Source organism: Mesorhizobium sp. BAC0120 (assembly GCF_033542235.1).
In the GTDB taxonomy this organism is placed as follows: domain Bacteria; phylum Pseudomonadota; class Alphaproteobacteria; order Rhizobiales; family Rhizobiaceae; genus JAWRCU01.
The window spans coordinates 563,719-675,964 of record NZ_JAWRCU010000003.1 but is presented as its reverse complement, the minus strand read 5'-3'; the positions used below and the strand labels follow the sequence as shown (position 1 = coordinate 675,964).

Annotated in this window: 109 protein-coding genes and 1 tRNA gene (2 of these 110 running past the window's edge); 58 read left to right on the top strand and 52 right to left on the bottom strand. The window is 63.7% G+C overall.

The genetic code is table 11. From position 1 onward, the window contains the following. Nucleotides 1-106: the beginning of a tRNA (adenosine(37)-N6)-threonylcarbamoyltransferase complex transferase subunit TsaD gene (gene tsaD / locus SAZ10_RS10135; RefSeq protein WP_318609140.1), read on the bottom strand. The gene continues 977 nt to the left of window position 1, outside the view; the window shows 106 of its 1,083 coding nt (coding positions 1-106); the start codon lies at nucleotides 104-106; its stop codon lies off the left edge, out of view. Nucleotides 107-363: 257 nt separating this feature from the next. Between tsaD and hemC the strand changes: the two genes are divergently transcribed. The 7 genes from hemC (at nucleotide 364) to SAZ10_RS10100 (ending at nucleotide 7,643) form a co-directional block, all read left to right on the top strand. Continuing rightward, nucleotides 364-1,293: a hydroxymethylbilane synthase gene (gene hemC / locus SAZ10_RS10130; RefSeq protein ID WP_318609074.1), complete on the top strand. Its 930-nt coding sequence runs from the start codon at nucleotides 364-366 to the stop codon at nucleotides 1,291-1,293. Beyond that, complete coding sequence (locus tag SAZ10_RS10125) at nucleotides 1,290-2,036, top strand: uroporphyrinogen-III synthase (RefSeq protein WP_318609073.1); 747 nt, start codon at nucleotides 1,290-1,292, stop codon at nucleotides 2,034-2,036. The genes hemC and SAZ10_RS10125 overlap by 4 nt, the downstream gene beginning before the upstream one ends. 66 nt (nucleotides 2,037-2,102) lie before the next feature. Then, nucleotides 2,103-3,695 carry a phage tail protein gene (locus tag SAZ10_RS10120; RefSeq protein ID WP_318609072.1) on the top strand — a complete coding sequence of 531 codons (1,593 nt, stop codon included), beginning with the start codon at nucleotides 2,103-2,105 and terminating at the stop codon, nucleotides 3,693-3,695. 16 nt (nucleotides 3,696-3,711) lie between these two features. Continuing rightward, on the top strand, nucleotides 3,712-5,319 hold the full coding sequence (locus tag SAZ10_RS10115) for a heme biosynthesis protein HemY (RefSeq protein WP_318609071.1): 1,608 nt from the start codon (nucleotides 3,712-3,714) through the stop codon (nucleotides 5,317-5,319). 61 nt (nucleotides 5,320-5,380) lie between these two features. Then, nucleotides 5,381-5,869 carry a TerB family tellurite resistance protein gene (locus SAZ10_RS10110; protein WP_318609139.1) on the top strand — a complete coding sequence of 163 codons (489 nt, stop codon included), beginning with the start codon at nucleotides 5,381-5,383 and terminating at the stop codon, nucleotides 5,867-5,869. Continuing rightward, the gene (locus SAZ10_RS10105) at nucleotides 5,847-6,617 is read left to right on the top strand and encodes a glutamine amidotransferase (RefSeq protein WP_318609070.1); all 771 of its coding nucleotides are present in this window, start codon (nucleotides 5,847-5,849) and stop codon (nucleotides 6,615-6,617) included. The genes SAZ10_RS10110 and SAZ10_RS10105 overlap by 23 nt, the downstream gene beginning before the upstream one ends. Before the next feature lie 96 nt (nucleotides 6,618-6,713). Continuing rightward, nucleotides 6,714-7,643, top strand: a complete 930-nt coding sequence (locus tag SAZ10_RS10100; RefSeq protein ID WP_318609069.1) for an adenylate/guanylate cyclase domain-containing protein — start codon at nucleotides 6,714-6,716, stop codon at nucleotides 7,641-7,643. Here the strand turns inward: SAZ10_RS10100 and SAZ10_RS10095 are convergent. The 4 genes from SAZ10_RS10095 to SAZ10_RS10080 form a co-directional block, all read right to left on the bottom strand. Beyond that, nucleotides 7,640-8,608 (bottom strand): HPP family protein, encoded by a 969-nt coding sequence (locus SAZ10_RS10095; protein WP_318609068.1) that lies wholly within the window; start codon nucleotides 8,606-8,608, stop codon nucleotides 7,640-7,642. The genes SAZ10_RS10100 and SAZ10_RS10095 overlap by 4 nt on opposite strands. Nucleotides 8,609-8,973: 365 nt before the next feature. Further along, nucleotides 8,974-10,215 (bottom strand): MFS transporter, encoded by a 1,242-nt coding sequence (locus tag SAZ10_RS10090; RefSeq protein WP_318609067.1) that lies wholly within the window; start codon nucleotides 10,213-10,215, stop codon nucleotides 8,974-8,976. Between the two features lie 162 nt (nucleotides 10,216-10,377). Beyond that, nucleotides 10,378-10,794 (bottom strand): AprI/Inh family metalloprotease inhibitor, encoded by a 417-nt coding sequence (locus SAZ10_RS10085; RefSeq protein WP_318609066.1) that lies wholly within the window; start codon nucleotides 10,792-10,794, stop codon nucleotides 10,378-10,380. Nucleotides 10,795-10,917: 123 nt separating this feature from the next. Next, nucleotides 10,918-10,993 (bottom strand) — tRNA-Ala (locus SAZ10_RS10080). Nucleotides 10,994-11,151: 158 nt separating this feature from the next. Between SAZ10_RS10080 and SAZ10_RS10075 the strand changes: the two genes are divergently transcribed. The 3 genes from SAZ10_RS10075 (at nucleotide 11,152) to SAZ10_RS10065 (ending at nucleotide 12,529) form a co-directional block, all read left to right on the top strand. Then, a complete protein-coding gene (locus SAZ10_RS10075; RefSeq protein WP_318609065.1) occupies nucleotides 11,152-11,442 on the top strand; it encodes a YggT family protein in 291 nt (96 codons plus the stop codon). 6 nt (nucleotides 11,443-11,448) lie between these two features. Next, a complete protein-coding gene (locus SAZ10_RS10070) occupies nucleotides 11,449-11,763 on the top strand; it encodes a DUF167 family protein (RefSeq protein WP_318609064.1) in 315 nt (104 codons plus the stop codon). 175 nt (nucleotides 11,764-11,938) lie between these two features. Next, nucleotides 11,939-12,529: a hypothetical protein gene (locus tag SAZ10_RS10065; protein WP_318609063.1), complete on the top strand. Its 591-nt coding sequence runs from the start codon at nucleotides 11,939-11,941 to the stop codon at nucleotides 12,527-12,529. Nucleotides 12,530-12,584: 55 nt separating this feature from the next. Here SAZ10_RS10065 and ppa read toward each other — a convergent pair whose 3' ends face one another. From ppa to SAZ10_RS10040, 5 genes are all read right to left on the bottom strand, one after another. Further along, nucleotides 12,585-13,115, bottom strand: a complete 531-nt coding sequence (ppa, locus tag SAZ10_RS10060) for an inorganic diphosphatase (RefSeq protein ID WP_318609062.1) — start codon at nucleotides 13,113-13,115, stop codon at nucleotides 12,585-12,587. A gap of 175 nt (nucleotides 13,116-13,290) precedes the next feature. Then, nucleotides 13,291-13,797 (bottom strand): GNAT family N-acetyltransferase, encoded by a 507-nt coding sequence (locus SAZ10_RS10055; protein ID WP_318609061.1) that lies wholly within the window; start codon nucleotides 13,795-13,797, stop codon nucleotides 13,291-13,293. Nucleotides 13,798-13,925: 128 nt separating this feature from the next. Next, nucleotides 13,926-14,561 (bottom strand): TPM domain-containing protein, encoded by a 636-nt coding sequence (locus SAZ10_RS10050; RefSeq protein WP_318609060.1) that lies wholly within the window; start codon nucleotides 14,559-14,561, stop codon nucleotides 13,926-13,928. A gap of 2 nt (nucleotides 14,562-14,563) precedes the next feature. Then, nucleotides 14,564-15,427, bottom strand: a complete 864-nt coding sequence (locus tag SAZ10_RS10045) for a TPM domain-containing protein (RefSeq protein ID WP_412535185.1) — start codon at nucleotides 15,425-15,427, stop codon at nucleotides 14,564-14,566. A gap of 185 nt (nucleotides 15,428-15,612) precedes the next feature. After that, a complete protein-coding gene (locus SAZ10_RS10040) occupies nucleotides 15,613-16,248 on the bottom strand; it encodes a LemA family protein (protein ID WP_318609059.1) in 636 nt (211 codons plus the stop codon). Between the two features lie 184 nt (nucleotides 16,249-16,432). On the opposite strand from SAZ10_RS10040, the gene SAZ10_RS10035 reads away from it, so the two are divergent. The 4 genes from SAZ10_RS10035 (at nucleotide 16,433) to SAZ10_RS10020 (ending at nucleotide 19,152) form a co-directional block, all read left to right on the top strand. Beyond that, nucleotides 16,433-16,678, top strand: coding sequence for a hypothetical protein (locus SAZ10_RS10035; protein ID WP_318609058.1), 246 nt, complete (start codon nucleotides 16,433-16,435; stop codon nucleotides 16,676-16,678). Further along, nucleotides 16,678-17,562 (top strand): pyridoxal kinase PdxY, encoded by an 885-nt coding sequence (gene pdxY / locus SAZ10_RS10030; RefSeq protein ID WP_318609137.1) that lies wholly within the window; start codon nucleotides 16,678-16,680, stop codon nucleotides 17,560-17,562. Before SAZ10_RS10035 ends, pdxY begins: the two co-directional genes overlap by 1 nt. Before the next feature lie 5 nt (nucleotides 17,563-17,567). Then, nucleotides 17,568-18,338: a DUF429 domain-containing protein gene (locus SAZ10_RS10025; protein WP_318609136.1), complete on the top strand. Its 771-nt coding sequence runs from the start codon at nucleotides 17,568-17,570 to the stop codon at nucleotides 18,336-18,338. A 169-nt stretch (nucleotides 18,339-18,507) separates the two neighbouring features. Further along, nucleotides 18,508-19,152, top strand: a complete 645-nt coding sequence (locus SAZ10_RS10020) for a carbonic anhydrase (RefSeq protein ID WP_318609057.1) — start codon at nucleotides 18,508-18,510, stop codon at nucleotides 19,150-19,152. 170 nt (nucleotides 19,153-19,322) lie between these two features. On the opposite strand, the gene SAZ10_RS10015 is transcribed toward SAZ10_RS10020, so the two are convergent. Continuing rightward, on the bottom strand, nucleotides 19,323-19,838 hold the full coding sequence (locus SAZ10_RS10015) for a TetR/AcrR family transcriptional regulator (protein ID WP_318609056.1): 516 nt from the start codon (nucleotides 19,836-19,838) through the stop codon (nucleotides 19,323-19,325). A gap of 163 nt (nucleotides 19,839-20,001) precedes the next feature. On the opposite strand from SAZ10_RS10015, the gene SAZ10_RS10010 reads away from it, so the two are divergent. After that, the gene (locus SAZ10_RS10010; protein WP_318609055.1) at nucleotides 20,002-21,732 is read left to right on the top strand and encodes an MFS transporter; all 1,731 of its coding nucleotides are present in this window, start codon (nucleotides 20,002-20,004) and stop codon (nucleotides 21,730-21,732) included. A 118-nt stretch (nucleotides 21,733-21,850) separates the two neighbouring features. Then, complete coding sequence (locus SAZ10_RS10005) at nucleotides 21,851-23,908, top strand: M3 family metallopeptidase (RefSeq protein WP_318609054.1); 2,058 nt, start codon at nucleotides 21,851-21,853, stop codon at nucleotides 23,906-23,908. 462 nt (nucleotides 23,909-24,370) lie between these two features. On the opposite strand, the gene SAZ10_RS10000 is transcribed toward SAZ10_RS10005, so the two are convergent. Then, complete coding sequence (locus tag SAZ10_RS10000; RefSeq protein ID WP_318609135.1) at nucleotides 24,371-24,862, bottom strand: GNAT family N-acetyltransferase; 492 nt, start codon at nucleotides 24,860-24,862, stop codon at nucleotides 24,371-24,373. Between the two features lie 121 nt (nucleotides 24,863-24,983). Next, on the bottom strand, nucleotides 24,984-25,625 hold the full coding sequence (locus tag SAZ10_RS09995) for an arylesterase (protein ID WP_318609053.1): 642 nt from the start codon (nucleotides 25,623-25,625) through the stop codon (nucleotides 24,984-24,986). Nucleotides 25,626-25,687: 62 nt separating this feature from the next. Between SAZ10_RS09995 and SAZ10_RS09990 the strand changes: the two genes are divergently transcribed. The 4 genes from SAZ10_RS09990 (at nucleotide 25,688) to SAZ10_RS09975 (ending at nucleotide 30,653) form a co-directional block, all read left to right on the top strand. Beyond that, on the top strand, nucleotides 25,688-26,386 hold the full coding sequence (locus SAZ10_RS09990; protein ID WP_318609052.1) for an ABC transporter ATP-binding protein: 699 nt from the start codon (nucleotides 25,688-25,690) through the stop codon (nucleotides 26,384-26,386). Between the two features lie 54 nt (nucleotides 26,387-26,440). Continuing rightward, nucleotides 26,441-28,939 carry an ABC transporter permease gene (locus SAZ10_RS09985; RefSeq protein WP_318609134.1) on the top strand — a complete coding sequence of 833 codons (2,499 nt, stop codon included), beginning with the start codon at nucleotides 26,441-26,443 and terminating at the stop codon, nucleotides 28,937-28,939. A gap of 288 nt (nucleotides 28,940-29,227) precedes the next feature. Continuing rightward, nucleotides 29,228-29,974 (top strand): Bax inhibitor-1/YccA family protein, encoded by a 747-nt coding sequence (locus SAZ10_RS09980; RefSeq protein WP_318609051.1) that lies wholly within the window; start codon nucleotides 29,228-29,230, stop codon nucleotides 29,972-29,974. Nucleotides 29,975-30,062: 88 nt separating this feature from the next. Continuing rightward, nucleotides 30,063-30,653, top strand: a complete 591-nt coding sequence (locus SAZ10_RS09975; protein WP_318609050.1) for a GNAT family N-acetyltransferase — start codon at nucleotides 30,063-30,065, stop codon at nucleotides 30,651-30,653. Between the two features lie 15 nt (nucleotides 30,654-30,668). Here SAZ10_RS09975 and SAZ10_RS09970 read toward each other — a convergent pair whose 3' ends face one another. From SAZ10_RS09970 to rimM, 6 genes are all read right to left on the bottom strand, one after another. Then, nucleotides 30,669-31,055 carry a DUF2794 domain-containing protein gene (locus SAZ10_RS09970; RefSeq protein ID WP_318609049.1) on the bottom strand — a complete coding sequence of 129 codons (387 nt, stop codon included), beginning with the start codon at nucleotides 31,053-31,055 and terminating at the stop codon, nucleotides 30,669-30,671. Between the two features lie 712 nt (nucleotides 31,056-31,767). Continuing rightward, nucleotides 31,768-32,526, bottom strand: coding sequence for a thioredoxin family protein (locus tag SAZ10_RS09965; protein ID WP_318609048.1), 759 nt, complete (start codon nucleotides 32,524-32,526; stop codon nucleotides 31,768-31,770). 317 nt (nucleotides 32,527-32,843) lie between these two features. Further along, complete coding sequence (rplS, locus tag SAZ10_RS09960; protein WP_318609047.1) at nucleotides 32,844-33,350, bottom strand: 50S ribosomal protein L19; 507 nt, start codon at nucleotides 33,348-33,350, stop codon at nucleotides 32,844-32,846. 234 nt (nucleotides 33,351-33,584) lie between these two features. Continuing rightward, nucleotides 33,585-34,559, bottom strand: coding sequence for a bile acid:sodium symporter family protein (locus tag SAZ10_RS09955; protein WP_318609046.1), 975 nt, complete (start codon nucleotides 34,557-34,559; stop codon nucleotides 33,585-33,587). Between the two features lie 173 nt (nucleotides 34,560-34,732). Further along, nucleotides 34,733-35,422: a tRNA (guanosine(37)-N1)-methyltransferase TrmD gene (trmD, locus tag SAZ10_RS09950; RefSeq protein WP_318609133.1), complete on the bottom strand. Its 690-nt coding sequence runs from the start codon at nucleotides 35,420-35,422 to the stop codon at nucleotides 34,733-34,735. Further along, on the bottom strand, nucleotides 35,419-36,030 hold the full coding sequence (gene rimM / locus SAZ10_RS09945) for a ribosome maturation factor RimM (RefSeq protein ID WP_318609045.1): 612 nt from the start codon (nucleotides 36,028-36,030) through the stop codon (nucleotides 35,419-35,421). The genes trmD and rimM overlap by 4 nt, the downstream gene beginning before the upstream one ends. 124 nt (nucleotides 36,031-36,154) lie before the next feature. Between rimM and SAZ10_RS09940 the strand changes: the two genes are divergently transcribed. From SAZ10_RS09940 to SAZ10_RS09925, 4 genes are all read left to right on the top strand, one after another. After that, on the top strand, nucleotides 36,155-37,093 hold the full coding sequence (locus tag SAZ10_RS09940) for a tyrosine recombinase XerC (RefSeq protein ID WP_318609044.1): 939 nt from the start codon (nucleotides 36,155-36,157) through the stop codon (nucleotides 37,091-37,093). Nucleotides 37,094-37,372: 279 nt separating this feature from the next. Beyond that, nucleotides 37,373-38,437: a TraB/GumN family protein gene (locus SAZ10_RS09935; RefSeq protein ID WP_318609043.1), complete on the top strand. Its 1,065-nt coding sequence runs from the start codon at nucleotides 37,373-37,375 to the stop codon at nucleotides 38,435-38,437. Nucleotides 38,438-38,513: 76 nt separating this feature from the next. Next, nucleotides 38,514-38,732 (top strand): hypothetical protein, encoded by a 219-nt coding sequence (locus SAZ10_RS09930; RefSeq protein WP_318609042.1) that lies wholly within the window; start codon nucleotides 38,514-38,516, stop codon nucleotides 38,730-38,732. A 217-nt stretch (nucleotides 38,733-38,949) separates the two neighbouring features. Beyond that, entirely contained in the window at nucleotides 38,950-39,294 is a 345-nt protein-coding gene (locus tag SAZ10_RS09925) for a hypothetical protein (RefSeq protein WP_318609041.1), read from the top strand. A gap of 255 nt (nucleotides 39,295-39,549) precedes the next feature. Here the strand turns inward: SAZ10_RS09925 and lpdA are convergent, their stop codons facing one another. The 9 genes from lpdA to mdh form a co-directional block, all read right to left on the bottom strand. Continuing rightward, nucleotides 39,550-40,959, bottom strand: a complete 1,410-nt coding sequence (lpdA, locus tag SAZ10_RS09920; RefSeq protein WP_318609040.1) for a dihydrolipoyl dehydrogenase — start codon at nucleotides 40,957-40,959, stop codon at nucleotides 39,550-39,552. A 123-nt stretch (nucleotides 40,960-41,082) separates the two neighbouring features. Next, nucleotides 41,083-41,880: a hypothetical protein gene (locus tag SAZ10_RS09915; protein ID WP_318609039.1), complete on the bottom strand. Its 798-nt coding sequence runs from the start codon at nucleotides 41,878-41,880 to the stop codon at nucleotides 41,083-41,085. A gap of 50 nt (nucleotides 41,881-41,930) precedes the next feature. Further along, nucleotides 41,931-42,332: an MAPEG family protein gene (locus SAZ10_RS09910; RefSeq protein WP_318609038.1), complete on the bottom strand. Its 402-nt coding sequence runs from the start codon at nucleotides 42,330-42,332 to the stop codon at nucleotides 41,931-41,933. Nucleotides 42,333-42,482: 150 nt separating this feature from the next. Then, nucleotides 42,483-43,781: a 2-oxoglutarate dehydrogenase complex dihydrolipoyllysine-residue succinyltransferase gene (gene odhB, locus SAZ10_RS09905; protein WP_318609036.1), complete on the bottom strand. Its 1,299-nt coding sequence runs from the start codon at nucleotides 43,779-43,781 to the stop codon at nucleotides 42,483-42,485. Nucleotides 43,782-43,817: 36 nt separating this feature from the next. Further along, nucleotides 43,818-46,805 carry a 2-oxoglutarate dehydrogenase E1 component gene (locus SAZ10_RS09900; protein ID WP_318609035.1) on the bottom strand — a complete coding sequence of 996 codons (2,988 nt, stop codon included), beginning with the start codon at nucleotides 46,803-46,805 and terminating at the stop codon, nucleotides 43,818-43,820. A gap of 133 nt (nucleotides 46,806-46,938) precedes the next feature. Further along, on the bottom strand, nucleotides 46,939-47,844 hold the full coding sequence (gene sucD, locus SAZ10_RS09895) for a succinate--CoA ligase subunit alpha (protein WP_318609034.1): 906 nt from the start codon (nucleotides 47,842-47,844) through the stop codon (nucleotides 46,939-46,941). An 8-nt stretch (nucleotides 47,845-47,852) separates the two neighbouring features. After that, on the bottom strand, nucleotides 47,853-48,224 hold the full coding sequence (locus tag SAZ10_RS09890; protein ID WP_318609033.1) for a cupin domain-containing protein: 372 nt from the start codon (nucleotides 48,222-48,224) through the stop codon (nucleotides 47,853-47,855). A 3-nt stretch (nucleotides 48,225-48,227) separates the two neighbouring features. Next, nucleotides 48,228-49,424, bottom strand: coding sequence for an ADP-forming succinate--CoA ligase subunit beta (gene sucC, locus SAZ10_RS09885; RefSeq protein ID WP_318609032.1), 1,197 nt, complete (start codon nucleotides 49,422-49,424; stop codon nucleotides 48,228-48,230). A 57-nt stretch (nucleotides 49,425-49,481) separates the two neighbouring features. Beyond that, nucleotides 49,482-50,447, bottom strand: a complete 966-nt coding sequence (mdh, locus tag SAZ10_RS09880; protein WP_318609031.1) for a malate dehydrogenase — start codon at nucleotides 50,445-50,447, stop codon at nucleotides 49,482-49,484. A gap of 344 nt (nucleotides 50,448-50,791) precedes the next feature. On the opposite strand from mdh, the gene SAZ10_RS09875 reads away from it, so the two are divergent. After that, complete coding sequence (locus SAZ10_RS09875; protein WP_318609030.1) at nucleotides 50,792-51,226, top strand: GNAT family N-acetyltransferase; 435 nt, start codon at nucleotides 50,792-50,794, stop codon at nucleotides 51,224-51,226. Here SAZ10_RS09875 and zapE read toward each other — a convergent pair. Both zapE and SAZ10_RS09865 read right to left on the bottom strand, forming a co-directional pair. After that, the gene (zapE, locus tag SAZ10_RS09870; protein WP_318609029.1) at nucleotides 51,204-52,430 is read right to left on the bottom strand and encodes a cell division protein ZapE; all 1,227 of its coding nucleotides are present in this window, start codon (nucleotides 52,428-52,430) and stop codon (nucleotides 51,204-51,206) included. The genes SAZ10_RS09875 and zapE overlap by 23 nt on opposite strands. 38 nt (nucleotides 52,431-52,468) lie before the next feature. Continuing rightward, on the bottom strand, nucleotides 52,469-53,008 hold the full coding sequence (locus SAZ10_RS09865; RefSeq protein WP_318609028.1) for a protease inhibitor Inh/omp19 family protein: 540 nt from the start codon (nucleotides 53,006-53,008) through the stop codon (nucleotides 52,469-52,471). Nucleotides 53,009-53,275: 267 nt separating this feature from the next. On the opposite strand from SAZ10_RS09865, the gene SAZ10_RS09860 reads away from it, so the two are divergent. After that, nucleotides 53,276-53,437: a DUF1328 family protein gene (locus SAZ10_RS09860; protein WP_318609026.1), complete on the top strand. Its 162-nt coding sequence runs from the start codon at nucleotides 53,276-53,278 to the stop codon at nucleotides 53,435-53,437. Between the two features lie 60 nt (nucleotides 53,438-53,497). Here the strand turns inward: SAZ10_RS09860 and SAZ10_RS09855 are convergent, their stop codons facing one another. Further along, nucleotides 53,498-54,409 (bottom strand): LysR substrate-binding domain-containing protein, encoded by a 912-nt coding sequence (locus tag SAZ10_RS09855; RefSeq protein WP_318609025.1) that lies wholly within the window; start codon nucleotides 54,407-54,409, stop codon nucleotides 53,498-53,500. 147 nt (nucleotides 54,410-54,556) lie between these two features. Between SAZ10_RS09855 and SAZ10_RS09850 the strand changes: the two genes are divergently transcribed. The 9 genes from SAZ10_RS09850 (at nucleotide 54,557) to mtaB (ending at nucleotide 65,011) form a co-directional block, all read left to right on the top strand. After that, entirely contained in the window at nucleotides 54,557-56,101 is a 1,545-nt protein-coding gene (locus tag SAZ10_RS09850) for a leucyl aminopeptidase (RefSeq protein ID WP_318609024.1), read from the top strand. Between the two features lie 25 nt (nucleotides 56,102-56,126). Continuing rightward, the gene (locus SAZ10_RS09845; protein WP_318609023.1) at nucleotides 56,127-57,029 is read left to right on the top strand and encodes a proline iminopeptidase-family hydrolase; all 903 of its coding nucleotides are present in this window, start codon (nucleotides 56,127-56,129) and stop codon (nucleotides 57,027-57,029) included. Between the two features lie 17 nt (nucleotides 57,030-57,046). Further along, nucleotides 57,047-58,708 (top strand): ABC transporter substrate-binding protein, encoded by a 1,662-nt coding sequence (locus tag SAZ10_RS09840; protein WP_318609022.1) that lies wholly within the window; start codon nucleotides 57,047-57,049, stop codon nucleotides 58,706-58,708. 23 nt (nucleotides 58,709-58,731) lie between these two features. Further along, nucleotides 58,732-59,748, top strand: a complete 1,017-nt coding sequence (locus SAZ10_RS09835; RefSeq protein ID WP_318609020.1) for an ABC transporter permease — start codon at nucleotides 58,732-58,734, stop codon at nucleotides 59,746-59,748. Further along, entirely contained in the window at nucleotides 59,748-60,719 is a 972-nt protein-coding gene (locus tag SAZ10_RS09830; RefSeq protein ID WP_318609019.1) for an ABC transporter permease, read from the top strand. Before SAZ10_RS09835 ends, SAZ10_RS09830 begins: the two co-directional genes overlap by 1 nt. Next, the gene (locus tag SAZ10_RS09825; protein WP_318609018.1) at nucleotides 60,716-61,675 is read left to right on the top strand and encodes an ABC transporter ATP-binding protein; all 960 of its coding nucleotides are present in this window, start codon (nucleotides 60,716-60,718) and stop codon (nucleotides 61,673-61,675) included. Before SAZ10_RS09830 ends, SAZ10_RS09825 begins: the two co-directional genes overlap by 4 nt. Further along, complete coding sequence (locus SAZ10_RS09820) at nucleotides 61,672-62,700, top strand: ABC transporter ATP-binding protein (protein ID WP_412535184.1); 1,029 nt, start codon at nucleotides 61,672-61,674, stop codon at nucleotides 62,698-62,700. The genes SAZ10_RS09825 and SAZ10_RS09820 overlap by 4 nt, the downstream gene beginning before the upstream one ends. Before the next feature lie 146 nt (nucleotides 62,701-62,846). Continuing rightward, on the top strand, nucleotides 62,847-63,728 hold the full coding sequence (gene dapF, locus SAZ10_RS09815; protein ID WP_318609017.1) for a diaminopimelate epimerase: 882 nt from the start codon (nucleotides 62,847-62,849) through the stop codon (nucleotides 63,726-63,728). Next, complete coding sequence (gene mtaB, locus SAZ10_RS09810) at nucleotides 63,728-65,011, top strand: tRNA (N(6)-L-threonylcarbamoyladenosine(37)-C(2))-methylthiotransferase MtaB (protein WP_318609016.1); 1,284 nt, start codon at nucleotides 63,728-63,730, stop codon at nucleotides 65,009-65,011. The genes dapF and mtaB overlap by 1 nt, the downstream gene beginning before the upstream one ends. A gap of 134 nt (nucleotides 65,012-65,145) precedes the next feature. On the opposite strand, the gene SAZ10_RS09805 is transcribed toward mtaB, so the two are convergent. Continuing rightward, on the bottom strand, nucleotides 65,146-65,310 hold the full coding sequence (locus tag SAZ10_RS09805; protein ID WP_318609015.1) for a hypothetical protein: 165 nt from the start codon (nucleotides 65,308-65,310) through the stop codon (nucleotides 65,146-65,148). 368 nt (nucleotides 65,311-65,678) lie between these two features. On the opposite strand from SAZ10_RS09805, the gene ftsY reads away from it, so the two are divergent. The 4 genes from ftsY (at nucleotide 65,679) to SAZ10_RS09785 (ending at nucleotide 68,505) form a co-directional block, all read left to right on the top strand. After that, nucleotides 65,679-66,563, top strand: a complete 885-nt coding sequence (gene ftsY, locus SAZ10_RS09800; RefSeq protein ID WP_318609014.1) for a signal recognition particle-docking protein FtsY — start codon at nucleotides 65,679-65,681, stop codon at nucleotides 66,561-66,563. A gap of 238 nt (nucleotides 66,564-66,801) precedes the next feature. Further along, entirely contained in the window at nucleotides 66,802-67,455 is a 654-nt protein-coding gene (locus SAZ10_RS09795) for a septation protein A (RefSeq protein ID WP_318609013.1), read from the top strand. 219 nt (nucleotides 67,456-67,674) lie between these two features. Beyond that, complete coding sequence (locus tag SAZ10_RS09790) at nucleotides 67,675-67,842, top strand: DUF1127 domain-containing protein (protein WP_318609012.1); 168 nt, start codon at nucleotides 67,675-67,677, stop codon at nucleotides 67,840-67,842. A 129-nt stretch (nucleotides 67,843-67,971) separates the two neighbouring features. Then, nucleotides 67,972-68,505, top strand: coding sequence for an NADPH-dependent FMN reductase (locus SAZ10_RS09785; RefSeq protein WP_318609011.1), 534 nt, complete (start codon nucleotides 67,972-67,974; stop codon nucleotides 68,503-68,505). A gap of 105 nt (nucleotides 68,506-68,610) precedes the next feature. On the opposite strand, the gene SAZ10_RS09780 is transcribed toward SAZ10_RS09785, so the two are convergent. The 6 genes from SAZ10_RS09780 to ccmA form a co-directional block, all read right to left on the bottom strand. Continuing rightward, nucleotides 68,611-69,192 carry a DsbE family thiol:disulfide interchange protein gene (locus tag SAZ10_RS09780; protein ID WP_318609010.1) on the bottom strand — a complete coding sequence of 194 codons (582 nt, stop codon included), beginning with the start codon at nucleotides 69,190-69,192 and terminating at the stop codon, nucleotides 68,611-68,613. Further along, a complete protein-coding gene (gene ccmD / locus SAZ10_RS09775) occupies nucleotides 69,189-69,359 on the bottom strand; it encodes a heme exporter protein CcmD (RefSeq protein WP_318609009.1) in 171 nt (56 codons plus the stop codon). Before ccmD ends, SAZ10_RS09780 begins: the two co-directional genes overlap by 4 nt. Then, nucleotides 69,356-70,123: a heme ABC transporter permease gene (locus SAZ10_RS09770; protein WP_318609008.1), complete on the bottom strand. Its 768-nt coding sequence runs from the start codon at nucleotides 70,121-70,123 to the stop codon at nucleotides 69,356-69,358. The genes ccmD and SAZ10_RS09770 overlap by 4 nt, the downstream gene beginning before the upstream one ends. Nucleotides 70,124-70,203: 80 nt before the next feature. After that, complete coding sequence (locus SAZ10_RS09765; RefSeq protein WP_318609007.1) at nucleotides 70,204-70,623, bottom strand: ACT domain-containing protein; 420 nt, start codon at nucleotides 70,621-70,623, stop codon at nucleotides 70,204-70,206. A 12-nt stretch (nucleotides 70,624-70,635) separates the two neighbouring features. After that, nucleotides 70,636-71,301, bottom strand: coding sequence for a heme exporter protein CcmB (gene ccmB / locus SAZ10_RS09760; RefSeq protein WP_318609006.1), 666 nt, complete (start codon nucleotides 71,299-71,301; stop codon nucleotides 70,636-70,638). 219 nt (nucleotides 71,302-71,520) lie between these two features. After that, entirely contained in the window at nucleotides 71,521-72,147 is a 627-nt protein-coding gene (gene ccmA / locus SAZ10_RS09755) for a heme ABC exporter ATP-binding protein CcmA (RefSeq protein WP_318609005.1), read from the bottom strand. A gap of 274 nt (nucleotides 72,148-72,421) precedes the next feature. Here ccmA and acnA point away from each other — a divergent pair, with 274 nt between their 5' ends. From acnA to SAZ10_RS09730, 5 genes are all read left to right on the top strand, one after another. Further along, nucleotides 72,422-75,112, top strand: coding sequence for an aconitate hydratase AcnA (gene acnA, locus SAZ10_RS09750; RefSeq protein WP_318609004.1), 2,691 nt, complete (start codon nucleotides 72,422-72,424; stop codon nucleotides 75,110-75,112). Nucleotides 75,113-75,169: 57 nt separating this feature from the next. Further along, on the top strand, nucleotides 75,170-75,457 hold the full coding sequence (locus tag SAZ10_RS09745) for a hypothetical protein (RefSeq protein WP_318609003.1): 288 nt from the start codon (nucleotides 75,170-75,172) through the stop codon (nucleotides 75,455-75,457). 71 nt (nucleotides 75,458-75,528) lie between these two features. Next, a complete protein-coding gene (locus SAZ10_RS09740; RefSeq protein WP_318609002.1) occupies nucleotides 75,529-75,849 on the top strand; it encodes a hypothetical protein in 321 nt (106 codons plus the stop codon). Nucleotides 75,850-75,905: 56 nt separating this feature from the next. After that, nucleotides 75,906-76,163 carry a glycine zipper domain-containing protein gene (locus tag SAZ10_RS09735; RefSeq protein WP_318609001.1) on the top strand — a complete coding sequence of 86 codons (258 nt, stop codon included), beginning with the start codon at nucleotides 75,906-75,908 and terminating at the stop codon, nucleotides 76,161-76,163. Nucleotides 76,164-76,291: 128 nt separating this feature from the next. Then, nucleotides 76,292-76,546 carry a glycine zipper domain-containing protein gene (locus SAZ10_RS09730; protein ID WP_318609000.1) on the top strand — a complete coding sequence of 85 codons (255 nt, stop codon included), beginning with the start codon at nucleotides 76,292-76,294 and terminating at the stop codon, nucleotides 76,544-76,546. Nucleotides 76,547-76,712: 166 nt separating this feature from the next. On the opposite strand, the gene SAZ10_RS09725 is transcribed toward SAZ10_RS09730, so the two are convergent. The 4 genes from SAZ10_RS09725 to xylF all read right to left on the bottom strand — a co-directional run bounded on the left by SAZ10_RS09725 (nucleotide 76,713) and on the right by xylF (nucleotide 81,877). Beyond that, on the bottom strand, nucleotides 76,713-78,299 hold the full coding sequence (locus SAZ10_RS09725) for a CHASE domain-containing protein (RefSeq protein WP_318608999.1): 1,587 nt from the start codon (nucleotides 78,297-78,299) through the stop codon (nucleotides 76,713-76,715). 227 nt (nucleotides 78,300-78,526) lie between these two features. Beyond that, the gene (locus SAZ10_RS09720; RefSeq protein ID WP_318608998.1) at nucleotides 78,527-79,315 is read right to left on the bottom strand and encodes an ATP-binding cassette domain-containing protein; all 789 of its coding nucleotides are present in this window, start codon (nucleotides 79,313-79,315) and stop codon (nucleotides 78,527-78,529) included. Between the two features lie 14 nt (nucleotides 79,316-79,329). After that, nucleotides 79,330-80,682, bottom strand: coding sequence for a sugar ABC transporter permease (locus SAZ10_RS09715; protein WP_318608997.1), 1,353 nt, complete (start codon nucleotides 80,680-80,682; stop codon nucleotides 79,330-79,332). Between the two features lie 154 nt (nucleotides 80,683-80,836). After that, nucleotides 80,837-81,877 (bottom strand): D-xylose ABC transporter substrate-binding protein, encoded by a 1,041-nt coding sequence (gene xylF, locus SAZ10_RS09710; RefSeq protein ID WP_318608996.1) that lies wholly within the window; start codon nucleotides 81,875-81,877, stop codon nucleotides 80,837-80,839. A gap of 175 nt (nucleotides 81,878-82,052) precedes the next feature. Here xylF and SAZ10_RS09705 point away from each other — a divergent pair, with 175 nt between their 5' ends. From SAZ10_RS09705 to SAZ10_RS09690, 4 genes are all read left to right on the top strand, one after another. Then, complete coding sequence (locus tag SAZ10_RS09705; protein WP_318608995.1) at nucleotides 82,053-83,294, top strand: ROK family protein; 1,242 nt, start codon at nucleotides 82,053-82,055, stop codon at nucleotides 83,292-83,294. 82 nt (nucleotides 83,295-83,376) lie between these two features. Beyond that, the gene (locus SAZ10_RS09700; protein ID WP_318608994.1) at nucleotides 83,377-84,702 is read left to right on the top strand and encodes a vanadium-dependent haloperoxidase; all 1,326 of its coding nucleotides are present in this window, start codon (nucleotides 83,377-83,379) and stop codon (nucleotides 84,700-84,702) included. A 4-nt stretch (nucleotides 84,703-84,706) separates the two neighbouring features. Beyond that, nucleotides 84,707-86,329, top strand: coding sequence for a CRTAC1 family protein (locus SAZ10_RS09695; RefSeq protein WP_318608993.1), 1,623 nt, complete (start codon nucleotides 84,707-84,709; stop codon nucleotides 86,327-86,329). A 262-nt stretch (nucleotides 86,330-86,591) separates the two neighbouring features. Next, nucleotides 86,592-92,375, top strand: a complete 5,784-nt coding sequence (locus SAZ10_RS09690; RefSeq protein WP_318608992.1) for an autotransporter domain-containing protein — start codon at nucleotides 86,592-86,594, stop codon at nucleotides 92,373-92,375. Between the two features lie 155 nt (nucleotides 92,376-92,530). Here the strand turns inward: SAZ10_RS09690 and phoB are convergent, their stop codons facing one another. From phoB to SAZ10_RS09650, 8 genes are all read right to left on the bottom strand, one after another. After that, complete coding sequence (gene phoB, locus SAZ10_RS09685; RefSeq protein WP_318608991.1) at nucleotides 92,531-93,220, bottom strand: phosphate regulon transcriptional regulator PhoB; 690 nt, start codon at nucleotides 93,218-93,220, stop codon at nucleotides 92,531-92,533. 23 nt (nucleotides 93,221-93,243) lie between these two features. Beyond that, nucleotides 93,244-93,951 (bottom strand): phosphate signaling complex protein PhoU, encoded by a 708-nt coding sequence (gene phoU, locus SAZ10_RS09680; protein WP_318608990.1) that lies wholly within the window; start codon nucleotides 93,949-93,951, stop codon nucleotides 93,244-93,246. A 38-nt stretch (nucleotides 93,952-93,989) separates the two neighbouring features. Next, the gene (gene pstB, locus SAZ10_RS09675) at nucleotides 93,990-94,799 is read right to left on the bottom strand and encodes a phosphate ABC transporter ATP-binding protein PstB (protein ID WP_318608989.1); all 810 of its coding nucleotides are present in this window, start codon (nucleotides 94,797-94,799) and stop codon (nucleotides 93,990-93,992) included. Beyond that, nucleotides 94,796-95,641 (bottom strand): phosphate ABC transporter permease PstA, encoded by an 846-nt coding sequence (pstA, locus tag SAZ10_RS09670; protein ID WP_412535183.1) that lies wholly within the window; start codon nucleotides 95,639-95,641, stop codon nucleotides 94,796-94,798. The genes pstB and pstA overlap by 4 nt, the downstream gene beginning before the upstream one ends. A gap of 2 nt (nucleotides 95,642-95,643) precedes the next feature. Beyond that, nucleotides 95,644-96,636 (bottom strand): phosphate ABC transporter permease subunit PstC, encoded by a 993-nt coding sequence (gene pstC / locus SAZ10_RS09665; protein WP_318608988.1) that lies wholly within the window; start codon nucleotides 96,634-96,636, stop codon nucleotides 95,644-95,646. Between the two features lie 62 nt (nucleotides 96,637-96,698). Continuing rightward, on the bottom strand, nucleotides 96,699-97,754 hold the full coding sequence (pstS, locus tag SAZ10_RS09660; protein WP_318608987.1) for a phosphate ABC transporter substrate-binding protein PstS: 1,056 nt from the start codon (nucleotides 97,752-97,754) through the stop codon (nucleotides 96,699-96,701). A gap of 308 nt (nucleotides 97,755-98,062) precedes the next feature. Beyond that, nucleotides 98,063-98,488, bottom strand: a complete 426-nt coding sequence (locus tag SAZ10_RS09655) for an OsmC family protein (protein ID WP_318608986.1) — start codon at nucleotides 98,486-98,488, stop codon at nucleotides 98,063-98,065. 174 nt (nucleotides 98,489-98,662) lie between these two features. After that, nucleotides 98,663-99,904, bottom strand: a complete 1,242-nt coding sequence (locus tag SAZ10_RS09650; protein WP_318609130.1) for a ubiquinone biosynthesis hydroxylase — start codon at nucleotides 99,902-99,904, stop codon at nucleotides 98,663-98,665. 151 nt (nucleotides 99,905-100,055) lie between these two features. Here SAZ10_RS09650 and tesB point away from each other — a divergent pair, with 151 nt between their 5' ends. The 3 genes from tesB to SAZ10_RS09635 all read left to right on the top strand — a co-directional run bounded on the left by tesB (nucleotide 100,056) and on the right by SAZ10_RS09635 (nucleotide 102,872). Beyond that, the gene (gene tesB / locus SAZ10_RS09645; protein WP_318608985.1) at nucleotides 100,056-100,931 is read left to right on the top strand and encodes an acyl-CoA thioesterase II; all 876 of its coding nucleotides are present in this window, start codon (nucleotides 100,056-100,058) and stop codon (nucleotides 100,929-100,931) included. A 233-nt stretch (nucleotides 100,932-101,164) separates the two neighbouring features. Then, nucleotides 101,165-101,503, top strand: coding sequence for a P-II family nitrogen regulator (locus tag SAZ10_RS09640; protein ID WP_318608984.1), 339 nt, complete (start codon nucleotides 101,165-101,167; stop codon nucleotides 101,501-101,503). Nucleotides 101,504-101,564: 61 nt separating this feature from the next. Then, nucleotides 101,565-102,872: an ammonium transporter gene (locus SAZ10_RS09635; protein ID WP_412535195.1), complete on the top strand. Its 1,308-nt coding sequence runs from the start codon at nucleotides 101,565-101,567 to the stop codon at nucleotides 102,870-102,872. 117 nt (nucleotides 102,873-102,989) lie between these two features. Here the strand turns inward: SAZ10_RS09635 and SAZ10_RS09630 are convergent, their stop codons facing one another. Next, nucleotides 102,990-103,343, bottom strand: a complete 354-nt coding sequence (locus SAZ10_RS09630) for a hypothetical protein (protein WP_318608982.1) — start codon at nucleotides 103,341-103,343, stop codon at nucleotides 102,990-102,992. 303 nt (nucleotides 103,344-103,646) lie between these two features. Here SAZ10_RS09630 and SAZ10_RS09625 point away from each other — a divergent pair, with 303 nt between their 5' ends. The 7 genes from SAZ10_RS09625 to SAZ10_RS09595 all read left to right on the top strand — a co-directional run bounded on the left by SAZ10_RS09625 (nucleotide 103,647) and on the right by SAZ10_RS09595 (nucleotide 111,487). Next, a complete protein-coding gene (locus SAZ10_RS09625; RefSeq protein WP_318608981.1) occupies nucleotides 103,647-106,244 on the top strand; it encodes a DNA translocase FtsK in 2,598 nt (865 codons plus the stop codon). A gap of 111 nt (nucleotides 106,245-106,355) precedes the next feature. After that, on the top strand, nucleotides 106,356-107,054 hold the full coding sequence (locus SAZ10_RS09620) for an outer membrane lipoprotein carrier protein LolA (RefSeq protein ID WP_412535182.1): 699 nt from the start codon (nucleotides 106,356-106,358) through the stop codon (nucleotides 107,052-107,054). A gap of 126 nt (nucleotides 107,055-107,180) precedes the next feature. Further along, nucleotides 107,181-107,990, top strand: coding sequence for an exodeoxyribonuclease III (locus tag SAZ10_RS09615; protein ID WP_318608980.1), 810 nt, complete (start codon nucleotides 107,181-107,183; stop codon nucleotides 107,988-107,990). Nucleotide 107,991: 1 nt separating this feature from the next. Further along, nucleotides 107,992-108,894, top strand: a complete 903-nt coding sequence (locus tag SAZ10_RS09610; RefSeq protein ID WP_318608979.1) for a DMT family transporter — start codon at nucleotides 107,992-107,994, stop codon at nucleotides 108,892-108,894. Between the two features lie 61 nt (nucleotides 108,895-108,955). Further along, nucleotides 108,956-110,689, top strand: a complete 1,734-nt coding sequence (locus SAZ10_RS09605; protein ID WP_318608978.1) for a SulP family inorganic anion transporter — start codon at nucleotides 108,956-108,958, stop codon at nucleotides 110,687-110,689. A gap of 130 nt (nucleotides 110,690-110,819) precedes the next feature. Next, nucleotides 110,820-111,071 carry a FitA-like ribbon-helix-helix domain-containing protein gene (locus tag SAZ10_RS09600; protein ID WP_318608977.1) on the top strand — a complete coding sequence of 84 codons (252 nt, stop codon included), beginning with the start codon at nucleotides 110,820-110,822 and terminating at the stop codon, nucleotides 111,069-111,071. After that, entirely contained in the window at nucleotides 111,068-111,487 is a 420-nt protein-coding gene (locus SAZ10_RS09595) for a type II toxin-antitoxin system VapC family toxin (RefSeq protein ID WP_318608976.1), read from the top strand. Before SAZ10_RS09600 ends, SAZ10_RS09595 begins: the two co-directional genes overlap by 4 nt. Nucleotides 111,488-111,517: 30 nt before the next feature. Here SAZ10_RS09595 and serA read toward each other — a convergent pair whose 3' ends face one another. Beyond that, nucleotides 111,518-112,246: the final stretch of a phosphoglycerate dehydrogenase gene (gene serA, locus SAZ10_RS09590; protein WP_318608975.1), read on the bottom strand. 873 nt of this gene lie beyond the right edge of the window; 729 of the gene's 1,602 nt are visible here — the last part of the coding sequence; the start codon falls outside the window, past its right edge; it ends in the stop codon at nucleotides 111,518-111,520.

The window sequence follows — 112,246 nt, the reverse complement described above, 5'->3', positions numbered from 1 at the left end:
TCTGGCTCAGCACCACGTTGGAAAGGATCTGCGGACGACCGTCATCGAGCGCGACGACCGAGGCCGCCGTCTCGTCGCAACTCGTCTCGATGCCGAGCACCCTGATCATTTGCCGCGCCCGATCCATCATTGCCGGACCCGCGTTTCCCCATTAGGAGGAATCCGCTTGCCAGTGTCGCTTTAATTTCGAAGTTCGCCTGGCTTTGGTATCGGGCTCCGAGCGAACTTCGAAATCAAAACGACACCGGGACTAGAATTGGTGGCTAGTGTCCCAATTCTGAAATTCGCTCAGCGCCCTATATCCAACCCAGGCGAATTTCAGAATCGGGACACCAGCGCGCGGGTTAACACGGACAGAGCGCGATGCAAACAAGCGTCATCAGGATCGGTACCAGGGGCAGCGCGCTGGCGCTTGCCCAGGCGTCCGAGGCGCGGGCTCGCCTGATGGCTGCACACGGCCTGCCGGAGGAGGCTTTCGCGATCGAGGCCATCTCCACCAGTGGCGACCGCATCCAGGACAAGCCGTTGTCGACGGCAGGCGGCAAGGGCCTGTTCACCAAGGAACTCGAAGAGGCGCTTATCTCCGGCCGCATCGACCTTGCAGTGCATTCCTCCAAGGACATGCCGACGAAACTGCCGGACGGGCTGGAGCTATCTGCCTTCCTGCCGCGGGAGGATCCGCGCGATGCCTTCATCGGCCGTACTGCCAGGCGCATCGCCGACCTGCCGAATGGCGCCACGATCGGCTCTTCGTCGCTGCGACGTCAGGCGCTGCTCCTCTACATGCGCCCGGACCTCAAGGTCGTGCTGTTCCGCGGCAATGTGCACACTAGGCTGAGGAAGCTCGAAAGCGGCGAAGTGGACGGGACACTGCTTGCGTATGCAGGGCTGAAGCGGCTGTCGCTCGGCCACATCGTCTCCGACCTGATGTCGGTCGAGGAATTCCCGCCCGCGCCGGGCCAGGCAGCGATTTGCATCGAGACGCGCGTTGGCGACAACCGGATCGGTGAGATCGTCGCGCCGCTCAACCACGCCGACACGGCCGCGGCGCTGGCCTGCGAGCGGGCCTTCCTGGGCGCGCTGGATGGCTCATGCCGCACGCCGATCGCAGGTTATGCGCAGGTAGAGGGCGGGCGACTTTCCTTTTCCGGCACGATTCTGAGGCCGGACGGGCGCGAGGCGCATTCGGTCCGCAAGGAAGGACACGCCGCCGACGCGGCTGCAATCGGGGCAGCGGCCGGGGACGAGGCGCGCGCTAAAGCCGGGCCGGGCTTTTTCGAAGGCTGGACATGATGGGCGCTCGCGTGCTGGTGACCCGGCCGGAGCCTGGCGCCGCCCGCACGGCGGAGCGGCTCAGTGCGGCAGGCTGCGAGCCCGTCGTCCTTCCGCTCACCAAGGTCGCGCCGCTTCGCCAAAGCCGACCGACCGAGGAGTTCGATGCCGTGGCCGCATCCAGCGCCAATGCGTTGCGGCACGCCTATCCCGGGCTCATCCGGCTGCTCTTGGAAAAGCCATTCTTCGCGGTCGGCGTGGAAACTGCCGCAGCCGCGCGCGAAGCAGGTTTCGTCGACATACGCTGCGGCCAGGGCTCGGCGGAAGACATGGCTCGCGACATCATGCTCGGCGTCAGGGCGCCGGCCTCGGTCGCATATCTCTGCGGCCGCATCCGCCGTAACGTGCTCGAGGCCGAGCTGGACCGAGAAGGTGTGCGTGTCGTGCCGATCGAGACCTATCTCGCACATTCCCGCAAGCCGTCGCGACGGGAACTCGCTGCGCTCGACAGAGCTCCGATAGACGCCGCGCTGGCATATTCGTCGAATGCCGCCAAGGCGCTTGCCGGTCTTGTCGAACCCCGTCTCGGAACCGTTTTCCGAGACACGGCATTCATCGCGATTTCGGAACGCGTCGCGGAAAGGCTCAGGGCCGTCGCTCCCGGCAGGGTGAGCTCGGCCAGTTCACCTGACGAAGACGCGATGTTCACTCTTCTTTTTCGGGCAGGCCACGAGCCGGCCTCTTTTAGCGGCAATCACGCCTGACGCCGTCGCGAAGTTGCGGCAGCGCCCGGCTATCGATAGTTTCGAAAACGACCAGCGGAGCTCCTCATGGTAAAGCCGCCGAACATACGGCACTCGAAATCGCGCAAGGAGCCGATGACGATCGAGCTTGGCCCGGATGAGGTCTCGCGCATCGAAGAGCCGAAACGGACGGATTTTGCGCCAGGAACGGACGACCTTGCGGCACATACGACCTCGACCGAATCGTCCGTATACGAGGCGGAAGGAAAAGCCGAATCAGCCGTCGGTCAGTCGGCTACAAATGAAGCGCCGACGCCGGCCGAAGCTGCGGCTGGAACAGACGAGGAGGGAGGTGCGGCCGCTTCCGGCCGCACCGGTCAGCCGCCCCTTGAGGAAAACGCCAGTTTCATCGGCTCCGAATGGCCGCCCGAACCTGAAGCGGCGGATGCGCCGCCCGCGGAGGAACGTGTCAGCCATGCCTTCGGCCGCGATCCCGGCACGCCTCCGCCATCCGCTTCGACGCGCGTCGGCGGTGGAGAGGAGCCGATCAGGGCTCCGCAGCCGCCGCAGAGAAGGACCGTCCTGCCGGCCATCGCGGCAGGCGTCGTCGGCGGCGTCATAGCGCTGCTTGCTGCCGGCGGGCTGCAGCTTGCCGGCTTGCTGCCTTCGCCGGACGGCAGCGCTGCGGCACCGGCCGGGGAGAGCCAGGATGTCGCAGCGCTCAAGTCTGAGATGGCGACGCTCAGACAAGAGGTGGATGCTGTCAAAACCGGGTCCGGCGATACGGCCAATGTCGGCCGCTCGGTGACGGATCTGTCCAACGGCGTGACTGCGCTTTCTTCCTCGCTCGATCAGGTGAAGGCCGACATCACGCAGCTGAAGAGCGCTGGCGCGCAAGGTTCGGCAGGCGACGGCGCTGCGGTCGAGGCGCTGAGCCGCAAGATAGCCGAGCTGCAATCCTCCGTCGCCGCGCTCGGCGAGGCCCGGTCCGGCGTCACGCAGCAGACGATCGATGCCATCAACCAGAAGATCGCGGCAGTCGAGACGGCGCTCGCTTCGGCCACAAACACGGCCAAGGCCGGCGAAAGCCGGCTGGCGGCAATTGAGCAGAGCGTCACCAACCTATCCGGCCAGCTGACCAGCCTGTCCGATCAGGTATCCCGACAGGCGGCGCAGCCCAAGGTCGCGCTCATTATCGCCGGTGCGGCACTGAAATCGGCGATCGAGCGCGGCGGGCCGTTCACGTCTGAGGTCGAGACCTTCGCGGCCATCGCCCCCGGCTCGCCGGAGCTGCCGGCGCTGCGGGAGGCTGCAGCCAAGGGGGTTGAAAGCCGTGACGACCTCTTATCCGGCATGGACCAGGCAGGGAACGCCATGATTGTCGCGTCGGAGACGCCACCCGAAAATGCCGGCTTCTGGGACAGGCTGGTCGCGAGCGCGAAATCGCTGGTCAAAGTGCGCCCGATCGGCCCCGTGGAAGGCGACACGGTGGCGGCCAGGGTGGCGCGCATGGAAGTCGCGCTGAAGGGCGGCGACCTCGCCAAAGCGCTCTCGGAATACGACTCCCTGCCCGACGCGTCGAAGGCCGCAGGCCAGGCTTTTGCCGAACGAATCAAGGCGCGTGTCGCCGCAGAAGAACTGGTCGCCAAGGCGCTCGCCGACGCGATGAAGTCCGCGTGAGAGCGAGCCGGGCAGAATGATCCGTATTCTCCTCTTTCTAATCGTCGTCTTCGTGCTCGATCTGGGCTTCGCCTGGCTTGCCGACCGGCCCGGCGACATTGTCGTTACGTTCCAGGGTTACCAATACCAGGTCTCCCTGATGGTCGCGGCGACGATCGCCGTCGCCGCCATTGCCGCCGCAATGATTGTCTGGTGGTTGCTGAAGGCGGTGTGGACCAGCCCTTACACGATCTCGCGCTATTTCCGCGTGCGCCGCCGCGACCGCGGCTATCAGGCGCTGTCGACGGGCATGGTCGCTGCCGGAGCGGGCGATGGCGTGCTCGCTCGAAAGATGAACAAGGAAGCGGCAAAGCTTATCCGCTCCGAGACCGAGCCGCTGATCCAGCTTCTCGACGCCCAGTCTTCGCTGCTCGAAGGCGACCATGAAGCGGCGCGCAACAAGTTCGAGGCGATGCTGGACGACCCAGAGATGCGGCTGCTCGGCCTGCGTGGGCTCCATCTGGAGGCAGAGCGTCTCGGCGATCGGGCGGCGGCGCGCCACTATGCAGGACGCGCGGCCGAAATCGCGCCACATCTCGCCTGGGCGGCTAATGCGACCATCGAGGAGCGCGTCGCCGCAGGCGATTGGGATGGCGCGCTGAAGCTCGTCGACAGCCAGAAGTCGACACGGCAGATCGAGCGGGAGGCCGCAAACCGGCGCCGTGCCGTGCTGCTCACGGCCAAGGCACAGGCGCTGTTCGACACAGACGCCAACGCGGCCCGCGCAGCGGCGCTCGAAGCCGACAAGCTTTTGCCGGGCTTTGCGCCGGGGGCGATCGTCGCGGCCAAAGCGCTGCTCAAGCAGAACGACCTTCGCAAAGCCTCCAAGATCCTCGAAACGGCGTGGCGCTCCGACCCGCATCCCGATGTCGGCGCACTTTACGTGCATGCGCGCCCGGCCGATGCGCCCGGCGATCGGCTGGCGCGTGCCAAGAAGCTGCAGTCGATGCGCCAGAACAATGCCGAGTCCTCATTGCTTGTGGCGCGTGCCGCGCTCGAAGCCGGCGACACCAGGCTGGCGCGCAGCGAGGCGGAATCGGCGATCCGCATGGCGCCGCGCGAGGCGGCTTATTTGCTGCTTGCCGACATAGAGGAGGCTGAGAGCGGCGATCAGGGCCGCATCCGGCAGTACCTCTCCCGTGCCGTGCGTGCCCCGCGCGACCCGGCCTGGGTTGCAGACGGCATCGTCTCAGACAAATGGGCACCGATCTCTCCGGTCACCGGCAGGCTCGACGCATTCGAGTGGCGTGCGCCTGTGGAGCGGCTCGGTACGCTGATCGAGCAGGACGATGACCTGGCTCGGAACGCGCTGCTGCCGGTGGGTATCGCTGAGGAGAGCGACGCCGAGACTGCCGTTGTGCTGGACGCCGCGGAGCTGAAGGTCGAGCCGTCCGCTCCCGCTGAAGAGAAACCGCTCGAGCCGGGTGCAAATCCGGCACCTCAGCCCGCCCCGAATGCTGTGAAGACCAATGTGCAGCATGAGGCGGCGGACAACGAGGACAGCACGCCACACCAGCCGGACGACCCCGGCGTCGACCGCAAGGGGGCGGAAAGCCACGAAGGACGGCGTTTCCGGTTGTTCTGACAGGCGAAAAACCAATATGACACACATGAAAGCTGCAACGAGCCGATACCGGACCTGGCCGATGCTCGATCGCCTGATCTCTTTCCTGAAGAACCTTCCCGAGGCAGGGAGCAGTCGCCGCCTTCCATCGGCCGAGGATCCGCGCGTCGCAGCGGCGGCACTGATGTTCCATGTCGTCAATGCCGACGGCGTGCTGCAGGACGTCGAGAAGGCGAAGCTGCGCTCTGTCCTGTCGGAGGCCTATTCGGTCACAGGCGGGGAGCTCGATGCGCTGATCGCCGCTGGCGAGGAAGCCGACCGCGAAGCGATCGACCTCTATGCCTTCACGCGCGTCCTGAAGCGCCATCTCGATGCCGACCAGCGCCTGCAGTTCATCGGGCTGTTGTGGACCATGGCCTATGCTGACGGCCGCGCGGACGAGCTCGAGGACAACACGGTCTGGCGGATCGCCGAGCTGATCGGCGTCGACAGCCGCGACCGCATCGCGGCGCGCCAGCACATCAAGGCTAGCATCGCCGGCGCCGCCGATGGCCCCGGTGTCAACGAATGAGGAAGGCGCGGTGAAGACGCTCGCCCGACCGAAAATCCTGGTTGTCTTGCATCAGGAGCGGTCGAGCCCCGGCCGCGTCGGTCATCTCCTCATCGAGTCCGGCTTTGAACTCGACATCAGGCGGCCGCCGCTCGGCGACTTATTGCCCGAAACGCTGGCCGACCATGCCGGCGCGGTCATCTTCGGCGGACCGATGAGCGCCAATGACAAGGACGAGTTCGTCAAGCGCGAAACCGAGTGGCTCGCCGTGCCGCTCAGAGAGAATCGGCCTTTCCTCGGCATCTGCCTCGGCGCGCAGATGCTCGCCAATCACCTCGGCGGCAAGGTGGAGGGCCATGGCGACGGGCTAGTCGAGATCGGCTGGTATCCGCTCGACGCCACGGAGGAAGGCAAGGCGCTGATGCACTGGCCGGAAATGGTCTACCAATTCCATCGCGAAGGCTTCTCCCTGCCCTCCGGTGCGACGCTGCTCGCGACAGCCGAAACCTATCCCAACCAAGCCTTTCGCTATGGCGAGAACGCGTTCGGCATCCAGTTCCATGCAGAGCTGACCGCGCTGATGATGCATCGCTGGGTAGTGCACGGATCGCACCGCTTCGAGCTGCCCGGCGCACAGCCCGGCCGCGATCATCTGGGAGGCCGCCTGATCTGGGACATGCATCTCAAGCGCTGGCTGGTCGAGTTCCTCGACCTGATCTTCGGAAAGCCGGCGAAGCGTCTTTCGACCCGGCAACTCGCCGAATCATGATCTGGACGGATACCGTTGCGGCAACTCATAATGAGGGCGGCAGCAGTGGACAGGCGCGCAGCGGAGGCGTGACCTGCAACGGAGAGGTTTATCAAGGTGCCCGCGTTCCTCAGGGATCTGGCGAGTGGGGAAGTGCATACGCTCGACGATTTCACACTGATCGGGCGCGGTGAGGGCGTGACCCTTCGCCTTAGCGACGCCGGCATCTCGCGCCAGCACGCTACCATCAGACGCGAGAACCTCGACTACTGGCTGGTCGATCTCGGCAGTGTCAACGGCAGCTTCGTCAACGATATGGCGCTCACCGCGCCGCGCGTGCTGCGCCATGGCGACCGCCTGCAGCTCGGCAGCTCGGTGCTGGTCTTTCTGCAGAGCGGCAGGGTGCCGGCTTCCGAGCCTCCCGCAATCGAGCGGACCGAGATTTCCATCCCGCGGCAGGGTCCACTTGCCAGCCAGGCCGTCACCTTGCTCGTCGCCGACCTGCGCGACTTCACCCGTATCGGCAGGGAGCTGAGCCCGGAACAAGTTGCGTCTCTGCTGCGCGAATGGTACGCGGACTGCCAGTTGATCCTGAGGCGGCATGGAGCCTCGATCGACAAATTCATCGGCGACTGTGTGTTCGCCTACTGGCATGGCATCGACGTGGAAACGCGCGCGAAGGCCCTCGTCGCCGCGGAGGATATGCGCAAGGTCGAGGTCGAGCCGGGCTCGCCGACGCGCATCCTCCTCAAAGCGAGGCATGGCATCGCGCTCGATTGTCGCATCGGACTGCATGTCGGGACCGTCGCGCTCGGCCCGATGGGGAAGGGGATCAGCACGGCGCTTGGCGACGCCGTCAATTTCGTGTTCCGCGTCGAGACGTTGACGCGCACGGTCGATCAGCCGGTGCTGGTCAGCGCCGCCTTCGTCGAAGGCTGGGAGCAAGGCGGCCGCCGTTTCCAGTCATGCGGCCGTCATCCCGTGAAGGGCATCGCCGAGCCGATCGAGGTCTTCGCGCCACACATGTGGGGTGGGTCGACGGCCTAGCCATTCATTGCCATTCTCGGCGGCACGGCCCCGACGGACGCGTCTGTGATGGCGGGCATTCCTGCCACGGCCGCCAGCAAATCGGTCTGCGTGACCAGGCCCAGAACCTTCCGCCCGGCGTCAACAATAACGACGGCATGAGTGCGGCCATCGGTCAGCACCGGCAGGAGGGCAAGCGCCTCATCCTGAGGGAAGGCCTCGGCCGCCGGCGCTATCGAGCGTTCGATGCTCAAGTCAGCCAGCGCCAGGTCGCGCAACCCTACAATCCCCGCCAGCCGGCCTGCTTCATCCACCACCGGCAAGGTCCTGATATTGTGGCGAAGCAGCAGAGCTCGGGCTTCGGTGGTTTGCGCGTCCTTGCTCACCGAAACGACATCCCTCGACATGACGTCTGAACAGAGGAGTGGTCCGCGACTTCGAATCCCCGCCTGGAACGCAACCTCACGCAGCAGTCGGTCGAGATCGCCTCGATCGATATCGAAGGTTTCGCCAAGCGTCGAAAGCGCGGCGTCAACATCCGCCTCCCGAAAGCCCACCCGCAACTGCGACGGCACATCGGCGGTGAGATGCGTGTTGACCGGCGCCGGCGCGGCGAAATGCGGATATTGACGCCGGGCAAGATTGTGGAAGCCGATTCCCATTGCGACCAGGACCGCAGCGTTGAGCGCCACAGGCGCGAACGGGAACAAAAACCCAAGGCTCGCAACCGACTGGCCTCCGATCACGGCCGTCAGTGCGGCCGCGCCGCCTGGCGGATGCAGCGATCGCGTGAACGACATCGCGGCTATTGCCAGCGAAACCGCAAGCGCGGCAGCGAGCAAGGGCTCTCCGACAAGCTTGGCAACCATCACGCCAACCAGAGCGGAAATGGCGTTGCCGCCGATTACCGGCCAGGGCTGGGCAAGCGGACTTGCGGGGATCGCAAACACCAGCACCGCCGAGGCTCCCATCGGTGCAACAATCATCGGCAGATGGGAATCGTTGCCAAACAGATATCGGCAGACAAGAGCGGTGAACCCGATTCCGAGCAATGCCCCGAAGCAGGCGACAAGCCTCTCACGCAGCGTTGCTCCGGCAAGGATCGGGACGAATAACCGGTCGATCCACCGAGACGGTATCGCTCCGTGAGGTTTTGGTCGCTTGGACAAGATGGTTGCGGAGGCTCAAAGGAACAATGAAGAACGACGCTTCTGAAATGAAACAACCGGCGAAGAAAGGCTCGCTCGGTTCTTTTTCCGCGACCCTATTGGAAAGTTTTTCCCGCCAAGCATGGCTGCGCCGGGCCAGCCGGCGCCTCCCCTTACCGTCGTGATCGACCGCTGGAAATCGGTCACGCCCTGCTGTTCAGGTGACGGACCTTGCGGAGCTCAGGGAAAAGCCAAGCCCAGAGCCCCGCGACAGCCACCGCGCCGACGCCGCCGAACACGACGGCCGGCATCGTGCCGATCCCGGCAGCCATCATGCCGGCGCGGAATTCGCCGACCTCGTTGGAGGCGCCCACGAAAACCTGGTTCACGGCATTGACCCGCCCGCGCAGCTCATCCGGCGTCCACAGCTGGATCAGAGTCTCGCGGACATAGACGCTCACCATGTCGGCCGCACCCATCAAGGCTAGCATCGCAATCGACAGCCACGGGAATGTCGAGACCCCGAAGACGGTGGTGAGCGAGCCCCACACGACGACGGCGATGAGCATCATCAGCCCGGCATGGTCGCGGATCGGGCGTCGGGCGAGCCACAGCGCCACGAAGATCGCGCCGACGCTGGGCGCGGCGCGAAGCATGCCGAGCCCCCAAGGGCCGAGCTCGAGGATGTCGCGAGCATAGACCGGCAGCAGCGCCGTGGCGCCCGAGAGCAGCACGGCAAAGAGATCCAGCGAGATCGCGCCGAGCACGACTTTCTCTCGCCGGATATAGCCGAAGCCTGCGAACAGCGTGTCCAGCGTCGGTTTCTCAGTCGCGGTGCGCTGTTCGGGCTTCGGGATCGACAGAACGAGCAGCCCGGCGATCAGCATCAGAAGCGCGGCGGCCCCATACGCGGCCCCTGCAGCCACACCGTAGAGCAGGCCGCCCGCGACAGGGCCGACGATCGTCGCGGTCTGCCAGGCCGAGGAATTCCAGGCCACTGCATTCGCAAAGTCCTTGGCCGGCACGAGATTGGCGACGAGCGAGGACGACGCCGGCCCGAAGAAGGCGCGGGCCGTGCCGAAAACGACGAGCACGACGAAGATCGGCAGCGGCCCGGAAAGGCCGCGGAAAGCAAGCGCGAAAAGCGCCAGAGCGCAGAGCGCCTCGAGGAAGGAGGCGAGCCCCATGATCAGCCGCCGTCCGAAGCGGTCGGAGACGGCCCCAGTCACCAGCACCAGAAGAAGCGAAGGGATGAACTGGATCACGCCGACCAGGCCCAGATCGAACGGACTGCGGGTGAGGTCATAAACCTGCCAACCCACCGCAACGGAGACGATCTGCGCCGCGAAGGTCGTCAGGAACCGCGCCGCCCAGAAGCGCAGGAACGCGCCATGGCGGAACGCGGCGTAGTGGTTCTGGGATGTGGCCTCGATATCGGCGGTCATGATTGGGTGCCCCGTTGGAATGGCGCTGGCCGGCGGGGCACTCCCACGGTGGGCGCTGGTCCGGTCGGCAGGTTCTTAGCCGATTTGGCGGCGCGATGCGTTCGAAAAACCCGCGTTGGGTGAGAAAATCATTATCCATTCGACGCCGAACGCGCCTGAAATCTACTCCCTTACCGGCTGCAGGATCGTGGAGATGCCGTCAACCTCCGGGTAGGCGACATATGCGTCATCCGGGGTTGTGAAGCGCACACGCGTCTTGCGCGTCGCATCGACAAGGTCGATGCCCCAGCCCTGCATCAGCCGCCAGGCGGTAATCTCATCCATGATCGGGAAGACCTTAGCGCAGGCCGGATCGACATCGATGACCGAACCGCCGATCGTAGGCTCGTCCTGCAGCACCACGTTGCAGCTCTTGTCGCCGGATTCGTCGACGATCACCCAGGGCCCATACATGTCCTTCAGCAAGTCGGGATCGACGCCCGTCGTATCCATCGGGACGAGATCGTCCTGCGCGAGAGCCGATAAAGGCATCGCGAGTGGGGCCGCCAGCAGGAGGCCGAAGAGAGCGCGGGCAATCATGATCTTACCACCAGGCAATGGTGCGCGCGCAACCTAGCGATGCAGGCTAGGTTGTAAAGGGCCGAAGCTCATATCGGAGCAGGGCACCGGGCACGTTGCAGGCTGGCTTTTGGAAAATCCCGCTGGTGGAGCTGAGGGGGATCGAACCCCTGACCTCATCATTGCGAACGATGCGCTCTCCCAGCTGAGCTACAGCCCCGTTCAGCGGATGGCGGGCATTTAGTGTTCGCCGCCGGTCCCTGTCAAGCGAAGCGAAGACCCTTGCAGCGGGTGGCACAGTGCCGAAGGCTGCTGGCGCCGCAGGCTTGCCCGCTTCGTGCTCAATGGGTACATGTCGCCGGACCGAAGGAGACCCTCATGCTTGCGCTCATCCAGACCATCGTGCTTGCGCTGGACATCTATTGGTGGCTGTTGATCGCGGCAGCGATCTTCTCCTGGCTCTATGCGTTCAACGTCGTGAATTCGCGCAACCAGGTGGTCGGGATGGTCGGCGACTTCCTGTACCGGGTCACCGAGCCAGCGCTGAGGCCGATCCGTCGCGTGCTGCCCGATCTCGGCGGCATCGACATTTCGCCCATCATCCTGCTGCTGATCATCTTCTTTGTGCGCCAATTCATCCTCACCACCCTGGCGCCGGCGGTCCTCTGAACGGCTATGCCTGGTGGGCATTTCCGGCTTGCCAGGAACGGCGTCGAGCTGTTCGTGCGCCTCACTCCACGTGCCGCGAAGGACGAGATCGGGAGCGTCGAGACGGCCGCCGACGGTCGCGAGCATCTGGCCGCACGCGTGCGCGCTCTTCCCGATAAAGGCAAGGCGAACGACGCCTTGGAAAGGCTTGTCGCCGGGTGGCTTGAAGTGCCGCGCTCGACGGTCAGCGTCAGCGCCGGCGCAACGCAGCGATTGAAGACGCTGCGGATTTCGGGCGATCCGGAGACGATCGCTGCGCGGCTTCGCGAGCTCGCCGGCTAGAGCGGGGTGCGTTTAAATTGAACCGCCACGCCGCTCTATCTCTTTGTTTAAGCATCGAATTCGACCGAAAACCGCTAGGCACTTTTCGCTGACGCGGTCCTTCGGTTCGGTCCGATGCTCTAGGTTCCATTAAAATAACCGGCTAGTCTCCTCCGAAATTCGGAGGGAGGCCACGATGCGCGTTTTGATGACAGGGCTGATGTTTTTGGGCCTGGTGCACGCCGCGGGCGCCGAAGAGGTCACCAGCGTTTACACCGAAATCAACGTCGAGAAGGACTGCACGATCGCAGATTCCGACGAAGGCGACGGCATGTTCACCGACTTCGTCTGCAATGGCTATGGCGGCTATCCGGTCCTCATCTATGCGGATGATGCGCGGGAGACGGTCTATTACGGTTTCCCGAAAGCGGGCAAACGCGCGTGGGAGAGCTTCTCCGCCTTCAATTCCAGCGGACCAAAGGTCGAATGGCGCATCGCCAAGAACGGCGACCGAACAATTCCTTTCGCCACCATCCATCGCTGGTCGGTCAGCGATGACCCAGACAATCCGGACAAGAAGACGGAGGTGCTCGTCGTCGCCAAGGTAGGCCAGGTCGAGGAACAGGACGGCTGCGCCGTAGGTCTCGTGCTTGCAACCGGCAATCCTCAGGCCAACGACACGGCGCGCAAAATCGCCGACGAGCAGGCACGCGGCTTCCAGTGCGGCGGCGATGAGCGCGTCCTGGTTGGCGAGCCCATGCCGGCATTCCTGCGTCAGGAGAATTGATGAGAATTGCCGGGCGGAGAGTCCGAGGACAGTAAGCTGCCCCCTGCTCCTACCCTTATCCCTTCTTCGCGCGTTCGATCGCCTCGCGAATCATGTTCCTGGCATAGTCCGCATCGTGCCAGCCGCCGATCTTCACCCATTTGCCGGGCTCCAGATCCTTGTAGTGCTCGAAGAAATGGGTGACCTGCTCGAGCGTGATCGCCGGCAGGTCCGTGTAGTTGAGCACTTTCTCATAGCGCTTGGTGAGGTGCGGCGACGGTACGGCGATCACCTTCTCGTCCTCGCCGGCATTGTCTTCCATGATCAGCACGCCGATCGGCCGCACATTGATCACGCAGCCGGGCACGAGCGCGCGCGTGTTGCAGACCAGCACATCGATCGGGTCGCCGTCGCCTGAAAGCGTATGTGGCACGAAGCCGTAATTGCCGGGGTAGCGCATCGACGTATAAAGGAAGCGGTCGACGATCAGCGTGCCAGCCTTCTTGTCGAGCTCGTATTTGATGGGCTCGCCCCCGACCGGGACTTCGATGATGACGTTCACGTCTTCCGGCGGATTCTTGCCGATCTCAATCGCGTCGATTCGCATGCAACTGGCCCTCTCGTTTTGTAGGGCGAGCGAATAGCTTTCCAGCCGGCGCCAGGCAACCCGCCATGCCGACCAATGTGAGAGCGTGCTGATTTAGCGCATCGGACCGAAAAGTGAGAAGCGGTTTTCGGAAAATCCGATGCGTAGAACAAGAGATAATCGCAGTGCGGAGGGATCAGTCCCAGACGAAGGCAACCTTGCGCAATGCCTTCTGGTCGAAGACCTCGACCCCCTCCGCGATGTCGCGGCCGCCGGCACCGGCATAGAAGGAGATTGCGTTCGTGTTCTCTTCGAGCGCCCAGACCACGAGCCCGCGCAGGCCATGCGCCTTGAGCCGGCCGCGCGCTTCCGTAAACAAGCGAGTGCCGAGCCCGATTCCCTGGCACTCGGGCCGCAGATAGAGTTCGTAGATCTCGCCTTCCTGCTTCAATTCACGAGCGCGGTTGCGGCCGATCGTGGCATAGCCGGCGATCTTGCCGCCGACCTCGATGACGAGCACCGTCGCCGCACGGCGAATCGCATTGGCCCACCACTGGGCGCCGCGGCGGTTGATCATCGCGTTCAGCGCGCGATAGGGAATGATGCCGGTATAAGCGTATTGCCATGCGTCGTGATGCACTTCCGAGATCGCGATCGCATCACTCTGGTCAGCCCTGCGGATATCAACGGCAAGTATGGTCATAGTTCATTAACCATAGCGGCAGCGGTCCGGCGTGCCAATAGCAGCTGCCTCAGGCGCGGCGATTGCGCACAGACTGCTGCCACCGACAAGCCTAGCACGTCCGGGATCTGGCGAAGAGTGCTGGCGGATCAAATCTCGACGACGTGATCGTCGAGCTCGTTCACGTCCCCGGCCGCCACCGGAAAATGTTCGGCAAGCAGCGCGCCGACCGCGCCGATCGCTTCGACGAAGCCCTCGGCGATGCGGTCGTCACGTGCATGGTCGATCAGGCCGGCGACAACCGAATCCCAGGTCTGCTGCGGAACTTTGGCGTCGATACCGGCGTCCGCCAGCACCTCCGCATAGCGCTCGGCGAGCGAGACGAACAGCAGCACGCCGGTGCGAGCAGCCGTCATGTGGATGTTGCGGCCGAGGAACTGCTTCATCGCGTTCTCGTGCGCATGGCCGTAGCGATGGGAAAGCGGCACGAGATGGATGCGGAGTGCCGGGAAGAGCGCAAGCGCGATGAGAGCGCAGGCGATGGTGATGAGCTGCACGGCCACCAGAGTCACCGGCTTCAGCTCGTACCACCAGAGGTCCAGCAGATAGGCGACGGGAAGGCTGAGGATGACGATCGCCAGCGTAACCATGAAGGCGGCGTGGAAGAAGTAGCCGGCGCTGGAACGGGCCACGACGCAGAAGATCTCGCCCGAGGTCCTCGCCTCCGCAGCCCGGACGGCCTCAGCGATGCGAGCGTGTTCTTCCGGTGTCATCGTGCGCGCCATGCTCACCAGCTCCCCGAGGCTCCGCCGCCTCCGGACGAACCGCCTCCACCGGAAAATCCACCGCCCGAGCCGGAGGACCAGCCGGATCCGCCCGAAGACCATCCGCCGCCTCCCGTGGGCCAGCCGCCCCCCGACCTGCGCGAGCCGCCGGTCTGGAAATCCATCCCCAGCCAGCGGTAGCGGCCGGGGCCGATCTTGCGGCCGAATATCGGCGGCAGCACCGCCATCGCGAAGCCGCCGAAGAAAAGGGTCGCCCAGACGAGCATGAAGAGAATGGGCACATAGTCGTCCACCGACCAGCTGCTCTGCTCCTCCGCGTTGCGCCTGCCGCGTGCTTCCAGCTCGGCTGCATTGCCCTCGAGCACCATAATGATGTCGTCGACCGCTCGGCTGATGCCGCCGGAGAAGTCGCCGGCGCGAAACGCCGGCACCATCGTGTTCTCGATGATCAGCTTCGTATGCAGGTCGGTCAGCGTCCCTTCGAGCCCGTAGCCGACCTCGATGCGCATCTTGCGGTCACTCTTTGCGACAAGCAGCAGCACGCCGTTGTTCTCGCCTGCCTGGCCGAGGCCCCAGGCCCGGAACAGCCGATTGGCGTAGTCCTCGAGCGGCTCGCCGTCGAGCGAATCGACAGTGGCGACGACGATCTGGTCGGAGCCCTTTTTCTGGAAGTCTTCCAGCTTTTTCACGAGCGCCGCCTTGGTCGCCGGGTCGATCATGCCAGCATTGTCGACCACCCGTCCGGTAAGTTTCGGCAGCTCCGCGGCAAAGGCGGAGAGGGGGAGGAGTGCGAGGATGATAGTTAAGAATAATGAGAGGGCAGTGCGAGGCGCCCCCCTCTGTCCTGCCGGACATCTCCCCCGCAAGGGGGGAGATTGGACGGCCGCTTTGATTTCGCCAACCGGCAACGTTGGAGATTGGCGAAACCCAAAATGACAGCCGATCTCCCCGCTTGCGGGGGAGATGGCCGGCAGGCCAGAGGGGGGCGCGAAGGTCGAAAACCTCTGCATATCCTGCGAAACCGACGTTGCCTGCGATCCGCCCGCGCCACTCAGCCCTTCGACGTCCCGAAATTGACCGTCGGCACCTGCATCTTGTCGTCAGGAATGGTGAATGTCTGGTAGGGCTCGTTGTTGGTGAACCACAAGGTCGCCCACAGTACCGACGGGAACGTCCTCAGCGTCAAATTGTACTCGCGCACCGCCTCGATATAGTCGCGGCGAGCGACCGCGATGCGGTTCTCGGTTCCTTCGAGCTGCGCCTGCAGCGCCAGGAAATTCTGGTTCGCCTTGAGGTCCGGGTAGTTCTCAACGACGGCAAGCAGCCGCGACAGCGAGTTGGTGAGGCCTGCCTGGCTGTCCTGGAACGCCTTGAAGGCGTTGGGGTCCGACAGCGTCTGCGGTGAGACCGTCACCTGCGTCGCCTTGGCACGTGCCTCGACCACCGCCTGCAGCGTGTCCCTTTCGTGGCTCGCATAGCCCTTTACGGTTTCGACGAGGTTGGGGATCAGGTCCGCGCGGCGCTGATACTGGTTGAGCACCTCGCTCCAGGCGGCTTTCGCCTTCTCCTCCGCTGTGGGGATGGTGTTGTACCCGCAGCTCGCAAGGAGTGGCAGAAAAAGAACCAAGAGCAGGAAGGCACGAAGGTCACGAACCGCAAAAAAGCGTGTAGGCGCGGCAGCTTGCATCTGTGTCTCCTCGATCAGCGGCGGTCGCGCCATAGCTGTAGCACAAACGCTGGCGGAAGGAATGACGGCTCGGCCGGCGCAACGCTGCACGTGAAGCTCGGTCTGGAACCCTGATCAGTTTGCTGATATCGCGCTGTGACCGACGCGCCGAAAAACGCTATCATGAGCGCAAAGGGATTTACGCATGGCTGCTGACGCCGGGCATGGTGACCGTTCTGCGGAATCGCAGCGGATTCTCGAGCGCGTCGCGCGCGATTCGAGCTTGTTCGGCCGGACCACCGGGTTCGCCCGCGACCACTTCGCTGCAGCCGATGCCGACCAGAACGACTGGATCGAGGTGTGGGGCACGCGGATCGGCCGCACGCTCGGCATCCTCATTGTGTGCGTGCTGATTTTCTGGGCGGTGAGCCTTTTCGTCGCCGGGGCCTGATCTCATTGACCACTACAGATTCGCCCCGCGCGGTGATCGTCGTTTCAAGCCATGTCGCGCGCGGCACGGTGGGCAACCGCGCCGTAGTCTTCGCGTTGGAAACGCTCGGCCATCCGGTATGGGCCGTCCCCACCGTGATCCTGCCGTGGCACCCGGGCCATGGCCGGGCAACGCGCATCGTGCCCGAGCCCAACAAGTTCGCCGCTCTGATGGAGGACCTGGAGAACGCGCCCTGGCTCGGCGAAGTCGGCGCAGTGCTTTCCGGCTATCTCGGCGATGCGGGCCAGGTCAACGCCGTCGCCTCGCTGGTCGGAGCCGTGAGAGCGAAGAACCCCAGGGCGCTTTACGTCTGCGACCCGGTCATGGGCGATTCGGGCGGGCTTTACATACCGGGCGAAACCGCGGCGGCGATACGCGACGTGCTCATGCCCGTCGCCAATATCGCAACTCCCAACCGCTTCGAGCTCGAATGGATGAGCGGCGCCAAGCTTGACGATCTCAAGGCGGTCATGGCGGCGGCGCTCGATGCCGGGCCGCACACGATGCTGGTCACGTCGGCTCCGGCGATGCTCGCCGGTAGCACAGGCAACCTGCTGCTCACCCCGTCCGAGGCGCTGCTTGCGGAGCATCGCATCATCGAAAGGCCGCCCAACGGCCTTGGCGACCTGACCGCCGCCGTCTATCTCGCGCGGCTGCTCGCCGGCCAGCCAGTCGCCAAGGCGCTGCAGTCCACCACCGCGGCGGTGTTCGAGATACTTGCGCGCACGGCCAAGCGCGGCGGCGACGAATTGCAGCTCGAGACCGATGCCGGGAGCCTGTCGCACCCGATGGCCATGGTGCAGCTGCGCCATCTGCAGCACCCCGGCAGGGACCGCCGCGCTTGAATGCACTGGAATCGGTAGGGCGGACGATAGCCGGGGCGGATGGCTGCAAGGCTGGGTGGATCGCGGTTGTCCGCCATCCCGGCAACGCGCCCGAGGTTGGCGTCTTTCCGGCCTTCACGGCGCTGGTCGACAGTTTGCCCGACAACGCCATCATCGCCGTCGACATGCCGATCGGCCTGCCCGATTTCACCTCTCGTGGCGGACGCGGGCCCGAGGTGCTGGTCCGCGCCTTCCTTGGCGAGCGCCAGTCAAGCGTCTTCTCGATCCCCTCGCGGGCGGCGGTGCACGCCTTCTCGGAGTCCTTCACGACGGTCGAGCGCTGGTACGAGGGCCACCGCATCGCCAGCGAGGTGGCGCGCGCGACGTCCGATCCGCCGCGCGGCGTATCCATCCAGGCCTTCGGCATCTTCTCCAAGATCCGCGAGATCGATGCGCTGCTGATTACCCGCCCCGAGCTGCGTGCTCGGGTGATCGAATCGCATCCCGAAGTCGCGTTCTGGCGACTCAATGGCGAAGCGGCGATGCGTTTGCCAAAGAAGCTGAAGGGGCTGATCAATCCGCCGGGAATGGCGGAGCGACGAGCGCTTCTCGCCGGCCTCGGGCTTGCACCCGAGTTTCTGGGCGCGCTCCCGCCGCGCGGCGCCGCCTCGGACGACTTTCTGGACGCGTCGGCCTTGCTCTTCGTTGCCGCGCGGCTTGCGCGCGGCGAAGCGCGACCGTTCCCGGACCCGCCCGGCGCTGACGGCCACGGCATACCGGTGGCGATATGGGCCTGAATTAAGGCAATAGGGCAGTAGGGCAGTAAGGCAGTAGGGGGATAAGAGGCCTCAAAGGGCGCTTGCACGTGGCGCTAGGCAGGATTCTTTTTCCTACTGCCCTACTGCCCTACTCCCCTGGCGAAGCGGAGCATTGATCCCCACGCGGCTTTGCGTTAGCTGCAGAGGCATGGTCCGCCTCCCCGAGAAACTGCTTGCCGGCTACCGCAGCTTCATGGCCGGGAAATTCGCCGACGAGACTGCGCGCTATCGCTCGCTCGCCCGTGACGGTCAGGCGCCCGAGACGATGGTGATCGCCTGCTGCGACTCGCGCTCGGCACCCGAAACTATCTTCGATGCCGGGCCGGGCGAGCTGTTCGTGCTGCGCAACGTCGCCAACCTCGTGCCACCCTATGCGCCGGACGGCGAGTACCACTCGACCTCCGCCGCGCTCGAGTTCGCGGTGCAAAGCCTCAAGGTGCGGAACATCGTCGTCATGGGGCATGGCCGCTGCGGCGGCATACGCGCCGCGCTGACCCCAGGCGGGCCGCCGCTTTCGCCGGGCGACTTCATCGGCAAATGGATGAGCCTCGTCGAGCCCGCGGCACAAGCGGTCCAGGGCAACACGATGATGACGGCCGGCGAGCGGCAGACCGCTCTCGAGCGCATCTCGATACGCTTCTCCATCGCCAATCTCAGGACCTTCCCCTGCGTGAAGATTCTCGAAGAGAAGGGTCGGATTTCGCTCTTTGGCGCCTGGTTCGACATCTCAACCGGCGAACTCTGGGTCATGGACCCCGCGACAGGAGACTTTGTCCGCCCGGACCTGGACTAAGGTGTGCGGACATTCGCGTGACGCCGGCCGGCAAATGGCAGTTTCCGGTGCCCAAGTAGCTGCATGTACGCTCCGCTCCGGTCCTCGGAAGCCGCCATTTTGTCGCCTTGCGCCATCTTCGATTCCGGCTCGGCCTGATGCCAATCTCCACACACCGTAGCGCATCTAAACTAGCTCAAATGGTGGCGCAGCATGAGACGCAGTTCCTCCAGAACGCCGTCCCGTAGCTTTCGCTCGCCCAGCAGCGATAAGGGAATGCGCATGAGTTGCGGCACGATGATTGCCAACCGCTCTGCTTGCTCGCCCGGCAAGGGCGGGTCCGCCTTGGCAAAAAGGGCTGCAATCTGCTCGCGGCGCCGTGCACGCACACTTCGCAGCCAGGCGTCGTCGCCGGGCAGGTCCAAGACAGCGGAATAGGCGGGACGATCCGCCAGAAAGCTGCCGAGCACCGAAAACAGGGCATCGGCGATCTCGGTGGGCGCCCTGCCAACAGAACGTTCCGCGAGCGCATCGAGTTCGGCCGAAAGATGATCGGCATGCTCTTTCAGAATGGCTTGCGCCAGTGCCTCCTTGGTCGGAAAGAACAGGTAGAGCGTGCCGATCGCCGCACCCGCACGCGCCGCGATCTCTGTCATCGTGGTGCCGGCGAAGCCCTTTTCTACGAACAGTTCGGCGCCGGCCGCCATCAAAGCGGCCACGCGCATGCGGCCCCTTTCACGCTGAGGCGTGCGCGCCTTCAACAGATTGCTACTTGCTTTATCCGAGGCCATCCTCATATAGCCTAACTGAGGCTATCCTCATATATGTCTTTCCCCTTCGTTCCGCCAGCCGTCGGGAAATGCTGTCTCCATGCCTGCCGTGAATGCAATTCGACCCGAACGTCCTCAGATCCACAAATGGGTGGTTTTGAGCAACACGACCCTTGGCATGCTCGCTGCGGCCATCAATGGCTCGATACTCCTTATCAGCCTGCCGGCGGTGTTTCGAGGCATAGGGCTGAAAGCGCTCGATCCCGGCAACATCAATTACCTGCTCTGGGCGATCATCGGCTACATGATCGCCACGGCAGTACTGGTCGTGGCCTTCGGCCGGTTGGGGGACCAGTTCGGCCGGGCAAGAATGTACAATCAGGGCTTCGCCATATTCACGGCGGCCTCCATTGCGCTGAGCCTGTTGCCGGGCCAAGGCGACTTCGCGGCCATGTATCTGATCAGCGTAAGGATCGTTCAGGGGATAGGCGGTGCATTGATTATGGCCAATTCAACGGCCCTGCTCACCGACGCCTTTCCGCCCGAACAGCGTGGATTCGCACTCGGCATCAATGTCGTGGCGGCTATCGGCGGACAGTTCATCGGCCTGCTCATCGGCGGTCTTCTGGCCGACAGCAATTGGAGGCTGGTGTTTTGGATCAATGTGCCTTTCGGTCTGGTCGGCACGATCTGGGCCTATTTGAAACTCCATGATGCGCCGAACCGGCGTAGTCACAAGATCGATTGGCTCGGCAATATCACCTTCGGGCTCGGGCTGGTACTGATCCTCACCGCCATCACCTATGGATTGCAGCCCTATGGGGACCAGACGATGGCCTGGTTCAGCCCCAGGGTCCTGTCCTTCTTTGCGATTGGGTTATTGTCGCTGATCGCCTTCCTCGCCATCGAGACACGTGTCGAGCGGCCGATGCTGGACCTGAAGCTGTTCCGCATTCAGGGGTTTGCCTGGGGAAATATCGCCAATCTCTGCTCCGGCATTGCGCGCGGCGGCTTGCAGTTCATGTTGATCGTGTGGCTGCAAGGCATCTGGCTCCCACTGCATGGCTACTCCTTCGAGGAGACGCCGCTTTGGTCGGCGATCTTCATGCTGCCGCTGACCATAGGCTTCCTGCTGGCTGGCCCGATCTCCGGCTATTATTCCGATCGCATCGGCGGCATACCTTTCGCCGTCGGCGGAATGATCACTGGCGCTGTCTCATTCGTTGCCCTGATGGAATTGCCGGCTGATTTCTCCTACACCATCTTCGCCGCACTGCTCTTCCTCAACGGTCTCGGCTCCGGGCTGTTCGTGGCACCGAACTCCACGCAAATCATGAATTCGGTCCCGGCTCGTGAGCGCGGACAGGCATCGGGCATGCGCGCCACCACCACCAATGCCGGGCAGGTGCTATCGATCGGTCTGTTCTTTTCCCTGATGCTTGCGGGACTCGCCGTCAGCCTCCCGCAGGCAATGGAAAGCGGCCTGCTTGCTCAACACGTGCCGGATGCCGTGGCTCACCAGATCGCCACCATGCCGCCTGTGGCAAGCCTGTTCGCCGCTTTTCTGGGTTACAATCCGATGGGCGAGCTGATCCCAGCCGGGGTGCTGCATGCGCTGCCGGCGGCCAACATCGCCACCTTGACGGGTCACGAGTTCTTTCCGGGGCTGATGTCGGGCCCGTTCAAGCACGGCCTCATCTTCGCCTTCACCTTCTCCGCGGTCCTTTATCTGATTGCGGCCTTCGCTTCCTGGCGCGGTGGCACGCAGAGCGTAGAGCCGGAATTGCCCCATCTGGCTGAAGCCGAGGTCGTCGCGGGTAGCCGCCCATAGCTGGTGTCATGACCGATCATCTTGGCGGCCGGATTCCCCAAGATGGTTGCGGCCGGGGTCGCATCGGCCTACATGCCGTGGATCGATCCGCCGCTCCCGCCAACGATCCGAAGTTCTGATGACCGAGAACGCCGCCGCAATCGACCTTTCCCGACATCCCCTCACCCACTGGACCGGAGCGCTTGGCCTGCCCGACTTTGCGCAGTTTTCCGAGGATCAGTTTCGGCCCGTGTTTGACGCCGCCCTAGCCGCTCACGCGCAGGAAATTGCGGCGATCGCCGGCAATACGGAAGCGCCCACGCTTCAAAACACGCTCGTGCCGCTCGAGCTTTCCGGCGAAGCGCTGAGCCATGTCTCATCGATCTTCTGGCTGCGGGCCGGTGCCCATACCAACGATCTGATCCAGGAGGTGGAGCGCGAGATCGCACCGAAGATGGCGAGGCACTATTCCGCGATCGCCATGAACCCGGCGCTGTTCGCCCGGATCGACGGTCTCTATGAAAAGCGCGGCACGCTCGCCCTTGATTCCGAGACGCTGCGCGTGCTGGAGCTCACCTGGAGAAACTTCGTCCGCTCCGGCGCGAAGCTCGACGAACAAGGCAAGGCGCGGCTCGCCACGATCAACGAAGAGCTCGCCTCGCTCGGCGCGCGCTTCGGGCAGAACGTGCTCGCCAACGAGAAGAACTGGGCGCTCTTCCTCGACGAGAAGGATGTCGCCGGCCTGCCGGATTTCCTGAAAGGCGCGATGGCCGAGGCCGCGGAGGCGCGGGGCGAGAAGGGGCGCTACGCGGTGACGCTGTCGCGCTCGATCTATGAGCCGTTCACCACCTTCTCCGATCGGCGCGACCTGCGCGAGATCGCCTTCCGTGCCTTCATCGGCCGCGGCGAGAATGGCGGGCCGACCGACAACCGGGAGGTCGTGGCGAGGACGCTGGCGCTGCGCGCCGAGAAAGCGAAATTGCTTGGCTATGACAGCTACGCGGCGTTGAAGCTCGACGACACCATGGCGAAGACGCCGGCCGCCGTCTTTGGCCTGCTCGACCCGGTCTGGCAGCGCGCCCGGGAGAAGGCCGCGCAGGACCAGGCCGAGATGCAGCGGATCGCTGCCAAAGCCGGCCAGAACGATCCGATCGCCGGTTGGGACTGGCGCTATTTCCAGGAGAAGCTGCGCCAGGCGAAATTCGCCTTTGACGAGGCGGAGCTGAAGCCCTTTCTGCAGCTCGAGCGTGTCATAGCGGCCTGCTTCGACGTCGCGACGCGGCTGTTCGGCGTGCGCTTCGAGGAAAAGTCCGGCATCGCCGCCTGGCATCCCGACGTGCGCGTCTTCGAGGTGCTCGACCCTGACGGAACCCACCGCGCCACCTTTCTCGCTGACTATTTCGCGCGGCCTTCCAAGCGCTCGGGCGCCTGGATGAGTGCGCTCGACTCGGCCTATCGGCTCGGCAAGGGCGCGCGGCCGGTGATCTACAACATCATGAATTTCGCCAAACCGGGCGCCGGCCAGCCGGCCTTGCTGTCGCTGGACGAGGCGAAGACCCTGTTCCACGAATTCGGACACGCCTTGCACGGCATGCTCTCCGAAGTCACATGGCCGTCAGTGTCGGGCACCTCCGTCAGTCGCGATTTCGTCGAGCTGCCTTCGCAACTCTACGAGCATTGGCTGACGGTCCCCGAAGTGATTGCGAAGCACGCGCTGCACCACAAGACCGGCGAGCCCATGCCGAAGGCATTGATCGACAAGATGCTCGCCGCCCGAACCTTCGACGCCGGCTTCGCCACTGTCGAGTTCACCGCCTCGGCGCTGGTCGACATGGCGTATCATGCACAGGCCAATGCGCCGGCCGAGCCGCTCGCCTTCGAGGCCGAAACGCTGGAAAAGCTCGGCATGCCCGCGGCGATCCCCATGCGGCACCGCACCCCGCATTTCGGCCACGTTTTCGCCGGCGACAGCTATTCGGCCGGCTACTATTCCTACATGTGGTCGGAAGTGCTCGACGCCGATGCTTTCGCGGCCTTCGAGGAGACGGGCGACGCTTTCAACCCCGAACTCGCCGCCAGGCTGAAGAAGCACATCTACGCCGCCGGCGGCTCGCAGGATCCGGAAGCCCTGTACATGGCGTTCCGCGGCAAGATGCCGACCGCCGATGCAATGATGGCGAAGCGGGGATTGGGATAGCTCAATCCGGGTAGCAAGTGGCCGGAATGTTTGGCCACACCGCCTCGGCGCAATGCGCCCTCCTCTGCCGTTCCTTGAAGGCGGCGCTCACTGGCCCCGTCACAATCGGATCGACCCCGTAAAAGGAGCCGTCAAATCGCTGCTCTGCATCGGACCGGGACTTTCGGGGAGTGCGGCTTTCGTCTTGCATCACCCGCTTGTGCTGCGTGACCGTCTCCGGTCGAGCCGGAGCGGCACTGCTGGTGAGCGTGGCGGCACCCCAGACAGCCAGGATAGCGGCCCACCCGAGAAACCTGCCAAATGTGCTGAGCGAAATCATGTAGGCAAACCGCGGCAAACGAGATTGGTTCCGACCACAAGACGCCGAGATAGTTAACAAGTCATTGCCGAATCATCTCGAATGCCCGCAAAAAAATCTGGACAGAGTGCTTTACCGACCGCTTTGGCGGTGGGCCACCCGGCTCACAGCTTGCGGACGAAATAGCGGACGGTCTTCTTGCCGCCGTCGATGGCGGCGCTCCCCACCGGGTCGAAACCGAGCGCGGCGTGAAACGCGTCCGAGGCTGGGTTCGGCGGCTCGGCGTTCACCTCGCAAGTCACCAGCGAATGACCCGCGGCGCGGGCCTTTTCGAACAGATGCTCATAAAGCCGCCTCGCCAGCCCGCGGCCCCGCGCGGCAGGCGCCACGACGACACGGTCGACGTAGACGAAGCGCGGATAGCGGCTGCGGAACCATTGGTAATTGGGGCTCCAGTAGTCCGCACCCTGGTCGAAGGCGATCAGGAACGCGTCGCAATCGCCGATCGTGCGTGCCAGGAACGCTTCTGCGACGAGCTGGCGAAATTCGTCCGCCTCCAGCCAGGATAGTTCCGCGGCGTGCTCGTTGTTCAGCGTGAGCAGCCGTTCGTGCTGTGCGGACGCCAGCACAGCGATATCGACGGGGAAATCACCCATGACCGTCATGAAACCTTTTCGATCGGCTGGCGGCGCATGATCGATCGTCACGCGCCGCGTGAGCATTCTTTTCGGCCCGATGCGCTAGCATGGGGACCTGGTCGTGGCGATAGAGAATGAATCAGGAATTGTCGGGCTTTGCCGCGATCAACTTCTCGACTGATGGCAAGATGTTTTCGACGATACGGTCGACACCCCTTGCGTTGGGATGCAAGCCGTCCGCCTGCAGATATCGCGAGTCGGCTGCGACCCCTTCGAGAAAGAACGGGTAGAGCGGAATCCCGTATTTTTCAGCGAGATCAGGATAGATCGAGTTGAAGGCGGCGCTGTAACCGGCCCCGAGATTGGGGGCTGCAAGCATGCCGACGAGCAACACCGGAATCTTGCGCGCCTTGAGCCTGGCGATCATCGCGTCGAGGTTCTTCCTGACAATCTCGGGTGCGGTGCCGCGCAACATATCGTTGGCGCCAAGTTCGAGGATGACGAGCTGAGTGCCGTCCGGAACAGACCAGTCGAGCCTCGACAACCCGCCGCTGCTCGTGTCGCCCGAAACACCCGCATTCGCCACTTCGGCATTTATCCCCTTCGACTTAAGCGCCGCCTGCAGCTTTTCCGTAAAGCCCTCCCCCGGACCGAGGCCGAAGCCGGCCATCAGGCTGTCGCCGAAGCCGACGATGCGATAGGGCTCGGCGAAGGCCATCATGCCTGAAAGGAACAGGAAAGCAGCCGACAGGAAAACGCGCAGCGTGAATTTGAAAGCCATGGACGCCAACCCATATTTGACTGACCACTCGCAGTGTCTCACGTCAATATAGGGCCCGATTTGTGACAGAACCCGTCATTCAGTTGAAGGACGTGTCGCTGACGCTGGGCGAAGGCGCCTCGGCGGTTCATGTGCTGAAGGGCGTCAGCCTTGACGTCGAAAAGGGCGAGGCGACCGGAATAGTCGGACCGTCGGGCTCCGGGAAATCGACGCTGCTGATGGTCGTCGCGGGGCTGGAACGGGTCGACGCGGGCACGGTCAGCGTTGCCGGAGAGACGTTGAACGGCAAGAGCGAGGACCAGATCGCCGCTTTCCGCGGCAGGAACATCGGCATCGTGTTCCAGTCGTTTCACCTGATCCCAAATATGACCGCGCTCGAGAACGTCGCGGTGCCGCTTGAGCTCGCCGGCCATCCGGATCCGTTCGCGGTGGCCGCGCGGGAGCTTGAGGCGGTGGGGCTCAGCAACCGGGTCACCCACTATCCAAGCGAGCTTTCCGGCGGCGAGCAGCAGCGCGTGGCGATTGCCCGTGCGCTGGCGCCGGATCCGGCGATCCTGATCGCGGACGAGCCGACCGGCAATCTCGACCAGGCGACCGGCCGCCAGATTGCCGACCTGCTCTTCGCCAAGGCCAAGGAGCGAGGCATGACGCTGTTGCTCGTGACGCACGACGTCGCGCTCGCCGGGCGCTGCAGCCTGCAAATTGCCATGCGCTCGGGGCGGATCGAGAGCGCGCCGGCGCTGCAGGCGGTTTCGGCGTAGGCCGTGGCGCCGCTCCACACATTCCGCCTCGCAATCCGCTTCTCGCTCCGCGAGATGCGCGGCGGCCTATCGGGGTTCCTTATCTTCCTCACCTGCATCGCCCTTGGCGTGGCGGCGATCGGCGGCGTCAATTCGGTAGCGCAGTCAATCAGCGCCGGCGTCGCCGACGAAGGCCAATCGCTGCTCGGCGGCGACCTGCGATTCGAGCTTGTCCAGCGCCCGGCAACGCCCGCCGAGAAAGCCTATCTCTCCGACCTCGGCACCGTCGCCGAATCCATATCCATGCGATCCATGGCCCGTCTTGCCGATGGCTCGGATCAGGCGTTGGTCGAGGTCAAGGCTGTCGATGCGGCCTATCCGCTTTACGGCGCGCTCGTGACGACACCGGCCCTCGCTCCAGTCGATCTCTTTGCGGAGAAGGCGGGCGTGTTCGGCGCAGCCGCGCCCGATATATTGCTCGAGCGCCTCGGCCTGAAGGTTGGCGACAGGATAAAGGTCGGGAGCGCTACATTTGAATTGCGCGCCCTGCTCGTGACGGAGCCCGATGCGGCCTCGGACGGTTTCGGCTTCGCGCCGCGCCTGCTCGTCTCGCTCGATGCTCTGCGCGCGACCGGGCTCGTCCAGCCAGGCAGCCTCTACACCAGCGCCTACAAGGTCAGGCTGCCCAAACCAGCTAGCGCAGGCGAGCTTGCCGTAATCCGCGAGGGCGCAGATGCGAGCTTCCCGGAGGCTGGCTGGAGCGTGCGCACACGCGACAATGCCGCCCCTGCTCTCTCGGCCAATATCGAGCGCTTCTCGCAATTCCTGACCCTGGTCGGCCTGACCGCGCTGGTGGTCGGCGGCGTCGGCGTCGCAAATGCCGTGCGCGCCTATCTCGAAGGCAAGCGCGGCGTGATCGCCACCTTCAAGAGCCTCGGCGCGTCCGGCGGTTTCGTCTTTACCATCTACCTCGTGCAGATCATGCTGATTGCAGCGTTTGGTATCCTCATCGGTCTCGCCGTCGGGGCTGCGATGCCCTTCGCCGCCAGCGCGTTTCTGGCCTCGATAGTTCCTGTGCCGGCCGAAGGAGGGATCTATCCGGGCGCGCTGGCGATCGCCGCCCTCTTCGGATTCCTCGTCACGCTCGCTTTCGCGATCCTTCCTCTCGGCCGCTCCCGCGACGTGCCGCCCACAGCGCTGTTCCGCGAGATGGGCTTCGAAGGTCGCGGCCTGCCGCGCCTTGCCTATATTCTGGCTGCCGGGCTGATCGTCTGCGCCTTGGCAGCGCTCGCCATACTGTTCGCCGACGACAAACGGATCGCCATGATCTTCGTGGGCTCGACGGTCTTCGCCTTCATCGTGCTGCGCGGGGTCAGCTGGCTGGTGCAGTGGCTGGCCCGCAAGAGCCCGCGCGTCAGATCGACGGCGTTGAGGCTCGCCATCGGCAACATCCATCGGCCGGGCGCGCTCACCTCATCCGTCGTTCTCTCGCTCGGCCTTGGCCTCACCTTGCTTGTCACCCTCGCAATGATCGACGGGGACCTGCGCCGGCAGATCTCGGGCAGCCTGCCGGAGCGCGCGCCGAACTTTTTCTTCGTCGATATCCAGGCGGCCGAGATCGACCCCTTCGCTGAGCTGATCGCCCGCGAAGCGCCGGGCGGCGTGCTGTCGAAGGTGCCCATGCTGCGCGGCAGGGTGATGGCGATCAACGGCGTCGCTGCCGACAAGCTCACCGTGCCGCCGGAGGGAGCCTGGGTGCTGCACGGCGACCGCGGGATCACCTATGCCGATTCCGTCCCGGAGAATGCGACAGTAACGCAAGGCGCCTGGTGGCCCAAGGATTATTCCGGCGAGCCGTTGGTCTCATTTTCGGCAGACGAGGGCCAGCAGATCGGGCTGAAGATTGGCGATACCATCACCGTCAACGTGCTCGGCCGCAACATTACCGCGAAGATCGCCAATTTCCGTCGGGTCGAGTGGGAATCGATGAGCATCAACTTCGTGATGATCTTTTCGCCCAATACTTTCGCCGGCGCGCCGCATTCGTGGCTGGCGACGTTGACGGAGAAGGACGCCACGACGGCCGACGAGGCACGCATATTGAATGCGGTCACCCGTGCCTTCCCAGCGGTCACGACCGTGCGGGTCAAAGATGCGCTCGATATCATCAATCGCCTCGTCGCAGAACTGGGCACGGCCATCCGCGCCGCGGCGAGCGTGGCGCTGATCGCTTCCGTGCTGGTGCTGGCCGGAGCGCTCGCCGCCGGAAACCGCGCGCGCATCCATGACGCCGTCGTTCTGAAGACGCTCGGCGCCACCAGGCGAACTCTGATTACCGCATTCTCGCTGGAATATGCGCTGATCGGGTTGGCAACGGCTGTCTTCGCGCTCTTTGCCGGCGGCGTCGCAGCCTGGTTCGTCGTCGCCCACGTCATGACGCTGCCGTCCCGCTTCCAGCCGGAAGTGGCGGTCGCGACGATTGCCACAGCGCTCGTCTTCACCGTCGGGATCGGCCTGATCGGGACGTGGCGCGTGCTGGGACACAAGGCGGCACCGGTGTTGCGAAATCTGTAGGATGCGCGAGTGGCGAGTAGCGAGTAGGGGGATAGGGACCTGACCTGGTCGGTGCTCGCTCCAGCTTCTATTCGCTACTCGCCACTCGCTATTCGCTACTGGCCACTCGCTATTTGCTTGCGCAGATGACGCAGATTTAATCTGCTCACGGAGCATTTCCCGCCGTTACAGGTCTTGTTCTTGTCGTAGGAAAAGATCATATTTGCGCACAGGCATGCTGGAGCCCCGCCAGCGGCGCCTGGGCAAGGTTGCCCGACACCCGACGGGGCAGAAGCAACAGAGGAAACCATGGCTGATCCCCGCCAGTACCAATCCCGCGTCGGCAACATGGGCGCCCGCACCGACGCTGCAATCGACGATGGCCTGCGCGCCTATATGCTCAAGGTTTATAACCTTATGGCGCTCGGCCTCGTTATCACCGGCCTTGCCGCCTGGGGCGCTTTCCATTTCGCCGTGTCGGACGGCCAGCTCACTCCCTTCGGCCAGCTCATCTACGCCAGCGCCTTCCGCTGGGTGGTGATCTTCGCGCCGCTGGCGCTGGTCTTTTTCCTGAGCTTCCGCATTCAGACGATGAGCGTTTCGGCGGCCCAAACCACCTTCTGGGTCTATGCGGCGCTTGTTGGCCTGTCGTTGTCGACGATCTTCCTCGTCTACACCGCGCAGAGCATCACCCAGACCTTCTTCGTGACCGCAGCCGCCTTCGGTGCGCTGTCGCTTTATGGCTATACGACGCGCCGTGACCTGTCGGCCATGGGCTCGTTCCTGATCATGGGCGTGTTCGGCATCATCATTGCTGCGCTGGTCAACCTCTTCCTGCAGTCTTCCGCCCTGCAGTTCGCCATCTCGGTGATCGGCGTGCTGGTGTTCTCCGGGCTCACCGCCTACGACACGCAGAAGATCAAGGAGATGTATTGGGAAGGCGACGACGTGCTTGTGGCCGGCCGCAAGGCGATCATGGGCGCGCTGAGGCTCTATCTCGACTTCATCAACCTGTTCATGTTCCTGCTGCAGTTCCTCGGCAACAATCGGCAGTAGCAGCGGGACGAACTGGCCCAAGCGAAATTACTGGGCGGCCTTCGGGCCGCCCTTTTCATATACCGGCAGCGCTGCTGTTATAGCGGCCATGAATACCCCCTCCCGTCCGGCAGGAACGATCCCGATCCGCAACGCGCACGAGGACGATCTCCCGGCGATTACCGACATCTATGCCGACGCTGTGCGCCACGGCACTGCGAGTTACGAGCTCGACCCGCCGCCACTCTCAGAGATGCGCAAGCGCTTCCAGGCGCTCGCGGCAGGTGGCTTCCCTTATCTCCTCGCCGAACTCGACGGCATGGTTGCAGGCTACGCCTATGCCGGGCCGTTCCGGCCGCGGCCCGCCTATCGCTTCATCGTCGAGAATTCCGTTTATATCGCTCCGGGCGCCCAGGGCCGCGGCGTTGGCCGGGCACTGATGATGCGGCTGATCGAGGAATCGAGACGGCTCGGTTTCCGCCAGATGGTCGCGGTGATCGGCGACGGGAGACCGGACAGCCCGTCAGTCATGCTTCACGAGGCCCTCGGCTTCCGCCATTCAGGCCGGCTCGAGGGTTCCGGCTTCAAGCATGGCCGCTGGCTGGACACCGTCTTCATGCAACTGGCGATGAACGGCGGCGCCGCCGCGCCTCCCGATCCCGAATCCCTGCCTGAACGGAGGTTCCGAGGAGAGGGGTGACGCTGCAGAACTTGCTTAGGCTTCCACCAGCCTGAGCTTGTTGTCGAACACGCCGAGCACGCGTGCCAGATCCTGGCCGCGCTTCAGGATCAACCCGGTCGCCGCGACCACTGAATAGGCTCCCTGTTTGCGCGCCAGTCTGGGGTCCTTGACGATCCGGAAGAGGGGCGTCTCGCTGGTGCGTCGGAAGACGGAGAACACCGCGCGATCAGGCAGAGAGTCGATCGCGTAGTCGCGCCATTCATTTGCGGCCACCATGCGACCGTAGAGCCTCAGGATCTGATCGAGTTCCTTCCGATCGAATCTGACGGGGACCTCCATTTTCTTCAGTCGCGCCTCGTAGAGCGCGACGAGTATCGAGGAATCTTCCCCACCCTCCGTTCCTTCGCCGTAATTGCTCATGCACCCTGCTTTCTGTGACGTTTGCGTGACAGATAGGTTGCGCGTCCGACCCAGAAATGCAAGACCTTCACCTATGGTTGTGGGGAACCGGACATTTCCCCGAAGGATAATCACGAACATTACAAAGCAGTAACGATTGGTGACTGATCGCCACAATCCCGCCGTCTTTTATCCTACCTCGCGCCCCAATCTCCGACGACCATCCACTCGTTGCCTGAGACGGTTCGGTCCGGCGCCGGCTCCGTAAACCCCAAGCCCCCCGCCCACGGGGCCAGAGTCGGATCGAACCAACCCTGGTTTTTGCAAGGAACCAGGTGCGACGATCCCAAAACCATTAGAACCGGTGTCAGCATCAGCTGGCGCCGGTTTTTTGGTGGCCGATTGCAGGGCAATGCTGATCGCTCTTGAGTGACAAACAAAGCGGCAGTCCTGCCTCTACCCGTCTACGGCAGGGCAATCGCGTATCGCGTAGCAGTCCCGGCCGCTCTGCACCTCTCCACCTGACGACAGGGAAATTGCATAAGGGCGCGGCGCCGGCGACCCCCTCCCCCTTGTGGGCCCCCCACAAGGGGGAGGGGGTCACCGGCGTCGCGCTTTCCCCATGCAATTGCCCTACCGTTTACGGAGAGTGGATGGCGGCAGCGAGGTGAGGGGTGGTGCCAAGGTCAATTCTTAGGAGCCGTCGGCAATCGCCGCTCCTGGCCGCCAGACGCTATTTCGTCGTGCCGTCGATCAGCGCTGCGCCGAGGATCGGGCCGGGCAGGCCCTTGTCGCTCATCGACTGAAGAAGGACCGCACACCCGCCGGTGCCCTTCTTGGCGATCTCGCTTGCCGGGAACTCGTAGCGGGCGGCAGCGCCGTGCCACATGCCCGCCGTCTGAATGGCCGTCACGGCATTCCAGTAAATGACAGTCCTGCCGCGGTTCTCACCGCGATCGATAGTTACGGGGTGTGCCGGATCGTAATAGACGAGGATGACCTTGCCCTGCTCGTCGCCCGCTCCCTCGCCGGCGTCGATGACGATCGAATCACCGGCGCGCATCACCTTGATATCGACGCTCATGCCCTGGCCCGCCTTGTCGAACCTGGTGAGAGCTCCGGCGATATCGGAGCGGCTGGAGCCACTGACATGAGTGCGGCCGTTGATGACCGCCTGCGGCGTATAGACCGCATGCGCGCCGAACGACTTGGCGTAATTGTACTGGCGCTCGGTATTATCCGGCGAAGCCAGCGTGTCCTGCCAGCCGAGATAGTCCCAATAGTCGACATGATAGGCGAGCGCGATGATGTCCTGCTTCTTCACCAGGTCGGCGAAGATGGCGTCGGCGGGTGGGCACGAACTGCAACCCTGGCTCGTGAAAAGCTCGACCACTCCGGCGGGCTTCTTCGTCTCGCCCGCCGCGGCGGGGCCAAGCAAAAACCCAGCCACCACCGTTGCGGCTGCGAGCCGCAGGAGTGTGCCCTTCACCATAGTCGCTTCTTTCCTCGCCGGATCGCCGGCACGTTCTCAGTCGACCAGAACTTAGGCAGAAGCCCGAGTCAACGGGAAGTCACGTTGCGGTGAATCGCCACAGTCGAGCTGGAAACAAAGGGCGCGTCCTAGCCCGCTCGTTCAGCGTTGCGGGCAGTTTAAAGCAGAAAACCCCGCCGGTCGTCCGGACAGGGTTTCTACAGCGCCTTGTTCTTGCGGCATAACCCTTCCCTAACAACCTGCAACTTCTTGCTGCACGGAGGTTTGGTTCGGCATCATGCTTCAGGGCAGTTAGCCGCTCGATCAGCGGCGAAGGCTTACTCGCTGGCGGCCTTCTTTTCGGCAGCGTCCTCTGCTGCCTTTTCGACCGCAAGCGCCTCGGCGGCGGCGACCTTTTCAGCCTCGAGCCGCTCACGCTCAGCGTTCATCGCATCGCGTTCGGCATCGTTCAGCTTGCGGGCGCGCACGCCGGTGTTCTCGGAAATACGGGCCGACTTGCCGCGGCGATCACGCAGATAATAGAGCTTGGCGCGGCGCACCTTGCCGCGACGCACGATCTCGACGCCCTCCACCATGGGCGAATAGATCGGGAAAACGCGCTCGACGCCTTCACCGTAGGAGATCTTGCGGACGGTGAAATTCTCCTGGAAGCCCGAGCCGGAGCGCGCGATCACCACGCCCTCATAAGCCTGCACACGGGTGCGCGACCCTTCGGTGACACGCACATTGACGCGCACTGTGTCGCCGGGCTGGAATTCCGGGAGCTTGCGCTTTGCCAAGATCTTGGCGGCCTGCTCGGCCTCGAGCTGACGAATGAGATCCATCGCGGTAACCTCTTCTTGTTCTTTCGACAGCCAGAGCGCCCGACGATCGCTGTGCGGTATCTCTGACCGCTCGGCTATGCGTTTGCAGCGAAGGCGAAACGCAGGGGCGAATTCACTGTGCTTGTTGACGGGTTCCGGCGGGCCTCCGCCGGTTTCGCGCGGGCTCATACACGGTTCCGTCCCGCTTGTCACGCCGTGCCGGTGATTATTTCGTGCCGGGCGATCTTCCCAGGACTAAACGCTGTGGGGCGCAGTCCGTGCATAGCGGGAAGCTATGCCGCTTACGACCACTAGCTGGAAGAAGTGGAATACCATGATCGGCACGATGACGAGGCCGATATCGGGCATATTCCCGAATATCACCGGGGCCAGCGGGACCCCGACGGCAAGCGACTTCTTCGATCCGCAAAACAGGAACGCGATCTTGTTGTCGCGATCGAAGCCGAGCAGGCGGGAGAGGCCGAGGGCTATCACGTAAATCACGACGAACAGAAGCATCGCGGCAAGGGCAGTCTCGACGAGCAGGATTGGCTTGTAGTTCATCCAGATTCCAGCCGCCGTTGCATCCGACACCGAGTTCATCACGATCGCAAGGATGATGAAGCGGTCGACATGCTTCACCCAATAGCTGTTGCGGGTGATCCAGCCGAGCAGCCAATGCCGTCCGATCTGACCCAGCACGATCGGGACGACGACGACCAGGCCGACCTTGGCCAGAGTAGGCAACAGGGGAATCGAGATTCCCACGCTATGCAGGTACCAGGCCATCCAGAGCGGCGTCAGCACCACCCCGATGAGGCTCGACAGAGTGGCATTGAACAGCGCAACCGGCACGTTGCCTCGCGCCAGCGACACCATTGCCACAGAAGAGGAGACAGTCGAAGGCAGCGCCGCCACATAGAACAGTCCGATTTTCACCGTGCTGGGAAGGAAGTCGGGCAAAACCGATTGCGCCACCAGCACGACGGCAGGAAAGACGGCGAAGGTCAGGAGCTGGACCGCAACATGCACTTTGATGTTCTTGAAGCCCTGCAGCATCCTTTCGGGCGCGAGCGTCAGACCGTAGAGGAAGAACACGCCGCTGATGCCATAGTCCGTCACGAGGTCGAGATGAATCGGACCGCCACTCGCTCCGAGAGCCGGAAAAATGAAGCCGGCGATGACGACGCAGACAAGGCCGGCGAGAAAATAATCAATCTTCAACTTCACGAGATTTCTCTGCCGTGATCGCCGCGCAGCCCTCGATGGTTGCGGTGGGCTACAACGTGTAGGAGCCCCGAACGGGACGAAGTCACGCTTTAGCTTCGGCGATCCTGTTCATCAAGTCGAGCGCCCTTGCGATTGCCGAAATCGAACGGTCAACTTCGCGAAGCGCCGGAACTTCACTGCCCGGGCTCGAGCAGATCCGGCCTTCGCTCTCGCGTCAGCTTCTCTGCCTGCTCGCGCCGCCAGGCTGCGATCCTGGCGTGGTTGCCGGAGGTCAGGATTTCCGGAATCGACCGCCCTTCGAATTCCTGCGGGCGGGTGTAGTGCGGATGTTCGAGGAGCCCATGCTCGAAACTCTCATGCAGGCCCGACTCCGAATTGCCCATGACGCCGGGCAGGAGCCGCACGACCGCGTCGAGCAGCACCAGCGCGGCCGGCTCGCCGCCAGACAATATATAGTCGCCGACCGAAACCTCTTCGAGATTGCGCGCCTCGATCACGCGCTGGTCGACGCCTTCGAAGCGGCCGCAGATGATGACGATGCCCGCTCCTGCGGCCAGGTCGCGCACCCTCGCCTGCGTCAGGGGCCTGCCGCGCGGGCTCATCAGGAGCCGCGGGCGCGGATCGTCCGGCGTCGAAACCTGGTCGATCGCCCTCGCCAATATGTCGGCGCGCATCACCATGCCGGCGCCGCCGCCTGCCGGCGTGTCGTCCACCGTGCGGTGGCGGTCCGTGGCGAAATCTCGGATCTGGGTCACGTCGAGCGCCCAGGTACCGGCTTCCAACGCGCGGCCGGCAAGCGACAGGCCGAGCGCGCCCGGGAACATCTCCGGATAGAGGGTGAGCACACTGGCGCGGAACATCAGTGATTGCCCCCGGCTTCGCGCGGGCCGCGCGGCCGTCGCTTCGGATCAAAGCCGACCGGAGCAGCCGAAATGTGCTCCGGCCCTTCCTCCCCGTCCTCGGCAAGTCCGGCTGCGGTCGTGTCGACGCGGATCCTGCGCAAAGCGACGTCAACCGCTGGCACCGCCGCCTTGGTGAAGGGAACCAGAACCGCGTCGAGGCCGGGCCCCTTGATCTCAAGAATGTCACCGGCGCCATAGTTCTGCACGGCGCTCACCTTGCCGATCTCCGCGCCGCTCTGATCCAGGACCGCCATGCCGACAAGGTCGGCGTGATAGAACTCCTCTTCCTCTAGCTCTCCAGGAAGCGCGCTGCGATCGATGAAAAGCTCGGTGCCGGTCAGCGCCTCGGCCCTATTCCGGTCACCGACGCCCTCGAAGCGGACGACGACCACATTCCCTTGAGGCCTGATTCCGGCGATCTCGAAAACGCGGCCGTCCCTTGCGGAGAGGGGACCATAGTCGCCAAGCGCCAGCGGGTCGGCGGTGAAGGTCTTCACGCGCAGCTCGCCGCGGATGCCATGCGCGGCGCCGATGACGGCCATAAGGACGGGGTTTTGGAGCTTTACCATCCTGCCTCTCTAACCATTCTGGCGGCAAAAGGAACCATTCTGGTTCCGAGATCACCCAAACTGGCATGCTCAACCTATTGCTAACCATCTTGGTCCAGCATCGGCTGCCAAACAGAGCGATGCCATGCAGCAATTTCTCATTCCGGCGCAGCCCGACCTGCAGGCGGCGCGCGAGGCCTGGTTGAAGATGCTGTCAGGTGAGCGGCGGCTGGCGGCGCTGACGCTCGATGCCTATGAGCGGGACACACGGCAATTCCTGCAATTCCTGACGGGCCATCTCGGCGGCGCGCCGGGGCTCGGCGATGTCGGCAATTTGAGGCCCGCCGACCTGCGCGCCTTCCTGGCCAGCCGCCGTTCGGATGGTGCGGGCGCCCGCACGCTGGGCCGAGGGCTTGCCGGTGTCCGCTCTTTCCTGCGCTATCTCGAGCGTCGCGGTCTGGCCAACGCCGCAGGCGCCGTCGCGCTCCGCGCCCCGAAGCAGCCGAAATCGCTGCCGAAGCCGTTGACCTCCGGCGACGCAAAACGCGTCGTCTCGTCGGGCGAGCAGCTTGCCGAAGAACCGTGGATCGCTGCGCGCAACGCAGCCGTGCTCACTTTGCTCTATGGCTCGGGCTTGCGAATTTCAGAAGCGCTCGGCCTCACCGCCGCAGATCTGGCCAACGAAGGCGATGCGGTGATCCGCGTCACCGGCAAGGGCGGCAAGACCCGGCTGGTGCCCCTCCTGCCGGTCGCCTACAAGGCTGTTGCGGAGTACAGGCGGCTTTGTCCGTTCCATCTCGATCCGCAGGGCCTGCTGTTCCGCGGCGCGCGGGGCGGCGCGCTTGCTGCAGCGATCGTTCAGCGCGAGATGCGCAAGCTGCGCTCCGCGCTCAACCTGCCGGAAACGGCGACTCCGCATGCGCTGCGCCATTCCTTCGCAACGCATCTGCTCGGCCGCGGCGGCGACCTGCGCACCATCCAGGAGCTGCTCGGGCATGCCAGTCTGTCGACGACGCAGGTCTACACCGGCGTCGATACCGAGCGACTGCTCGACATCTACGAGCGAGCCCATCCGCGCGCATGATCCCGAGGCAGCCGCGCCTATGAGGTCGACCCCCACTCCGGTTCGCTTCGCGAACCACCTCTCCCCCGATCGACGGGGGAGAGGAAGTGCCGGCCGTGAGGCTTGGCGCCCTTCCTCTCCCCTTTTGAGGGGGAGAGGTGCCGAGCGAAGCGAGGCGGAGTGGGGGTCCTTCGTGCCATATGCGACTGCCCTGTGCCTGATCGCGATACAGGCCCCAAAGGCCGGATTTGGCCTTTTCGCTTAACGGATTCGCCGTATTTGGCTAATATTAGTCCGCGCATGAAACGCGCCATTGCAGCTGCCGACCGTACCGCGATCCTTGCACTGAAGCTGATCGCTGCTGTCAACGTGCTTTTCTTTCTGGCCTTTCTCATCGTGCTTGCGCTCGCTTCGGCAAAGGCGCGGGCGGCTGCCGCACAGTGCACGGGAAAGGACATGCTGGCCGAACTCGCGGCGGACAATCCCGCGCTGCTGAGCAGGATCGAAGCGGAAGCCTCGAAGACCCTCAACGGCAAGGGTCTGCTCTGGAAGGTGGAGACGGAGGGTGCTCAGCCGTCCTACCTGTTCGGCACCATGCACATGACCGACCCACGCGTGACGGAGCTGACGCCGGATGCGAAGCAGGTCTTCGAAAGGGCCGGCACCGTGGTCATCGAGACCACCGAGATCCTCGATCAGGGTGCCATGATGGCGACGTTGGCGAAGAATCCTGATCTCATGATGTTCACCGATGGCACCACGCTGGTGTCGCTCCTGCCGCCTGCCGACCAGAAGGCGCTGGAGGCTGGTCTAGCCGAAAGGGGTATCGCGCTCTCCGCCGTATCGAAGATGAAGCCCTGGATTCTTTCGTCCATGGTTGCGCTGCCGGTGTGCGAGCTCTCGCGCAAGGCGGCCGGTGCGCCGGTGCTCGACGTGAAGCTTGCCCAGGACGCCAAGGCCGAAGGCAAGAAGCTCGAAGGGCTCGAGACCGTCGTCGACCAGTTCAAAGCCATGGCCTCGTTGCCGATGGATTTTCATCTCAAAGCGCTGGTCGAGACGGTGAAACTCGGTGATCGGATCAATGACGTGGTGGAGACCATGATCGTGCTTTACACGAAGGGAGACACCGGCACCTTCTGGCCACTCTTCCGTGCCGTGTTGCCCGAGGCGGACGATGATGCGGGCTATGCCGCTTTCGAGCAGGCGATGATCGTCGAGCGCAACAAGACGATGGTGAAGAACGCCCAGCCGATCCTGGCTGCGGGCAATGCCTTCATTGCCGTCGGCGCGTTGCATCTGCCTGGGCCGGACGGGCTGATCGAGCTTTTAAGGAAAAGCGGCCACAGTGTGACCGCCGTCAACTAACCCTGCGTAAAGCGTGATTTTGCCGGCGTCGGCATCTCTGCTATCTTTCCCGCCTCGCGAAACGAAGGAGACGGGAATGACCAGACTTCCGATCCTCGCGGCGTCGCTCGGCCTCGCGGCCGCACAGGCAAGTGCCTGCGATTTCCATCAGACCGCCTCCAAGGTGGATGAGATGAAGGTGGCAAGCACGGCCACCGACGGCCAGAAGAACATGTCGATGCCGAACTCTCAGTCGACGCAGTCCACGGTCGTCGTGAAGAAAGACAAGGCCGTCTCTCCGGCCGAAACCAAGTAGCTTCGAGGCCAGACCGCGCGACAGTGCAGAATGAGCTGGGGCGGAGTGATGCATTCCGCCCCAGTCGTTTGTCTTTCAGCCCGATCTTTTCGGAAAATTCTGCAAAGTTTGCTGCACTGACCTTGGTTCGTGATCATGCTTTCGTGAAACCGATCCAGACCGGCTGCGTTTTGCCATCATCATGCATCCGATTACATGTAGTTGATGGAGAAATGCCATGGCTGAACCCGCACGCAAGTACGATTTCGATCCGCCGCGTCCTCAGGACGATCCGGCCAATTTGGCGCCACGGGTGGATCCACTCGGGCCCGACCCGCTGACGACTGAGAGTCGCGATCCTGAAGCCGCTCTCCGCAACGCGGAATATGCCCGCGGCACCGGCGGCAGCGGTCTGATGATCGCGGCCGCAATCGTCATACTGGCGGCTATCGCCTTCTACATCTTCGGATCGGGCATGACGGAGACGACGGCCCCACCGGCCAGTCCGCCGGCGACCGCAACGACACCGGGCGAGCCTGCTCCGGCGCCTGCCACTCCGCCGAGCACTCAGCCGGCTCAATAAGGTGGCCCCTAGTTTTAGGTTGGCGCTGCCCCTCGCTCTCACCCTCTCCCCGTGAAAAACGGGGAGAGGGGTTCTGAGACGTCCCCCCGCCCCGCTCTTTCTGCAAAGCATTCGACCCGGGGAGAGATTAACGGCGACGCTGATGACCCCCACTCCCCGTCCTTTACAGTCCTTTACGGGGAGAGGGTAAGGGTGAGGGGCAGCGCTGAGCTGGGAGAATTGCAGACGCTATAATGCTCGCCCCCGCGAGTTGCCTCAGATGTGGATCGGCTTGAAGAATGCGGCGAGTGCGGCTTCCTTCACCGATTCCGACATGGTCGGGTGCGGGTGGCAGGTGCGGGCGAGATCTTCGGAAGAGCCGCCGAATTCCATCAGCACCGAAGCCTCCTGGATGAGCTCCCCGGCACCGAAGCCGACGATGTGAGCGCCAAGAACCCGATCGGTCTTCTGGTCGGCGAGGATCTTGACGAAGCCTTCGGTCTTCAGCATGGCGCGCGCCCTGCCGTTGGCGCTGAACGGGAATTTGCCGGTCTTGTAGGCGACGCCCGCGGCTTTCAATTCCTCCTCGGTCTTGCCGACCGAGGCCACTTCCGGGCTTGTGTAAACGACACTCGGGATCACCTCATAATTCACATGGCCGGCCTGGCCGGCAATCATCTCGGCGACCGCCACGCCCTCGTCCTCGGCCTTGTGCGCCAGCATCGGCCCGGCGATCACGTCGCCGATCGCATAGATTCCTTCGACATTGGTGCGCAGGTGCCCATCGACCTTGATGCGGCCGCGTTCGTCGAGCGCTACGCCAGCCTCGGCAAGTCCCAGCCCCTCGGTGTATGGCTTGCGGCCGGTAGCGACCAGCACGACGTCGCCGGAAATGGTTTCGGCATCGCCGCCCTTCACCGGTTCGAAGGTTACAGCCGCGCCCTTCTTGCTTTTCGTCACGGCGGTGACTTTGCAGCCGAGCTTGAACTCGATGCCCTGCTTGGCAAGCATGCGCTGCAGCTGCTTGGCGACCTCGCCATCCATGCCGCCCAGGATCGTGTCGAGATATTCGACCACGGTCACCTTGGAGCCGAGCCGCGCCCAGACCGAGCCGAGCTCCAGGCCGATGACGCCGCCGCCGACCACAATCATGCTAGCCGGCACCTTGGCAAGCTCGAGCGCGCCGGTCGAGGAGACAATGACCTTCTCGTCGAACTCAAGCTCGACGCCGGGAATGCCGGCGACATCAGAGCCCGTCGCAACGACGATGTTCTTCGCCTCGATTTCCTCGACCGTACCGTCTTCCCCGGTGACCGAGACCTTTCCGGCGGCGATGATCCTGCCGGTGCCGCGCAGTGCCTCGATCTTGTTCTTCTTGAATAGGAAGGCGACACCGTTGACGTTGGCAGTGACCGTCGCATCCTTGTGCGCCAACATCTTCTGGAGGTTGAGCTTCGGGTTTGCGATTTCCACACCTAGCTCACCGAAGCTGTGGCCGGCCTCGGCGAAAATCTCCGACGCGTGGAGCAGCGCTTTGGACGGGATGCAGCCGATGTTGAGGCAGGTGCCCCCGAAGGTCTCCCGCTTCTCGACCACGGCGACCTTCAGGCCGAGCTGCGCCGCCTTAATGGCACAGACATAACCGCCAGGCCCCGACCCGATCACCACAACGTCATAAGAAGCCATCGCTCTCGATTCCTCATTGCTGTCAGGCCGTACACCGCGTGGAAGGTATGGTCGGCGGCGCAGGGTTGCCATGCCGCAACGATGCTTTCCTGGCAACCCTCCGATGCGAAATTGCGGCGGCGGTCAAGGCTTGGCCGCGAGCGCCTCGCTGACCTCGCCTCCCAGTGTAAACGAACTGAAATCGGCGTAGCGCCTCATCCATCCGTCATCGGCCAGGCAGTCGGCGATGGCCGCCTGTCGATCGGCGACGGGTCTCATCAGGTTCCTGGCACGCGCCGGATCGATCACGGAGGCAACCGTCTCCTCGTCGAAGCCTGCGGCGGTCATCGCGTCCCCAGCCTGGTGCACGACACCTTCCCAATCGTGGTAAGCTGCCGGGAACCAGCGTGCTGTGACCAGCGCCGTGCAGTTCAGCATGCGGGCCTGGTCCGGTATGTGCCTTGCGAAAATGGCGCGTATGGCGGCGAGGCGCGTATCGGTCTGCGGTACCGGCATTGCGATCTCGACACCAAGATTGGCGAGCGAATCCTTGTGGAATTCCACCCAGTCCTTCGGCGCCTCCTGCTGCAGCCGCGCCTTCGCGACCTCGCTCGCGCAGTCGTAGGTTGCGGTGGCGCCAGCCGTCAGCCGCTTTCCGACGGCCTCGATCTCCGACTGTTCCAGACCGGCCCCCTGCATTGTCGCTGAAAGCAGTCCCACGGACTGGTCCCAATTCGACCCATCAGCTGCAGTGCAAGCGGTCAGGAACTGGTGCAGCTCGGCCACGCTGTCGGCATAAGCAGCGAAGGCGACGGCAAGACTCTCGGCGTCGAGCCTGTAATCCGGGACGGAATCCGACTCCGCCGGGGCTGGCAGAAGCAGAAACAGCAACGTCGCGGTCAAAGCGCAGGTGGTGCGGCCGATATCGGACAGCCGCCGCAAGTGCCGTCTGCTCTTCTTCTGTCCGGGCTCTCGGTTCGGTTGGCGCGGCATCAGGCGGCCAGCCGCGCAAGCATCATGAGCAGCCCGACGAATGACACGATCCAGGCAAGCGTTCGCAGGACCGGCACACCCGCGGCATAGAGAAGCACATAGACGACCCGCGCTGCGAGCCAGAGCCAGGCGCCAGTGGCCGCGCTGCCGCCGGCCTTGCCGGTGACCACGAGCGCCAGTGCGAGGGCGATGAAAGCGGGGTAGGTTTCGAGCAGGTTCTTAAGCGCGCGATAGAGACGGCCGGCGAGAACGTTCGGCCGACGTTCCTCGTCCCTGGAGCTGAACAGATATTTTGGGCCGAAGTCGTAAATGGCGACGGCCTGCGCAACGATCTGCGCCAAGAGGAGAACAACGCTCCAGATGAGCACGGTGATTTCGGTCGAAGCAGCAGCGGTTTCCATCCCATCCCTCCCATGGAAATCAGGCGAAGCTCAACCATCACCATTCCACAACGCGGCGAAGCTTCAAGTGCTTCCTGCTCCGCGTTGCGGCAACGCTGCGACAAAAGCTCATCCAATCATGCCGATGAGCTGGACGGATGCATGCTCCCCTTACAGGTCCAGTACCAGCCTTGCCGGATCTTCCAGGCTCTCCTTGACGCGCACCAGGAAGGTCACGGCTTCCCTGCCGTCGACGATGCGGTGGTCGTAGCTGAGCGCCAGATACATCATCGGCCGCACCACGATCTGGCCGCCGACGACGACCGGCCGCTCCTGGATTTTGTGCATGCCGAGAATGCCGGATTGCGGTGCGTTCAGGATCGGCGTCGACATCAGCGAGCCGTACACGCCGCCATTGGAGATGGTGAAGGTGCCGCCCATCATGTCGGCAACCGCCAGCTTGCCGTCGCGCGCCGCCACGCCCAGCCGGCCGATCTCCTTCTCGATCTCGGCGATCGACAGCGAGTCCGCATTGCGCACGACCGGCACCACAAGGCCCTTGTCGGTGCCGACAGCGACGCCGATATGGGCGTAGTTCTTGTAGAGGATGTCGGTGCCGTCGATCTCGGCGTTGACCGCCGGGATCTCCTTCAGCGCATGGCAGACCGCCTTGGTGAAGAAGCCCATGAAGCCGAGCTTCACGCCGTGCCGCTTCTCGAACACGTCCTTGTACTTCGAGCGGATTTCCATGACTGCGCTCATATCCACCTCGTTGAAGGTGGTGAGCATGGCCGCAGTCGCCTGCGCATCCTTGAGCCGCCGCGCGATGGTCTGGCGCAGCTTGGTCATGCGCACCCGCTCCTCGCGCGACTCGTCCTCGGGAGCCGACGGCGCGCGGGCAACTTTCGGCGTCTCCACCGGCTGCGAGGGCGCTCCCCGCGCGATGAAGTCGAGCACGTCGCCTTTCAGCACCTGGCCGCGCTTGCCAGTTCCCTGCACATGGTCGACGGGGATATTGCTTTCTGCAAGCAGCTTGGCGGCTGAAGGCGCCGGCGGCATCCTGCGCTCTTCGAGCGGTCCTTCACCGGCGAGCTTCGCCGTCTGTGCGGCAGCCTCCTTGACCGTCGAAGCGGCGGTTGGCGCGGACGCCTGGGCGACGGCTTCCTGCCTCGCGCGCGGCGCGGCAGCTGCTTCGGCCCTGGCAGGAGCTTCGGCCTTGGCTTTGCCTGCGGCAGCGGCATCGATCGCACCGAGAATGGCACCGACACCCACCGTTTCGCCATCCTTGGCGGCGATTTCCGAAAGTACGCCGGCCGCCGGCGAGGGAACCTCGACCGTCACCTTGTCGGTCTCGAGCTCGACCAGCGTCTCATCGGCGGCAACGGCGTCGCCTATCTTCTTGAACCACTTGCCGATCGTGGCCTCGGTGACCGATTCGCCAAGCGTCGGAACACGGATTTCGGTTGCCATTGGTGGTTTCCGTTCCTCAAATTCGCTGTTTCAAGTCTATTCGCCGAGTGCGTCCTCGAGCAGCGCCGATAGCTGCTCGAGATGTTTTGACATCAGCCCGGTCGCCGGCGAGGCTGAAGCCGGGCGGCCGGTGTAACGCACGCGCTGGTGCTTGGCGTCGATATGGGCGAGCACCCATTCCAGATAGGGGTCGATGAACGACCAGGCGCCCATGTTCTTGGGCTCCTCCTGGCACCACGTCATCTCCGCATTGCGGAAGCGCGACAGCTCGTTGATCAGCGCCTTGGCCGGGAACGGATAGAGCTGCTCGACACGCAGTAGGTAGATGTCGTTGATGCCGCGCTTCTCACGCTCCTCGTAAAGGTCGTAATAGACCTTGCCCGAGCACATCACGACGCGACGGATCTTGGAATCCTTGACCAGCTTGATCGGCTGGTTGGGAAGCAGCTGCGCGTCGTCCCACAACAGGCGATGGAACGAGCTCTCGCCGGAAATTTCCGCCATGGTCGAGACCGCCCGCTTATGACGCAGCAGCGACTTCGGCGTCATCAGGATGAGCGGCTTGCGGAAGTCCCGCTTCAATTGACGACGCAGGATGTGGAAATAATTAGCCGGCGTGGTAACGTTGGCCACCTGCATGTTGTCTTCGGCGCAAAGCTGCAGGAAGCGCTCCAGTCTCGCCGAGGAGTGCTCCGGCCCCTGGCCCTCATAGCCATGCGGCAAGAGGCAGACGAGCCCCGACATTCTCAGCCATTTGCGCTCGCCCGAAGAGATGAACTGGTCGAACACCACCTGAGCGCCGTTGGCGAAGTCGCCGAACTGTGCCTCCCACAGCGTCAGCGCGCGCGGCTCGGCGAGCGAATAGCCGTATTCGAAGCCGAGCACCGCCTCTTCCGAGAGCATCGAATTGATAACCTCGTAGCCGGCTTGCGCTGGCGACAGATTGTTGAGCGGAATATAGCGGGTCTCGTCGCGCTGGTCGTAGAGAACCGAATGGCGTTGCGAGAAGGTGCCGCGCTCGGAATCCTGCCCCGAAAGGCGGATCGGATTGCCTTCGAGGAGGATCGAACCGAAGGCAAGCGCCTCCGCCGTCGCCCAGTCGATGCCCTCACCCGATTCGATTGCCGTGCGGCGATTGTCGAGGAAGCGGCCGATGGTCTTGTGGACTTCGAAACCCTTGGGAACCTCGGTGAGCTTCTTGCCGATCTCCTTCAGCGTCTTAATCGGCACGGCGGTCTTGCCGCGGCGCTGCTCGTCCTGATTGTCGGCGGTGCGCAGGCCGGACCAGGCGCCGTCCAGCCAGTCGGCCTTGTTCGGCTTGTAGTGCTGGCCGACCTCGAATTCCGACTCCAGATGCGCGCGCCAGTCGGCCTTCATCTTGTCGATATCCGCGCTCGCGATCAGCCCTTCGCTGATCAGCTTGTCTGCATAGAGCTGCAGCGCCGACTTATGCGAGCGGATCGTGCGGTACATGATCGGCTGCGTGAAGGCCGGCTCGTCGCCCTCATTGTGACCGAAGCGCCGATAGCAGAACATGTCGATGACCACCGGCTTGTGGAACTTCATGCGGAACTCGATCGCGATCTTGGCCGCATAGACCACGGCTTCCGGATCGTCGCCGTTCACATGAAAGATCGGCGCCTCGATCATCTTGGCCACGTCCGACGGATAGGGCGAGGAGCGCGAGAAGCGCGGATTGGTGGTGAAGCCGATCTGGTTGTTGATGATGACGTGCAGCGTGCCGGCGACGCGATGCCCGCGCAGGCCGGACAGGCCGAGGATCTCGGCGACCACGCCCTGGCCGGCAAACGCCGCATCCCCGTGGATCAGCAGCGGCAGCACCTTGGCGCGCTCGTCGAGCGGTACAATCTCCTCGCGGGTGCGGCCGAAGAGCTGGTCCTGCTTGGCGCGCGCCTTGCCCATGACGACCGGGTCGACGATCTCCAGATGCGAGGGGTTGGCGGTGAGCGACAGGTGTACCTTATTGCTGTCGAACTCGCGGTCCGACGAGGCGCCGAGATGGTACTTCACGTCGCCCGAACCCTCGACGTCGTCCGGAGCGGCGGAGCCGCCCTTGAACTCGTGGAAGATGGCGCGGTGCGGCTTGCCCATGACCTGAGAGAGGACGTTGAGGCGGCCGCGATGGGCCATGCCGAGCACGATCTCCTTCATGCCGAGCTGGCCGCCGCGCTTGATGATCTGCTCAAGCGCCGGGATCAGCGATTCGCCGCCGTCGAGGCCAAAGCGCTTGGTGCCCTTGTATTTGACGTCGATGAACTGCTCGAAGCCTTCCGCCTCGATCAGCTTCTGCAGGATCGCACGCTTGCCATTGTCGGTGAACGCGATGCCCTTGTCAGGCCCTTCGATGCGCTCCTGAATCCAAGCCTTCTCCTCGGGCGAGGAGATGTGCATGAACTCCACGCCAAGCGTCGAGCAGTATGTCCGGGTCAGGATCTCGAGCATCTGCCGGATGGTGGCGAACTCGAGACCGAGGACGTTGTCCAGGAAGATCGGCCGGTCGTAGTCGGCCTCGGTGAATCCGTAATTCTCGGGGGAGAGCTCGTTGTAGTCCTCGAGCGGCTTGGCAAGGCCAAGCGGATCGAGATTGGCATGCAGGTGACCGCGCATGCGGAAGGCGCGGATCATCATGATGGCGCGCACCGAATCGCGGGTCGCCTGATGCACCTCATCCTGGGACATGACCTGGCCGTTGGCGACGGCCTTGTCCTTGACCTTCTTTTCGATGTGCTTCTCGACCAAGGTCCAGTTGCCGTCGAGCGCGGAGACCAGCTCGCCATTCGCCTGGATCGGCCAGTTGCGCAGCTTCCACGATGCGCCTTCAGCGTTCTTCTTCACGTCGGCCGCGTCGTCAGCGAGCGCTGCGAAGAACTCCCGCCACTCCTCGTTCACCGAGGAGGGATCTTTCTCGTAGCTCGCCTGGAGCTCCTCGATATAGGCAGCGTTGCCGCCATAGAGGAACGACGTGACAGAGAAACGGTCGTTGGCCTGGTCTTGCCGTGACATCTTTGTTCTTACCGGAGCCTTGCGCTCCGCTCCTATTCAATAGGGGAGTAGGGGAATAAGGGAGTAGGGGAATATGTTGAACTCATCGGCGACCTATTTCCCTACTGCCTTACTCCCCTATTCCCTTACTCCCCTAGCCCTTGATTGCCTCGACCAACGTCTTGCCGAGACGCGCGGGCGAGGGCGACACGCGGATGCCCGCCGCCTCCATCGCCGCGATCTTGTCTTCCGCGCCGCCCTTGCCGCCCGAGATCACCGCGCCGGCATGGCCCATTGTGCGGCCCTTCGGCGCCGTGCGGCCTGCAATGAAGCCGGCCATCGGCTTCTTGCGGCCGCGCTTGGCCTCGTCACGCAGGAACTGCGCGGCGTCTTCTTCGGCCGAGCCGCCGATCTCGCCGATCATGATGATCGACTTGGTCTCATCATCTGCGAGGAACATTTCGAGTATGTCGATGAACTCGGTCCCCTTGACCGGGTCTCCCCCGATGCCGACAGCCGTTGACTGGCCGAGTCCTTCGTTGGTCGTCTGAAACACTGCCTCATAGGTAAGCGTTCCCGAGCGCGAAACAACACCGACGGAGCCCTTGCGGAAGATGTTGCCGGGCATGATGCCGATCTTGCATTCGTCGGGGGTGAGCACGCCGGGGCAGTTCGGCCCGAGCAGCCGCGACTTGGACTTCAAGAGCTTGGCCTTGACCCGCACCATGTCGAGCACCGGGATACCCTCGGTGATACAGACGATCAGGGGAATCTCCGCCTCGATCGCCTCGATGATCGCCTCGGCCGCGCCCGCCGGCGGCACGTATATGACGGAGGCGTTTGCGCCGGTCTTCTCCTTGCCTTCGGCCACGGTCGCGAAGATCGGCAGCTGTGCGCCGCTTTCGACCGAGCCCCAGGTCTCTCCGCCCTTCTTGGGGTGGATGCCGCCGACCATCTTGGTGCCGTTATAGGCAAGCGCCTGCTCGGTGTGGAAAGTGCCGGTCTTGCCGGTGAGGCCCTGGACGAGGACTTTCGTATTCTTGTCGACGAGAATGGACATTGGGGCTCCTACAGCCGCTTCAATTCAGTAACGGTAAGATCGCTCTTGGCATCCCCGGTGTTGAGCGTCGTCGACGGCTCGAACATCAGGACCACCGGCTCGCTGGTCAGGGAGCGCGGCCGGTGTTCGACCGTCTTCGGCACGACAATGAAGTCGCCCTCGCCGAGCTCGACAGTCCCGTCGCGGAAGTCGATGGCGACGCGGCCGCGCAGCACCAGGAAGGCTTCATCCTCGTTCTGATGCGCATGCCAGTCGAACAGCTCGCCGAACTTGGCGACCTTCGCCTGCGAATCGTTGACATCGCCGGCGATGTGCGGATCCCAAACCTTGGTGATTGTCCGCTCGGCGGCTTCGACGAGATTGATCTTGCGGGGCGGCATGGCTCAGCCTCCTTGCACCGCCTTAACGATCTTCTTTGCGGCATCGTCCAAATCGTCGGCCGGAATGACGTTGAGACCGCTGTCGCGGAGGATCTTCTTGCCGAGATCGACATTGGTGCCCTCGAGCCGTACCACAAGCGGCACTTTCAGCCCGACCTCCTTGACCGCCGCGACGACGCCTTCGGCGATCACGTCGCAGCGCATGATGCCGCCGAAGATGTTGACGAGGATGCCCTTCACGGCTGGGTCGGCGGTGATGATCTTGAAGGCTGCGGTCACCTTCTCCTTCGACGCGCCGCCGCCGACATCGAGGAAGTTGGCGGGCTCGGCGCCGTAGAGCTTGATGATGTCCATAGTCGCCATGGCAAGGCCGGCGCCGTTGACCATGCAGCCGATATTGCCGTCGAGCGCTACATAGGCGAGATCGTATTTGGAGGCCTCGATCTCCTTCTCGTCCTCCTCCGTCGGGTCGCGTAGCTCGACCACTTCGGGGTGGCGGAAAAGCGCGTTGTTGTCGAAGGAGACCTTGGCGTCGAGGAGCCTGAGGTGACCGTTCTTCATGACGATCAGCGGGTTGATCTCGAGCAGGCTCATATCCTTCTCGACGAAGGCCCTGTAGAGGGCGGGGAACACGCTCTGCGCATCCTCGGCCGCCGCGCCGGTGAGCTTCAGAGCCTCGGTGAGCACCCTGATCTCGCGTTGCGTCACGCCCGTCTCGGGATCGATCGCGACGGTGACGATCTTTTCCGGCGTGTCATGCGCCACCGTCTCGATGTCCATGCCGCCTTCCGTCGAGACGACGAAGGCAACGCGGCCGACCGTGCGATCGACGAGCAGTGAAAGGTAGAGCTCGCGGTCGATATCGGCGCCATCCTCGATATAGAGACGGTTGACCTGCTTGCCGGCCGGCCCGGTCTGCTTGGTGACCAAGGTGTTGCCAAGCATCTCCCGGACGTTGACGGTGACTTCGTCGACTGATTTGGCCAGCCGCACGCCACCCTTGGCGTCAGGGCCGAGCTCCTTGAAACGGCCCTTGCCGCGGCCGCCGGCATGGATCTGGCTCTTGACCACATATAGCGGGCCGGGGAGCTTCTTTGCGGCCGCTTCCGCCTCGCCGGCCGACAGGATGGCGACGCCCTCGGCCACCGGCAGGCCAAAGCCCTTGAGCAACTGCTTGGCCTGGTATTCGTGGATGTTCATGGCGCGCTCCTACTTCACGAGGCTGTTCGCAAGACCGGGGTACTTGGCAAGACCAGGCTACTTGGCAAGGCTGGGGGCGATCGCCGCGCAGGCCTCGCAGAGCCCGACCACGGACTCCACCGACTTCTCGAACATCTTCTGCTCGGGCTTGTTGAAGTCCAGCTCGATGATGCGCTCGACGCCGCCTGCGCCGATCACCACGGGCACGCCGACATAGGTGTTCTTCACGCCGTACTGGCCGGACAGATAGGCGGCGCAGGGCAGCACGCGCTTCTTGTCCTTGAGGTAGCTCTCGGCCATCGCGATCGCCGAGGACGCCGGAGCGTAGTAGGCCGAACCGGTCTTCAACAGCCCGACGATCTCGCCGCCGCCCTTGCGCGTGCGCTCCACGATGGCGTCGAGCCTTTCCTTCGTCGTCCAGCCCATCTTCACAAGGTCCGGCAGCGGAATGCCGGCGACGGTAGAATAGCGCACCATCGGCACCATGTCGTCGCCATGCCCGCCGAGCGTCATGGCGCTGACATCCTCGACCGAGACCTTGAACTCTTCGGCCAGGAAGTAGCGGAAACGGGCGGAATCCAGCACGCCGGCCATGCCGACGACATGGGTCTTCGGCAGGCCCGAGAATTTCTGCAGCGCCCAGACCATCGCGTCGAGCGGATTCGTGATGCAGATCACGAAGGCCTTGGGCGCATATTTCTTGATGCCGGCGCCGACCTGTTCCATGACCTTGAGATTGATGCCGAGCAGATCGTCGCGGCTCATGCCGGGCTTGCGCGGCACTCCCGCCGTCACGATGCAGACATCGGCGCCCTCTATGGCCGAGTAATCGTTGACGCCCGTAAAGCGAGCGTCGAAGCCCTCGACCGTGGAGGATTGGGCGATGTCGAGGCCCTTGCCCTGCGGAATGCCCTCGGCAATATCGAAGAGGACGACGTCGCCCAGTTCCTTCAGGCCGATCAGGTGGGCGAGCGTGCCTCCGATCATGCCGGAGCCGATCAAGGCGATCTTGTTGCGTGCCATGTGGAAATTTCCCTCTCGTCAGACGCCCGCGCGCGATCGCTGCGGCGGGAATTCGATGGGCCAGCGATATGCGGATTATCCGTCCAGAATTTGACGGACCCCTTAGCCCTCTCGGCTGTAATATTCAAACGATTATTTTGGCGTTAAAGAATTCAATCGGTTAGACCCTTCGGGTTTTACGTAAACGTCAAAATTTGTGTGCCGTTGCCGCGTTTGCCGTTGGGTGTGGCGCGAGGTGCAAAATCAATCACATTGTCCAGCATGAACCCTTCCGAGCCCATGCTATCGGATAATGGGGAGAATAAACGCCGTCGGTTCGGAACTGGGCAGGCTGAGGAGGGCCGATGTCCGAAATTGAGATCAAGCTGCTTGGGCCAGGCGATGCGGCTTTATTGCACAAGGTTGCCGAGGGGGTGTTCGACGAGCCCGTCGATCCGGCGCGGGTCGCCGCCTATCTTGCCGAGCCAGGCCATTACATGTTCGTCGCGCTGCACGGTGGCGCCGTGATCGGGCAAACGGCGGCAGTCGTACACCGCCATCCCGACAAGTCGACGGAACTCTATGTCGACGAGGTCGGCGTCGCGCCCCCCTACCGGAGGCAAGGCATCGCAAGAAAGATGCTCGAAGCGATGTTCAAGCATGCCAAGGCGATCGGATGCGAAGAAGCCTGGGTCGGCACGGAGCGAAACAATCTGCCCGCGCGCGGCCTGTACGAGCAGCGGCGGGCAAGCGGCGATTGCGAGGCGGAACCCTTCGTCATGTACGTGTTTCGCTTGTGAACGAGCGAGTGGCAGGGGCATCTGCCGCCGTGGCAGCCTCCTCGCCATGGCGGGCGGCCCAGGTATCGAGCCAATCCTTGCCTTGCATCTCGATCAACCTCGAGGCTGTGCGCTCGAACTCGAAGGCTTCAGTCCCGCGCTTGCCGACATAGAGTGCGTCAGGTGGCGCTTCGGCGCTGACCACCAGCCGGGTGCCGTGATCGTAAAGCGTGTCAATCAGCAGGATAAACCGCTTCGCCTCGTTGCGTTTGGCCTCTGCAAGAACGGGAATGTGGTCGATGAAGATCGTGTCGTAGCGGGCGGCGATCGCCAGATAGTCGCGCGCGCCGAGCGGCACCTCGCAAAGCTCGTGAAAGGTGAACCGGGCGGCCCCGCCGGCCGCATGTGGCACGACGACATGGCGCCCCTTGACGACGATCTCGTCGGGCGCCGTCTTCGCACCGCGGGTCATGGCCGCCCAGGCCCTGTCCATCATCCGGTCTGTGGCGAGCGTGGCGGGTGCCATATAGACCTGGATGCCGTTCACCTGCTCGAGCCGATAATCCTTCTCGGCATCGAGGGCAAAAACCTCGGCATTTGCCTTCAATATCTCGATGAAGGGCTCGAACAGCGCCCGGTTGAGACCGTCGCGATAGAGGTCTTCGGGCGCGACGTTGGAAGTTGCGATCAGCACGACGCCGTTGGCGAATAGTGCCGAGAACAGCCGCGACAGAATCATGGCGTCGGCAATATCGGTCACCGTGAATTCGTCGAAGCAGAGCACCCAGGCCTCTTCGGCAAGCGCGCGGGCGACCGGCGGGATCGGGTCCTCCTCGCGAGTTTCGCCGCGCTTCAGCCTCTCGCGATGCCTGTTGATGCGGTCATGTGCGTCGGCCATGAAGTCGTTGAAATGGACGCGCCGCTTGCGCCGCACCGGCACCAGCCCGAAGAACAGGTCCATCATCATGGTCTTGCCGCGGCCGACCCGACCATGGATGTAGAGCCCGCGCACCGGCGTCTGGCCATTGCGGCGCTTGGCGAAAAGCCAGCCGAGCGAACTCGATTTGGTCAAAATGCGCTTCTGTGAGAGATCTTCGATGAGTCGATCGAGCGCACGCGCCAGCCGCTCTTGCGCAGCATCGCGGCCGATCTCCCCGCGCGCGACCATGTGATCGTAGCGTTGGGCGACGGTCACACGGGTTTGCAGGCCCTCGCGAAGATGCATCGGTCCAGCTCAGGCGGCAATTATGCGGGGAGCGTCTCTCAGCGAGACAGCGAGATCGGCACGCCGCTCGACGTCTGGCCATCGAAGCGTTCGCCGCCGCTCGAATAGAGGCGAGCGAGCACGCCGCCATCGGCGTCGTAGAGTGCGAGCTGTTTGCCGGACACGTTCCAGGATTTCACGCCGTCCAGCGGTGCCGGGCAGCGCAGAGGGCCGGCGCGGTAGCCGGCGCCGAACTTGGTCTGCGGGGTCGCTACCTTGCAGCTCTGGCCGGAGACCGTGGCATTCCAGACACCCGCCACGCTTGCCGTGGTGACGTCGGCGGCATTCGCCGGCGGGGCGGCTGCGGCGGGCGGCGTCGCGGCCGCAATATCGGTGCCGGTGCCGGGGGCAGTCGGGAATTGCGACGGGTTTGTGCCGGGTGCGGCGGGCGGCGGCAGCTGGTTGGAGCTGACCGTTCCGGATGGGGCAGGCATCAGCGGCGCCGGCTGGGAGGCGGCAAGGCGTTCGGACGTGCTGCAGCCGCTTGCAAAAAGCGCCGCGAGTGAAACTGCAATGAGGCCGCCTCGCGAAAAAGTCATTCCCAACCTCCGTCGGGGCGGATCGCCCCGCATGAAATCACTGTCACCAAAAAAGGCGATATTGGCGAAATTGCAACTCCATATGGTTAAAATACTGTTTGCGACGGTAACAAAGCACATTCGGCGCGGTGCCGGATCGAAGCCCGGACGCAGGCCGGCTGCGCATTCCGGACCCGCCTCGGTCTTGCCCGGCGGCTTTCGACCATGCGGAACCCTGGGACCGGGAAGGCGTTGATCCATCAACGCTTTTATCACCGGAGTGCCCGCATGCTCAAATGGATCCTTGTCCTACTCATCATCGCTGCCGTGGCGAGCCTGCTCGGCTTTCCTGCGCTCGCTGGCGCAGCAGCGACTGGCGCAAGGCTGCTGATCGGCGTGGTGCTCGTCCTGTTCCTGCTCGTCCTGTTCGGCCTGATCGCAGTTACCTGAACGCGCGACCCGTGGCAGCGCTGGCAATCTTGCCGGCAGACGCGACGGTCCTTACAGGCGCTAACCGAAAGCGGAGGCCATGAGTTTCTTGTGCTCTTCGATTTCGGCGAAAAGCCAGTCCAGAAACTGCGCTATTCCCGGCCTGTTTCCGACGCCCGGACGCTGGTGCAGATAGTAGCCGGCCGGGTAGTCGTGATACGCCTCGAATGGCGCGACCAGCCTGCCCTGCTGCAAAAGGTCCTGCGCCATGATCGTGTCGGCAAGGGCGATGCCGGTGCCGTTCGCCACTTCGCGCATGATCAGCGTGCAGTCATGCAATATGGTGCCGCCCTTGCCGATCTCGCCGGCCACGCCCTCCTGTGCCAGCCATCGCTCCCATCGCCTGGTCTCACGTTCGTGGATCAGATGGTGGTTGAGTAGATCCTGCGGCGTGCGCAGCGGCTTCGGTCCGTTCAGAAGGGCGGGGGCGCAGACCGGCGTCAGCAAGAGCGGAAGCACCAGCTTCAGGGCCGGGCTGATCTTTTCGTTGAACTCGTCAATGATGGCCAGGTCGAAGTTCGAGCGCTTACCTGCTGTCGAAATCTCGAGATCGATCGACGGATGCAGGCGGCGAAATGCCGGCAGGCGATCAGCCAGCCAAAGGTTCAGGAATGTCGGCTCGCACATCAGCTTGACGCGGCTGCTTTTCCTGTTGCTGGCCCCGTCCACATCCTCCGTGGCGCGCCGGATCGCCTCGAACGCCTCGGAAAGGCTGTGCGCGTAATAAGAACCCGTCGCGGTCAAGGTTATCTGCCGGTAGCCGCGATCGAACAGCTCCTGACCGAGGCTCCTTTCGAGAGACCTGATGTGACGGCTGACTGCCGAGGGCGTGAGCCGCAGTTCTTCCGCCGCATCCTTCACGCTGCCAAGGCGTGCCGCGGCTTCGAAGGCACGCATGCCGTTGAGTGAGGGTAGGGCCATAGGATGGACCATGATCTTTCGACTGATTTTTTGTCAATCGAGACGGTCATAAATCGCGTTTGAACAGACTGTCTCCTTTTGAATATCGGAAGAGCAGCTTCGTTAGCTGGGAAAGCCTTTCCGAGGCTTGTATCCGCAGCGGTGAGGGTGAAAGCTCTTATGCCCCAATCTCCAGCGACTGTTTTCGAGACCGCGGCCGCACTTCCAGACGACGCTCCCGTCGTCGTCGTGCTCAAGGCTCTCCGGCAGGGTTTCGGAAAGCAGACAAGCGCCTTGGATACGAAGACGGGCGGAACGCTGTCGCGCGCCTGCACGGCTCCCGGTTTCTCTGGCAAGAGCGGCGAGTGCCTCGACATAGTGGCTCCGAACGGTCTCGCCGCGCGGCGTGTCGTCGTGCTCGGCCTCGGCGATCCGGTGGCCATGACGCCGCTTTCCGTGACTCGCGCGGGCGCCGACCTGGCGGCCTTCCTGGAAAACAAAGGCGAGAACGACACCACAATTGTCGTCGACACGATCGAAAACGCGGCCCTTGCTGATGCGGAGCTTGCTGCCCGGCTTGCGCTCGGCATGCGCTTGAAGCGATATCGCTTCGACTTGCGCAACAAACGGCCCGGAGCTGCCGCCGAAGCTGGCTGGGTGGTCCGGTTTGCCGGCCTGCAAGGGAAGGATTGCGGCGCTGCCCTGACGCGCATGAACGCGGTCGCGGACGGGGTCGAATTCGCCCGCACCTTGGTGAACCTGCCAGCCAATATCCTGCACCCAGGCAGCTTCCTCGAACATCTGGGGCCGCTGCGCGAGGCTGGAATCGAGATCGAAACTCTGGATGACACGGAACTGAAGCGGCTGGGCATGAACGCGTTGTTGGCGGTCGGATCCGCTTCCGTGCATCCGCCCCGCGTCATCGTGTTGCGCTATCGCGGCGAGAATGATCCCGGCGAGCCGCTGGCTTTCGTGGGCAAGGGCGTCTGTTTCGATTCCGGGGGCTTGTGCGCCAAAACCGGGCCGCAGATGTTCGACATGAAGGGTGACATGGCCGGCGCTGCGGCTGTTGCCGGCCTGTTGCTGGCGCTCGCCCGGCAGGGCAGCAAAGTCGATGCCGTCGGCGTGCTCGGCATCGCCGAGAATCTGCCCTCCGGCAAATCTTATAAATCGGGCGACGTCATCACCACCTTGTCGGGGCAGACGGTGGAGGTGTTCGATACGGACTGCGAGGGCCGCATGCTGCTGGCCGATTGCCTCTATTACACGGCCACGCGGTTCAAGCCGTCCGCGATCGTCGATCTGGCAACTCTGACCTATTCTGTCATGCGCGGCCTGGGCAGCGTTTTCGCCGGCCTCTTCAGCAACGATGATGCGATCGCTTCGAGCATGATCGCTGCGGGTGAGGCGGTCGGTGAACGCTTCTGGCGCATGCCGCTGGACCATGCTTATGACGAGGGGCTGCAGTCGCCTCTGGCTGATCTGCGCCAGCATGCGCGCAATCTCGAGGATGGCGATGCGCCCTATGCCGCCGCATTTCTGCGCAATTTCACCGACAATAGGCCCTGGGTGCATCTCGATATAGCCGGCAAGGAGTTCTCCGACGCCGACGGCCCGCTGGGAAGGCAGGGCGGCACCGGTTTCGGCGTGCAGATGCTGGAACAATGGGTTTGCGCTGTCGAAGCGGGAAAGCGGGCGATTGCCGCTTCGGACACGGCTATGTAGCTTGCGGCTTGGAGAGGTGGGGGCGGTGACGTCTATCAAGAGTACGGAAGGGCGCGCCAAGTTTGGCGCTTACGAGACCTGGTATCGGATCTCCGGAGAGCTGGGCGCCGGCAAGCCGCCGGTGGTGATCCTGCATGGCGGCCCCGGCGTCGCCCACAACTACGTCGATTCCTACAAGCTTCTGGCGCTCCAGGGGCGTGCCGTCATCCACTACGACCAGATCGGCTGCGGCAACTCCACCCTCTTGCCGGAAAAGGGCGCCGACTTCTGGACCCCGCAGCTCTTCATTGACGAGCTCGAGAATCTTATCGACCATCTGGGCATCCGTCCCGCCTTCCATGTGCTCGGCCAGAGCTGGGGCGGCATGCTGGGCGCCGAATATGCCGTGGGGCGGCCGAAGGGCCTGACATCGCTGACCATCGCCAATTCGCCGGCTTCGATGAAGCTATGGGTCGAGGAAGCCAACCGGCTGCGGGCCGACCTGCCCACGGACGTGCAGGACGCGCTGAGCCGGCATGAAAAAGCCGGCACCACGAGCGATCCGGAGTATCAGCAGGCGACGATGGCCTTCTATGAGCGGCATGTCTGCCGTGTCGTGCCGTTCCCGACCGAGGTCACGGAAAGCTTCGACCAGGTGGCCCGCAATCCGACCGTCTACAATGTGATGAACGGGCCGAACGAATTCTTTGTGATCGGAACGCTGAAGAACTGGAGCATCATCGACCGCCTTTCGGCGATCGAGGTGCCGACCCTGATCATTTCCGGCCGCCATGACGAGGCGACGCCGGCGACCGTCCAGCCCTACAAGGACGGCATCAAGGGGGCTCGCTGGGAGATATTCGAACAGTCCAGCCACATGCCGCACGTGGAAGAAAAGGAAAGATGCATGCAGGTCGTGGGCGAATTCCTCGACCAGCACGATCGTTGAAGAAGAAGGGGAACCAAATGAAGAAATTCGTATTGGCGGCAGCCGCCGCGTCTCTGTTGACCTGCGCATGGCAGGCGCCCGCCAGCGCGGAATACCTACAGGACCACCGGGGCGGCACAATGCGCCTGCTGGCGCGCTCGGCCGCCGGCACGCTCGATCCGCACATCAACTACACGCTGCAATATTGGCAGATCTTCCAGCCGCTTTATGACGGCCTCGTCGCCTTCCGCAAGGCTGACGGCAAAGACGGCTTCAAGATCGTCGCGGATCTGGCCGAAGACATGCCCCAGGTGAGCGACGACGGCAAGACTTTCACCTTCAAGTTGCGCCAGGGCATCAAGTTCTCCAACGGCCAGGACGTCACCGTCAAGGACGTGGTGGCGTCGTTCCAGCGTATCTTCAAGGTTTCCGGTCCGACTTCCGGCACCTTCTATTCCGGCATCGTCGGCGCCGACAAATGCCTTGCCGACACCAAGAGCTGCACGCTCGAAGGCGGCGTGGTCGGCGATGAGGCGGCAGGCACGGTGACCATCCACATCGTCAAGCCAGACGCCGAGTTCATCGACAAGCTGGCCATGCCGCACGCGGTGATCCTGCCGGCAGACACGCCCACCGAAGATGTCGGCTCGAACCCCATCCCGGGCACGGGCGCCTACATGATCTCCGCCTACGACCCGAACAAGGGCATGACGATGGCCCGCAACCCGCATTTCAAGCAGTGGAGCGAGGAAGCGCAGCCCGACGGCTATCCGGATGTCGTCCAGTATGATTTCGGCCTCACAGAGGAAGCCGCCGTGACCGCCATCCAGAAGGGCGAGGCCGACTGGATGTACGACCAGCCGCCGACCGACCGTCTCGTCGAGCTCGGCACCAAATACATGGATCAGGTGCACATCTCGCCGTTGACGGCATGGTGGTACGCGCCCCTCAACACCCGACTGGCGCCGTTCGACAATGAGAAGGCGCGGCAGGCCGTGGCCTATGCGGTGGATCGCAACACGCTGGTCAATCTGTTCGGCGGCAAGGTGCTTGCTTCGCCGGTCTGCCAGGTGCTGCCGCCGGACTTCCCCGGCCATGTAGACTATTGCCCGTTCACCAAGAACCCCGGTGCCAAGTGGTCGGCTCCGGACGTGGAGAAAGCCAAGCAGCTCGTCGAGGAGTCTGGCACCAAGGGCCAGAAGGTCACGGTGATCGTCGAGGACACCGCCGTGTCGCGCTCAATCGGCGTCTACCTGCAGAGCGTGCTCACCTCGATCGGCTACCAGGCCGACGTGAAGCCGATCTCGCCGAACCTCCAGTTCACCTATATCCAGAACACCAACAACAAGGTGCAGATGTCGGTCAGCCAGTGGTACCAGGACTATCCGGCGGCCTCGAACTTCCTGAACATCCTGTTCGGCTGCGACTCCTTCCGCGAGGGCTCCGACGCTTCGGTCAACATCTCCGGCTTCTGCGACAAGGGCATCGACGCCAAGATGAAGCAAGCGATGGATCTGGGCGTGACCGATCCGGATGCAGCCAACAAGCTGTGGTCCGAGGTGGACAAGGAGGTGACCGACAAGGCGGCGGCGGTGGCCCTGTTCACGCCCAAGCACGTCGACTTCGTCAGCAAGCGGCTCGGCAACTTCAAGTTCAACGCCCAGTTCTACTGGATCGTCACCCAGGCGTGGGTGCAGTGACGCTGTGTTGACGGATCGCTCTCGTGTCGAGTGACGTCGTAGCTGTGCCGCGCAGGACGCGGGGGCCCTGGGCCCTCGCTTTTGCGAAGCTGACGAGGAACAGGGCTGCCATGGCGGCCCTGATCGTCTTTCTCCTGATCGTGATCGCATGCCTCAGCGCCCCGCTTTATGCGCGGTGGGCCGGCGTTGATCCCTTCGTGTCGACGCTCGACGCGGTGATTACTATCGACGGCCAGGACGTGCCGGTGATGGAACAGTCCACGGAAGGTCTGGGGCTGGGCTACACGCCGCTCGGACCTACCTGGCGGCTCGGCAATTATTTCCTGGGTGCGGACAATCAGGGCCGGGACGTGATGGCCCGCCTGCTCTACGGGGGGCTCAATTCGCTCCTCATCTCCGCCGCGGCGACCGTGCTGACGCTAATAATCGGAACGGCGGCCGGCCTGATCGCCGGCTTTTTTGGAGGTGTGACGGACACGGTGCTGTCGCGCTTCCTCGACATTTTGTGGGCCTTTCCGATCTATCTTTTGGCGATCTCGCTCTCCATCGTCACGATCGCGCAGGGCATCTCGCTGGGGCCGATAACGATCGAGTCCGGCAGCCTGTGGCTGCCCATCATCATCATTGGCATCGTCTATGTCCCGTATGTCGCGCGGCCTATACGCGGGCAGGTGCTGTCGCTGAGGAATAGCGAGTTCGTCCTGGCCGCCATCAATCTGGGCGTGCCGGGGCCAAGGATTCTGTGGCGGGACATCCTGCCCAACATCACCACTACGCTCATCGTCTTCGTGCCGTTGATGATGGCGCTGAACATGCTGACGGAATCGGCGCTTTCCTTCCTGTCGATCGGCGTGCAGCCGCCCGACGCGAGCTGGGGGACAATTATTCAGGATGGACAGTCCCTGCTCTACACGCGTCCGCTTGTGGCACTGGCGCCGGGCATCGCCATCGCTGTTTCGGTGATGGCGCTCAACGTCTTCGGCGACGGTCTGCGCGACGCGCTCGATCCGCGCTCCAAGGTCCGGTTGGGGCGCGACTGATGATCTATGCGATCCTGCGCCGACTGGGCCAGATGCTGTTCGTGATGTTCGGCATCTCGGTCATCGTATTCCTGATCTTCTTTGCCACTCCGGGCGCCGACCCGGCGGCACGCATTGCCGGCCGCAATGCATCGCCCGAGGTGCTGGAAGCGGTGCGACACTCCTTCGGCTTCGACCGGCCGCTCTATGTGCAGTATGCGCTGATGATGAAGAAGATCTTCGTCACCGGCGATCTCACCTCGTTCGTCAATCGCGGCTGGAAGGTTGTCCCGGCCGTGCTGGACTCCGTTCCCGTCACGCTTTCGCTGGTGTTCGGCGCGGCAGTGCTGTGGGTGGTATTTTCGATCATTATCGGGGTCGTCGCCGCGGCCACGCGCGATAGCTGGCTGGACAAGCTTCTGATGGCGCTCGGCCTGCTGGGCATCTCCATGCCGGTTTACTGGCTGGGCGAGGTGATGAACCTGTTCACGCAGAGCCGCTACCACGACACGTGGCTGTTCTCCTGGGTGCCGCCGCTCGGCTACAAGAATTTTTCCGACGACCCGAAGGGCTGGTTCCTGACGCTGGTGATCCCGTGGATCACGCTCGCTATCCTTTATATCGGTATCTACGGCCGGGTGCTCAGGGCAGCGATCATCGAATCCATGCAGGAGGACTACATCCGCACTGCCCGTGCCAAGGGCCTGTCGGAAACCAGCATCCTGCTGCGCCACGCGCTACGCACATCCTTGATCGCGTTCGTCACCCTGTTCGGATTGGATTTCGGTGCGTTGGTGGGCGGTTCCGCGCTGTTGACCGAGGTCGTCTTTGGTTTGCAGGGCATCGGCAAGCTGACTTACGACGCGCTGCAGAGCCTGGACCTGCCGATGATCATGGCCACCGTCATGTACGCTTCCATGTTCGTGGTGATCTCCAATGCGGTGGTCGACTTCGTCTACATTGTCCTCGATCCGCGTGTGAAGACCGCATGATGCTCTCGGTGCGCGACCTCAGGGTGTCCTTCCGCACCGACGACGGTGTGGTGCGGGCCATCGACGGCGTCTCCTTCGACCTGGAGGAGGGGGAGATCCTTGGCGTGGTTGGCGAATCCGGGTCGGGCAAGACCGTGTCGCTGCTGGCTGTCATGGGGCTCATCACCGATCCCAATGCGGTGATCGAAGGCTCGATCCGCTACAAGGGGCGCGAGCTGGTAGGGCTTCCGGCGCGCGCGTTGCGGCGCTTGCGCGGCAACGAGATTGCCATGATCTTCCAAGACCCGATGACGGCGCTGACGCCGGTCTACACTATCGGCTGGCAGATCGCCGAGCAGATCCGCACTCATCAGCGCCTCAGCAAGTCCGCGGCTCTGGAGCGCGTTGAAAGTCTGCTGGCGGAAGTGAATTTCCCGAACCCGCGCGAGGCCATGTCGCGCTATCCGCACCAGCTTTCGGGTGGCATGCGCCAGCGAGCGGTGATCGCCATGGCGTTGTCCTGCAACCCGGCGCTGCTGGTTGCGGACGAACCCACCACCGCGCTCGACGTTACCGTGCAGGCGGGCATCCTCGATCTCGTCCGGAAGCTGCGGGCGACCCACAATTCGGCGGTGGTGTTCATCACGCACGACATGGGCGTGGTTTCCGAGCTCGCGGATCGGGTGATGGTGATGTATGCCGGCCGCATCGTGGAGCGTGGCAGCCGGGCGGACCTGTTCACCGATCCGTCGCATCCATACACGCGGGCGCTGCTCGGCTCGATCCCCCCGCTCTCGGGCGAGAGGCCTCTGCGCCTGCCAGCCATTCCCGGTTCTCCTCCCTCCCTTTTGCGGCTGCCGAAGGGCTGTGCCTTCGCGCCGCGCTGCCCGGTGCGCTACGAGCCTTGTGATGCGAGCAAGCCTGACCTCGCCGGACAAAGCCATGCCGCCGCATGTTTCCGGATGGCGCAAGCATGAGCGAACAGATGACGGGCAAGGATCGGCCCATTCTCGAGACGCGTGCCTTGAGCAAGCGCTTTTCCATCGGTACCCGCTTCTCTTCCGAAGGGCGTCGGGTGGTGCATGCCGTCGACAATGTATCGCTGACCGTGCGGCGCGGTGAAACGCTGGGCCTGGTTGGGGAATCCGGCTGCGGGAAGTCGACATTGGCGCGCTGCCTGGTCCGGCTCTACGACATCACGGACGGCCAGCTCCTGTTCGAAGGCGACGACGTCACGTCGAAATCGCTGAGCGATTTGAGGCCACTGCGCCGCCGCCTGCAGATGGTCTTCCAGGACCCGTCGGCGTCGCTCAACCCGCGCCGCCGCGTCGGCGATCTGGTTGCCGAGCCGCTGCATATCCACACCAAACTCAGCGCCGCCGGAATACGCGAACGTGTGGCGGAATTGTTCGAGCTGGTCGGGCTGCTGCCGGATCACGTGGTTCGCTATCCGCATGAATTCTCCGGCGGCCAGCGCCAGCGCGTCGGTATCGCGCGCGCCATCGCGCTCAATCCGGACCTCGTGGTGCTGGACGAGCCTGTCTCGGCCCTGGATGTGTCGGTGCAGGCGCAGATCGTCAATCTCCTGGCCGATCTCCAGGACAAGCTGGAGCTCACCTATATCTTCATCGCCCACGATCTGTCGGTGGTGCGTCAGGTCTCTACGCGCATTGCGGTGATGTATCTCGGCTCGATCGTGGAAGAGGGGCCCTCGGAAGAGGTGTTCGCAGCCCCAGCGCATCCATATAGCCAAGCTCTGATTTCGGCGGTACCGGTGGTGGAGACGACCCCAGGCGGGCGCCGCAAACGCATTATCCTGTCGGGTGATGTGCCAAGTCCGCTCAAGCCGCCTGCAGGCTGCCGCTTCCATCCACGCTGTCCGATTGCGCAGGATCGTTGCCGCACGGAGCGCCCGGCGCTGGTCGAGCACAAGCCCGGCCGGAAGGTTGCGTGCCATTTCCCGGTGCTCGAAATTGCGCAGCCGACAGGGAAGGCCGCCTAAGCATCCCGGTTGGCTGGCCACGTCGGCTCTTGCACTCTCCGACCGGGCCCGATCACAGTGAACTGAGGCGCGCGATCCGTCGCAGCGCTGGCAATTCCAACCCTTTTCCGCCATATAGGCCCCGAACGCAGTTGGGAGCCACGGAATTGGGCACGGCAGCGCCTTTCGCCAAGATGAACGGGGCCGGCAACGAGATCATCGTCGCCGATATGCGCGGCCGTGCGGACCGCGTCACGCCGGCTGCGGCGATCGCGCTCAACGCGGATCAGGCGACCAGGTTCGACCAAATCATGGCGATCCACGATCCGAAGAGGCCTGGTACCGCCTATTTCATCGAGATACTGAACTCGGACGGCTCCGGCGCGCAGGCCTGCGGTAATGGGACGCGCTGCGTGGTGCAGGCGCTCGCCGCGGATACCGGTCAGAGGCTGTTCACCTTCGAGACAGTCGCCGGCATCCTCAATGCGGAAGAGCATGCCGACGGGCTGATCTCGGTCGACATGGGCGTGCCGCGTCTTGGCTGGCAGGACATACCGCTCGCCGAAGAATTCCGGGATACGCGCGCCATCGAGCTGCAGATCGGGCCGATCGACGCGCCGGTGCTGCACTCGCCTTCGGTCGTCTCCATGGGCAACCCGCACGCCATCTTCTGGGTCGATCGTGATGTTTGGTCATACGATCTCGACCGCTTCGGCCCGCTGCTCGAAAATCATCCAATCTTCCCGGAGCGCGCCAACATCACCATTGCCGAGGTGACGGCTCGCGATGCGATCACGATCCGCACCTGGGAGCGCGGAGCGGGTCTGACCAGGGCCTGCGGCTCGGCCGCCTGTGCAACCGTGGTCGCTGCCGCTCGTACCGGCCGCACGGAACGCAAGGTCGCCCTGACTGCGCCGGGTGGCCTGCTCAGGGTCGAATGGCGTGCCGACGATCATGTCATCCTGACCGGCCCCGCCGAATGGGAATTCTCCGGCACGTTCGATCCCGCGACCGGTGCCTGGGCGCGCGACGCGCAGGAAGTGGCCTGATGGCAGTCGACATCGTCACATTCGGCTGCCGGCTGAACACCTATGAATCCGAGGTGATGCGCCGCGAGGCGGAAGCCGCCGGCCTTGATGGGCTGAAGGACGGTGCCGTGATCTTCAACACCTGCGCCGTGACGGCCGAAGCCGTTCGCCAGGCTAGGCAATCGATCCGGAAAGCGCGCCGCGAGAACCCGACGGCGAGGATCATCGTCACCGGCTGTGCTGCGCAAACCGATCCGAAGAGCTTCGCCGCGATGGCCGAGGTCGACCTCGTGCTCGGCAACGAGGAAAAGCTGAAGGCAAGCAGCTACCGCGCGCTGCCGGATTTCGGCGTCAACGACACCGAGAAGGCGCGCGTCAACGACATCTTCTCCGTGCGTGAGACGGCCGGCCATATGGTCGACGCGATCGAAGGGCGTGCCCGGGCCTTCGTGCAGGTGCAGAACGGCTGCGACCACCGCTGCACCTTCTGCATCATCCCCTACGGCCGCGGCAATTCACGTTCGGTGCCGATGGGCGCGGTCGTGGAGCAGGTGAAGCGGCTTGCCGGCAACGGTTATGCCGAGATCGTGCTCACCGGCGTCGACCTGACGAGCTACGGCGCGGACCTGCCCGGCAGCCCCAAGCTCGGCAGGCTGGTGAAGACGATCCTCAGGCAGGTGCCGGACGTCAGGCGGCTGAGGCTGTCGTCCATCGATTCGATCGAGGCCGACGGCGACCTCATGGAGGCGATCGCTACCGAGAAGCGGTTGATGCCGCATCTGCACCTGTCCCTGCAGTCCGGCGACGACATGATCCTGAAGCGCATGAAGCGCCGGCATCTTCGCGAGCATTCCATCGGCTTCTGCGAGGAGGTGCGCAGGATCCGGCCGGACATCGTCTTCGGCGCCGACATCATCGCCGGTTTCCCGACCGAGACCGAGGCTATGTTCGAGAACTCGCTCAGGATCGTCGAGGAATGCGGGCTGAGCCATCTCCACGTCTTCCCGTTCTCGCCGCGCGAGGGAACCCCGGCTGCGCGCATGCCGCAAGTCAGGCGGGAGGTGGTCAAGGAGCGCGCCGCGCGGCTGAGAAGGGCCGGCGAGGCGGCCTATCACCGGCATCTGGAATCCCTCATGAGCACACGGCAATCGATTCTCGTCGAGCATGACAATATCGGCCGCACGGAAGGGTTTACGCCCTGCGCGGTCGAGCAGGGCCGTCCGGGCGAGGTCATCCAGGGGGTAGTCACCGGCCATGACGGCCAGCGGCTGATCGCCGCCACGCTGCCTGCGCTGGCTGCCTGAGGCGACGGTTCAGCGATGGCTTTAGGCTTCATCAAGAAGGTCTTTTCATTTGGCCGCACGGAGGCCGAAGAGCGGCCGGCGGAAAATGAGACGCTTCCGCCGCTCAATTTCGAGGCGCTCAAGGCCCTGAAAGATCAGGAGCCGCGAGAGCCGATCCAGCCCGAACCGACCCCCGCCGAACCGCCGGCGCCGCCCGAGACTCCGCCGGCTCCGACGCCGGAGACGCCTGCAAAGCCGGAGCCCGAGGTCGTTCCACAGCCGACGCCTGCCGAGCCCACGCCGCCGGAAGTGCCCGGCAAGCCCGCGCCGTCTCAGCCCGAGGCGCCGGTGCCTGAGCCGACCCCTGTCGAGGTCCCGGCGCCCGCACCACCCCCGCAACAGCCGCCCGGCCCGGAGCATGTGCCGGAAACCCCAAGCCCTCAGCCGACGCCTGCTCCGCCGGAAATCCCGGCAGTGCCGTCGCCGCAACCAGGCCAGCCTGAGCCGACAGATTCTGCCACAACGCCTCTGCCCCCCTCTCCCCGCAGGCGGGGAGAGGGGGGCAGCAGCGTCGCAGCCGACCGCCAAAGTCACTGTCGCCAAGAAAGTTGAGGCTCAGGCTCAGCCGGCGCCCCGAGCCCCGACGGCGGCGCCGCGGCCGAAATGGTTCCAAAGGCTGCGGGAAGGCTTGTCGCGCTCGTCGCGGGAGCTTTCCTCCAATATCGCCGGCGTGTTCACCAAGCGCCGGCTCGATGAGGACACGCTGCAAGACCTGGAAGATGTGCTGATCCGCGCCGATCTCGGCATGGAGACGGCGCTGCGCGTCACTGACGCGCTCGCCTCCGGCCGCTACGGCCGCGACGTCTCCGACGGCGAGGTCCGGGCAATCATGGCCGAAGAGGTCGAGAAGGTCCTGAAGCCGGTGGCGATGGCGCTGGAGCTCGATCTTTCGCACAAGCCTCATGTCATTCTGGTGGTCGGCGTCAACGGCACCGGCAAGACGACGACGATCGGCAAGCTCGCCGCCAAGCTGGTGCAGGGCGGCCTCAAGGTGACGCTGGCCGCCGGCGATACATTCCGTGCCGCCGCAATCGAGCAGCTCAAGATCTGGGGCGAACGGACCGGCTCTACGGTCGTCGCCTCGAAGCTCGGCGCCGATGCGGCGGGGCTCGCCTATGACGCGTTCGAAAAGGCGAAGGCAGAGGGCTCCGACGTGCTGATCATCGATACTGCCGGCCGGCTGCAGAACAAGGCTGAGTTGATGGCGGAGCTGGAAAAGATCGTGCGCGTGCTCGGCAAGCTCGATCCGGAGGCGCCGCATACCGTGCTGCAGACCGTCGACGCGACAACCGGACAGAACGCGCTCAACCAGGTTGAGATCTTCCGCAATGTCGCCGGTGTCAACGGCCTGGTCATGACCAAGCTGGACGGCACGGCACGCGGCGGCATACTTGTTGCGATTGCCGCCAAGTACAAGCTGCCGGTCTATTTCATCGGCGTCGGCGAGCAGGTCGACGACCTCGAACCCTTTTCGGCCGGCGATTTCGCCAAGGCGATCGCTGGGGTAGGTTGAAGCTTGTCGATGCCAGCGCTCTACGTTGCCCCCCTCTGTCCTGCCGGACATCTCCCCCACAAGGGGGGAGATTGGCCTTCATTTTTGGCGGCGCGCACTCTGCAACGTTGGCTATTGGCGAAAATAAAGCGGCCGTCCGATCTCCCCCCTTGTGGGGGAGATGTCCGGCAGGACAGAGGGGGGCGCGACGAACGCAGCCCTTCAGTTCTAGCTCCTTTGCGATCTCGAGGAGAACAAAATGAATGAACCGATCCTCGAACGCGACCCTTCGGACCCAAAGCACAAGGAGGTCAACCCTGTGCTCAAGCTCGCGCTCGAGCTCGGGCCGCTAATCGTCTTCTTTTTCGCCAATGCGCGCGGTGAATGGCTGATGGAGAAGGTCCCGGCCCTCGCCAGCCTGGGTGGACCGATCTTCGTGGCGACCGCGCTGTTCATGATCGCGACGGCGATCGCGCTTCTCGTCTCTTGGTTCGTGATGCGCTCGCTACCGATCATGCCCTTGGTGTCCGGTGTGGTCGTTTTCGTGTTCGGCGCGCTGACGCTCTTCCTCCACAACGACGTCTTCATCAAGATGAAGCCGACCATCGTCAACGCGCTGTTTGCCGCCGTGCTGCTCGGCGGACTCGCCTTCGGCAAGTCGCTGCTCGGCTATGTCTTCGAGTCGGCTTTCCATCTGGATGCCGAGGGCTGGAAGAAGCTTACCTTCCGCTGGGGCCTCTTCTTCCTGTTCCTGGCCCTCGTCAACGAGGTGGTCTGGCGTTCGTTCTCAACCGACACCTGGATAGCGTTCAAGGTGTGGGGGATTATGCCGATCACGCTCATCTTCACCTTCAGCCAGATGCCGCTGATCATGCGGCATTCGCTCGACGACCGTTTCGGCAAGCTGAAATAGACGCCAAGACCATGCGTTGAGCAGCGCAGACGGCGTCTGCCGCCTTATTCAGCACACCTTGCCTAAAGGATGCGCATGGCTCGTTAACCAGCCATGCGCGCGTTGCATTGGTGCATTGCAACAATCCATGTTGCAATGCACATAAACCATGCCAAAATTTCAATCGGTTCAGGGAGGTCAACACGGTCCGTCGGAGGACGGCAGTAAAGGGCTACGACCATGATCTCTAACTTCGTAAAGTACGCAAGAAACCGTGTCGAGAAGCGCATGCGCTACGGCCGGCTCGTCGCTGAAATTCAGAGCCTGACGCCGCGCGACCTGGCTGACATCGGCGCCGATCGCGGCGAGATGCTGCGCCACGCCTATCTCGACGTCTACGGCCAATAATCCAATGTGGGGCGGCTGAGGGCGGGACGCGCAAATGTGTCCCGCCTTTTGCTATGTGCGATCCGGGCCTCGGCCGAACGCCTGCGATCCTATGCTAAAGTGATCTGTCTGATTCCGGATCACAGTGCCTTGCTTCACATCCTCGCCATTTCCGGCAGCCTTCGCGCGGCCTCGACCAACAGCGCCCTGCTTGCGGCGCTGGCGCGCAACGCGCCGCAAAGCTGCCGCCTGACCATCTATGACGGGGTAGGGCGCCTACCGATCTTCAATCCTGACGAGGAGGACGAGCGGACCCCACCCGAGGCGAGACGGCTGATCGAAGCCGTTTCGGAGGCGGACGGCGTCATCGTCTCATCTCCCGAATATGCTCATGGCGTGCCGGGCGGTCTCAAGAACGCCCTCGACTGGCTGGTTTCGAGGGATGCGGCCGTCGGCAAGCCGGCGATGCTCGTTCATGCATCGCATCGTTCGCTTTTCGCGCGCGCGGCGCTGGCCGAGATCATGCGGACGATGTCCTTCGACCTTTATGCCGACACCGAATTGGAAATCGCACTGCTCGGCAAGAAGCCGGAAGAGTTCGATGCCATACTCCAGCTACAGGAGAATGTCGCGAAAATGCGGGCCGCCGTGTCGGTCTTCGTCGGTTTCGTCAACGGCCGGTAGTCAATCCGGGCTAGAGCGGCCGACGCCCCAATAAATCCGGGCTGCCGCTATATCTCTTGCATCGGATTCGTCCGAAAATCGTTTCGCACTTTTTGGTCCGATGCTCTAAGAGGTCGACGCCGCGAACGCCTTCTCGATCTGAGGCATCAGCTCTGTCTTCACCGATTCTTCGGTGAGCGGGCCGACATGCTTGAAAGCGATCTTCCCGTCCTTGCCGACGATGAACGTCTCCGGCACGCCGTAGACGCCCCAGTCGATGCCCGCGCGCCCGGCGGGGTCGACGCCAATCGCCGAGAAAGGATTGCCGAAGCCGTCGAGGAAGTTCTTCGCCTTCTCAGGACTGTCCTTGTAGTTCAGCCCCATAAGTTCGAAGCGGCGGTCCTGCGAGAGCGCCAGCAGCACCGGATTCTCCTCCCGGCACGGCAGGCACCATGAGGCCCACACGTTCAGCACCGTGACCTTGCCCTTGAAGAGCGCCGAATCGAGGCCGGGCAGGTTGGTTCCGGCAAGAGGCTCGAGCTTCGTCTGCGGTGCAGGGTGCCCGATCAGCGCAGAGGGTATCTCCGACACGTCGCGACCGGAGAAAAGCTGCAGCAGGAAGACCGCCGCGAGCGCAGCGAAGACTGCGAGCGGCAGTAGGGCGAGCAGGCGCGATCTTTTGCGCGGCGCGTCGGCACCGAGGCTCACGATGCCCCTCCTGGACGGTCGGAGCGGCGCCGGGCGCCGCTGGCCTCGAGCTGAGCAAGCTCGCGCCGGCGCTCGCGCTGGTCCGCCAGGATCCAGATGATCAGTCCGCCGACCCCGACCAGCGAGCAGAGATAGGCAGCGGCAACGAAGGCGTCATGCGAACTCATGCCGGCCTCGCCTCGTTCCGCCGCGCCTGGATGCGCCGCATCGCCGCCACGCGGCGGCGGAAGATCTCGGTGCGCATCGCCACGATATGCAGCGTAAAGAACAGCAGCGTGCAGCCGAGCGCCATCACCATCAGCGGCCAGAGCATGCTCGGGTCGATGGTCGGACCATTGAGCCGGAACACGGAGGAGCCCTGGTGCAGCGTATTCCACCACTCGACCGAGAACTTGATGATCGGGATGTTGATGAAGCCGACCAGCGTGATCACGGCGACTGCGCGCGCCGCCCGGCCAGGGTCCTCGATCGCCCGCGAAAGGGCAATGATGCCGAGATACATCAGGAAAAGGATGAAGACGGAGGTGAGACGCGCATCCCACACCCACCATGTGCCCCAGGTCGGCTTGCCCCAGATCGAGCCGGTGACGAGCGCGAGCCCGGTGAAGACCGCGCCGATCGGTGCGGCAGCCTTGGCAGAGACGTCGGCCAGCGGATGGCGCCAGACCAGCGTTCCGAGGCCGGCAATGGCCATGATCGTGTAGCAAAGCATGGAAAGCCACGCGAAAGGCACGTGGATATACATGATGCGCACCGTGGCGCCCTGCTGGTAATCCTCTGGCGAATTGAAGGCGAGCCAGAGGCCGGCGGCAAGCACGAGGCCTGACGCCACGGCGAGCCACGGCGCAAAGCGATCGACGAACGCCACGAAGCGCGTCGGGTTCGCCAGATCGACCCAGCTGCTGCGAACAGGTGCGCTCGTATCGCTCATGGGCATTCAAATAGCGTCAGCCATCCTCCTCCGCAATTCACGTTGGTGCGGCAAATTCGGGGCGGCCGGATCGATTCGGCTCAGCCGCCCTTGTGCCGCGCTTTCCCGACAACAAGCTGTTCGAGGATCTCGACGGCCTCCTCGGCCCGCTCGGCAGGCACGAACAGGTGATCGTGATAAAAGGCGGATACGGGATTGACGGCAATGCGAGCCGCGGCAAGCCGAGTGGTGATCACGGAAAGGAAGCCCACCGCTTCAAGCGACGAGTGGACGTCGAGCGTGATCATGCGTGAGCGGAATGTCGTCTTGACGCCGGCGCGGTCCGCTTCGCCTTCCTCTAGAACCAGCGTTGTTCCCTCAGCCTCGATGAAGGTCATCAGAGGATAGACACCGGACGGGACGGCCGTTGCGGCCGGCAGGCTGGCAAAGACGTAGACACCTTCTTCGAGGCGCGGCGTCATGCCCGCCAGTAATTTCTCGAGATTAAATTCACCGGCCATCGGCCCTCCCCGTCAATCGGCTGACCACCGCAGCGCAAGCGCCGCCGCCACCGGTCCGATAACGGCAAAGCCGGCCGACAATGCGCACAGGATCAGGAACGGCGGTAGGAACGGGTCCGGATCGGCGACGGCGGCATAGCTCGCGAGCACTCCGAAGATAAGCACGGGAATCGTCAAGGGCAGAATCAGCACCGATACCATCAACCCGCCGCGCGGCAGCGCGACGGACACAGCGGCGCCGACCGCCCCGATGAAGGTGATGGCAGGCGTGCCGAACAGCAGCGTGAGCGTCGACGCGCCGAGCCCTGCGGGCTCGATGTTCATGAAAAGACCGAGCAGAGGGGTTGCGATTACCAGCGGCAGCACATTGGCCGTCCAGTGCGCAATGCATTTCACGAAAACCGTGAGCGCCAGCATGTGGCGGTCGGCCGCGAGAATCATGAGATCGAGCGCGCCGTCCTCGCGGTCGGCCTGGAAGAGCCGGTCGAGGCCAAGCAGGCTGGCCAGCAGCGCGCCGATCCACAACACTGCCGGCCCGATGCGGGCGAGCAGGTTCAGGTCCGGCCCGATCGCGAAAGGAATGGTGGCGATTACGGCGAGAAAGAACAACACGCCCGTCAGCGCCCCGCCGCCGGCCCGGATGCCAAGGCGCAACTCGCGCAGGAATAGGGCGGTCATGGGGTTGCCCCGCGAAGAGGGAGGCTACTGTTCGGGAGTGTGGGCCCTACGTTGCCCCCCTCTGTCCTGCCGGACATCTCCCCCACAAGGGGGGAGATTGGACGGCCGCCTGGATTTCGCCAATCGCCAGCGTTGGAGATTGGCGAAACCATCAATGACAGCCAATCTCCCCCCTTGTGGGGGAGATGTCCGGCAGGACAGAGGGGGGCGCGAAGGGGCTCACGCATCCGAGACTCTCCCTGCCGCGACAGAACCCAACCTCAACGCCTGCCCCTCCACCCCGAGCGGCTGATGCGTTGCCGCGATCAGAATGCCGCCGGTGCCGAGATGCTCCGTGGCCAACGCCGCGAATGTCTCTTCCGACGCCGAATCCAGCCCGGCAGTGGGCTCGTCGAGCAGCCAGATCGGACGCGAGGCAAGCAGCAGCCGGGCGAGCGCCGCGCGTCGCTTCTGGCCTGTCGAGAGATACCCGAAAGGCAAGTGGCCGAGCCCGCTGAGCCCGACACGCTCGAGGGCATCGGCCATGATCATGCGATTGTTACCAAGGAAGGCCGCCCAGAAGCGCAGATTCTCCTCGACCGTCAGCGCGGTCTTCATGGCATTGAGATGGCCGAGATAATGGCAAGCCGAGGCGACCGTCGGCCATTCTTCGCCGCCCGCCTCGAGCCGCAGCGTTCCGTCTTCCTGCGGCAGCAGCCCGGCAATGGTCCTCAGCAGCGTTGATTTTCCCGATCCGTTCGGACCCGTAACAATCAGCGAATCACCTGGGGCCAGATCGAAATCTATGCCTGAGAACAGCATCTCTCCGGCGCGTCCGCCGCTTAAGTTCTGGGCGATCAGCCGCATCCCCACTCCCAGGCGGCGCGCCGCCGCACAGTGCCTTTTCGCAAAGCGGCAATTTTGCCTCTCATCGATCTGGAATCCTTCTACGAAATTCTCTATGAGCGGGACAACCATGCCAGCGGTCGGCATGGCAACCAATTTGCGCCGAAACCAACGCGGTGCCGGACCCACCGGCGCAGCGCAGGGAACGGAAAGCGGAAATGACCGCACCCGCACCTTTGCGCGTCTGCACTGGCGTTCGTTTCCCTTCGGCAACCGAACATTTAGGGACCGCCACGTGTCAAAATCACTCGACAGCTTCAACTGCAAACGGACACTCACCGTCGGCGGCGCCGAATACTCTTATTTCAGCCTGGTGGAAGCCGAGAAGAACGGGCTCACCGGCATTGCCCAGCTTCCCTTCTCGATGAAAGTGCTGCTGGAGAATCTGCTCCGCAACGAGGATGGGCGCTCGGTCACCAAGGAATCGATCAAGGCGGTCGCAGACTGGCTGACCGACAAGGGCACGGCCGGTGTCGAAATCGCCTATCGTCCGGCACGCGTCCTCATGCAGGATTTCACTGGCGTTCCGGCCGTGGTCGACCTCGCCGCGATGAGAGACGCCATGGCCTCGCTCGGCGGCGATCCTCAGAAGATCAACCCGCTGGTGCCCGTCGACCTCGTCATCGACCATTCGGTCATCGTCGACGAATTCGGCTCGCCAATGGCTTTCGCCCGCAATGTCGAGCTCGAATATGAGCGCAACGGTGAGCGCTACCGCTTCCTGAAATGGGGCCAGCAGGCTTTCCGCAACTTCCGCGTCGTGCCGCCCGGAACCGGCATCTGCCACCAGGTCAACCTCGAATATCTCGCACAGACCGTCTGGACCAACACCGAGGACGGCGAGACCACCGCCTATCCGGACACCTGTGTCGGCACCGATTCGCACACCACCATGGTCAATGGGCTCGGCGTGCTCGGCTGGGGCGTGGGCGGCATCGAGGCCGAGGCCGCAATGCTTGGCCAACCCGTGTCGATGCTGCTTCCCGAGGTGATCGGCTTCCGCCTGACCGGCAAGCTCAGGGAAGGGGTGACCGCGACCGACCTCGTGCTCACGGTCACGCAGATGCTGCGCAAGAAGGGCGTGGTCGGCAAATTCGTCGAATTCTTCGGGCCGGGACTTGGCAATATGACGCTCGCCGACCGCGCGACGATCGGCAACATGGCGCCGGAATATGGCGCGACCTGCGGCTTCTTCCCGGTCGACTCGGAGACGGTGCGCTACCTCACCATGTCGGGGCGAGCGGAGAGCCGCATCGCTCTGGTCGAGGCTTACACCAAGGCCCAAGGCATGTGGCGTGATGCGGATTCGGCCGACCCGGTCTTTACGGATCTGCTCGAGCTCGACCTCGGCGAGGTGGTGCCGTCCATGGCCGGGCCGAAGCGCCCCGAAGGGCGGCAGCCGCTCGAATCGATTGCCTCGGGCTTCGCCAAGGCTATGGAGACCGAGTACAAGAAGGCGCTGGAGGCGACCAAGCGTTACAAGGTCGAGGGGGAAGACTATGATCTCGGTCATGGCGACGTCGTGATCGCAGCGATCACCTCCTGCACCAACACTTCCAACCCGAGCGTGTTGATCGGCGCCGGCCTGCTGGCGCGCAACGCCAACCGGCTGGGGCTGAAGCAGAAACCCTGGGTGAAGACTTCGCTTGCGCCCGGAAGCCAGGTCGTGGCCGAGTATCTCGACAAGTCCGGCCTGCAGAAAGAACTCGATCAGATCGGCTTCAACCTCGTCGGCTTCGGCTGCACCACCTGCATCGGAAATTCGGGGCCGCTGCCGGGGCCGATCTCGAAGACGATCAACGACAAGGGGCTGATTGCGGCCGCGGTTCTGTCGGGCAATCGCAATTTCGAAGGCCGCGTTTCGCCGGACGTGCAGGCGAACTATCTCGCCTCGCCACCGCTGGTGGTTGCCTATGCGCTGGCCGGTAGCGTCACAAAGGACCTTACCACCGAGCCGATCGGGGAGGGCAGTGACGGCAAGCCGGTGTTCCTCAAAGACATCTGGCCGAGCAGCAGCGAGATCGAGGAATTCATCGCCAGGAATGTGACGCGCGAGCTGTTCGCGCGCAAATATGCCGACGTCTTCAAGGGCGACGATTTCTGGCGCGACGTCAAGGTCCCGGAGGGCGAGACCTACGCCTGGGACGACCAGTCGACCTATGTGCAGAATCCGCCTTATTTCTCCGGCATGCATGCCAAGCCGGGCGAGGTCGGCGACATCAAGGGGGCCCGCGTACTTGGCCTCTTCGGCGACAAGATCACCACCGACCACATTTCGCCTGCCGGCTCGATCAAGGCGGCGTCGCCCGCCGGCCAGTACCTCATCGACCACGGCGTCGGCGTCGCCGACTTCAACCAGTACGGCACGCGACGCGGCAATCATGAAGTCATGATGCGCGGCACCTTCGCCAACATCCGCATCCGCAACCACATGCTCGGCGAGAATGGTCGCGAGGGCGGCTACACGATCCACTATCCGTCCAAGGAGGAGATGCCGATCTACGACGCGGCGATGCGCTACAGAGAGGAAGGCGTGCCGCTGGTGATCTTCGCCGGCGTCGAGTACGGCAACGGCTCCTCGCGCGACTGGGCCGCCAAGGGCACCAACCTCCTCGGCGTCCGCGCGGTGATCGCGGAGTCCTTCGAGCGTATCCACCGTTCGAACCTGGTCGGCATGGGCGTCATCCCCTTCATCTTCGAGGAAGGCACGTCGTGGAGTTCGCTCGGATTGAAGGGCGACGAGCTGGTGGAGATCGACGGTCTGCAGCAGATCCGCCCGCGCCAGCGCATGACGGCCCGCGTCACCTACGGCGACGGGTCCGTGAAGAACGTGCCGATCGTCTGCCGCATCGATACGGTCGACGAGCTCGACTACTTCAGGAATGGCGGCATCCTGCAATATGTCCTGCGCGATCTGGCCGCCTGAGGCCGTATCGCGGAGCTGCTGACATCCTCCTCTCCCACGCGGCCGCAGGGGAGGAGGATGCAAGCAGAAGTGTTAACTCCTCGTTTACCATATATCTTCATGGTCCTGCCGATTCCCGGCGGGGTTGCGGAACGCCGTCCCGCCGCATGCCGGAAACACTGGAGGCCGCCCGCAATGATCGCTGAGATGAATCGGATCGAGGCCGCCGCCCGACTCACAATGGCGAATTTCGGCACGGAGCCCAGTGCCGAAGCCGCGCCGTTCGGCAAGACCATTGCCGTCAAACTCAGCCTCGGCCTCGTCTCCTTAGGCGTGATCGGGTTGTTTGCGACCGGCCTTCTCTGAGCTTTGCCGCAGTACGTTGTGGAACCTGTGCGTGCAGTTCGTCGTTTCTTGCGGCGAAAGGCAATTTCGCCATGGAACACATTGCTGCGGTGCTTCTGATCATAGGCTGTTCTGACGACCTCATCCAATGCCACGAACTTCCTGCGCCAACGGCTATCTACGAAGCGAAAGAGGACTGCGACAGTGAGCTTCCTTATTCCCTCGGTGCATTTACAGGGCAGGTCGACCGCCTTTACGCGCAATGCGTTCCAGTCGATCCGGCACTCGAGGAGGAAGACGCTGACCTTGTTTGGGAGGTCCACGGCGACGGGACGTTGGTCGCATCGGTGCGTGCTCCCGTCATGGTTGTGTCAAATTCCCAACGCACAGCGGAGGTGCCGGACAGCAACTAGTTCGAACAGATGCGCTCCTGGCGCAGAAATTAGTAATGCTATTTTTGGAGGGTAGAATGAGGAAATTGATTGTGATGCTTGCCGCGGTAGCTGGCCTAGCGGGCTGTACGAATGCCGAGAGGGGCGCCGTGATCGGCGGAGCCGGTGGCGCCGCGCTCGGAACGCTCGCTGGCGGCAATGATGTGAGAAACGCCATTGTCGGCGGGGCGGTCGGCGCCGTTGCCGGCACCTTGATCGGCAACTCGATGGATAAGCAAGGCTACTGCCGTTACAGGGATCAATACGGTCGCATCTACGAAGCACGCTGTTCCTGAAGCAATTCTTGCCTGAACAGGCGGCCGTCTATCTGCCGTGGTCATTCAACCACGGCAGCGATTTTTCAAGCCAGAAGCCGGCCGGGCATGTCGCGTGTACGGACGGGCGATCAAGAAGGAGCGCACATATGAGGAAATTGCTTTTAACACTGACCATGGTGGGGGCCCTCGCGGGCTGCACCACTGCCGAGCAGGGCGCCGTGGTCGGTGGCCTCGGCGGCGCAGCGATCGGGGGCTTGGCGACCGGACGCACGAGCGGTGCATTGGCGGGCGGTCTGATCGGCACGACTGCCGGCTATCTCATTGGCAGGGCGGCCGACAGGCCGGGCTACTGCCGTTATCGCGACCAGTACGGCCGTGTTTACGAGGCACGTTGCCGGTAGGCGCAAATTCCTAGAGCGGGTGCGCGTCACGTGGATCGCCGGGCTGCTCTAGCTGTCTTGCAGAATGATCATGTCCGGAAGCTTTCGAGACATGCAACGCCTGGCCCAGGACCGTTTGGTGCCCTGGGCCTAGCACAGCGGTGCTGGACCGCTCCGCGTTCCTGCTTCATTCCTGAAGCGGGAGCTCGATATCTATCATGAGACCGTTTCCGCCGAATTCGCGGGCGATCGTGCCCTGGAGTTCGCGCGTGATGTTCATGTCGATCAGCCGGGTGCCGAAGCCTGTTCGTGACGGCTCGGGAACAGCGGACTGACCGCTTTCCATCCATTTGAGCACCAGATTGGGCTTACCGTTGGCGCGTGTGATCGCCCATTCGACGCTAAGCGCGCCATTCTCGCTTCCGGCCTCGCCGTATTTCAGCGCGTTGGTCGCCAGCTCGTGAAAGGTGAGCCCTAGCGCCTGGGTCGTATGCTCGTTGAGCTCGACCGGCGGCCCGGACAGCCGCACCCTGTCGATGTTCTGCCCAAACACCTGCTCCAGCTCCGTGCGAAGCAAGCTGCCGAGGTCGGCCTTCTGCCATTGCGATCGCGTCAGCATGTCCTGCGAGGCGGCCATCGCCTGGAGCCGCGCGCTGAACGAAGCCGTGAACTCCTCGATCGATTTCGAGCTTGTGCCGGTCTGCCGGGCAATCGCCAGCACCCTCGCAATGGAGTTCTTGATGCGATGCTTCATCTCTTGGAGAATCAGCTCGCGCTCGAGCAGGGCTTTTTCGGAGGTCATTCTCAGCGCCGCCTCGGTTTCGGCAGCCTGGTTCTGCAACCTGACCACCAGGGCAACCGCGGCCGCGAGCAGCAGTCCGCCAATGCCGATCAGGATTGGCGTGGCCGAGGAGGTGGGCGCTGTGAATGCCGATGTCGGCCGAAACTGGAGGTACCAGGTCCGCCCGGCCACCTTGGCCTGCCGCGTGACGGTAATGACATTGCCTAGAACTTCGTCCGGCTTGCCCTCCGAGCGGAAAAGAAGCTTCTCCGGGTCGATCGCGCCGTCATAGATCTCCACATTGACCGGCAGAAGGGGCGCCCTACCGAGCGCTGCGTTGAAGAGATCCTCGACGCGGAAGGCAACGAAAAGCAGGCCGATGGGCTCCGGCGGCGGCTCTGCACCCTCGCGGTGCACCGGGGCGTCGGCAAGCGGCGCAAAGACGATGAAGCCAGGATAGGTTCTTTCGTCGCCAGTGGCTTGTCCGAGTAGCAGGCGCCCGCTCGCGACAGGCTGCCCCGTCCTGAGCGCGCTCTCTATAGCGGCGCGGCGGATGGGCTCGCTGAACATATCGTAGCCTATGCCGGCGGCGTTCTCCGGGTCGAGCGGCTCGAAAAGTATGATCGGCGCGCGCCAGTCCTGATCCGTTGCCGGGAAGACCCGTCGCTCCATCCCCTGCGCCTTCACGATGTCACGTTGGGCATCCTCCTCGTTGCCGGTGCGGATCATGCGCAGATAGCCGATGCCGCGCAGCCCCTTGAAATTCTGATCAACATTCAGTGCATCGAAAAATTGCTTGAACTGGACGCGCGACATATCGGCCCCACGCAGGCGCAGGAAGGCGCGCGTGGAGGTGAGCAGCGAGAGGTTGAGGTCCACCGTGCTCTCGATGCGGTTGAGCGCGTCGTCGGCCGACGCCTCGAATTTGAGCCGCGTGGCGTCCTGAACGCCGACATAGGCGAGCCAAGCCGTGACGAGGCTCGCACACGCCACGACGAGAAACACCGCGGCTGAGAACAGTCGCTTTGGAATCTCGTTACACCCGATCAGTTTTCAGAGCATTTGTGACCGGCAGCCGGCTGCAATGCAATCGAAAGCTGCCGCCCCGTGTACTGATCATATTAGACCAGCGTCAGATCGCCAAGTAGCTTTGGATTCCTTCTTGCCGCAGGTTCTCCCCGCAAAAGCGTCAGAGGCTTTTTGCGGAACATGCTCGCGCCTCACGCCGCGGCGGCCATTGCTCCCGGGCCGGGAATTGCACCGGGCGGGCATTTGCCGAGGATGATCATGCCGAGCACCTCGTCCTTGGTGACATCCTTGGTCCAGGCCGTGCCGACGACCTGGCCGTTTTTCATTACGCAGACGCGGTCGGCGAGGTCGAACACATCGTGGATATCGTGGCTGATCAGGAATATGCCGATGCCTTCGGATTTGAGCTGTCTGATCAGCTCGCCGACCTGCGCCGTCTCCTGCGGTCCCAAGGCTGCGGTCGGTTCGTCCATGATCAGGATGCGGGCATTGAACAGGATGGCCCGGGCGATGGCGACGGATTGCCGCTGTCCGCCGGAAAGCTTGACCACCGGGTCCTTGAAGCGCTGGAAGCGTGGGTTGAGGCGGCCCATCACCTTGCGAGCCTCCGCCTCCATCGCGACGTCGTCGAGCGTGCCCCAGGGCGTCCGCAACTCGCGGCCGAGGAAGAGGTTGGCGGCAGCGTCGACATTGTCGGCCAGGGCCAGCGTCTGATAGATCGTCTCGATGCCGTATTTCTTGGCATCCCGCGGGTTGGCGATCGATGCTTCCTCGCCATTGACGTAGATCGCGCCCGAATCGCGTTTGTAGGCGCCGGACAAGATTTTGATCAGCGTCGACTTGCCGGCTCCGTTATGGCCGAGCAGTGCGACGACTTCGCCCGGATGAAGGTCGACCGATGCGTCGTCGACGGCGCGGATACCGCCGAAGGCGATCGAGATGTTGTTCATTGCGACGAGCGGCGTGCGGGCATGTTGCATCCTCGTTCCTCCCGTCAGATGCGCTTGCGATACATCGTGTCGAGCCATACGGCGACGACCAGCACGAAGCCGACGACGATGTTCTGCAGCGGCGTATCCATGCCGAGCAGCACCATGCCGGACTGCAGCGACTGCATGAGCAGCGCACCGAGCATGGCGCCGGCGACGGTTCCGGCGCCACCCGCCAGCGACGTGCCGCCGATGACGGCAGCGGCGATCACGAGCAGCTCGTCCAGCGTGCCGAGGGCGTTGGTGGCGGCGTTGAGGCGCGAGATGCCGATGCAGGCGGCGATCGCTGCCAGCAAGCCCATCACCATGAATATTTTCATGATGGTCCAGCGCGTGTTGATGCCGGCGAGCTCTGCCGCTTCCGGGTTGCCGCCAATCGCGAATACATAGCGGCCGAAGCGCGTGCGCCTGGTGATGAAGGTCATGATCACGCCCGCTGCCGCTGCCATCAGCACGGGGATGGCGATACCGTGCGCGATGAAGAGCCCACCTTCGGGCACTGTGATGCCATGGGCCTCGGCATATCTGTTCACGATGCCGGCCGGCCAGGGGTAGGAATTCGCGATCCAGACTGCTCCCAGGATCGCGCCGCAGGCAACGGCTGCGAGGAAGGCCTCGGCCCAGACCGGCCGCAGCGGAAACTTGAAGCGTTTGCGCTGGCGCCGGCCGTTCAAAAGGGCCAGCACCACCGCGACGCAGGCGACGACGCCGACCCACCAGCTCCAGTTCGCTCCGATGGCCCCTTCGGGGCCGCCGCCCATCAGCTTGAAAGTGGCGTCCATCGGCGCGACGGTGCGTCCGTTCGTCACCAGCCAGGCGGCCCCGCGCCAGACGAGCAGGCCACCCAGCGTGACGATGAAGGCGGGGATCGAGAGATAGGCGATCAGGAAACCCTGCAGCGCGCCGATCAGCAGCCCGAGCACGAGCCCGACGATCAGCGCGATTATCCATATCGAGGGCTCGCCGAGCCTGAAACCAAGGAGCTGAGGGAGCAATTCGGCCTGCGTGACGCCGACGATCATGCCGATGAAACCTTGCACCGAGCCGACCGACAGGTCGATATTGCGCGTGACGATGACGAGCACCATGCCGGTTGCCATGATTGCCACCGACGAGGTCTGCACGGACAGATTCCAGAGGTTGCGAAAACTAAGGAACGTGCGACTGTCGAAAGCGAGCGGGCTCACTCCAAGGCGCCAGCTCGACACGATCTGCAACCCGGCCCAGATGATGATCAGCGCGCCGATCATGCCGAGCATGCGGGTATCGAGCTCGGTTGCCTGCAGGAAACGACCGACGGGGCCGACCTCCGATGCTCTGGCGCGGTCGACAGGCGCAGTCGAGGTCGTATCCGTCATGATGTTCCTCCCCGCCAGTAGCCATCTTCCGCGGCTGCCAGGCCTCTTATGCTAGCTTCTTTCCACGATGGTTTGAAGCGACGGAAACCGCCTTGACAAACGCCGCGGCGTCTTGCGAGCCGCGGCGTCCATCAGTTCGAGGGCTCAGGCCGTATCAGTTGCAGACGGCGACCTTGCCGGCCGGCACGCCAGCGCAAACCTCTTCCTTCTTGATCCAGCCCGCATCGACCACGACGTTGAGATTGTCCTTGGTGATCGCGATGGGCGTCAGGAACACTGACTTGGTGACGTTGCCACCCGGCGTCTTGAATTCGACGACATTCGGGATGTCGGTGAACTTCTTGCCGTCCGCCAAGTCGGACGCAATCTCGCCGGCCTTCTTGCCGAGCTCGCGCGCATCCTTCCAAACCGAGACCGTCTGTGTCCCGAGGGCGACACGGTTGAGCGCCGCCTTATCGCCGTCCTGGCCTGAGACCGGAACCGAGCCCGCAAGGCCCTGCGCGTCGAGCGCGGCGATCGCGCCGCCAGCAGTGCCGTCATTCGAGGCAACAACCGCGTCGACCTTGTTGTCGTTGGCGGTCAAAATCTGCTCCATGTTCTTCTGCGCGTTCGCGGGCAGCCAGCCGTCGGTATAGGCCTCGCCGACATTCTTGATCTTGCCGGAATCGATCGCCTCCTTCAGCACTTCCATCTGGCCGGAGAACAGGAAGTCCGCATTCGGGTCTGCGGAGGAGCCCTTGATGAAGGCATAATTGCCTTCCGGCTTCACCTTGAACACCTCGCGGGCCTGCAAGCGGCCGACCTCCTTGTTGTCGAAGGTCAGGTAGAAGACCTCCTTGTTCTCGATCAGGCGGTCATAGCCGAGGACCGGGATGCCTTCGGCGAGCGCCTTTTCGACCGCCGGGCCGATTGCCGAAGCATCCTGTGAGAGAATGATCAGGGCATTGGCACCCTGGCTGATCAGGCTCTCGACGTCTGTCAGCTGCTTGGAGGCGGACGATTGTGCGTCTGCCGAGATGTATTTGTTGCCGGCAGCCTCGACTGCGGCCTTGATCGCAGCTTCGTCGGTCTTCCAGCGCTCTTCCTGGAAGTTCGACCAGGACACACCGATCACCTTGTCTTTCGCATCGGCGACTGTTGCCAGCGACAACGACAGCGCGACCCCCGCCAGCATGGCGGCAGCAAACTGCTTCATGATTTCCTCCCTCGCGCGCGGTTCGCGCGCTTTCCCTGCATCGGTAACGAGACTTTTTTCGAGCCTCGAAAAAAAGAATGACTCACGCCCCGCCCCGTGTCAATATGGTTTGGCGGAGCGTCGAAGGCCCGGATATGACAACGGGCTGTCGACCACGCGAGGGAGGAAGAATGCGATGACGGTAGGGATCCGTCACGACGATCTCAGGCGTCGCAACCGCGCCATGGTGATATTGGCGGTCCGCCACGCCGGCCAGGCGTCGCGCACCGAGATCGCAGCGACCACGGCGCTCAGCCATTCGACGATCTCCGCCATCTCTTCGGACCTGATCGGTGAGGGTGTCCTTGCCGAGGTGAAGGGCGGGGAGGGCGGTGCAATGAAGCGTGGCCGGCCGCAAGTGGCAATCTCGCTCAATCCCAGTGCAGCCTCAGTCTGCGTCGTCGTCCTTTCGCTCAACTCGCTGATTGCGACTGTCGTGGATTATGCGGGCTGCTCGGTTGCAGAGGAATCGCTCAGACTGCCGACGCTCAGCATGCCGCGCGACGAGCTGATCGGCCAGACAGTGGGGACTGTCGTCCGGCTGATCGAGAAACATTCGGCAAAAGCCGGGCCGGTGATGCGCATCATTCTGGCGATCCAGGGCATCACCGATTCCGAAAGCCGGACCTTGATGTGGTCGCCGATCACGCCGGAGAGCGACATCTGCTTCGCCGACCTGCTCGAACAGGCGACCGGGATACCTGCAACGGTCGAGAACGACTGCAACATGATAGCGCTGGCGCTGCGCTCGCACGATCCCGAACGCTACCGCAACGATTTCATCGCCATCCTGCTCTCGCACGGCATCGGCATGGGCATGGTGCTACGAGGCGAAGTCTTCACCGGCACGCAATCCTCCGGGGGCGAATTCGGCCACATGATTCACCGTCCGGACGGTGCTCTCTGCCGCTGCGGCCGGCGCGGTTGCGTCGAGGCATATGCCGGCAATTACGCCATCCTGCGCAACGCCGAAGGCTTGGCCGAGGATACGCCTCCGGTGGCCGATGTCGGCGACGGCGACATCGCCGCGCTCGCGGACAAGGCACGCCGCAGCCCCGGCCCCGAGCGCGAGGCGTTCCGCAAGGCGGGGGAAGCGCTGGGCTTCAGTCTCGGCAGCCTGTTTGCGCTGCTCGACCCGGCGCCGGTCGCCATGGTCGGCCACGGATCGCTTGCCTTCGACCTGTTGGAGGGGCCAATCCGGGAGGCGATCGCCAAGACGGCGGGCGGCCAGCATTCGAAGGCGATATCATTCGCCACCGAGCCGAACGAGATCCCGCTGATCAGGGAAGGCTGCGCCATCCGCGCGCTCACCTTTCTCGATGAGCATGTCTTCGCGGCCGGCATGGTGAATCTCGGCGCGCGAAAGAACGCCGGGTGAGGGTGCATTCCCAGCTATTCGGCCAGCATGCGCTGCCAATTCAAGGCAGGCCAGACGACTAGCGGGGACGAAGGGGGAGCGGATGCATGGGCTTGGGAGAATCGTAGCGCTGGCGCTGCTGGCCGCATGGGCGTGGTGCGGCCCTTGGGGAGCAGAGATTGGACAATCGGCAAGGCCAGAGCCGGAACAGGTTCTTCACGCCTGGTACGGGCTGGTGCTGGAATTGGTACGGCACACGCCGACCTATTCGCCGCCCGTTGCCGCCCGAGCCTTTGCTTATCTCGGCGTGACTGCGTTCGAGGCGGCCGCCTCCGGCTCGGGCAAGCTCCGATCGCTCGCTGGCCAGCTTAACGGATTGACCCCCGGTCCGCAGCGCGAGCCTGGCCACGCCTATGATGAGGCCGTGGTGGTCAATGCCGCGCTGACCGTCGCAGCACAGAATTTCTTCACCCATACCGGTCCGACCGGACAGCGGGCGCTCACCGCGATGGCGAAGAGGACCAGCGCCAAGGTCTCGACGGGCATCCCCGACGATGTCGCCGCCCGCAGCGAGGCCTATGGCAGGGCGGTTGCCGCGCATATCCTGGCCTGGTCGCAAGGTGATGGCGGCGCGGACATCGAGAACATGGGCTTCCCGCTGGAGTACCAGCTCAATCCAGGTCCCGGCCACTGGGTGCCGACCAGCACGATTGCGCAACAACAGCTCCCGCTCCTGCCCAAGTGGGGCAGTAACCGCACCTTCGCGATGCCCGACGGCGCCGCCTGTTCGCTGCCGCCGCCGCTCGCCTACAGCGAAGTCCCGGATTCAGCTTTCTACAAGGAAGCGATGGAGGTCTATCAGACCGTCAACAGCTTGACGCCGGAGCAGCGCGCCATCGCGCGCTTCTGGTCGGACGACCCGATGCTGTCGCCCACGCCGCCCGGTCATTGGATCTCGATCGCGCTCGAGGTGCTCGAGCGTGAACAGGCCGGGCTCGACAGAAGCGTCGATACGCTGGCGCGCGTTGGCGTGGCGATGGCGGATGCCTTCATCGGCTGCTGGAACGCCAAGTATGAATACGACCTCGTGCGGCCGGTCACCTACATCAAGCGCCTCATCGACAAGAAATGGGAGGCGCTGCTGATCACGCCGCCATTTCCCGAATATCCCTCCGGCCACAGCACGCAATCGGGTGCTGCGGCCGTGGTGCTCGCAAAGCTCTTCGGCGACAGCTACGCGTTCGAGGACCATACCCACGAGGCAGACGGGCTGATCCCGCGCTCCTATCCCAGTTTCTGGGCAGCGGCAGAGGAGGCCGGCATCTCCCGGCTCTATGGCGGCATCCATTTCCGCACTGCGATCGAGCGTGGCCTCGAGCAAGGCAAGTGCGTGGGCGCTTATGTCAACGCCTTGCAGACAAGGAAGTAGGCCGATGCGAGCCTCCTCTCTATGTCGAATACTCCTCGCCTTCGGTGCTACCGGCGCGGTGCCTTCGCACGCTGCAAACAATGCCGTCGCTGTCCCGTCCTTTCTGGAGGAAACCGCGACCTCGGGCCTCGACAGCGTCTATGCCGGCGACTGGCAATACATCGTCGGCGGAGGAGTCGCGACCTTCGACTGCAGCGGCGACGGCTATCCCGACATGCTGCTTGCCGGCGGCGAGGCGCCGGCCAAATTCTACAGGAACGTCAGCACGCGCGGTGGTGCGCTCAAGTTCGTTGCCCAGAAGAGCGGGCTCGAACTGGACAAGGTGACCGGCGCCTACCCGCTGGATGTCGACGGCGACGGCAATACGGATCTGGTGCTCTTGCGTGTCGGCGAGAATGTCGTGATGCGCGGGCTCGGCGGCTGCCGCTTCGAACGCGCCAACGAGCTCTGGGGCTTCGACGGAGGCGACGCCTGGTCGACCGCGCTTGCCGCCACATGGGAGCGCGGCGCCGACTGGCCGACGATAGCGATCGGCAATTATTTCAATCGCAACGAGGACTTGGCCCCATGGGGCACCTGCACGGACAATTGGCTGCATCGTCCGCTGACGGCCGACGGCAGGCCGCAGCGCAAATTCGCTCCGCCGGTCGCGCTCAAGCCAAGCTTCTGTCCACTCTCGATGCTGTTCACGGACTGGAACAGGTCCGGCCTGCCCAGCCTGCGCGTCTCCAATGACCGCGAATATTACAAGGGCGGCCAGGAACAGCTCTGGCGCCTGGAGCTTGGCAAGGAGCCGACGCTCTACACCGCGGCCGACGGCTGGAAGTTCCTGCGCATCTGGGGAATGGGGATCGCCAGCTACGATCTCGATTCGGACGGCTACCCGGAATATTTCCTGACCAGCATGGCGGACAACAAGCTGCAGACGCTGGCGAGCACCTCCCGAGGCACGCGCCTGGAGCCGTCTTATGCCGATGTCGCCTATGCAAAGGGTGTCACCGCTCACCGCCCCTATGTCGGCGGCGATTGGCATCCGAGCACCGCCTGGCATGCCGAATTCCAGGACGTCAACAATGACGGCCTGGTCGACCTCTTCATTGCCAAGGGAAATGTTGCCGAGATGCCGGATTTCGCGGCGAAGGATCCCAACGACCTGCTGGTCCAGTTGCCGGACGGCAAATTCGAGGAGGTTGGCGACAAGGCGGGCGTTGCCAGCATGGCGGTTTCCCGCGGCGCCGCGCTCGCCGATTTCAACCTGGACGGACTGCCCGACCTGGTGGTCGTCAATCGCAATTCGCCGGCGCAGTTGTGGCGCAACGTCAGCGCCGATGCTGGAGGCTGGATCGAGGTCAGGCTCGAGCAGGCGGGGGCGAACCGCGACGCGATCGGCGCATGGATCGAGGTGAGGTGCGGTGACAGCAAGGTGATGCGCCGCGAGATAAGCGTGGGTGGCGGCCATGCGAGCGGTGAGCTCGGCTGGCGCCACTTCGGGCTGGGCGACGCCGGCAAGGCCGAAATTCGCGTGATCTGGCCGGACGGAACGACGAGCGGCTGGCAATCCGTCGAAGGCGCCAGCTTCTATGTGCTCAGGCAAGGCAAGCCGGCGCAGGCGTGGACGCCGAAGTAGCGCATCGGAAGACAATTTAATCGGCGGGCGTACCGTCCTCCGGAGAACATTGTCCGAGGCTCCCGAAGCCATCTAACCGCACATCACCTCCAGTGTTGGAAAGCTGGCCTTAAGCACAGCAATTTTGTCCGCCGCCTCAGACTTGGCAGCACTGGCAAATCAAATTAAGTATTTTTCGCGAAAATCACTTTCGCGAAGCAAATCGGCCTTTGTGGCTTCAGCGGTCGGAGCGTTGCTGCGGGGTCTAAGGGAGGGCGCCGCCATGCGCACAGGGGCTCGCGACTCCGGTTCTCAAACTGGCGTGTTTTCGAGCCTGCAATCGAAGCGTCCGGTGCTTCGCGCCGGCGTGAGCCTGCTCGCCCTTGGCCTCTGTGGCATCACTTCTGCTGCTTTCGCTGCTGACTGCTCGCCCAGCAACATTCCCGCTTGCAGTGCGCCCTCAGGTGTTGGGGCAAGGCCGACCCGGAACACTGCGGGCGGTGCAGGGAATGGCAATGGCGGCAACGCCGGCGATGTCGGTCCTGTCGAAATCACAGAAACGCCGGGAAATCCGTCCAGCAACGGCAATGGCGGAGATGGCGCGACTGGCGGCGATTCCGGCGGCAGTACTGCCGCCGGAGGTGCTGGCGGCGCGGTGGGGGCAACCGGGTCCGCGGGCGTCAATGCTTCGGTGACCGGAGGTGACGGCGAAGACGGCGATGGAAACATACCCACCGCCCGCATGGGCGGCGGCGGCGGGGGTGGTGGTGCCGGCGTCTATATAAACGATGCGGCTTCCACACCCTCCGTTGGCGTCGGCACGGTGATCAAGGGCGGCAAGGGCGGCAACGGCGGCAATTCCGGTGATCCTGCCGCAGACGCAGGCGGTGGCGGCGGCGGCGGCTCCGGCATCATCGTGGACGCCACGACTGTGAGCATCAAGAATGGCGGTCAGGTCATAGGCGGCGCTGGCGGCAATGGCGGAAGCGCAGGCTTTGCCGGCAATGGCGGCGGCGGCGGTGACGGTGTTCTCGTCATCGGTTCGGGCGCTACCATCGACAATCTGGCGGGCGGGCAGATCCTCGGCGGAAAGGGCGGCAATCCGGGAACGCCCGAGCTTCCGAATGGAGGCAATGCCGCAACCAGCGGCGGGGGTGGAGCCGGCGTAAATCTGGTCAGCACTGGAACGCTGACGAATTTCGGCACAATAGCAGGCGGCGCCACCGATGGCGCCATATTGTCCACGGACAGTGGTCTCGGGGCGGCAGCTCCGGGGCCAGGCGGAGCTGGTGTGATCGCCTGGAGCGGGGGCCTCGTGACCAATGGCGGCACGATCGTCGGCGGCCGAAGCGGCGGCGTCAGCGCCGCGGGCGCTGGTATCGTGGGTACCCACCTCACCATCAATAATGCCGCCGTGATCACCGGCGGCCAGAACAGCGGCGCCGGCACTGGCGGTGCCGGCATCATCGGCGACAACCTGATCATCCAGAACGCAGGCCAGATCAGCGGCGGCCTGGGTGGTGGCGGCGGGCGCGCCAACGCCATCACATTCACCGGGGGCACCAACCGCCTGGAGCTGCAGCCTGGCTACGGCATCACCGGCAACGTGGTCGCAAGCGGCACCAGCACATTGGCGCTCACTGGTTCGTCTCTTTCTGCAACCTTCGATGCGTCGCAGCTCGGAAGCCAATATCAGGGCTTCACAGCCCTCGAGAAGAATGGTTCCGGCAAATGGACCCTGACCAACCAGACAAGCGCTCTTACGCCTTGGACGATCGCTACCGGGGTGCTCAGCATTTCCTCCGACGCTTCCCTCGGGGATTCTGCCGGCGCGCTGACCTTTGCTCCGAGCGGCACCATTCCCGTGCTGGAAATGACCGGAACGGGCGCCAGCAATCGGACAATTCAATTGACCGGCCCGGGCGGCATAGCTGCCGCGACGGGCCAGACATTCACGGTGAATGGGCTGGTCACTGGCACCGGGGAATTGGCGATAAACAACCTCACCGGTGACGAGGGCAAGGTGGTGCTCGGCAACGCCGCGAACAACTATTCCGGCGGAACCAGGATTGTCGGCGGCACGCTTGCGATCTCCAGCGATGGAAACCTGGGGGCCGCGGCTGGGCTCGTGAGGCTCGTGGACGGCACGCTGGAAACGACGGCCAATGTCAGTTTGAATGCTCAGCGTGAGATTAGAATCGTAAACGGTGACAGCACCTTCCAGGTCGACCCCTTGACCCAGCTCACCGTGGACGGGCTGGTTTCGGGCTCCGGGCACATCGCCAAGACGGGGACGGGCACGCTGGTGCTGAACGGCGCCAATAGCTACAGCGGCACCACGACGGTGTCGGCCGGCACGTTGATCGTCGGGGACGATACCCATCCCGGCGCCACGCTCACCGGCGGCGTGACGGTCGAGAGCGGTGCGACGCTCGGCGGGCACGGGTCGGTGGGGACGACGACGGTTTCGGGCGGCACATTGGCGCCGGGCGCATCGCTCGGCACCCTGACGGTCAATGGCGACCTGACGATCGGCGACGGCAGCAGCCTGGATTTCGAATTCGGCGCTCCGGGCCCGAATTTCAGCACGCCCGGCCAGAGCGACCGGATCGTGGTCACCGGCGGGCTGACCATCGGCCATTCGACGCTCAACGTCACGGACATGGGCAGCATGGGCCCGGGCATATACAATCTGTTCAAGTGGGGCGGCTCGCTCAGCATCAACAATGGCGGCTTCGCACCGCCTGCAGGCATGTCCCTGCAGATCCTCACGGCCGACAAACAGATCAACCTGATCAATACGCAGTCGCTGACGCTCAACCTATGGAATGCCAACGGGCAGGCAAGCGCCGGCCATATGGGCGGCGGCACCGGCACCTGGAGCGTCTTTTCCAACACCTGGGCCGATACCACCGGCCAATTCGTCGGCCCGATGGCGCCGCAGCCGGGCTTTGCGATTTTCGGCGGAGAGGCAGGTGCGGTTTACGTCGACGATGGCGACGGCGCCGTTTCCGCGACCGGCATGCAGTTCATGACCGACGGCTATCGGCTGACGGGCGATACTGTCAGCCTCGTCGGGACGGGCGGCACGGCGCCGGTCATCCGCGTCAGTGGCGGCGCGACCGCAACGATCGAGAGCGTGATCGACGGCGTCAACGGGTTCAACAAGACCGACGCCGGAACCCTGGTGCTCAGTGCGCAGAACCTCTATTCCGGCAATACCGTGCTCAGCGGCGGGGAGCTTTCGGTATCATCGGACGGCAATCTCGGCCAGCTTGCGAACGCGCTGCAGTTTGAAGGCGGCACGCTGCAGGTCACCGGCAACGGCTTCCACCAGACTGACCGCACAGTCATCTGGGGCAATCCGGGCGGCGGCTTCGATATCGCAGATGCATCCAACACCTTCACCGTGGCGCAGGCCCTGACGGGTTCCGGCGGCCTGCTGAAGATCGGTGCCGGTACGCTGACGCTTTCCGGCAACAACAACTACTCAGGCGGCACGACGGTCGGGCACGGTACCCTGCAACTCGGGGACGGCGCCCACAAGGCAGCGATCGTGGGATCGGTGACGGTCCGCAACGACGGCACTTTCCGGATTTCGAACGCCGACACGTCGGCAATCACGACCATCTCCAACAACGATGCGGGTACCGTGGTTTTCGCAGGCGCAAGCAGCGCCTCCGATATCCACATCATCAATGGCCCGGCGTCCGCCGTCCTGTTTGTCGATGACAGCGATGCCGGGCACGCCACGATCGATAACAATGGTGTCGATCCGAGTGCGGGAAACGGGACCGGATTTTACGATCACAGCACGGCCGGCCATGCCACGATCACCGCGCAGAACGCGCTGGTCGATTTTAGCGGCGACAGCAGTGCCGGAAACGCGACGATCATCATCGGCAATGGCGGCAGAGCGAGGATATTCGGGAATGCCTCGGGCGGTGCGGCCCATTTTGCGATCAATGCCGGAGGAACATTCGACATCTCAGGCTTGGCAGTAGCGGGAACAAGCGTCGGATCGATCGAGGGTGCCGGCGGCCTGTTCCTGGGCAGCAAGAGGCTGGAAGTCGGCGGCGACAACAGTTCGAGCGAAGTCAGTGGAGTGATCTCCGATGGCGGATTCGCAGGCGGCAAGGGAGGCTCGCTGGTGAAGTCCGGTTCGGGCATGCTGACGCTGACAGGGGCCAACACTTATAGCGGCGGCACGACGGTAAGCGGCGGCACGCTTGTGGGCTCCGTAGCAAGCTTCGGCTCGGGAGCGATCCTCGATAATGCCGCACTGGTGCTGGACCAGGCCGCAAATGCTGCTTTTGGCAATGACATTTCCGGATCGGGCACGCTGACGAAGGCTGGCGCCGGCATTCTTGCCTATGACGGCAATGGCTCCGGTTTCATTGGCACCACGACCATATCTGCCGGTGCGCTGATCGTCGGCTCGGATGAAGCGCATAAGACTGCAGTGCTCGGCGGTTCGATGAATGTGTTGTCGGGTACCATGCTTGGCGGCCATGGCACCGTGGGGTCGAACGCCGCCTCCGTGGTCACGGTCGAGAACGGCGCCACGATCGCACCGGGCAATTCCATCGGCACGCTCACCATCAAAGGCGATCTAGCCTTGGCCGCCGGCTCACGTCTCGAGGTGGAAGTCGATCCCGCCGGCGCTGCAGCCGATCTGGTACACGTCACCGGCACAGCCACCGTCCATGGCGGCTCGGTCGCACATATCGGTGCGGTCGGCAGCTACAGGCCCTCTTCGACCTATGCGATTCTCACAGCCGATGGCGGCCTGTCGGGCAGGTTCGACAGTGTGGTCTCCGAGTTTGCCTTCCTGGACCCGACGCTGCTCTACGACGCCAGGAATGTCTTCCTGAAGCTGAACCGCAACGATGTCGCTTTTGCCGACAAGGCGCTGACTCGCAACCAGAAGGCCGCGGCCGGCAGCCTCGATACGTTCGATCCCGCCAATCCGCTTTATGGGGCAATCGTCACCTTCGCCGAAGACGATGCCATGATCCGCGATTCCTTCGATCAGCTGACGGGAGAAGTACATGCCTCGGTCAAGGGCACGCTGATCGAGGACAGTGCACTGCTGCGCGATGCCGTCAACGACCGTATCCGCTCGGCCTTCGGCACCGTGGCGGCCACCAACGTGCCTGTCCTGGCCTATGGCGCAGAGGGCGGCGCCACCCCGGCCATCGCGGCAGCGCTGGCGCCTGCCGACGCCGGCCGGCTGGCGGCCTGGGGTACCGCCTTCGGTGCCTGGGGCGATCGGGACGGTGACGGCAATGCGGCCGAGATATCGTCGGCGACCGGTGGCTTTCTGACCGGCATCGATGCCCCACTCTCCGATACCATCCGGCTGGGCGTGGTAACAGGCTTCAGCCACACCACCTTCGGGGTCGACGAACGCGCCTCTTCCGGCGACAGCACCAATTGGCATTTCGGCCTCTATGGTGGCGGGCAATGGGAAGGCGTGATGGGCGGCGCCTTGGGTTTCAGGGCAGGGGTTGCCTATAGCTGGCACGACATCTCGACCGTCCGCTCGGTCGCCTTCGCCGGCTTTGCCGACAGGCTATCGTCCGACTACGACGCCGGCACCGCACAGGCATTCGGCGAGCTCGCCTATGACATCAAGGCCGGCAGCATCGGGCTGGAGCCCTTTGCCAACCTGGCCTATGTCAGTCTGCATACCGATGGCTTTACGGAAACGGGCGGTGCCGCGGCTCTCGCCAGCCGGTCCTCGAACACCGATGACACATTCACGACAGTCGGTTTGCGCGCCTCCGCCGACTTCAGCCTCGGCTCCGTGACGGCCACTGCGCGCGGCATGCTCGGCTGGCGCCATGCCTTTGGCGATGTGACGCCCGAGGCCAGCCTTGCCTTCAGCGGCTCCGCCCCCTTCACCATCGCCGGGACTCCGATCGCCGAGGACGCCGCCATCCTCCAGGCAGGTCTCGACCTCAACCTCTCCTCCAAAGCAACGCTCGGCCTGGCTTACCAGGGCCAGCTCGCGTCAAAGGCCCAGCAGAACGGGTTCCGTGCGAGCTTGGAGGTGAGGTTCTAGAGCAGAGCGTTCTGTTTTTGAGTTGGCGCTGCCCCTCACCCTTACCCTCTCCCCGTTTTTCACGGGGAGAGGGTGAGGGTGAGGGGCAGCGCCTGCCTCAAGCGAATAGCAGAACGCGCTAAAGACAGGGGCAAGGATCAGGGGAGCACTCCCCGTCAGTTCTCGCGTATCGCGTAGCCGGCGCCGCGAATCGTGCGGATGACGTCGGGCATGCGGCCGTTATTCACCGCCTTACGCAGCCTGCCGACATGCACGTCCACCGTGCGCTCGTCGATATAGATTGTCTCGCCCCAGACATTGTCGAGGAGCTGGCTGCGCGAGAAGACCCGGCCCGGATGCTGCATCATGAATTCGAGCAGCCGGAACTCGGTCGGCCCGAGCTTGATCTCGCTCTTCTTGCGATAGACGCGGTGCGCCTCGCGGTCGAGCACGATGTCGCCGACCTTGAGCACGCTGGAAAGCACTTCCGGCTTGGCGCGCCGCAAGAGCGCCCGCACGCGGGCGATGAACTCCGGCGTCGAGAACGGCTTGACCAGATAGTCGTCGGCACCCGTAGAGAGGCCGCGCACCCGGTCGCTCTCCTCGCCACGCGCGGTGAGCATGATGATCGGCAGCCGCTCGGTCTCGGGACGCATGCGCAGGCGCCGGCAAAGCTCGATCCCCGATACGGCCGGCAGCATCCAGTCTAGCACGAGAAGATCGGGCACATTCTCCTGCAGCCGGATTTCAGCCTCGTCGCCGCGGCTGATGATCTCGACCTGATAGCCTTCAGCCTCGAGGTTGTATTTGAGGAGGACGCAGAGCGGCTCCTCGTCCTCCACGACCATGATCTTGGGTGCGATCATCCGGTGTGCCTCGAAGTGATACGTTATTCGGTAAGCGCAGCCACGGACATCTCGTCAGACTTCGGCCGGTAGGGCGGAAGCTGCGTGCCGGTGATGACGTAATAAGCGTTCTCGGCGATATTGGTCACGTGATCGCCGATACGCTCCAGGTTCTTCGCGCAAAAGAGCAGATGGGTGCAGGCGCTGATATTGCGCGGATCTTCCATCATATAGGTGAGGAGCTCGCGGAAGACGGCTGTATATTTGATATCGACCTTCTCGTCGTCCGCCCTGAGCGTGCTCAGTCCCTCCGCATCGCGACCCACATAGGCACTGACGACGCCGTAGACCTGGCTCAGCACCAGCGAGGACATATTCTCGATCGTCTGCGCGAGCGCCTTCGGCGTCGCCGTCTCGCCGACCGCGCCGACGCGCTTGGCGATGTTCTTGGCAAGATCGCCGATCCGCTCGAGATCGGCCGCCATGCGGATCGCGCCGACGACCGAGCGCAGGTCCTGCGCCATCGGTTGGCGCCTGGCGATCAGCGTGATCGCACGCTCGTCGAGCTCGCGCTGCTTGGCGTCCATGATCGCATCGTCGGAGATGACGCGCTGTGCCAGTGCGCTGTCGGACTGGAGCAGCGCGGTTGTCGAGGACGACACCATCGACCCGGAAAGATCGCCCATATCGCGGATCAGCCGGTCAATCTGTGCGAGATCCTCGTCGAAGGAGGCAACCGTATGTTCAACCATGACCTGTCCTCGTATCGTGCCGCGGGGTGTCGAATCGCTCAGCCGAAACGGCCGGTGATGTAATCCTGCGTCCGCTTTTCCCGAGGCGAAGTGAATATTTTCTCGGTCTGGTCGAACTCCACCAGCTCGCCGAGATACATGAACGCGGTCTTGCTCGACACACGCGCTGCCTGCTGCATGTTGTGAGTGACGATGACGATCGTGTATTCGCTGCGCAGCTCGTCGATCAGCTCTTCGATCTTCGCGGTCGAGATGGGGTCCAGCGCCGAGCAGGGCTCGTCGAACAGGATGATTTCGGGCTTTACCGCGACCGTCCTCGCGATGCAGAGCCGCTGCTGCTGGCCGCCCGAGAGGCTGAGGCCGCTTGCATGCAGCTTGTCCTTCACTTCGTTCCACAGCGCGGCGCGCTGAAGCGCCTGCTCGACACGCGCATCCATTTCGGACTTGGACAGCTTTTCATAGAGCCTGACGCCGAATGAGATGTTCTCGTAGATCGACATCGGGAAGGGCGTCGGCTTCTGGAAAACCATGCCGATCATTGCCCGCAGCAGATTGAGATCCTGGGAGCGGTCGAGGATATTCTTGCCGTCGACGACCACTTTCCCTTCGGCACGCTGATTGGGATAAAGCTCGTAGATGCGATTGAAGACACGCAGAAGCGTCGATTTCCCGCAGCCGGACGGTCCGATGAACGCGGTCACGCTCTTCGCCGGCAGGGCCAGCGAAATGCTCTTCAGCGCTCTCGTCCCGCCATAGAAGAAGTCCAGGTTTTGCACCTCGAGCTTCGGGGCGGCGACGGATTGTTCGGGGGAAAGAGTAAGTTGATCGGGAGACAACATCTGGCTCATCTTTCCTCTCTGCGTCCTGTGAGACTGCGGGCGGTGATGCTCAACGTAAGCACCGCAATCGTGATGATCAGTGCGCCGGTCCACGCCAGCTGCTGCCATTCTTCATAGGGGCTCAGCGCGAACTGGAAGATTGTAACGGGCAGGCTGGCCATTGGAGCGTTGAGATTGGCGCTCCAGAACTGATTGTTCAGGGCCGTGAAGAGTAGCGGCGCCGTCTCGCCGGAGATTCGGGCAATCGCAAGAAGTATTCCGGTGATGATGCCCGAGAGAGCAGCCCGGTAGGCGACGGAGCGGATCACGATCCAGCGCGGCGCCCCGATTGCCGTGCCCGCCTCGCGCAGTGCATTAGGCACCAGCAGAAGCATGTCTTCGGTGGTGCGCACGACCACCGGAATGACCAGCAAAGCAAGTGCGCAAGCGCCGGCGATAGCCGAGAAGTGACCCATCGGCCTCACAAGCAACTCGTAGATGAACAGCCCGATAACGATCGAGGGGGCCGAGAGGAGAATGTCGTTGATGAAGCGCACCGCGACCGTCAGCTTCGAGAAACGTCCATACTCGGCCATGAAGGTGCCGGCCAGGATCCCGATCGGGGTTCCTACAACCACTGCGATGATCGTCATCGCGACGCTGCCGGCGATCGCGTTGAGCAATCCGCCGGCCTCGCCGGGCGGCGGGGTCATTTCCGTGAACACTGCCAGCGAAAGCCCGGAGAAGCCCTTGTAGAGCAGAGCGCCTAGGATCAGCGCCAGCCAGGCAAGCCCGATGCCCGCCGCTAGCGTGCACAGCGTCATCATGACTGCATTCTTGGCTTTGCGACGGTTGTAGATGGCGGGGGACATGGTCAGGCTCCGGCTCGGCGCTCGATCCGCATCAGCATGAAGCGGGCGGCGGCAAGAATGAGGAACGTGATGACGAAAAGGATCAGGCCGAGAGCGATCAGGGATGAAGTATAGAGCTCGCCATCGGCTTCGGTGAACTCGTTGGCGATGGTCGCCGAAATGGTTGTGCCGGGTGCAAAGAGCGAGGCGCTGATGCGATGCGCATTGCCGATCACGAAGGTCACGGCCATGGTCTCGCCCAACGCTCGGCCAAGCGCGAGCATCACTCCGCCCATAATGCCAATGCGCGTGTAGGGAATGACGACGCGGCGTGTGACCTCCCAGGTCGTGCAGCCGATCCCGTAGGCGGACTCCTTGAGCACGGGCGGCACCGTCTCGAACACGTCCTTGGTGATCGAACTGATGAAGGGCAGGATCATGATCGTGAGGATCAGCGCCGAGGTCAGAAGCCCGATGCCGTAAGGCGGGCCGGCGAAAAGGCTGTTGAGGCCCGGAACGCCGTGAAACAGGTTGATGATGAAGGGCTGTATCGTGGTCTGCAGGAAGGGCGCGAAGACGAACAGGCCCCAAATGCCATAGATGATCGACGGGATACCTGCGAGCAGCTCGATCGCGATGGCGATCGGGCGCCGGAGCGATCGTGGGCAGAGCTCGGTCAGGAAAACGGCGATGCCGATACCGATCGGGACAGCGATGACGATCGACAAGGCGGCGGTCACGACCGTGCCATAGATCGGGGCGAGCGCGCCGAACTTTTCGGTCACCGGGTTCCAGCTTTCAGTAACCAGGAAGGCCGCGCCGAAGGTGGACAGTGCCGGCCAGGAACCTATGACCAGCGAGATTGCAACGCCGCCCAAAATCAGGAGAACGAGGATGGCGGCAGCGCGCGTAAGGGTTCGAAAAAACGCATCAGTGGTAGCGAAGCGCTGGACGGTGGCCTCTCTGGCCCGGGCTGCGACCGATGGTGCTGGCATGGCTTCGGATGCGATGGTCATGTAGCCCCCTTGCTGAAGAACAGGTGGAGGGCGCCTAGCTCGCGCCCTCCACGCTAAGGAGATTACATGGCCGAGTAAACCGGCTTGCCGTTGGCGTCTACGACGTCCTTGGCCCACATCTCTTCGACGCTCTTGACGACCGCATCCGGCATCGGGACGTAGTCGAGTTGCGCGGCCATCTCGTCGCCCTTGGCGTAAGACCAGGCGAAGAACTTGAGCGCTTCGGCGGTGGCGGCCGCGTCATCGGGCTTCTTGTAGACCAGGATCCACGTCGCCGAGGTCATCGGCCAGGTTTCGGCGCCCGGCTGGTTGGCAAGGATGACGCCGTAGCCCGGCTGCGAGTTCCAGTCGGCATTCGCGGCGGCAGCGGAGAACGCAGCAGCGGTCGGCTCCACCTTCTTGCCGTCCTTGTTGATCATGTCGGCGTAGGTGAGCTTGTTCTGCTTGGCATAGGCATATTCGACATAGCCGATCGCGCCGACCGTCTGCGCGACGTTGTTGGCGACGCCCTCATTGCCCTTCGCGCCGATGCCGACCGGCCACTCCAGCGCCGTGTTGACGCCGACCTTGTCCTTCCAGTCGGCGCTCACGTCTGCGAGATAGTAGCTGAAATTGAAGGTCGTGCCCGAACCGTCCGAGCGGTGCACGACTGCGATCGCAGTATCGGGCAGCTTGACGTCGGGGTTCAGCTTCTGAATCGCAGCGTCGTTCCAGGTTGTGATCTTGCCCTGGAAGATGTCAGCCAGCGTTGGTCCATCGAGAACCAGCTCGCCGGGCTTGATGCCTTCGAGGTTGACGACGGGCACGATGCCGCCCATGACCATCGGGAACTGGGCTAGCCCGATCGACTCCAGATCCTCGCCCTTCAGCGGCGCGTCGGAGGCGCCGAAGGTGACGGTCTTCGCCTTGATCTGCTTGATGCCGCCGCCAGAGCCGATCGACTGGTAGTTCAGTCCGATGCCGGTCTCTTTCTTATAGGCGTCCGCCCATTTGGCGTAGATCGGATAGGGGAAGGTCGCGCCGGCGCCGGAAATATCCGCGGCCGTGGCCAGTGAAGCAGTGAAGCTGGACGATGCGATGGCAATGGCCACCGCCGCCGAGCGGATGAAGTGTTGCATGTCGCCTTACTCCCGTTTTCGGAATTCAGTGAGGACGCCCTTGCGGCACCTCGGGGGAAGGCCATAAACATGCTATGTTACAGTTGGATGACAGTTTTGTGTCGCTGAGATAAAGCTTTCCGATGGCTCGCCGACACCATCTGGCAAGCTGGACCGGCTGTCGGAATAGCCCCTTGCTTTCAGCATCTTGCTCGAGCAGCCGGCTAAGTGGGCGGCTTTCACCGATCGTCATGACATCCTGAATATGTGATCGCCGCCGGGCAGCGGGCGCCGGCGAGCGCCCGCTCACCAACCAACGAAGTCGCCGCTCAGGCCAGTCTGGCGTCGAGCGAGACGTTGATCGCGCCAAGCGCTCTCGACACCGGGCATTCCGCCTTGGCCTTGTTCGCGAGTTCGCTGAACTTTGCCGGATCGAGCCCGGGCACGGTGCCGACGAGGGTCAGCGCACTACCGGTTATTCCGGTGCCGGGCACCAGCGTCACCACTGCCTTGGCATCGAGCTTGGTCGCCGGCGTGCCGTTCTCGGCGAGAAAGTGCGACAGCTGCATGGCGAAGCAGCTGGCGTGTGCCGCCGCGATCAGCTCCTCGGGGTTGGTTCCGGACTTTCCGCTTTCGTCCTCGAAGCGAGTCTTGAACGAATAGGGCAGCTCGGCAAGCGCGCCGCTCTGAGTGGTGATCGTTCCGGTGCCTTCCCTGAGATTGCCTTTCCAGACGGCTGTTGCGTTACGGTCCATAATTACGTCTCCCTGTTGATCAGAAGGCCGTCGAGCGGCGGCAAGCTCAATATAGGGCCGGTGCTTGGCCCGGTCATGCTGCGCAACGGACAGTTTGCCTTTTGCCGCGCGGGCTGGCTTCGGAGCGCCACAGCCCCCCGCGACAGAAAGGCAAACCGATCCCTGCACCCATTCTCAGATCGCCTCGCCCTTCAAAAGCCGTGGCGACGGGCCGGAAAGTCCGGCGGCCTGCCGGATGAAAAACTCCTTCAGCCTCGGCATGCGGTCGACGAAGCCGAGGCCGACATCGCGGATTGCTCTTACAGGAGCAAGATCGTTGGAGAAGAGGCGATTGAGAACGTCTGTCGTGACGCCCATCTGCACGGTATCGAAGCGGCGCCAGCGCTGATAGGCTTCCAGCACGTCGATAGCGCCGATGTCCCGGCCGAGCCGGTCTGCCTCGACGATCGTCTCGGCAAGGGCCGCAGCATCCTTGAAGCCGAGATTGAGGCCCTGGCCAGCAATCGGATGGATGCCGTGCGCCGCATCGCCTGCAAGCGCGAAACGCGGCTTCACGAAATCGCGGGCAAGGGTGAGCGCCAGCGGCCAGGCGCGCGGCTTGCCCTCGACGCTGATCTCACCGAGCTTCAGCCCGAAGCGCTGTTCCAGTTCCGCTTCGAACAGGAACGGGTCCGCCGCCACGAGCTTGTCGGCGTCCGCGCTGCGTTCGGTCCAGACGATTGACGACTTGTTGCCCGGCAGCGGCAGGATCGCGAACGGCCCGGCCGGCAGGAAGTGTTCCTCCGCCCGGCCATTGTGCGGTCGTTCATGCGCAACCGTGCAGACGATTCCCGACTGCCCGTATTCCCATCGCACCGTCTTGATGCCGGCCATGTCCCGCAACCGCGAATTGACACCGTCGGCCGCGACGAGGAGCATGGTTCTCAGCGTGGCGCCGTCGGCGAGATGGACCGTTGCGCCGCCTGGCTCGACCGTGAACGCCTCGACCGCTACGCCCTCGATGATGTCGATGCCGAGCGCGGCAGCACTGCGACGCAGCGCGCCGTTCAGGGTACGGTTGTAGACCATATGCGCGAATGGCTCGCCGGGCGCGACCTCCCCGCCGAAGGTCAGAAACACGGGCCGAACGGGATCGCCCATGCGCGAATCGGTGATGATCATCTCAGTGATCGCCTGTGCCTCGGCCTCGATCTCGGCCCAGCAGCCGAGCCGGTCCAGCATGCGGCAAGCGGCCGCTGCGACGGCCGAGGCCCGGCCGTCGCGCTCCCACGCGCCTTCGGGCGCGGCGTCGACCAGCGCGACCCTGAGGCTGGGGCGCGCCGCGCGGATCGCAACCGCCGTAGCAAGCCCGACATAGCCGGCGCCGGCCACCAGCACGTCGAGGTGGCTCTGCTCGCCTTCCCTGGTCGACCTCATGCGCGGCATTCGATCATCCTTTCGCGCTTCTCGCCTGCCTTGACTTGACCAGCCTTCCGGTCGAAATCGTGAGTCCTTTGTTTATAGCAGGTTCTCGTCGCAAAACGTGGGACACTTTGCCGAGCCTGCGTGGCCTGAAAGGACGGAGACTATGTCGCCAGCCATGCAGGAGCTGCTCGACATACTCGACCTCGAGCGGCTCGAACACAATCTCTATCGTGGTCGCAGCCCGCGCACGAGCTGGCAGCGCGTCTTCGGCGGGCAGGTCGTCGGACAGGCGCTGGTCGCGGCGCAGCGCACGGTCGATGCCGACCGGCACGTGCATTCACTGCACTCGTATTTCATGCTGCCGGGCGATACGACCGTGCCGATCGTCTACGAGGTCGAGCGGTTGCGCGACGGCCGCTCCTTCACCACCCGTCGCGTCACCGCAATCCAGCACGGCCAGGCGATCTTCTCGCTCGAGTGCTCGTTCCAGCTGGACGAGGGTGGTCTCGACCACCAGCTTCCGATGCCGCTCGATGTGCCCCACCCGGACACTCTGATGGACGTCCGCGAACTGATCGCCACTTTCGGCGACCGAGTTCCCGACAACATTCGCCGGTACTGGCAGCGCGACCGGCCGATCGAGATGAAGCCGGTCATCCTGGAACACTATACGAGCCGAGAAAAACTGCCGCCGGTTCAGCAGATCTGGATTAGGTTCACCGGCCCGGTTCCCGATGACCGCGCCACGCGCTCGGTGGTCCTGGCATATCTTTCGGACATGACGCTGCTCGACACCTCGACCTTTGCGCATGGCCGCGTCGTCTTCGACCCGGACATCCAGGCTGCAAGCCTTGATCACGCAATGTGGTTCCATCGACCGCACAATCTCGACGGGTGGTTGCTTTACTCGCAGGACAGCCCATCGGCATCCGGCGCGCGCGGCTTCACCCGCGGCCTCATTTTTGCGCAGGATGGCACTTTGGTAGCCTCCGTTGCACAGGAAGGGCTTATCCGCCTGCGCCGACTGCCAAACTCTTAGGCAGTTTTCCAGTTTTGCCTAACAGTTAGGCATTTTGCTTTTGCGGCGTCCGGAAAACGGCCGGGGTAGGCAGGCTGTTTCCGTTTATTTCCAAGAGATTAGGGCAGCCTCCGGCGATCTGGCACGGAGCTTGAATCACGCTGAACACTTTGCGGCGATCCAACGACCGCGGCGAGGGCACGAAACGCGGGGAGCCTGCAACGGGGAGCCGCATCAGCAAAGGGTGAAACCTCATGAAAATCGTGATGGCAATCATCAAGCCGTTCAAGCTCGACGAGGTGCGCGAAGCGCTCACCGGCGTCGGGATTCAGGGCCTGACCGTCACCGAAGTCAAAGGCTACGGGCGGCAGAAGGGACATACCGAGATCTATCGCGGGGCCGAATATGCGGTGAGCTTCCTGCCGAAGATCAAGATCGAAGTCGCGGTGCCCTCCGACCTCGTGGACAAGGCGGTCGAGGCAGTCGTCGGAAGCGCGAAGACCGGCCAGATCGGCGACGGCAAGATCTTCGTGCTGCCGATCGAGCATGCGGTCCGCATCCGCACAGGCGAAACCGACACCGATGCGCTTTGAGCCCAGAGCTTTCAGGAGAAATCTGATGAATATCCGAACTTCAGTGAAGACAGGGGCGAGGATGGCCCTTCTGAGCGCCTTCGCGCTCAACGCGTTGGGCACGCTGGCGGCTTTCGCGCAGGAAGCCGCCCCTGCCGCCGCCGCGCCCGCTCCTGCGCTCGACGCCGGCAATACTGCGTGGATGCTGACCTCGACGGCTCTGGTGCTGATGATGACGATCCCGGGCCTTGCCCTGTTCTACGGCGGCATGGTTCGCAAGAAGAACGTGCTCGCGACGGTCATGCAGAGCTTTGCCGTCACCTGCCTCGTCACCCTGCTCTGGTTCATCGTCGGCTACTCGCTCGCCTTCTCGACCAACGGCAGCGAAGCGCTGAACCCCTACATCGGCGGCCTGTCCAAGTTCTTCCATAGAGGCATCACCGTCTCGACACTCTGGGCCCCGGGTGTGGCCAACATCCCGGAATTCGTCTTCTCGATGTTCCAGATGACCTTCGCGATCATCACCCCGGCGCTGATTGCCGGCGCTTTCGCGGAGCGCATGAAGTTCTCGGCGCTGCTGCTCTTCATGGGTCTGTGGCTGATCTTCGTCTATGCGCCGATCGCCCACTGGGTGTGGGGCGGCGGCTTCCTCGGCGGGGCTGGAGTGCTCGACTTCGCAGGCGGCACGGTCGTTCACATCAATGCCGGGGTGGCCGGCCTGATGTGCGCGCTGGTGCTCGGCAAGCGCCAAGGCTACGGCCAGGTCAACATGGCTCCGCACAATCTCGTGCTGTCGGTGATCGGCGCTTCGCTGCTGTGGGTCGGCTGGTTCGGCTTCAACGCCGGCTCCGAGCTCGCAGCGGACGGCCTTGCCGGCGCAGCCATGATGAATACCCAGGTCGCGACCGCCGGCGCGGCGCTCGCCTGGATGTTCTCCGAGTGGATCGTCGCCAAGAAGCCGAGCGTGCTCGGCATCATCTCGGGAGCGGTCGCCGGCCTGGTCGCCGTCACTCCGGCATCCGGTTTCGTCAACCCGACCGGTGCGCTGGTGATCGGCATCGTTGCCGGCATCCTCTGCTACTTCGCCGCAGTCAAGGTGAAGCACATGTTCGGCTATGACGACTCGCTCGACGCTTTCGGCGTGCACGGGGTCGGCGGCATCATCGGCGCGCTGCTCACCGGTGTCTTCGCGGATGCGGCGATCAACCCGCTCGGCGCGAACGCCTCGGTGCTGACGCAGATCTACGGCATCGTCTTCACGATCATATGGACGGCGATCGCGACGCTGGTCATCCTCTACGTCGTCAAGGCGCTGGTGGGACTGCGCCCAACCCAGCAGGAGGAGGTCGAGGGCCTCGACATCACCCTGCACGGCGAGGTCGTACAATAAAGGATATGGCGCGGCCGCTCAGTCGGCCGCGCCTAACTCGGGACAGCCTCCCAAGCGTCCGCTCACCCGCCCTCCCGAGGGCGGGTTTCTCTTATTTGAGCAGCCGTCCGGATGGGGTCAGCTGCGTCGGCCGGCCGCCTGCCTGGCGCGCTTGACGAGGCTTTCCGCGGACTCGTCAGAAGAGCGGGCGCCCAGCACAAGGCCGGCCATCAACGCAATGATGAGAAGGCCGACTGTGGCAACCGCTGCCGGGTGATCGTAGGCAGCTCTTTCGACCGCCCTCGCTTGCCGGCGGAAGCCGGGAACGATGCGCTGGGAAACATCGGAGAGATAGTCCGAAAACGTATCACCGGCATTCTCGTAAAAATCCGAGCTGCGCCTGCCGACGGCCTTCTTCAAAGCCGCCAATTCTTGTCTGAGGGAGCTGACCTGCTCCGCCAGGTCCACGTCCATCAATCCATGCTGTGCCATCTTAGAACCTCTGAGCGGGAGATGGTTCAACGGTCGGCATAGGCAAAGAGTTCCGAGAGGAGGGCAATAGGGCAATAGGGCAATAAGGCAATAGGGGGAATAGGGGAGTGGACTGCACTGAGGCAGCGCGGCAGTCTTCCCCCTACCGCCCTATTGCCCTATTGCCTTACCGCCCTATTCCCCTGCTGCCCTACCGGCAGCACCATGGTTAATGCTGCCTTAACCCTCACCAAATAGTCTGATTCCGAATCCGCGAGCGCCGGAAGTCCGTGCTGAGCGGCGTTCCTTCACGGGGTTTGAAGCATGCGTTCCGGGCTCTCCGCACCTTTGGCTCTTGCCGACGACGACCACGGCCTGCGCGCCTTTCTGCGCCGCCAGGCGGGCCGTGCGGCGGGCCTGGCGCTGCTTGCAGGAGTGGCTTTCACGCTCGCGGCACTCGGCACCTGGAATGTCGATGACCCGAGCTTCAGCCATGCGACGGACAACCTCGTCACCAATGCCGCCGGCTATCCGGGTGCGGTGGTGTCCGACCTGCTTATGCAGTTCTATGGCCTCTCCTCGGTCGCGGCCCTCGTCCCGGCGGTGATCTGGGCGTTCTTCTTCGCTACCGCGCGCGGCGTCGACCGCATGGCTCGGCGTGCCGCCGCCTGGTTCGGCGCCTCGCTGCTTTTTGCCGCGATTGCCGGCTGCCTGACGCCGCCGCCGACCTGGCCGCTGCCGACCGGCCTCGGCGGCGTGTTCGGCGACATGGTGCTGAGGATTCCGCATCTCTTCAGCGGCACCTATCCCGGCGGCTTCCTCGCCATGTTCGTTGCGGTCGTGTTCGCCGGACCGGCGCTCGCGCTGTTCGCCTATGGCTCGGGCCTCGTCGCACGCAGGAGCGGGCCGGCCATTTCCGGGAATCGCCGCCGCCCTGCCCGGGAGGAAGAGGAGATCGAAGAGGAGGACGACAATGGCGGCGCGCTGGCTCTCGGAGCCCTTGTGCATCTGTGGCTGTCCTTCACCTCTTTCCTGCGCCGCTCGTTCGCCCACTACCGCGAGGACCGCCGGCGCTTGGACCGCGATGACGATTTCGCGCCGGCCGCTCCCGTCGCCCGCGCATCCAGCCGCAGCCGCGGCCCGGGCGAGCGCATCGAGCCGGGATTCGAGCCCGAAATACCCTCGGTCAGCCTCGACGACGACCTCGATATATCCGAGGAGATGCTCGACGATGAGGAGGAGCAGCGGGCCCCTCGGCCTCGAGCATCAGCGAATCAAGGGCACGTCCAGAATTTCCGGTCGCCGTCCAGCCAGCGTGTCGGCGACCCCGCGCCGCGGCCGGTCCAGGGCGCACGCGTCCAGCGCGAGGCACAGACCTCGCTGCTCGGCTCAGGCCACTTCGAAATGCCGTCGCTGCATTTCCTCGCTGAGCCGAAGAGCGTCGGCCGCGATCCGAGCCTGTCGAAGGACGCCCTGGAGCAGAACGCGCGGCTCCTGGAAGGCGTGCTCGAGGATTTCGGCGTCAAGGGCGAGATCATCCATGTCCGTCCCGGCCCGGTCGTCACGCTTTACGAGTTGGAGCCGGCGCCAGGCATCAAATCGTCGCGCGTGATCGGACTTGCCGATGATATCGCCCGCTCGATGAGCGCGATCGCGGCCCGCGTCGCTGTCGTCCCCGGCCGCAACGCAATCGGCATCGAGCTTCCCAATGCCAAGCGCGAGACGGTCTATCTGCGTGAGCTGCTGGCGAGCCGCGATTTCGAGCAGACCAAGGCCAAGCTGGCGCTGGCGCTCGGCAAGACGATCAACGGAGAGGCGGTGACCGTCGACATCGCCAAGTTTCCGCATCTGCTGGTTGCCGGCACCACCGGCTCCGGCAAGTCGGTCGCCATCAACACCATGATCCTGTCGCTGCTCTACCGGATGAAGCCGGAGGAGTGCCGGCTGATCATGATCGACCCGAAGATGCTGGAGCTCTCGGTCTATGACGGCATCCCACACCTCCTCACGCCTGTCGTCACCGACCCGAAGAAGGCGGTCGTCGCGCTCAAATGGACGGTGCGCGAGATGGAGGACCGCTATCGCAAGATGTCCAAGGTCGGCGTTCGCAACATCGAGGGCTTCAATGCGCGCGTGGCGGCTGCGAAGGCCAAGGGCGAGCGCGTCTCGCGCACCGTGCAGACCGGCTTCGACCGCGAGACCGGCGAGGCGATCTACGAGACGGAGGACCTCGATCTCGAGCCGATGCCGTTCATCGTCGTCATCATCGACGAGATGGCCGACCTGATGATGGTCGCCGGCAAGGATATCGAAGGCGCGGTGCAGCGTCTGGCGCAAATGGCGCGCGCCGCGGGCATCCATGTCATCATGGCCACGCAACGCCCGTCGGTCGACGTCATCACCGGCACGATCAAGGCCAACTTTCCGACCCGGATCTCCTTCCAGGTGACCTCCAAGATCGACAGCCGCACCATTCTCGGAGAGCAGGGCGCGGAGCAGCTGCTCGGCATGGGCGACATGCTCTACATGGCCGGCGGCGGCCGCATCCAGCGTGTGCACGGGCCGTTCGTATCGGACGACGAGGTCGAGAAGGTCGTGGCGCACCTCAAGCTGCAGGGCGCGCCCGAATATCTCGATGCCATCACCGCCGATGACGAAGAGGAGGGAGACGACGATGCGCCACGCGGAGGCGGGGGCGGCGGCGGCAACTTCGAGGATTCGGAAGATCCATACGATCAGGCGGTGGCCGTGGTGCTGCGCGACGGCAAGGCGTCCACCAGCTATATCCAGCGGCGGCTGGGCATCGGCTACAATCGCGCCGCCTCGATCATCGAGAGAATGGAGAAGGAAGGTATCGTCGGCCCTGCCAACCACGCCGGCAAGCGCGAGATCCTGGTGCCGACCGAAGAGGATAAGTTCTGAAGGCGGCCGCTCGGGTTTGCCATGAAAGAGCGCAATGTCGGCCCAACTGCCGACAAACTGACGGGTTAGCGGAACCATAATCTGGTTGGAACGTAGTTGGGACGAAGCTTGATGAGCAGCACGAAAACCATGGCGACGAAGGCAGACGGGGCGGTCGATCCGCTGCGGCGGGCAGTGCTGGGCATCGGGCTTGCCGCTTTCGGCGCGTTGCTGGCAGGCGTTGCATCTTCCGATCTTGCTCTGGTCAAACCTGCCGCGGCACAGGTCTCGGCGACGGCACAAAAGATCGCCGACCACTTTTCGAGCGTGCAAACCATGGCCGGCGAGTTCGTTCAATTCGGGCCGCGCGGCCAGCAGACCGGCGGGAAGTTCTATATCCAACGACCCGGCAAGCTGCGCTTCAACTATGACAAGCCGAATTCCACCACCGTCGTCTCCGACGGCAGGTCCGTGGTGATCGAGAACGTCAGGCTGAAGACTGCCGACCTTTACCCGCTGTCGAGAACGCCGCTGAAGCTGCTGCTCAACGACAGGATCGATCTTTCCGCGGCAAGCGTGGAGAGCGTCAAGGAGGAAGACGACCTCACCACGATTCGGCTTGTCGACAGGTCGGTGTTCGGCAACGCCAAGATCACCATGATGTTCGATCCGAAGTCCTACGACCTGCGCCAGTGGACCATCACCGACGCCCAGGGCAAGGACACGACCGTGATGATCTACAACGTCAAGCAGGACGTGCAGCTCGACCCGAAGCTCTTCAAGATCAACACGCAGCACCTGCAGGAGTTCGGCAGGCACAACACGCGCTGAGCATCCGCCGGCTTGCCTGAGAGGCGTCAGTTTCCCCCCCGTTCTCGATGGCTTCATTTCCCGGCCTTGTAAATCACCACCTGGGCTGGCAGTTTCCGGGGGCTTCTGACCTCCGGAAAATCTTGAATGCCCCTCACCATCGCAACGTGGAACATCAACTCTGTTCGGCTGCGTTTGCCGATCGTCGAGCGCCTGCTCAGCGAACGCGCGCCCGACGTGCTCTGCCTGCAGGAGACCAAATGCCCGGACGAGCTGTTCCCGCATGCCGCCTTCGAAGAGCTAGGCTATCGCCATATCGCGATCAGCGGCCAGAAGGGCTATCACGGCGTCGCCACGGTCTCGCGGCGGCCGATCGAGGTGGTCGAGAAGCGGCAGTTCTGCGGGATTCCCGACTGCCGCCACCTTGCCACGCGGCTCAGCGCCGGCGGCATGGACATACTTCTTCACAATTTCTACGTACCGGCGGGCGGCGACGAACCCGACCCGGACATCAACCCGAAATTTCGCCACAAGCTCGACTTCGTCCAGGAGATGCGCGCCATCCGCGCCGAGTGGAACGTGGCCGCCGCGTCGATCCTGGTCGGCGATCTCAATATTGCGCCGCTCGAGCATGATGTCTGGTCGCACAAGCAGCTGCTCAATGTCGTCAGCCATACGCCGGTCGAGACAGAGGGCTTCGAGGCGATGCGCAGGGACGGCGACTGGGTGGACCTGATGCGCCAGGTCGTACCGGCGGACCAGAAGCTCTACACCTGGTGGAGCTATCGCGCGCGTGATTGGTCCCTCTCCGACCGCGGCCGCCGGCTTGATCATATCTGGTCGTCCCCGAACATCTCTGCCCGGCTCACCGGGATCGACATCCTGCGTGAGGCGCGCGGCTGGGATAAGCCTTCGGACCACGTGCCGGTCATCGCGCGGTTCGACATCGAGGGCTGATGTGCAACAAGCCTATGCTGTTCTCCTGCTGACGACCCTGTTCTGGGGCGGCAATGCTGTCGCCGGCAAGCTCGCGCTCGGCCATGTCTCGCCATTGCTGCTCAATCTGGGGCGATGGGGTTTCGCTTTTGCGATACTCTACATGATCGGCCGGAAGCAGCTCTTCGCAGACTGGCCGGCCATCCGCCCCAAGCTACCGCTGCTTGCCTTGCTCAGCGTATTGGGCTTCACCGCATTCAACGTCGCGCTTTACAGCGCGCTGAACTTCACCTCGGCGATCAATGCCAGCATCGAACAGGCCGGCATGCCGATGCTGATCCTGATGCTCAATTTCATTCTGTTCCGACTGCATGTCACTGCAGGGCAGATCATCGGTTTCCTGCTGTCGATCGCCGGCGTGGCGCTGACGGCAAGCCATGGCGAACCCATGCGCCTCCTCGATCTCGACCTCAATGTCGGCGATGCGCTGATGCTTGTCGCAGTCGTCGTCTACAGCATCTACACGATCGCGCTGCGTTACCGCCCGCCCGTCCATTGGCTCAGCCTGATGATCGTGCTCACGGGCGCGGCAACCATTTCCGCGATTCCCTTTGCCGCTGCCGAGCCCGCGCTCGGCGGCGGAGGCCTGCCCGACGCCAGCGGCTGGGCAATCATTGCCTTTGCCGCTATCTTCCCGTCGATTCTGTCGCAGGCCTTCTATATCAGAGGCGTCGAACTGATCGGCGCCAACCGCGCGGGCCTCTTCATCAATCTGGTGCCGATCTTCGGGACGCTGCTGTCCATCATTCTTCTCGGCGAGGATTTCCACACCTACCATGCCGTCGCCCTGGCGCTGACGCTCGGCGGGATATGGCTCGCTGAAATAAGCGGTAAGAAGGCGGCCGAGCAGACCGGCTTGCGTTGAAGGATCGCCAGAAGACGAATAATCTTGGTGCTTAGTCGGCGAAACTAGAGACGAAGCTCAGATGCCTGGCGATGCGGACGTTCAATCGAGGGCGCTCGGTGGCAGACAAGCCGTCCTCTTTCGGGCGCTGCGGGGTTGGAGCGGCAGAGATCTTGGCGCAGATGTTGCCGCCGGGCTGACATTGGCGGCAATTGCAATACCGGAGCAGATGGCGACCGCGCGGCTCGCCGGCCTGTCGCCGGATGCAGGCTTCTTCGCTTTCATCGCCGGCTCGGTCGCCTTTGCCGCTTTCGGCGCGAACCGCTACCTTTCCGTTGGGGCCGATTCCACCATCGCGCCTATCTTCGCCGGTGGGCTGTCGCTGGTCGCGGCCTCGGGTTCGCCGCACTATGTCGAGCTCGCGGCCATGCTGGCCCTCATGGTCGGCGCGATCGTGCTTGTCAGTGGCTTGCTTCGGTTGGGCTGGATCGCCGACCTCCTGTCGGTGCCGGTGACGGCCGGCTTCCTGGCCGGCATTTCTGTGCACATCGTCATTTCGCAGCTGCCGGATCTGCTCGGGCTGCCGCAAGCCAGCGGCAGCGTTTTCGATCGTGTGGCGGCGGTGGCCTCAGCGGCCGCTCAGATCAGTGCGCCCAGCCTCGGTCTCGGCCTCGCGGTTTTCCTGGTCGTTCTGGCGGCCGAGCGCATCAGCGCCCGCATTCCGGCAGCGCTGATCGGCATCGTGCTGGCGACACTGGCTGTAATCGCCTTCAATCTCAAATCGCGAGGAGTTGCCGTGCTCGGTGCGCTTCCCGAGCCCTCGCTAGCTGTCGGCCTGCCGAAGGTCGCATTCGAGGATCTGCGCACACTGGCGCCGCTGGCGCTGCTGATCTCCTGGGTCGTGATCGTTCAGACCGCAGCGACGACACGTTCATTTCCCGGGCGAGCGGGTCCTCCCGACGTCGATCGGGATTTCGTCGGGGTCGGCACCGGCAGCATCGCCGCCGGGTTGCTCGGTGCTTTCGCCGTGAATGCCAGTCCGCCACGCACCGCCATCGTCAGCGAAACCGGCGGGCGCTCGCAGCTGAGCGGTCTGCTTGCCGCCGCGATCGTCCTTCTGATCGCGCTGTTCGGCGCTACCCTTCTTGCAAATGTTCCCCAAGCCGCCTTGGCGGGCATCCTGTTCTTCGTCGCATTCCGCATCCTGCGCTGGCAGACCTTCATCGGCACCTTCCGTCGGGCACCGATCGAGTTCGCACTCATCGTGATCACCGCCGTGGCAATCATTGCGCTGCCGATCGAGGTCGGCGTCGCGACCGGCATCGGCCTGTCGCTGTTACACGGGGTCTGGAGTACCACCCAGGCGAAGCTCGTCGAGCTCGAGAGGGTGCCCGGCACATCCATTTGGTGGCCGCCGGGCAGCGCCCCCGGTGGCGAGCGAGTCGATGGCGTGCTGGTAGCGGCTTTCCAGGCGCCTTTGTCTTTCGTCAATGCCGAGCGCTTTCGACAGGAGCTGCAGGCCATGGCCGCAGCCCGCCGCAGCACGCTGCGACTGGTCGTGCTGGAAGCGAGCAACATCGTGGATATCGACTATACCGCAGCGGGCGCGCTCACCGATGTGATCGCTTATTTCCGCGGCTCGGGTGTAGGCTTCTCGATCGCGCGGCTGGAGTCCGTGCGTGCGCAAGCTGCTCTGGTTCGTTTCGGGATCGCCGAGCAGCTTGGCAAGGACGGCATCTTCCATAGCGTCGAAAATGCCGTCGCAGCCTGGTCACGAGGTGCCGCAAATCCCTCTGACGCGGTCCCGACCGCATGACAAAGGCGCTATTGTCGCGCCTAGATGTTGGATCGCTGCCCTGGCTGGGATGAGCGTGAAGCGGGCCTGCGCTTTGATCTGAGATTCCAGCGTGCTATCATGATAGCACATAGGACCACGGGAACGAGCGATGGCGCAACTGCTCATTCGAAAGATCGATGAAGACGTGAAGGAGAACCTGCGTCAGCGGGCGAAACGTCACGGCGTTAGCATGGAGGAGGAAGCACGGTCGATCCTGCGCGCGGAACTGCTCAAACCTAAAAGCGAGGAGTACGGCTTGGGTTCGAAAATCGCCGCGCTGTTTCGCGACATTCCCGATAATGACGAGCCGTTCGAATTCGAACTCAAGGGAACCGTGCGCCCGGCGACCTTCGACGAATGATCGTCCTGGATACGAATGTCCTTTCGGCCCTGATGAGACCGGAGGGGAACGAGCCGGCGGTCGAGTGGGTCAACCGGCAACCGGCTGCGCTACTGTGGACGACTTCGATCTCGCTCATGGAAATCCGAATCGGGCTGCATCTCATGCCGGAAGGCACGAGGCGGAACAAACTGGTAAGCGGCTTCGATATATTGCTTGGAGGACCGTTGCGGGACCGCATCTTGCCTTTTGATGCCGAGGCGGCTGAAGCTGCGTCGAAGATCGCCGCTCTCCAAAAACGGCGCGGCTTCAATATCGAAATCGGCGATCACCAGATTGCCGGGATCATTGTTTCTCGAGGCGCCTCACTCGCGACTCGCAACGTGAAGGACTTTGCCGGACTCGACCTTGTGATCCTAAATCCATGGCAGGGATGACGGGCGGATGGGACCGCCCGACCTTACTTCTCACGCCGCCTCGACGTCGAAGGTCAGCGGCCTCGCCGAATCGATCAGCTTGTGCGCGCGCAGCTCGGCGAGCACCTTCTCGGGGAAGGGCGCATCGAGATAGAGCAGCGCGATGGCGTCGCCGCCCGGGCGATCGCGGCCGAGAGCGAAGTTGGCGATGTTGACGCCGTTGTTGCCGCAGATCGTGCCGAGCAGGCCGATGATGCCTGGCGCGTCCGGGTTGGTCGTGTAGAGCATGTGCCGGCCGACCTCGGCGTCCAGATTGATGCCCTTGATCTGGATGAAACGCGGCTTGTGGTCCGAGAAGCAGGTGCCGGCGATCGCGCGTGTCATGTGCTGGGTCTTCACCGTGAGCTTGATATAGCCGTCGAAGACTCCCGACTTGTCGCGCTTGACCTCGGACAGGATGATGCCGCGCTCCTTGGCCATGATCGGCGCCGAGACCATGTTGACGTCGGCCACCTGGGGCCGGATCAGCCCGGCAAGAGCGGCGCTGATGAGCGCCCTGGTGTTCATCTGCGCGGTCGAGCCGTCGAACAGGATCTCGACCTCCTTGATCGGATCCTCCGTCACCTGGCCGACAAAGGAGCCGAGCACTTCGGCGAGCTTGATGAAGGGCTTCAGCCGCGGCGCTTCCTCGGCGGTGATGGAGGGCATGTTGATGGCGTTGGAGACCGCACCCCTGACCAGATAGTCCGACATCTGCTCGGCGATCTGCAGCGCGACATT

Bases quoted from the DNA above. Each gene is read 5' to 3' on its own strand.
- hemC (WP_318609074.1), top strand. From the start codon at position 364: ATGCAAACAAGCGTCATCAGGATCGGTACCAGGGGCAGCGCGCTGGCG.
- SAZ10_RS10125 (WP_318609073.1), top strand. From the start codon at position 1,290: ATGATGGGCGCTCGCGTGCTGGTGACCCGGCCGGAGCCTGGCGCCGCC.
- SAZ10_RS10120 (WP_318609072.1), top strand. From the start codon at position 2,103: ATGGTAAAGCCGCCGAACATACGGCACTCGAAATCGCGCAAGGAGCCG.
- SAZ10_RS10115 (WP_318609071.1), top strand. From the start codon at position 3,712: ATGATCCGTATTCTCCTCTTTCTAATCGTCGTCTTCGTGCTCGATCTG.
- SAZ10_RS10110 (WP_318609139.1), top strand. From the start codon at position 5,381: ATGCTCGATCGCCTGATCTCTTTCCTGAAGAACCTTCCCGAGGCAGGG.
- SAZ10_RS10105 (WP_318609070.1), top strand. From the start codon at position 5,847: ATGGCCCCGGTGTCAACGAATGAGGAAGGCGCGGTGAAGACGCTCGCC.
- SAZ10_RS10095 (WP_318609068.1), bottom strand. From the start codon at position 8,608: ATGATTGTTGCACCGATGGGAGCCTCGGCGGTGCTGGTGTTTGCGATC.
- SAZ10_RS10090 (WP_318609067.1), bottom strand. From the start codon at position 10,215: ATGACCGCCGATATCGAGGCCACATCCCAGAACCACTACGCCGCGTTC.
- SAZ10_RS10085 (WP_318609066.1), bottom strand. From the start codon at position 10,794: ATGATTGCCCGCGCTCTCTTCGGCCTCCTGCTGGCGGCCCCACTCGCG.
- SAZ10_RS10075 (WP_318609065.1), top strand. From the start codon at position 11,152: ATGCTTGCGCTCATCCAGACCATCGTGCTTGCGCTGGACATCTATTGG.
- SAZ10_RS10070 (WP_318609064.1), top strand. From the start codon at position 11,449: ATGCCTGGTGGGCATTTCCGGCTTGCCAGGAACGGCGTCGAGCTGTTC.
- SAZ10_RS10065 (WP_318609063.1), top strand. From the start codon at position 11,939: ATGCGCGTTTTGATGACAGGGCTGATGTTTTTGGGCCTGGTGCACGCC.
- ppa (WP_318609062.1), bottom strand. From the start codon at position 13,115: ATGCGAATCGACGCGATTGAGATCGGCAAGAATCCGCCGGAAGACGTG.
- SAZ10_RS10055 (WP_318609061.1), bottom strand. From the start codon at position 13,797: ATGACCATACTTGCCGTTGATATCCGCAGGGCTGACCAGAGTGATGCG.
- SAZ10_RS10050 (WP_318609060.1), bottom strand. From the start codon at position 14,561: ATGGCGCGCACGATGACACCGGAAGAACACGCTCGCATCGCTGAGGCC.
- SAZ10_RS10040 (WP_318609059.1), bottom strand. From the start codon at position 16,248: ATGCAAGCTGCCGCGCCTACACGCTTTTTTGCGGTTCGTGACCTTCGT.
- SAZ10_RS10035 (WP_318609058.1), top strand. From the start codon at position 16,433: ATGGCTGCTGACGCCGGGCATGGTGACCGTTCTGCGGAATCGCAGCGG.
- SAZ10_RS10020 (WP_318609057.1), top strand. From the start codon at position 18,508: ATGGTCCGCCTCCCCGAGAAACTGCTTGCCGGCTACCGCAGCTTCATG.
- SAZ10_RS10015 (WP_318609056.1), bottom strand. From the start codon at position 19,838: ATGGCGGCCGGCGCCGAACTGTTCGTAGAAAAGGGCTTCGCCGGCACC.
- SAZ10_RS10010 (WP_318609055.1), top strand. From the start codon at position 20,002: ATGCCTGCCGTGAATGCAATTCGACCCGAACGTCCTCAGATCCACAAA.
- SAZ10_RS10005 (WP_318609054.1), top strand. From the start codon at position 21,851: ATGACCGAGAACGCCGCCGCAATCGACCTTTCCCGACATCCCCTCACC.
- SAZ10_RS10000 (WP_318609135.1), bottom strand. From the start codon at position 24,862: ATGGGTGATTTCCCCGTCGATATCGCTGTGCTGGCGTCCGCACAGCAC.
- SAZ10_RS09995 (WP_318609053.1), bottom strand. From the start codon at position 25,625: ATGGCTTTCAAATTCACGCTGCGCGTTTTCCTGTCGGCTGCTTTCCTG.
- SAZ10_RS09985 (WP_318609134.1), top strand. From the start codon at position 26,441: ATGCGCGGCGGCCTATCGGGGTTCCTTATCTTCCTCACCTGCATCGCC.
- SAZ10_RS09980 (WP_318609051.1), top strand. From the start codon at position 29,228: ATGGCTGATCCCCGCCAGTACCAATCCCGCGTCGGCAACATGGGCGCC.
- SAZ10_RS09975 (WP_318609050.1), top strand. From the start codon at position 30,063: ATGAATACCCCCTCCCGTCCGGCAGGAACGATCCCGATCCGCAACGCG.
- SAZ10_RS09970 (WP_318609049.1), bottom strand. From the start codon at position 31,055: ATGAGCAATTACGGCGAAGGAACGGAGGGTGGGGAAGATTCCTCGATA.
- SAZ10_RS09965 (WP_318609048.1), bottom strand. From the start codon at position 32,526: ATGGTGAAGGGCACACTCCTGCGGCTCGCAGCCGCAACGGTGGTGGCT.
- rplS (WP_318609047.1), bottom strand. From the start codon at position 33,350: ATGGATCTCATTCGTCAGCTCGAGGCCGAGCAGGCCGCCAAGATCTTG.
- rimM (WP_318609045.1), bottom strand. From the start codon at position 36,030: ATGGTAAAGCTCCAAAACCCCGTCCTTATGGCCGTCATCGGCGCCGCG.
- SAZ10_RS09940 (WP_318609044.1), top strand. From the start codon at position 36,155: ATGCAGCAATTTCTCATTCCGGCGCAGCCCGACCTGCAGGCGGCGCGC.
- SAZ10_RS09935 (WP_318609043.1), top strand. From the start codon at position 37,373: ATGAAACGCGCCATTGCAGCTGCCGACCGTACCGCGATCCTTGCACTG.
- SAZ10_RS09930 (WP_318609042.1), top strand. From the start codon at position 38,514: ATGACCAGACTTCCGATCCTCGCGGCGTCGCTCGGCCTCGCGGCCGCA.
- SAZ10_RS09925 (WP_318609041.1), top strand. From the start codon at position 38,950: ATGGCTGAACCCGCACGCAAGTACGATTTCGATCCGCCGCGTCCTCAG.
- lpdA (WP_318609040.1), bottom strand. From the start codon at position 40,959: ATGGCTTCTTATGACGTTGTGGTGATCGGGTCGGGGCCTGGCGGTTAT.
- SAZ10_RS09910 (WP_318609038.1), bottom strand. From the start codon at position 42,332: ATGGAAACCGCTGCTGCTTCGACCGAAATCACCGTGCTCATCTGGAGC.
- odhB (WP_318609036.1), bottom strand. From the start codon at position 43,781: ATGGCAACCGAAATCCGTGTTCCGACGCTTGGCGAATCGGTCACCGAG.
- SAZ10_RS09900 (WP_318609035.1), bottom strand. From the start codon at position 46,805: ATGTCACGGCAAGACCAGGCCAACGACCGTTTCTCTGTCACGTCGTTC.
- sucD (WP_318609034.1), bottom strand. From the start codon at position 47,844: ATGTCCATTCTCGTCGACAAGAATACGAAAGTCCTCGTCCAGGGCCTC.
- SAZ10_RS09890 (WP_318609033.1), bottom strand. From the start codon at position 48,224: ATGCCGCCCCGCAAGATCAATCTCGTCGAAGCCGCCGAGCGGACAATC.
- sucC (WP_318609032.1), bottom strand. From the start codon at position 49,424: ATGAACATCCACGAATACCAGGCCAAGCAGTTGCTCAAGGGCTTTGGC.
- mdh (WP_318609031.1), bottom strand. From the start codon at position 50,447: ATGGCACGCAACAAGATCGCCTTGATCGGCTCCGGCATGATCGGAGGC.
- SAZ10_RS09875 (WP_318609030.1), top strand. From the start codon at position 50,792: ATGTCCGAAATTGAGATCAAGCTGCTTGGGCCAGGCGATGCGGCTTTA.
- zapE (WP_318609029.1), bottom strand. From the start codon at position 52,430: ATGCATCTTCGCGAGGGCCTGCAAACCCGTGTGACCGTCGCCCAACGC.
- SAZ10_RS09865 (WP_318609028.1), bottom strand. From the start codon at position 53,008: ATGACTTTTTCGCGAGGCGGCCTCATTGCAGTTTCACTCGCGGCGCTT.
- SAZ10_RS09860 (WP_318609026.1), top strand. From the start codon at position 53,276: ATGCTCAAATGGATCCTTGTCCTACTCATCATCGCTGCCGTGGCGAGC.
- SAZ10_RS09855 (WP_318609025.1), bottom strand. From the start codon at position 54,409: ATGGTCCATCCTATGGCCCTACCCTCACTCAACGGCATGCGTGCCTTC.
- SAZ10_RS09850 (WP_318609024.1), top strand. From the start codon at position 54,557: ATGCCCCAATCTCCAGCGACTGTTTTCGAGACCGCGGCCGCACTTCCA.
- SAZ10_RS09840 (WP_318609022.1), top strand. From the start codon at position 57,047: ATGAAGAAATTCGTATTGGCGGCAGCCGCCGCGTCTCTGTTGACCTGC.
- SAZ10_RS09830 (WP_318609019.1), top strand. From the start codon at position 59,748: ATGATCTATGCGATCCTGCGCCGACTGGGCCAGATGCTGTTCGTGATG.
- SAZ10_RS09825 (WP_318609018.1), top strand. From the start codon at position 60,716: ATGATGCTCTCGGTGCGCGACCTCAGGGTGTCCTTCCGCACCGACGAC.
- SAZ10_RS09820 (WP_412535184.1), top strand. From the start codon at position 61,672: ATGAGCGAACAGATGACGGGCAAGGATCGGCCCATTCTCGAGACGCGT.
- mtaB (WP_318609016.1), top strand. From the start codon at position 63,728: ATGGCAGTCGACATCGTCACATTCGGCTGCCGGCTGAACACCTATGAA.
- SAZ10_RS09795 (WP_318609013.1), top strand. From the start codon at position 66,802: ATGAATGAACCGATCCTCGAACGCGACCCTTCGGACCCAAAGCACAAG.
- SAZ10_RS09790 (WP_318609012.1), top strand. From the start codon at position 67,675: ATGATCTCTAACTTCGTAAAGTACGCAAGAAACCGTGTCGAGAAGCGC.
- ccmD (WP_318609009.1), bottom strand. From the start codon at position 69,359: ATGAGTTCGCATGACGCCTTCGTTGCCGCTGCCTATCTCTGCTCGCTG.
- SAZ10_RS09770 (WP_318609008.1), bottom strand. From the start codon at position 70,123: ATGAGCGATACGAGCGCACCTGTTCGCAGCAGCTGGGTCGATCTGGCG.
- SAZ10_RS09765 (WP_318609007.1), bottom strand. From the start codon at position 70,623: ATGGCCGGTGAATTTAATCTCGAGAAATTACTGGCGGGCATGACGCCG.
- ccmB (WP_318609006.1), bottom strand. From the start codon at position 71,301: ATGACCGCCCTATTCCTGCGCGAGTTGCGCCTTGGCATCCGGGCCGGC.
- ccmA (WP_318609005.1), bottom strand. From the start codon at position 72,147: ATGCGGCTGATCGCCCAGAACTTAAGCGGCGGACGCGCCGGAGAGATG.
- SAZ10_RS09745 (WP_318609003.1), top strand. From the start codon at position 75,170: ATGCAAGCAGAAGTGTTAACTCCTCGTTTACCATATATCTTCATGGTC.
- SAZ10_RS09740 (WP_318609002.1), top strand. From the start codon at position 75,529: ATGGAACACATTGCTGCGGTGCTTCTGATCATAGGCTGTTCTGACGAC.
- SAZ10_RS09735 (WP_318609001.1), top strand. From the start codon at position 75,906: ATGAGGAAATTGATTGTGATGCTTGCCGCGGTAGCTGGCCTAGCGGGC.
- SAZ10_RS09730 (WP_318609000.1), top strand. From the start codon at position 76,292: ATGAGGAAATTGCTTTTAACACTGACCATGGTGGGGGCCCTCGCGGGC.
- SAZ10_RS09720 (WP_318608998.1), bottom strand. From the start codon at position 79,315: ATGCAACATGCCCGCACGCCGCTCGTCGCAATGAACAACATCTCGATC.
- SAZ10_RS09715 (WP_318608997.1), bottom strand. From the start codon at position 80,682: ATGACGGATACGACCTCGACTGCGCCTGTCGACCGCGCCAGAGCATCG.
- xylF (WP_318608996.1), bottom strand. From the start codon at position 81,877: ATGAAGCAGTTTGCTGCCGCCATGCTGGCGGGGGTCGCGCTGTCGTTG.
- SAZ10_RS09705 (WP_318608995.1), top strand. From the start codon at position 82,053: ATGACGGTAGGGATCCGTCACGACGATCTCAGGCGTCGCAACCGCGCC.
- SAZ10_RS09700 (WP_318608994.1), top strand. From the start codon at position 83,377: ATGCATGGGCTTGGGAGAATCGTAGCGCTGGCGCTGCTGGCCGCATGG.
- SAZ10_RS09695 (WP_318608993.1), top strand. From the start codon at position 84,707: ATGCGAGCCTCCTCTCTATGTCGAATACTCCTCGCCTTCGGTGCTACC.
- SAZ10_RS09690 (WP_318608992.1), top strand. From the start codon at position 86,592: ATGCGCACAGGGGCTCGCGACTCCGGTTCTCAAACTGGCGTGTTTTCG.
- phoB (WP_318608991.1), bottom strand. From the start codon at position 93,220: ATGATCGCACCCAAGATCATGGTCGTGGAGGACGAGGAGCCGCTCTGC.
- phoU (WP_318608990.1), bottom strand. From the start codon at position 93,951: ATGGTTGAACATACGGTTGCCTCCTTCGACGAGGATCTCGCACAGATT.
- pstB (WP_318608989.1), bottom strand. From the start codon at position 94,799: ATGAGCCAGATGTTGTCTCCCGATCAACTTACTCTTTCCCCCGAACAA.
- pstA (WP_412535183.1), bottom strand. From the start codon at position 95,641: ATGTCCCCCGCCATCTACAACCGTCGCAAAGCCAAGAATGCAGTCATG.
- pstC (WP_318608988.1), bottom strand. From the start codon at position 96,636: ATGACCATCGCATCCGAAGCCATGCCAGCACCATCGGTCGCAGCCCGG.
- pstS (WP_318608987.1), bottom strand. From the start codon at position 97,754: ATGCAACACTTCATCCGCTCGGCGGCGGTGGCCATTGCCATCGCATCG.
- SAZ10_RS09655 (WP_318608986.1), bottom strand. From the start codon at position 98,488: ATGGACCGTAACGCAACAGCCGTCTGGAAAGGCAATCTCAGGGAAGGC.
- SAZ10_RS09650 (WP_318609130.1), bottom strand. From the start codon at position 99,904: ATGAGGTCGACCAGGGAAGGCGAGCAGAGCCACCTCGACGTGCTGGTG.
- tesB (WP_318608985.1), top strand. From the start codon at position 100,056: ATGTCGCCAGCCATGCAGGAGCTGCTCGACATACTCGACCTCGAGCGG.
- SAZ10_RS09640 (WP_318608984.1), top strand. From the start codon at position 101,165: ATGAAAATCGTGATGGCAATCATCAAGCCGTTCAAGCTCGACGAGGTG.
- SAZ10_RS09635 (WP_412535195.1), top strand. From the start codon at position 101,565: ATGGCCCTTCTGAGCGCCTTCGCGCTCAACGCGTTGGGCACGCTGGCG.
- SAZ10_RS09630 (WP_318608982.1), bottom strand. From the start codon at position 103,343: ATGGCACAGCATGGATTGATGGACGTGGACCTGGCGGAGCAGGTCAGC.
- SAZ10_RS09625 (WP_318608981.1), top strand. From the start codon at position 103,647: ATGCGTTCCGGGCTCTCCGCACCTTTGGCTCTTGCCGACGACGACCAC.
- SAZ10_RS09620 (WP_412535182.1), top strand. From the start codon at position 106,356: ATGAGCAGCACGAAAACCATGGCGACGAAGGCAGACGGGGCGGTCGAT.
- SAZ10_RS09615 (WP_318608980.1), top strand. From the start codon at position 107,181: ATGCCCCTCACCATCGCAACGTGGAACATCAACTCTGTTCGGCTGCGT.
- SAZ10_RS09605 (WP_318608978.1), top strand. From the start codon at position 108,956: ATGCCTGGCGATGCGGACGTTCAATCGAGGGCGCTCGGTGGCAGACAA.
- SAZ10_RS09600 (WP_318608977.1), top strand. From the start codon at position 110,820: ATGGCGCAACTGCTCATTCGAAAGATCGATGAAGACGTGAAGGAGAAC.
- SAZ10_RS09595 (WP_318608976.1), top strand. From the start codon at position 111,068: ATGATCGTCCTGGATACGAATGTCCTTTCGGCCCTGATGAGACCGGAG.